We start from the raw sequence: 115,343 nt of genomic DNA, 5'->3' as shown, positions 1-115,343 counted from the left end.
AGAGCTCTTGGTACCTACCCCCGAACACCTCTTGACAGCATATAAAATTCCCGTCCCGCAAGCCTTCGATCCCCGCTTTCACGAAGAGACACAGAAAGCCATTTTGTCTCCGCCACCGAGACCCCCCACCCTTGAAAGGGTCAGAAGAAGCGCTGGTCAGAGATCTGTCGACCCCCACAAGCCCCGACAACGGTGGAGAAACAGCCCCCTGGAGGACCCCCGCCGCTACACCCACACCCCGATATCCGGCACAGAAATAACCTAATTCAGGGCCGGCAGCCCCGACGCCCAATCGTCCGCCGAACTGAACAGCGCGGACCGTTTTCAGACGCCGCCGTCACCTCAGCCGGATGTCATCAGGTGAACGCCGTCATGATGGCGCAGCACCGGCTCCCGCCCGCCGGCCAGCGCATCGGTCACCCGCACAGCGAAAGCGGGCACCGACCGCTGCACGATCTCGTCGACAGCCAGCCACTCGACGGCAGTGGCCTCCTCCGTCTCGGTCGCCGGCACCGCCTCGGCCACGGCGACCCGGCACAGGAACACCAGCGCCACGGCCGCCCGCGGCAGATTCAGATAGATCCCGGTGAGGCGCACCGGTTCGACCACGATCCCCGTCTCCTCGCGAACCTCACGGATGAGTGCCTGTAGAAGGTCTCTCCCTGCTCCAGGACCCCGCCGGGAATCTGCCATGCCCCGTTGTCCCGCCGCCGGATGCAGAGGAGGAGACCATCGTCGCTGCGTACCACACCGGCTACGCTCACGGAATGCATGCGAGGAACTTACCAATTGCTATCAAGCAACCTCGATGACTGCAGTGCTCGTAGCGCGTCTCAGCACCCTGCCCCGCGAAACGGATGCCTCCTACGGCGTCCAGGCCCGCGCCCTGCTCGGGGATCCGRCAGCCACCGACGAGGCCCTCGCTGACGTACTGGCCGACCTGAGCCATCCGGAGCAGATCAGGTTCAATGCCTTCTACTGCCTGCAGGCCCGCGCCTGGCGCCGGCGGGACCATCGTTCGCACCGGGCGAATGTCGACCGCCACCAGGCGGAGTTCGGCACGCATCCGATGTTCTACTTCATGCAGGCTGAGTACTACTCCTCCCTCGACGGCGAGCCCGCGAACCGGCAGGCAGCGCTGACCTTCGCGCTGGAGGCCGTCCGGCAGCTGCCGTCGATCCCGGGCGTGCTGAACCTCGCGGCCACGATCATCGCCGACCATCACGAGGCCGACGCCGACGCCGACGCTCGCCTGCTGCTGGAGGGCGAGCGGCTGGTCCGGCAGGCGATTGCACTGAGCCACGGCAGCTATCCGCGCTATCACGCCACGCACGCACGCATCGCCACCCTTCGCGGCGCGTACGGTGCGGCGCGGGCGAGCATCTCGCGAGCGATCGAGGAGGAAGACAGCTCCAGCACCGAGTACGCGCTTCGCATCGGCGACTACCAGCTGATCCGCGCGCGCATCCAGTACGCCCAGCAGGCCGAGGCGCTCCGCGCCGGTCAGGAGGAGGCAACCACGGAACTGCGGCGGATCCGGACCCAGATTCTCGAGATCATGGGGCTCCTGGCAGCGGTGATCGCCTTCATCACCACCGGCGCCAACATCGCGGCCGGCCAGCCGCCGGGCCCCGCCGCCGGCCTGCTCACCACGGCCGGCGGCGTGACCCTACTGATCTTCTGGGGCTTCCACGTCCTGATCATCGGCGGCGGAGGAACCCGGCGTCTACTACCACTGGTACTCGGGGCGATACTCCTCGGAGTCGGACTCGGACTGGCGGGAAGGTGACCGGGGATGCGCGTCATGGTGGCGAAGAGCTGGTCCCGCAAGGCCTGCAACGAGGATGCTGTCGGCTCTCGCGCCGACGGGGCGTGGGTCATCGACGGGGCGTCGGCTCTGGAGCCCGGGCCGCTCGTCGAGGGCCTGCCCGGCGCCGCCTGGGTGAGTTCGGTCGCCAGCAGCTTCCTCACCGACGTCGACTGGGACGGGCTGACGCTCACGGACGTCCTGGCGGACCTCATCGGTCATCTGATCGAACGCGGCCGGCGGGCCGGGCTGACCGAGGCGGGTACGAGCCGCTCGTCCGGATTTCCCACCGCCGCGATCTCGGTCGTCCGGCAGCGCGCTGACGTGCTGGAACTCTGCCTGCTCGGGGACGCGCCCGTGGTGTTCACCGGTGCCGGCCCCGACGGCCCCGACCGCCCCGACAGCCCCGATTCCCGCCTCGGCGCCGGGACGGGGCCGAGGGTGTTCACCGACCCGCAGTACGACTGCGTCGAACAGGAGCTGCTGAGCACGGTACGGGCGGATCTCGACCGAGGCGACAGTCCGGCCACAGCGTACGGACGGATCCACGCGACCCTGCTGGATCACCGTGCGCGACGCAACACCGAAGCCGGATCCTGGATTCTGGGCGACGTCCCGGAGGCCGCCCGCCACGCGCGGAGCCTGAGCGTCCCGCTGACCGGCGCCGGGGACGTCCTGATCTGCTCGGACGGCTTCGGCCGCCTGGTCGAGCCGTTCGGGCTTGTGGACGGCTACGGCGCCCTGCTGGCGGCGGTCCGCGCGGGCGCGGCCGAGCACCTGGTGGCCCGGCTGCGGGAGGCGGAGCTCGCGGACCCCGGCCGCGTCCGGCACCCGAGGTTCGGCGTCAGCGACGACGCGAGCGTCGTGCACACCGTCCTCGAACCGGTCGGCCCGGCAGGCGGCCAGGCGAAGGGCACAACCGCAGGCACCTGCGCAGCCGCCCCCCTACAGTGACGGCATGGCGGTGCACCTGACCCGGATCTACACGCGGACCGGCGACGACGGAACGACGGCCCTGGGTGACATGTCGCGGGTGCCGAAGACCTCGGCGCGGCTCGCCGCCTACGCCGACGTCGACGAGACGAACGCGGCGATCGGCGTGGCGCTCGCGCTGGGCGAGGTCGGCGCGGACGTCCGAGCGACCTTGGCCCAGGTGCAGAACGACCTGTTCGATGTCGGCGCCGATCTGTGTTCTCCGGTGGTCGCCGAGCCGCGGTACCCACCGTTGCGGATCACCGACGTCTATGTCGACCGGTTGGAAGAGGCGTGCGACCGGTACAACGAGGCGCTGCCGAAGCTGAACTCGTTCATCCTGCCTGGTGGTACTCCGGCGGCGGCGCTGCTGCATGTGGCGCGGACGGTGGCTCGGCGGGCCGAGCGGTCCTGCTGGGCGCTGCTCGAGACGGAGCCGGAGACCACGAACCCGCTGCCCGCCCGCTATCTGAACCGGCTGTCCGACCTGCTGTTCATTCTCTCCCGGGTCGCGAACCCGGACGGCGACGTGCTGTGGAAGCCGGGCGCCGGCGGCTGAGCCGGGCGCCGGCGGCTGGGTCTGGCGCCGGTAGCAGCGTCCGACCGGCGGCGCGAACCGGCCACCCGAGCTCGGACATGACGCTGGCCCGGTCCGGAGGCTGACAGACACAGCTGTCAGCCTCCGGAACCGGGCCAGGAGAAGCACCAGGTGGCGAACCAGGTCAGGCGATCGTCGCGCTCTCGGCGAGGATGCTGACGCCTTCCTTGGTGACCGAGAGGAAGCCGCCGTCGACACCGGCGGAGATCTCCTGCGAGCCGACCTTCACGCGGACGGTCTGGTCACGAACCAGCACCGCCAGCATCGGGACGTGGCCCGGCAGGACACCGATGTCACCTTCGACGGTCCGGGCGACGACCATGTCGGCGTCGCCGGACCACACCTCCTGCTCGGGCGAGACGATCGCCACCCGCATCGGCATTACAGGTTCTCCGCGTTCTTCTCGGCGTCCTCGATCCCGCCGCACATGAAGAACGCCTGCTCGGGCAGGTGGTCGTAGTCGCCCTGGGTGAGCCGGCGGAACGACTCGATCGTCTCCTCGAGGGGGACGAACTTGCCGGGGATGCCGGTGAACTGCTCCGCCACGAAGAACGGCTGGGACAGGAACCGCTGGATCCGGCGAGCCCGGTTGACGAGGATCTTGTCCTCTTCGGAGAGCTCGTCGATGCCGAGGATGGCGATGATGTCCTGCAGGTCCTTGTAGCGCTGCAGGATCCGCTGCACCTCGCGGGCGGTGTCGTAGTGCGCCTGGCCGATGTAGCGCGGGTCCAGGATCCGGGAGTTCGAGTCGAGCGGGCTCACGGCCGGGTAGATACCGAGGTCGGAGATCGCACGGTCGAGCACCGTGTTGGCGTCGAGGTGGGTGAACGTCGTCGCCGGGGCCGGGTCGGTCAGGTCGTCGGCGGGAACGTAGATCGCCTGCAGCGAGGTGATCGAGTGACCCCGGGTCGAGGTGATCCGCTCCTGCAGGGCGCCCATCTCGTCGGCGAGGGTCGGCTGGTAACCGACGGCGCTGGGCATCCGGCCGAGCAGCGTCGACACCTCGGAGCCGGCCTGGGTGAACCGGAAGATGTTGTCGATGAACAGGAGCACGTCCTGCTTCTGCACGTCCCGGAAGTACTCGGCCATGGTGAGGGCGCCGAGGGCGACCCGCAACCGGGTGCCGGGCGGCTCGTCCATCTGGCCGAAGACCAGCGCGGTGTCGTCGATGACGCCGGCCTCGGTCATCTCCAGGAACAGGTCGTTGCCCTCGCGGGTGCGCTCGCCGACACCGGCGAACACCGATACACCGCCGAACTCCTTGGCGACCCGGCGGATCATCTCCTGGATGATGACGGTCTTGCCGACACCGGCACCGCCCATGAGGCCGATCTTGCCGCCTCGTACGTACGGGGCGAGCAGGTCGATGACCTTGATGCCGGTGGTGAACATCTCGGTCTTCGACTCGAGCTGGTCGAAGGTCGGCGCCGAGCGGTGGATCGGCCAGTAGGTGCCGGCGTCCACGCTCTCGACGTCGAGCGGCTTGCCGAGCACGTTGAACACGTGGCCCTTGGTGGCGTCCCCGACGGGCACCGAGATCGGCGCGCCGGTGTCGCGGACCGGGGCACCCCGCACGAGGCCGTCCGTCTGCTGCATGGAGATGGCGCGGACGGTGTTGTCCCCGATGTGCTGGGCGACCTCGAGGGTGAGGACCGCGGTCTGGCCGTCGATGGTGCGCTCGACGTGCAGGGCGGTGTAGATCTCGGGCAGTTCGTCGGGGGCGAACTCGACGTCGACGACCGGTCCGATGACTCGGGCGACTCGGCCGATCCCCGGAGTCCGGCCCTCCGCCGTGGCCGGCGAGCTGGTGGTGACGGTCATGGCGTCCTCGGTTTCACTGTCGTTGCCCGCCGCCGCGGGCTTCGGGCTTGACGTTCTGCGGTGTCGACGGGCCGGAGTCTCACCCCTGCCCCCTAGTTGCTCGACGCCAGAGCGTTCGCGCCACCCACGATCTCGGAGATCTCCTGGGTGATCGCGTCCTGGCGTGCGCGGTTCGCGGCGCGGGTGTAGGTCTTGGCCAGTTCCTCGGCGTTGTCCGTCGCCGACTTCATCGCGCGCTGGCGTGCCGCGGACTCGGAGGCCGCCGCCTCCAGCAGCGCTGCGTAGAGGCGGCTCTCGACGTACCGCGGGAGCAGCGCGTCGAGCACGGCCTCGGCCGACGGCTCGAACTCGTAGTTCGGCAACGGGCCGCCGGGCGGCGGCTCGTCGTGCTCGCGCAGCACCATCGGGAGCAGCCGGTGCGCCGCCGGGGTCTGGGTCATCGCGCTGATGTACTCGGTGAAGACGAGGTGGATCTCGTCGACGCCGCCCTCTTCGGTCGGGGTGGTGAACGCCTGAATCAGAGCGTCCGCCACCTCCTTGGCGTTGGCGTACGTCGGCTGCTCGGTGAAGCCGGTGTACTCGCCGGCGAGCGTCCGGCCGCGGAAGCGGTAGTAGCCCACCGCCTTGCGACCGACCGCGTAGAGCAGCGGCTCCTTGCCCTCCTCGCGCAGCAGCTCGACCAGCTCCCCGGCGCGCTTCAGCGCGTTGGAGCTGTAGCCGCCGGCCAGGCCGCGGTCACTGGTGACGATGACCACGGCCGCGCGGGTCGGCGTCGGGCGCTCGGTGGTGAGGGGATGGGTGATCGTCGTCTGGGACGCCACGGCGGTGATCACTCGCGTGATCTCCTCCGCGTACGGCCGGGACGCGGTGACCCGCGCCCTGGCCTTGGCGATCCGCGAGGCGGCGATCAGTTCCATCGCCTTGGTGATCTTCTTGGTCGAGTTGACCGTCTTGATGCGCCGCCGGTACTCGCGAAGCTGGCCCGCCATGGGTCAGCGGCCCGTGGTCTCGGAGGACGACTTCTGGCGGTGGACGGCGATCTCCTCGCGCTCGACCGCGGACGGGTCGAGGGCGTCGGGAGTGGCCTCGTTCACCAGCTGGGTGCCGTCCGACAGCGTGAACTGCTGCTTGAACTCGGCGATCGCCGACTCCAGCGACCCGATCGTGTCGTCACCGAGCTTGCCGGTGTTGACGATCGTGTCGTACACGCCGCTGTGGACCCGCCCGACGAAGTCGAGGAACTCGGCCTCGAAGCGGCGGATGTCCGCAACCGGAACGTCGTCCAGCCTGCCGGTGGTGCCGGCCCAGATGGAGACGACCTGGCGCTCGACGGCGAACGGCTTGTTCTGCGGCTGCTTGAGCAGCTCGACCAGCCGGGCACCGCGGGCGAGCTGGTCACGCGACGCCTTGTCCAGGTCGGAACCGAAGGCCGAGAAGGCCTCCAGCTCGCGGTACTGGGCGAGGTCGAGGCGCAGGCGGCCGGCGACCGACTTCATCGCCTTGACCTGGGCGCTGCCGCCGACCCGGGAGACCGAGGTACCGACGTTGATCGCCGGCCGGACACCCTGGTTGAACAGGTCGGACTCGAGGAAGATCTGACCGTCGGTGATCGAGATGACGTTCGTCGGGATGTAGGCCGAGATGTCGTTGGCCTTCGTCTCGATGATCGGCAGCCCGGTCAGCGACCCGCCGCCCAGCTCGTCGGAGAGCTTCGCGCAGCGCTCGAGCAGACGGGAGTGCAGGTAGAAGACGTCACCCGGGTAGGCCTCACGGCCCGGCGGGCGGCGCAGCAGCAGCGAGATGGCCCGGTAGGCCTCCGCCTGCTTGGAGAGGTCGTCGAAGACCACCAGCGAGTGCTGGCCGTTGTACATCCAGTGCTGCCCGATGGCGGAGCCGGTGTAGGCGGCGATGTACTTGAAGCCGGCCGGCTCGTCCGCCGGGGCGGCGACGATGGTCGTGTAGGCCAGCGCGCCGGCTTCCTCAAGGGTGTTGACGACCTCGCGGATCGTCGACTTCTTCTGGCCGATGGCGACGTAGACGCACTTGACCTGCTTCTTCGGGTCGCCAGACAGCCAGTTGTCACGCTGGTTGATGATCGCGTCGATCGCGACCGTCGTCTTGCCGGTCTGCCGGTCGCCGATGATCAGCTGACGCTGACCCCGGCCGATGGCGGTCATCGCGTCGATGGCCTTGATGCCGGTCTGGAGGGGCTCCTTCACCGGCTGGCGCTCGACCACCGACGGCGCCTGCAGTTCCAGGGCGCGGGTGCCCTCGGCGACGATCTCACCGAGGCCGTCGATCGGGCGGCCCAGCGGGTCGACGACCCGGCCGAGGAAGCCGTCGCCCACCGGGACGGCGAGGATCTCGCCGGTCCGGCGGACCTCCTGGCCCTCCTCGATGTGCTCGGCCTCGCCGAGGATGACGCAGCCGATCTCGCCGACCTCGAGGTTCAGGGCCAGGCCCAGCACGCCGCCGTGGAACTCCAGCAGCTCGTTGGTCATGGTGTGCGGAAGGCCCTCGACCCGGGCGATCCCGTCACCGGTCACGACGACGCGGCCGACCTCCTCCCGGTCACCGGAGGTGGCCTGGAAGGAGTCGACGTACTCCCGGAGGGCGTCGCGGATCTCCTCCGGCCGGATGGACAGCTCAGTCATCGCGTTGGTCCTTCATGGCTGGCGTGGATCTGGTCATCGGTCGTCACTGCCGTGCCCTGCACCCGTGCTGGCCCCGGGCCCGGCTTACGCTCACCCATCGTGCGTCCGGGCCTAACGGGTCAGCCCGCGGCGGGCCGCGGCGAGCCGGCGCAGGACCGTGCCATCGACGACCTCGTCACCCACCCGCACGGACAGACCACCGAGAACGGACGGGTCGAGGTCGATCTGGAGCTGGATCTGGCGGCCGAAGAAGCGGCTGATCGCCGCCTTCAGCCTGGCGGTCTGGTCGTCGTCGAGCACGGTCGCGGTCCTGACGACAGCGACCACCCGCCCACGGCGGGCGGCCGCGAGCCGGCTCAGGCTCTCCAGCCGCCGCTCGATGTCCCCCTGGGAGGGGTCCGCGGTCGTCTGCTGAGCCAGCCGGACGGTCACCGGGTGGGCGCGGCCGGCCAGCAGCCGGTCCACCAGGGCGACCTTCGCCGACGCCGGCGCGGCCGGGTCGGTGAGCGCGAGCGAGAGCTGCGGGTTCTGGCCCAGGATGCGGCCGAACCGGAACAGCTCGTCCTCCACCTCGTCGAGGACGTCCGCGGCCTCGGCCTCGGCCAGCGTGGCCTCGACCGCGAGCTCCTCCAGCGCGAGGCGGAGGTCGACCGGCCGCGACCAGCGGCCTGCGACTGCCGCCGACACCACCGCGAGGGACCCCTGGCCGATCTGCGTCCCGAACAGGCGACCGACCAGACCCACCCGCGACTGCGGCGGCGCACCGGGATCGGTGAGGGCGCGCCGCACCGTCGGTTCACGGCCGATCAGTGCCGCGACGGCGCCGAGGTCATCGGCGACCCGCCGCGCGTCGGGCGAGGCCGCCGGGCTGGTCACGGTGCCGATCGGCACCGCCGTCACCTGGTCGAGGACCGACCGGGCGGCGGCAAGTGACTGCCGGCTGGCTCCCTCCATCGTCAGACTCCCGGCCCGGCCGGGGCGACCGCCGGACGCGGCGCCTCGTCGAGGCCCGCGATGAAGTCATCGACGAGCTGACGCTGACGCGCGTCGCTCTGGAGCTCGTGCCCGACGATGCGGGTGGCGAGCTCAAGCGCGATCTCACCGATCTCACGGCGGATCGAGGCGACGACCTGGGCCCGTTCGGCCACCAGCGCGGCGTCGGCCCGCTCCTTGATCTCGGAGACCTCCTGCTGTGCCTGCGAGCGCAGTTCCTCGACTATCTGCCGCCCCTGGGCCTGCGCGTCCTCTCGGATGCGGGCGGCCTCCGTACGGGCTTCAGCGAGCTGGGAGCGGTACTGCTCAAGCAGGGCCTTGGCCTCACGCTCCGCAACTTCGGCGCGGTTGAGGCCACCCTCGATACGGTCGGCCCGCTCCGCATAGGTCCTGCGGATCTGGGGATAGATTTTCCAGAAGAAGAAGCCGACGAGCAGGCCGAAGGCCAGCAGGCCAACGATCAGCTCGGCGAGYGGCGGCATGAGGACGCTGTCCTCGTGCTCCGCGCCCTCTTCGGCGGCAAGGATGAGTGTCTGCAGCACCAGGCGCTCCGGCTCAGGTGAAGACGAACGGCACGACGAAGCCGATGAGGGCCAGCGCCTCGACGACGGCGAAGCCGATCAGCATGTATCGGAAGGCCACCTGCTCGGCCTCGGGCTGGCGAGCGATCGCCTGCACACCCAGACCGAAGATGATGCCGACGCCGATGCCGGGACCAAGGGTGGCGATGCCGTAGGCCACCGTCCCGATGTTGCCGCTGATGGCGTCATCAGCGGCAAGCAACGCGGAGGACGCCGCGGAGAGAGACATCGTTCAGATCCGTCCTTCTTGTGGTCGATRCACCGAGGGGCTCTCCCACGGTGCGCGTGGGCGGTTGGCTTCAGGCCCGCGCCGCCGCGGCGGCCGGGGTGAGCGGAACGCTCTCCTCGTGGCCGTGGCTCGGGGAATGCTCCGCGTCGTGGTCACCGTGGTCGCCGCCGTGCGAGGAGATCGCTCCGCCGATGTAGGCGGCTGTCAGGACCRTGAAGATGTAGGCCTGCAGGACGTCGATCATCAACTCGAAGGCGGTGAGGCCGATCGCCACCAGGCCGGACACCGCACCGAAGATGAACTGCGGTTTGGGCAGCAGGTAGTCGGCGCCGAGGGCGAACACGAGCAGGAGCATGTGACCGGCGAACATGTTGGCGAACAACCGGATCGCAAGCGTGGCGGGACGGGCGACGATGGTCGAGACGAACTCGATCGGCGCGAGAATGATCTTCACGAACAGCGGCGCGGTTGGCGCCGGAACGAGCATGTCCTTGAAGTAGCCGCCGAATCCRTGCTCACGGATACCGACGATGTTGAAGATCAACCAGCTCGTCAGGGCAAGGATGAGCGGTAGCGCGATCCGCGACGTGGTCGGGAACTGCGCGACCGGAATGATCGCCATGACGTTCGACACCAGGAYGAAGCAGAAGAGAATGGTCAGGTACGGAGCAAAGGTCTTGCCCCGCTCCCCGATCACGTTTCGCGCGATCGAGATGTCGACGAAGTCGTAGATCGACTCACAGAAGTTCTGGAGCCCACGGGGTACGAGCGTCGCCTTGCGGAACCCCAGCCAGAGGAAGACTCCGACGAAGAGCGCCACGAACAGGGTCAGCGCGGACCACTTGTTGAAGTAGAAGTCGATCGGTCCTAGGTCGAACTCAAACCAGCTCTTCGGCTTGAAGACATCGGGCGTCGGCCCATGGAAGCCGTCGTCGGCCACCGCGAGCAGCGATCCGCTCGGCACTTCCGATACCTCCAAGATCATTTATGCTGACAAAGTTCGCGATCCACCCAGGGCTGGATCGACCTCACCCTATACGGGGTGGGCCGCTGCCCCAGGCAATCGAAGACAAGCGGATGACCGCTGGATGCGATCCGTTCACAGCTCCGGCGGCAGGGGACTCACTGTCCCGGACCCGGCGCAGTCGAAGCGGAGGCGTCCAGTGCCGATCGCATCCACACGACGCTCCTCGACAGGGCAGATGCTATCCGGCTGGACGCTGGRGAGCACTCGTTGCAGGACTAAGATCTCCGACGGACAGTCGAACGTTCATCATCCGTTGGGTTTTTGGACATCTTGTCACACTACGTTGTCGATGCGTCGCGCAACGCTCCGTCAACGGGGTGCTCCGAACCGATAGATGACCAGATACAGCGCCGCGACGACGCCGACGATCAGGCCGATCGGAAAAAACAGGGCTTCGAAGCCCAGGAGGCGGTCGGCCCCGAAGCCCACCAGCCCCCAGAACCCGCCGCCGCCGAGGATGGTCCCGATGATGCCCCACGCTTCACCGGGCGGAGGATTCGGCGAGTGGGCCGAGCCTGATCGTAGTCTTTCATCCCTTTTCGCATTGTCCTTTTTGCCCGAATGGCCGCGAGAGGGCCCGTTGGTGTCGCTCACCGTCACGTTGTTCCTAATCCTGGCCGACGGCGGTTCCCCACCCACGACCACTCCGGTCCGCAGGCGGCTGGCTGCCGTTGCCCACGATGCCTGACAGTCCCTGCGGTGCCTACAGCACCTGCGGCTGCTCGCCGGCCACTGCCGGCGGCCCCGCCTGCCCCTGACGGCTGGTCCGGCTCGCCTGACCGGACTGACCGGACTGACCGGTCCGAGTGGCCTGGTCCGCCTGGTCCGCCTGGTCCGCCTGGTCGATCTGGCCGGGCCGCCCGGCCTGGCTCGACCGACTGGGCGGTGCCGCCGGGCCGGTCGGGGGCGCGTTCGTGGCTCTGCGGGGCGCCCCAAGAGAGTCCCCCCGGTCGGCGAGCAGCGGCGCGACCCGCGCCGGGTCGAAGGTCGCCGGATCGTAGAACGGAACCCGCAGCCGGGCGGCGACCCAGACCTCGGCCCCCACCCAGCACAGTGTCGCGGCCATGATCGACCAGGCGAAACTCTGCAGGTCGATCGCGGTCACATCACGTAGGGCCAGCAGAACGACGCCGAGAACGCAGACCTTCGCCGCGTAGATCCCGAGAGCGGCCGGCAGCAGCATCGTGGTGGCCCCGCGGCGGGCGACCGCGACCAGCGCGAGCTTGCCGAGCGCGAAGAACGCCGCCACCAGGCCGACCGCGAGTGCCGCACCGGCCGCACCGGCGGCGCCGCGCACCGCGCCGGCCACTGCCAGCACGACCGCCAGCAGCGCCGCCATCACACACAGGCCGGCCCGCAATGCCGGGAGCGCCGTCGCGATCATGCCCGACGAGCCGCTCGCTGCCCGCCCAGGAGCAGCGCCACGAGCGCCAGCAACCCGACACCGACGGTGGCGGCGAGGATCGGGAGCGGCGAGTCGGAGAAGGACGCCGCCACGCCTCCGAACCCGACGAGCGCGGCCCAGAAGTACATCAGTAGAACCGCCCTGACATGGGAGTTTCCAATGGAGAGAATCCGGTGGTGGAGGTGCATCTTGTCGGYCGCGAACGGCGAGCGGCCGGCCTTCGTGCGCCGGATGACCGCGAGCCCCAGGTCGAGCACCGGAACAGCCAGCACCGCCAGCGGAATCGCCAGCGGGATCAGCGACGGTAGCTGCCTRGAGGGTCCAGCGTAACCCCCGTACGCGACCTGCCCCGTCACCGAGATCATCGAGGCGGCCGACAGCAGGCCGATGAGCATCGATCCCGAGTCGCCCATGAACAGCCGGGCCGGATTGAAGTTGTGCGGCAGGAAGCCCACGCAGACGCCGGCGGTGACCGCCGCCAGCAGGGCCGCGGGCGACGCACGGTAGAAACCGTTGATCACCGCTATCTGGTAGGCGAAATAGAACGTCGCCCCGGCGGCGATCGCCGCCACACCGGCGGCGAGCCCGTCCAGGCCGTCGATGAAGTTCATCGCGTTGACCAGGATGAGCGTCGCGAGAATGGATAGCGGTACGGCGGTCTCCGGGCCGAAGCTGAGCGTGGTCTGACTGTCCCGGTCGATGGCGAAGGACCACTGCACACCCAGCAGAACCATCACGCCCGCAGCGGCCACCTGACCGGCGAGCTTGGTCAGCGAATCCAGTTCCCAGCGGTCGTCCGCCGCGCCCAGAAGACAGATCAGCGTGCCGGCGACCAGTACTGCCCGCGTCTCCGACCAGTCCTGGGAGACCACGGACAGAAATGGCAGATGGTCTGCCACTTCCAGGCCGGCGTAAAGCCCGGCGAGCATCGCCAGGCCACCGAGCCGCGGTGTCGGCGTCGCGTGGACGTCCCGGGCCCGCGGTCGGGCGACCGCCCCGACGCGGAAAGCGATCCAGYGGGCGATCGGGGTCGTGAGGAAGGTGACCGCGGCCGCGACCGCGAAGACGAGCACGTACTCACGCATGTCAACCCATCCCGCAGTTCATCGTTCGCCTGGGCGGACCTGGACAGACCAGACCATCACCGGCATTCCAGCCCGTCGCCAGGTGCCCGGCTATCTCGGGTAGGCCGGGTAGGCCGGGTAGCGGTCAACCAGTGTCGACACCGCCGCCGCGACCTCCCCCACCGCGCCCGGGTCGCGGACGGCGTGGGAGATCAGCCCGGCGATCTCCTTCATCTCACCTTCGCGCATGCCCTGGGTCGTCACCGCGGGGGTGCCCACCCGAATGCCGGAGGAGACCGCCGGAGGCTGCGGGTCGAACGGGATCGCGTTCTTGTTCAGCGTGATCCCCGCCGCGTCGCAGCGGGCCTCGGCATCGCGCCCGGTCACGCCGAGCTCCCGCAGATCGAGCAGGACGAGATGGGTGTCCGTGCCACCACCGACCGGCCGCAGCCCCTCGGAGGCCAGACCGTCCGCGAGCGCCCGCGCGTTGGCGATCACCTGCCGTGCGTACGCGGCGAACGCGGGGCTCGCGGCCTCCCGCAGCGCGACCGCCTTGGCCGCGACGGCGTGCATCAGCGGCCCGCCCTGGCTGAAGGGGAAGACCGCCTTGTCGATACGGGCGGCGAGCTCGGCGCGGCAGAGGATCATGCCGCCCCGAGGGCCACGGAGGACCTTGTGGGTCGTGAAGGTCACGACATCGGCGTAGGGCACAGGGCTGGGCAGCGCCCCGCCGGCGACCAGGCCGATGAAGTGCGCCGCGTCCACCAGCAACCAGGCGCCCACCTCGTCGGCGATCGCCCGGAACACGGCGAAGTCGATCTGCCGCGGGTACGCCGTCGCACCACAGATGATCATTTTGGGTCGGTGCTGGAGTGCGAGCCGGCGCACCTCGTCGTAGTCGATCAGCTCGGTGTCCTCCCGGACGCCGTAGCCCACCACGTCGAACCAGCGGCCGGAGAAGTTCACCCGGCTGCCGTGGGTGAGATGCCCACCGTGCGGCAGTGACATGGCCAGGACGGTGTCGCCGGGGGTGAGCAGCGCCGCGTAGGCGGCGAAGTTCGCCTGGGCACCCGAGTGGGGCTGCAGGTTCGCGTGGTCGGCTCCGAACAGCGCCCGGGCCCGGGCGATCCCGAGCTCCTCCGCCCGGTCCACCACCTGGCAGCCGCCGTAGTACCGGCGCCCCGGATAGCCCTCGGCGTACTTGTTCGACAGCGTCGACCCCAGCGCCGCCAGTACCGCCGGCGAGGTGAGGTTCTCACTCGCGATCAGCTGCAGCCCCTCGCGCTGCCGGCTCAGCTCGTCGAGCACGACCGAGGCGATCTCCGGATCAGTGGCTCGCAGCAGGTCGAAATCCGGGCCCCAGAACGGGGTGCTCATGCTGTCTCCACCGCCCGCCGCCATGAGGCCCAGGATAGGACGTCTCAGCGGCGGGCAGGCTCCTGGACGAGCGGCAGTACGGAGCGCAGCGCCGCCAGCCCGACCGCGCCCTCCCGCACGACCACCGGAACGGGGCCCGTGCAGTCCAGGATCGTCGACGCGGTGCCGACCGGTGTCGGACCCCCGTCCAGGTACACCTCCGCGGCGCCACCGAGCTGCATCATCGCGTCCTGCGCGTCCGTCGCCGCCGGACGCCCGCTGATGTTCGCGCTGGACACGGCCATCGGACCGGTCCGGGCGAGCAGCTCCAGCGCGACCGGGTGCAGCGGCATGCGGACGGCGACCGTGCCACGGGCGTCACCCAGATCCCACCGCAGGGATGGCGCGTGGTTGATGACCAGGGTCAGGCCGCCCGGCCAGAAGGCACGCATGAGGTCGCGGATCTGCCCGGTGACCTGCTCGGCGAGCCCGTCCAGCGTCCGCCAGGAGCCGACGAGCACCGGCACGGGCATGTCCCGGCCACGGCCCTTGGCAGCGAGCAGCCCGGCCACCGCGTCGCGGTCGAACGCGTCCGCACCCAGGCCGTACAGGGTGTCGGTCGGCAGCACCACGAGCCTGCCCCGGCGGACGGCGTCGGCGGCCGCGTCCAGCCCGGCGGCGCGCTGCCCCTCGTCGGAGCAGTCGAAAACCAGCATCAGACGTCCTCTCCGGCGCTGCCCGGCCGGCCCCGGCCCGGCGGATCCCACCGGGCGGTGACGAACCGGTCCCGCCCAGCGAGATCGGGATGATCGACGATGTCGAACCACGAACCAGACCACGGGCCGCCGCTCGCGAGCAGCGAGGGAACCGCCTGCCCGTGCTCGTCGGCGTGCTCCATGACGAGCAGGCCGCCGGGACGCAGCAGCTCGGCCGCGGCCGTCACCACGGCCCGCGGGCCGTCCAGGCCGTCCGGCCCGCCCCACAGCGCGGCGGGCGGGTCGTGCCGACCGACCTCGGGCTCGACGCGGGACCGCTCATGGTCAGGAAGATACGGGGGATTGCTGACCACCAGATCGACCCGCCCGGCCAGCTCCGCGAGCACCGAGAGAACCCCGTCCACCGGCCCGGCGCCCGCTCGGGTGGCTGGTGGGGAGCCGGGCGGAAGACCGGCGCCGATGACACCCACGTCCGCCTGGTGCACCCGCACGGGCAGGCCGGTGCGCCCGACGTTGCGGCGCAGCCAGTCGAGCGCGGCCGGTTCCAGCTCGACCGCATGGACCTCGGCGCCGCGGACCTCGTCCGCCAGCGACAGCGCGATGGCTCCGGACCCGGCACACAGGTCGACGCAGATCGGACGTACCGCGCCGGAGGCCCGCAGCAGGCGGATGGCCTCCTCCACGACCCACTCGGTCTCCGGGCGCGGGATGAAGACTCCCGGCCCGACGGCGATGTCCAGCCGCCGGAAACCGGCGAGACCGGTCAGGTGCTGCAGCGGGACCCGGTCCGCGCGCCGTTCGACCAGGTGGCGCAGCTCCTGGGCCGCCGAAGTGCTGATGACCTCGACCAGCGCCAGCCGCCCGCGGGAGACGTCGAGGACGTGCGCGGCGAGCTGCTCGGCATCCCCCCGCGGGCTGGCGACGCCGGCCGCGGCCAGCCGTGCCGCCGCGGCGGCGAGCTCGCCGGCCAGGGTCACCTGGCCCTCCGGCGTCACCGCGGTCGGCGGGATCTTCACCGGCGGGATCTTCACCGGCGGGATGGTCCCCGGCGGGATGGTCACGGGGCCCCCGCCATCCGGGTGGCCTGGTCGGCCTCGGTCAGCGCGTCGATCAGGGAGTCAAGGTCGCCGTCGAGAACCTGCTCGAGGTTGTGGGCCTTGTAGTTGATCCGGTGGTCACTGATCCGGTTCTCGGGGAAGTTGTACGTCCTGATCTTCTCCGAGCGGTCGACCGTGCGGACCTGACTGGCCCGGACCGCCGCCGCCTCGGAGTCGGCCTTCTCCCGGGCCGCGGCGAGCAGCCGGGCGCGCAGGATCCGCATCGCCGACTCCTTGTTCTGGAGCTGGCTCTTCTCGTTCTGGCAGGACACGACCACGCCGGTCGGCAGGTGGGTGATGCGCACCGCCGAGTCGGTCGTGTTGACGCTCTGCCCACCGGGCCCGGAGGACCGGAACACGTCGATCCGCAGGTCGTTGGGGTCGACCTCGACGTCCACATCGGCCGCCTCGGGCAGCACGAGCACGCCCGCCGCCGAGGTGTGGATGCGCCCCGCGGACTCGGTCACCGGCACCCGCTGCACCCGGTGCACGCCGCCCTCGAAACGCAGCCGCCCGAACACCCCGTGGCCGGGCGCGGCGGAGCCGCGGGCCTTCACCGCGACGCTCACGTCCCGGTAGCCGCCGAGGTCGCTCGGGTTCGCGTCCAGCACCTGGGTGCGCCAGCCGCGCCGCTCCGCATAGCGCAGGTACATGCGCAGCAGATCGCCCGCGAACAACGCGGACTCCTCGCCGCCGGCGCCGGCCTTCACCTCGAGAATGGCGTCACGGCTGTCGTCGGGGTCGACCGGCACCAGGTAGGCCCGCAGCCGGCCGTTGAGCTCGACCAGGCTTTCCTCCAGCGCCACGACCTCGTCGCGGAACGAGACGTCCTGCTCGGCGAGTTCCCGGGCGGCCTCCAGGTCGCCCTCGACGCTCTCCAGCTGCCGGGCGAGGTCGACCGGTGTCGCGAGCTCGGCGTACCGGCGGGTCAGCTCCCGTGCCACCGACGGGTCGTTGTGCAGGTCCGGGTCCGCCAGCCGCTTCTCGATGTCGGCGTGCTCGGCGATCATGCTCGCGAGCGGGGAGGTCATCACAGTTCCTTCAGTCGTCAGGACCGGCGTCGCAGGCCCCGCGGCCGCGAAGGCTGTGGCGACGTTACCGCCAGTTCGCGAGCGGCGGCGCGCGGCGCCGACCGGCACGCGGGAACAGGGAAGGCGGAAACACCCCGGGTACGCGAACGGCAGGACGCGAACGGCGCCCGCCCGGGAGACCCGGTGCGGGCGCCGCGGAACACCTACTTCGCGCCGCCGGGCGCCTCGCCGGGGCGGCGCCGGCCGAACCGCCGCTCGAACTTCTCCACACGCCCGCCGACGTCCATGATCTTCTGCTTGCCCGTGTAGAACGGGTGGCACTGCGAGCACACCTCGGCGCTGATGGCGCCGTCGTCCTTGGTCGAACGCGTGGTGAACGTGCTCCCGCAGGTGCAGGTCACCAGGGTCTCGTTGTACGTGGGGTGGATGTCAGCCCTCATGGCCCCTCTTCCGATGTGGCCGCCGGGTCGCTGCCGCGGGCGCGGACAGCGTGAACCGGAGCCGATGGTTTGCCAGTGTGCCAGACCCGTCCGACCGGGCCTGGCCCGCCGCCGGGTACAACACCGCCGGCGGGACCCGGTGTTCCGGGTCCCGCCGGCCGTGATGCCCGCGGTGCGCCAGGGCCCGGAACGTGCCGGGCCCGCGGTGCGGTCAGTCCTGCGGCGGTGCGGTCTTGGCGATCTGCATCAGGAACTCGTAGTTCGTCCGGCTCTGCTTCAGCCGGTCGAGCAGCAGGTCGAGTGCCTGCTGCGGCTCCCGGGTGTGCAGGACGCGCCGCAGCTTGTGCATGATCACAAGCTCTTCGGGCGCCAGCAGGATGTCCTCCTTGCGGGTTCCGGAGGCGTCGACGTCCACCGCCGGGAAGGTCCGCTTGTCGGCGATCTTGCGGTCCAGCTTGAGCTCGGCGTTACCGGTGCCCTTGAACTCCTCGAAGATGACCGTGTCCATGGTGGACCCGGTCTCGACCAGCGCGGTCGCGATGATMGTCAGGGAGCCGCCGTTCTCGATGTTGCGCGCCGCACCGAGGAACCGCTTCGGCGGGTAGAGCGCCGTCGAGTCGACACCACCGGACAGGATGCGCCCGGACGCCGGCGCCGCCAGGTTGTAGGCCCGACCGAGCCGCGTGATCGAGTCCAGCAGGACCACGACGTCATGACCCAGTTCGACGAGCCGCTTGGCCCGCTCGATCGACAGCTCGGCGACGTTGGTGTGGTCGGCCGGCGGGCGGTCGAAGGTCGAGGCGATGACCTCGCCCTTCACCGACCGCTGCATGTCGGTCACCTCCTCGGGGCGCTCGTCCACGAGCACGACCATGAGGTGGCATTCCGGGTTGTTCGTGGTGATCGCGTTGGCGATCGCCTGCAGCACCATCGTCTTGCCGGCCTTCGGCGGGCTCACGATCAGTGCGCGCTGGCCCTTGCCGATCGGCATCACCAGGTCGATGACCCGGGTGGTCATCATGTGCGGCTCGGTCTCGAGCCGCAGCCGCTCCTGCGGGTACAGCGGGGTGAGCTTGTGGAACTCGGGCCGGCCGCGCGCCTCCTCCGGCTCCATCCCGTTGATGGTGTCCAGCCGGACCAGCGCGTTGTACTTGTCCCGGCGCTGCTCGCCCTCCTGCGGCGCGCGCACCACGCCGGTGATGGCGTCACCGCGGCGCAGGCCGTTGCGCCGCACCTGGGCAAGGCTGACGTACACGTCCGTGGGACCGGTCAGGTACCCACTGGTCCGGATGAACGCGTAGTTGTCGAGGACGTCGAGGATGCCGGCGACCGGCACGAGGACGTCGTCCTCCCGCACCGTCGGCTCCGTGTCGGTCGTACCGCCCTGGCCGCCGCGCCCGCGGTTGCGCCCGCGCTCCCGGAAACGGCCCCGGCGGCGCCCGCCGAACTCGTCATCGCCCTGACCCGCGTCGCCCTGCGGCGTGCGGTCGGCCGGCCGGTCACCCGGCTGGGTCCGGTCACCGGACCTCGACCTGTCGGCGCCGCCACGGTCACGCTCGCGGTCGGCGGGCGCAGTGCGCCCCCCGCGGTCGCTGCCGGACCGGTCGGCACGGTCGGCACGGTCGCCGGAACGGTCAGACCGCTCGGGACGCTCGGCGCGCTCGGACCGCTCGCCGGACCGGTCAGGCCGCTCGCCGGACCGCTCCCGGTCAGCTGCCCGCTCGGACCGCTCGCCGGACCGGTCAGGCCGCTCGCCGGACCGCTCGCCGGACCGGTCAGGCCGCTCGCCGGACCGCTCCCGGTCACCGGAGCGGTCACGGTCACCCGTGCGCTCGCGGTCGCCGGAGCGGTCACGGCCGCGCGCCGTGGTCTCGGATCCGCTCGCCCCGACCCGGGCCGGGGCGCTCACCGCGGCGACCGGCGCCGCGGCGCCTTCGGCGGCCGGCTGGGGACGCGGGGCGTCCTCGGCGGGCTCGGTGCCACCCTGCAGCGGGGCGGCCGGAAGGGTCTGCTGCTCTCCCGCAGGGCTCGTCACCCCACGGGAGGAGCCACGCCGCCCGCGCACCCGGGTCGTCGTGGGCGCCGACTCGGTGGAGACGGCCGGCACGGCGGCGCCGGCCTGGGCCGGCTCCGCCGTGCCGCTTCCCTGCGTGGGCGCAGACGCCGGGGCGGTGCCCGGGATGTCCTGCACCGGCTGCGCGGCGGGCGCGGGCGCCGACGACTCGGCATGCCCCGACGGCTCGGCGGAACGCGGCTCCGGCCGGGCTGCCACCTCCCCGTTCTGGACGTTCTGGATGGCCGCGATCAGCTGGCCCTTGCGGAGCCGGCCGACCCCGGGAATGCCCATCTGCGAGGCCATCGCCTGCAGCTCGGGCAGGAGCATGGCGGACAGGCCGGTGCCGGACCGCCGACGCCGAGGCGCGGACGCATCGGCGGAAGCACCGGCCGGCCCGGAGAGGACGGCATGACTGCCGTTCGCCCCGGCCGCACCGGAGGTGTCTACGGACGTCAGGCCGGCCGCAGCGGAACTGTCGACGGGCGAGGCAGGCGCCGCAGACTCACGTGCGCTGTCGGGCAGCACGTCGGTGGTGTCGCTCAAGGTTTTCCTTCCTGGAAGGAACCGGCTTCTCGGGCCGGGCGTAGCGTGTGGATTTTCTTCGCCTGCGCGCATGCCGGATGTAAGGAGATGCAGCACCCTTTGAACGGCGAGCATCGCGCCCATCAAAGGCGCTGACGGCCGACAGCCGCGAGCGAACCCGATTTCCCGCCGACGGGTGCCGGTACGCCAGCCGAGGCAACGGCGACGAGGCTTGAAGCACCGGGATCCCTGACCAGGACCGGCCACCGTGTGCGGCCGACCGCTGCCGTGAGGCTCCACTGCAGCTTGGCCGCCACTGCGGACCAGATCAGGCTGGCGGGGCGAGCACGCGCCGCGGCGGCAGCGGGTGCAGTCACCAGACTATCCAGACGGAGACACGTCGGCAACAACCTAGAGACCTCTGGATCTCTCGATGACGCCACGAGGGACTCTCCGATGACCGCCCGGCGCCCCTCCGCGGCGCTCAACCCACCCGGACGGCGCCATTAGTACACCATGTGGAGCGGAGACGCTACCCTTTGGAGTCGAGGGGCTGGAGTCGCGCACCCTCGGTGTCGACTGTCAGCGGGATCACGGAGAAGCCCGGCGCGGGCACGCCGATCGCCGCGGCCGCCTGGCCGCCGCCGACCGCCAGCGCCACCACGGACGGCCCGGACCCCGAGAGCGCCGCGGGAACGCCCTCCGCGCGCAGCCGCGCCACCAGATCGGCCGAGGCGGGCTGGGCCGGCAGCCGGTACGGCTGGTGCAACCGGTCCTCGGTGGCGGCCAGCAGCAGCTTCGAACGGTCCGCGCCCTCGCCCGCCGCCGGCTCGGCGGCGCTGAGCGCCAGGGCGAGCAGGGCGGCCCGGCCCACGTTCACGGCGGCGTCGGCGTGCGGAACCCGCTCCGGCAGCGCACCCCGGGCCTGCTCGGTCGACTGCCGGACCGACGGGACGAAAAGCACGGGCCGCACCTCGGCGGGCGGCGCGACCCGCACCGCCTGCGGCACCCCGGCCTCGTACCAGGCCACGGTGAGGCCACCCAGCAGAGCGGCCGCCACGTTGTCCGGATGGCCCTCGATCGCCGTCGCCACCCGCAGCAGCCCGGCCGGGCCCAGCAGGGAGCCGGCGAGCGCGTCGGCAGCCACCACACCCGCCACGATGGCGGCGGCCGAGGAGCCGAGTCCCCGCCCGTGCGGGATCCGGTTCACGCACCGCAGCGCCAGGCCGGGCTGCGGCAGCCCCAGCTCGTCGAAGGTGGCGCGGATGGACCGCACCACGAGATGCGCCTCGTCGGCGGGGACGGTGTCCGCCCCGATGGTGTCGACGGTGAGGCCGGTGGACGTCAGCCGCACGGACACGTCGTCGTACAGGCCCAGTGCGAGACCCAGGGCGTCGAAGCCCGGCCCGAGGTTCGCGCTCGACGCCGGGACCAGCAGGCGGACCGCACCGGCCGGCGCCTCCCCCGCCGCCGTGCCGGTTTCCGTCGCCCCCCGCACCGCCACGACCTGCGCTGCGCCGTCGTGCCGTGGCCCGGAGAGCGGCTCGGTGGGAGCCGGGATCCCGGCCGCACCGGCCGCACCGGTGGAGCTGGCGGCGTCGGTGGAACCGGCGCCGCGGCGGTCGACGGCCGTCACAGGCCGCGCAGGCCGAGGGCCTCGGCCGCCCCGGCGACGGTCGGCGGGATGGTCTCGGGCTTCGCGGCACCGCTGATGGCCCAGTCGGGATCCTTCAGGCCGTTGCCGGTGACCGTGCACACCACCCGCTGACCCGGGTCCAGCCGGCCGTCGGCGTGCGCTGCCAGCAACCCGGCGACACTCGCGGCACTCGACGGCTCCACGAAGACGCCCTCCCGGCGGGCGAGCAGTCGGTAGGCCGCCAGGATCTGGCGGTCGTTGACGGCGTCGATGAGGCCTCCGGAGGCGTCCCGCGCGTCGGTCGCGAAGTCCCAGGACGCCGGATTGCCGATGCGGATCGCGGTGGCGATGGTCTGCGGGGAGGTGACCACCTCGCCACGAACGATYGGCGCCGCTCCGGCGGCCTGGAAGCCGAACATGCGCGGGCGCCCGGTACCGGCCCGGGTGTCGTCCTCCACGTAACCGCGCCAGTAGGCCGTGATGTTCCCCGCATTCCCCACGGGCAGGCAGTGGATGTCCGGTGCCTGCCCGAGCGCCTCCACGATCTCGAAGGCCGCGGTCTTCTGGCCCTCGAGGCGGTAGGGGTTGACCGAGTTGACCAGGGTGACGGGGAAGGTGTCGGCCAGCTCGCGCGCGACCCGCAGGCAGTCGTCGAACGATCCGTCGACCTGGAGCAGCCGTGCCCCGTGGACCAGCGCCTGGGCGAGCTTGCCCAGCGCGATCTTGCCACTGGGCACGAGGACCGCGCAGGTGAGCCCGGCCCGCGCGGCGTAGGCGGCGGCGGAGGCCGAGGTGTTCCCGGTCGAGGCGCAGATGACGACCTGGGAGCCCTCCCCCACGGCGCGGCTGATCGCGACCGTCATCCCGCGGTCCTTGAAGGAGCCGGTCGGGTTGGYGCCCTCCACTTTGAGGTGAACGTCACACCCGGTCAGTTCGGAGAGGTGATCCGCATGCAGAAGAGGGGTGCCCCCCTCTCGCAGGGTGACCACCGGCGTGTCCATGGTGACCGGAAGCCGGTGCCGGTACTCCTCGATGATTCCTCGCCAGGCCCGGGGCAGGTGCCCAGAGGCATCCGACCCACCCGGCGTGCCCGGTCCACTCGATACCGGCGTCGACGACACCGCGGTCATGACTCAACTCCCTCGACCCGCACCACGCCCGACACGGCCCGCACGCCGTCGAGAACCCGCAGGTCCTCGACGGTGGCGGACAGCGCCGCGTCCGCGGCCGGATGGGTGACCAGGACCAGGCTGGCGTCATCGCCACGGCCGTCCTGCCGAACACTTCTGATGGAGACATCGTGCCGTGCGAACGCACCGGCGACCGCGGCCAGTACGCCGGCCTTGTCCGTGACGTCGAGCTGCAGGTGGTAGCTGGTCACCGTCGGGCCCATCGGCAGGATCGGAAGCGCCGCGTATGCGGACTCCCCCGGCCCCTGCCGGCCGGCGACGCGGTTGCGGGCGACCGCGACCACGTCGCCGAGCACCGCCGACGCCGTCGGTGCGCCGCCCGCGCCGCGGCCGTAGAACATCAGCTGCCCGGCGGCCTCCGCCTCCACGAAGACCGCGTTGAACGCCTCACGCACCCCGGCGAGCGGATGCGAGCGGGGGATCATCGCCGGGTGGACCCGCAGGCTGATGCCGGGGCGGTCACCAGCCCGTTCCGCGATCACCAACGCCTTGATCGTGCAGCCGAGCTCCCGGGCGCTGGCGATGTCGGCGGCGGTCACCGCGCCGATGCCCTCCCGGTAGACGTCGTCGATGGTCACCGGGGTGTGGAAGGCCAGCTGGGCGATGATCGCGGCCTTCGCGGCGGCGTCGAAGCCGTCGATGTCGGCGGACGGATCAGCCTCCGCGTACCCGAGCTCCCCGGCCTCGGCCAGCGCCTCGGCGAACGAGGCCCCGGTCTCGTCCATCCGGGTCAGGATGTAGTTCGTCGTGCCGTTGACGATGCCGAGGACACGGCGGATCCGGTCCCCTGCCAGGCTCTCGCGCAACGGGCGCAGCAGCGGGATCGCGCCGGCCACCGCCGCCTCGTAGTAGAGGTCGACGCCGGCCGCGGCCGCCGCGTCGTGCAGCGTCGAGCCGTGGGTGGCGAGCAGCGCCTTGTTCGCGCTGACCACCGACTTGCCCGACCGCAGCGCCGACAGCAGCCAGGTGCGCGCCGGCTCGATCCCGCCGACCACCTCGATCACGATGTCGACGTCGTTCCGGGCGATCAGCGCGTCCGCGTCGGTGGTGAGCAGCTCCCGGTCGACGGCCGCCCCGCGGACCCGACCAGGGTCGCGAACCGCGATCCCGGCGATCTCCAGCGGGGTGCCGACCCGGGCGGCCAGCTCGTCGGTGTGGATGCCCAGCAGGCGCACCACCTCGGAACCGACGACGCCACACCCGAGCATCGCGATCCTCAGCGGGCGGTCGGCACTCGCCGGGCTGTCGGCCCCGCGGCCCCCGTCAGTCGTCATTCGCCCCTCACATCCGTTCCGGCGCGCTGACGCCGAGCAGACGCAGCCCGTTCGCCAGGACCACCCGGGTGGCCTCAACCAGCAGCAGCCGGGCGGCCGTCACCGCCGTGGGCTCCTCGTCGCCCTGGGGAAGCACCCGGCAGGAGTCGTAGAAACGGTGATACGTCCCGGCTGTCTCCTCCAGGTACCGGGCTATGCGGTGCGGGGCGCGCAGCGCCGCCGCCGTCTCGACGACCCGCGGCAGCTCACCCAGTGCCCGGATCAGATCGACCTCCCGCGGATGGCTGAGCAGCGAGACGTCGACCGAACCGGCATCGAACGCCTCGCCCACCGACGTCGCCAGGCCCAGCGCGGCCGCGTTGCGGATCAGTGAGCTGATCCGCGCGTGCGCGTACTGGACGTAGAAGACCGGGTTGTCGTTGGTCTGCCGGGCGATCACATCGAGGTCCAGGTCGAGCGCGGAGTCCATCGAGGCCCGGACCAGCGAGTAGCGCGCCGCGTCGACCCCGACCGCGTCCACGAGGTCGTGCAGGGTGAGGAACGTTCCGGCCCGCTTCGACATCTTGACGRCCTCGCCGCCCCGGGACAGCGTCACCATCTGGCCGATGATCACGTCGAGGGTCTGCTCGGGATCGTCCCCGAAACACGCCGCGATGGCCCGCAGCCGGCCGATGTAGCCGTGATGGTCGGCACCCAGCAGGTAGCAGAGCCGGTCGAACCCCCGGCGGCGCTTGTCCCGATAGTAGGCCGCGTCAGCGCAGAAATAGGTCGGCCGCCCGTCGCTCTTGACCAGCGCCCGGTCCTTGTCGTCGCCGAAGTCGGTGGTACGCAGCCAGACCGCGCCGTCCGCCTCGAAGACATGGCCCTTCGCACGGAGCTCCGCCACCGCGGCAGTCAGCTCACCCGCGTCGTGCAGGCTGCGCTCCGACTTCCACAGGTCGAACTCGACGCCGAACCCGGAAAGCGTCGACCGGATCTCCGCCAGCATGATCTCGACGCCGTCGCGGGCGCACACCGCCAGTGCCTTGTCGTCAGCGCCAGCCCCGTCGGAACCCGCCCCGACCAGCTGCTCCAGCGCCGGATTCGCCGCCTGGACCCTCGTCGCGATCTCGGCGACATAGGCGCCGTGGTACCCCTCCGCGGGCGCCGGCTCGCCGCGCAGCGCCGCCAGGATCGACGCGCCGAACCGCTCGACCTGCACTCCGGCGTCGTTCACGTAGTACTCGGTGCCGACCTCGAATCCCGCCGCCGCCAGCACCCGGGCCAGCGCGTCACCGACCGCCGCCCAGCGCGCCGACGCCAGCGTCACCGGGCCCGTCGGATTCGAACTGACGAACTCCAGGTTCACCCGGACACCACGCGCGGCCGCCGCCCGGCCATACGCCGCACCGGCGCCCACGATCGACCGGGCGATGTCGCCCATCGCCGCGCCGGCCAGCCGGATGTTCAGGAACCCCGGGCCGGCCACCTCGACCGCGGCCACACCCGGATCCGTTCGCAGCCGCGCCGCGAGCAGATCAGCCACCGCCCGCGGCGGGCGGCGAGCCTCCTTCGCGAGCTGCAGGGCGACCGGCGACGCGTAGTCGCCGTGCTCGGGCTGCCGCGGGCGCTCGACAGTGACCGCGGCAGGCACGGCCACGTCGAGCTCGCCGTTGGCGACGGCATCACGAACGGCCGCAACGATGGAGTCGGCCAGCTCGGCGGGGGTCATGTCGCGATGCTATCGGCGCGCCCGGCCAATCCGGTCGCCGCGCGCCCCCGGCCCGACCCCGACCCCGCAACCGGCGGCGCGCCGCACCAGGCCACGCCCGGACGTCAGACCGGCTGACCCGCCGCGAGCCGGCTGACCACGCCGATCAGCATGTCCGGATCGAACGGCTTCGTCAGGTAGTAGTCCACACCCAGGCGGGCGCCACGCTTGATGTCCGCCTCCTGGGCGCGCGCCGTCAGCATGATCACTTTGATGCCGGCGGTGGCCGGGTCGTCCCGCAGCCGCGCGGCGACATCCCAGCCGTTCACCCGCGGCATCATGATGTCCAGCGTGATCACCTGCGGCGCGATCTCGTGGACCCGCTCGAGACAGTCAGCCCCGTCCACCGCGGTGTGCACCTCGAAGCCTTCCAGCTCCAGGTTGACGACCACGAGCTGACGGATCACGGCATCGTCGTCCACGACGAGCACCCTGGGGGCGGTGAAGTACACGGGCGAAGCTTACGGGCACCGGGTTGCGCAGTCTGCCGATCCCACCTGGTACGGTATGCCTGCTTGCCCTGYAGCCCCCGTAGCTCAGGGGATAGAGCACCGCCCTCCGGAGGCGGGTGCGCAGGTTCGAATCCTGCCGGGGGCACACGACTTGGGGTACGTGTGTTCAGCGTGGGGCGCTTCGCTGGGGCGTCGTGTCATTTTGGTTGGGGGGGCCTAGCCCCCCCCATACCCCCCCGAGTGGCCTGGTGTGGCTTGCGGGATGCGGGTTTCTGGGCAGTTGCGGTCTTCTGGTCTTTAGTGTGTTTTGTGATGGATGTGCCCCGACGCAGGCCTGACAGCCTGCAGGGCCAAGGCTTCTGAAGCAGATGCGACTTCCTGGGCTTCAGCGTGCTCCGTGATGGATGTGCCCCGACGCGGCCGGCTCGGTAGAGGGTCTCCCGGCGAAAGCTGGCTGGCTCTGTCGGGCGGTTTGCCGAGGGCTGTCGATCGACGGTGTGCTCGCCGACGCTTCGGCTGTTCGGCCACGTCGTTCTCCATGCGGCCAAGGCTCGACTGATCGCCCGGTTATGTGAGTGCTCCTCCCCGAGGATCTCCCGACTGCAGGCCGGCATGTCCTCCATCAGCGTGCGCGCGGCCGTTCGTCCGACTACGGATGACTGTTCCCTGCGTCGTCGGAGCGCAACTCGGGGGTCCTCCGAGCCGCGGAGCCGCGGAACCGCGGAACCGCGGAACCGCCTCGGGCGACGAGGAAGTCGGCCGGGCCTGTCAACCTGGGGCGCCTCCGTGGCGTTCAGAAGGGGCGGGAGCGCGGAGAGGACGTGTCGGGTGCAGGAACGCGATGAGCGTGCGTTCGAGGAGTTCGTCGCACGCACCGGTGACCGGCTGCTGCGCTGCGCCGTCCTCCTGGTCGCAGACCACGCCGCGGCCGAGGATCTGGTCCAGGGGGCGCTGGAGCGCACCTACCGGCACTGGCCGCGGGTGTCAGCCGGCCATCCGGAGGCATACGTGCGCCGCGCTCTGGTGAACGCGGCGGCGAGCAGATGGCGACGGAGCCGGGTCAGGGAGGTGCCGCTGGGGCCACACGACCAGGCCGGGCCGACCGACCACGCAGATCGGCTGTCGACGCGCGACGAGCTGATCCGCGCGCTCATGACCCTGCCGGCCCGCCAACGGGCGGTGCTCGTGCTGCGTTACTTCGACGACCTGCCGGAGGCCGAGGTGGCTGCCGCCCTGGGCTGCAGCGTCGGCTCGGTCAAGAGCCAGGCCTCCCGCGGGCTCGCCCGGCTGCGGGCGAGTGTCGACCTCCACAGCTCCCTACCGATGACGGGGAGGACGCCATGAGCGCTGATCTCGAGGGCCACCTGCGGGCTGCCATGCGCGACGAGACAGTGCAGGTCGCAGCCGGGCCGAACCTGGCGGGCGCTGTCCGGGAACGGTTCCGTCGACACCGCCGACGGCGGCGGGCCGCCGCCGGCGCGGCGGTGGCCGTGCTCGTGGTCGCGTCGTCCACCGGCCTGACGCTGGCCCGCTCCGGCGCGGACACCGCAGAGATCAGGCCGGCCCGCCCGTCGCCCGCCACCGCCCCGGTCGCCGTGACCACTCCGGTCGGGGCAGCCACTCCTGTCACCGTGACCACTGGTGCGGCCGGCACCGTCTTCCCGCCGGCGTCGGGCCGGGACGTGGGTGGTGTCGGCGTCACCTGGCTGCCCGCCGGCATGAGCTCGGCCGGGCCGTCCGCCGCGGCACTGAGCCCGTTCACGCCCGGGGCGCTGGCCTACCGCTCCGACTTCCAGACGATGGCCGGCGGGCGGGTCGGGTTCGTCGCCGTCACCGCGCAGTGGGGGAACGTGCCGACTCTCGCCGCGGTCGAGGACGACATGCGCGCCGCGCAGCCGCAGCGAACCTTCGCCCGGACAACGGTCAGAGGCAGATCCGCCCTGCTCACCCGCATGGACGCCAAGGAGGAGTTCAGCCTGGTCTGGATCGAGCGGGACGGACTTGTCCTTGACGTCGCCGCGGGCACGCCGGTCAGCGAGGACGACATGCGCCGGGTCGCGGAGGAACTCACGGTCGGATCTCGGCCGCGCGTCGATCCGTCCCTCGACCGGGCTGTCCGTGCGGCCGTGGCCCAGGTGTTCACCGGCGGGACATCGACGGGACGGACACTCGCGGCGGTCGAGAACGGCGAGGAGCTCGCGCCCGGTCTTGAGCGCCACCGTGCCCAACACCCCGGACTGGCGCGCACGCTGCGGGTCACGGTGCACGAGGTGGCGCCACGGGACGCCACGCACGCCGCGGCCTCGATCTCGCTCACCTACACCGACCCGACCATGCCGCTGTTTGAAGTGCGAGGAGACAGCATCACGGACCGGGGCCGACCCGCGACGTACGACGCCCTGGCCGTGCTGGTCCGGACCGGGAAGGGATGGCAGGTGAGCCGGGACACCTTCTGCCAGCTCGCCCTCGGCGTGTGCCCGCTCGCCACGAACCGGCCCAGCCCCGCTGCCGCGCCATCGACGTCTCACCCGTCCTGACCGCGCTCGTCCGTCCCGTTGGCCCCGGTCTGGCGGCGCTAGGCACCGGGGGCCGCGAGGTGGACGACGGCGAGGTAGGTCGCGGTGACCAGCGCGGTGGCGACGAGGGCGCCGGCGATGGTCTGGGCGAGGGTGTGACCGTCCAGTTCGTCGAGGTCCTGGAGGGTTGGCGGGCGGAGTGGGCCCGCTGGCACGGCAAGGCCCGCTGGCCTGGGAAGGGCTTCCAGGCGGGCGGCGCGGATCTGGATACGGGCCCAGGCGACGAGGGGGACGAGCAGCCAGGCGGGGAGGGACAGCAGGCTGTCGGTGAGGGTGAGGACGGTGGCGCAGCTGGCGGCGGCCGCCACGTGGCCGCTGATCTTCCAGAACTTCGTGATCGCGGCGAGGACGAGGGTTTCGACGAGGATGGCGGTGTAGACGGCGATCAGCGTGGTCGGGGCGTCCGCCACCTGCAGGAGAAGGTGACCGGCGGTCACCGACGCGGCGCCGAACAGCATCGGTGCCAGGCGCCTGCTGCGCTCGGGGACATGATGGTCGGACCATTTTCCGCCGCGGACTCCGTGAAAGACGAAGGCCATCGGGATGATGGTGCCGAAAGCGATCGAAATGGCGGCCCAGAGCAGGCCGGTCCAGGTGTCGGGGGCGTCGTCCAGACAGATGTGCACCAGCAGTGCGGTGACGAGGACGGCGGGTGCGGCGATCTCGCACAGAACGGCGGCGGCGCGGGCCGCGGCTGTCGTCCTCGGCGGGATTCCGGTCGTGGGGGCCGTCACGGCCGACTGGCACGCACGTCGAACTCGAACAGGGCCTTGTTCGAGTTTCTCTTCCGGATCACCTCGACCTCGACGTCAACGTAGCCCAGCTCCCGCAGCATGCACGCGTACCACTCCTGGGCGGGCACGCCGTGCCCGTAGAAGGTTGAGTTCCCGACAATGTAGGAGAGCTTCCCACCGGGCCGCACCAGCCCAGCGACGGCCTGGAAGTGAAGCCACATGTCATGGTGGTATTTGTGGACGTAGGCGGCGAGCAGCGGGCCGCTGCGGCCGCCGTCGGCCGCTATTCTCGCGCACACGACGCCCATTTCGTCGTCAACCGGGGTCGCGGTCGTGGGTTTCCATCCTCGCAGGTTKGAGGTCGCGCTGCCCCAGGTGCCGCCGATCGCCTGCCAGTCGAGCCGGCCGGCGTCGCCAGCCTCGTCGAGGAAACGCAGCCAGTACATGTAGGGGCGCAGCTCCCGGATGTAGGACATCCGGTTCGCGTAGGGCGGGCTGGTCAGGACGAGATCCGCTGCACGCAGGCCGCTGGCGCACATCCGTGAGTCACCCTGGTGCACGGTGGCGGTGCCTGGCAGGTCATGCCGGGCGGACTCGATCAGCGCTGCCGCCTCGGCGCCGAAGTGCGTGACGGTGGTGGCGGTCACCGCCGGGTCGAAGCGGGCCGGTGACCGGTCCGGCCGGGTGGCGAAGGACATCGACTGGTGGTTGAACGCGGCGCTGCTGACTGCGATGAGCACCCGGCACAGCGCTATCTGCAGCAGGTCCGCCACCGGGCCTGAATACGCGTCTATCTCGGCCCTCAGCGCCTTGAGCGCGTGGAGCTCGCCGGGACTCCACCATTTCTCGATCTGGTGCAGGCCCGGCTGCCACAGGGCGCCGTCCGGATCGGTCCGGGCGGCGCCTGCCATGACGTCCAGCGCCGCGACGCGTACCTCGTCGAGCGTGCGATGCGGGTAGTGCCGGACCTTTGCCCGGCCCAGCCAGACCAGGAACGGGTTCACATCGGTGCTCTGGCCCACATGCCCGAGCTCGGCGGCGGCCAACGGGGTGGTCCCGGTTCCCGAGAAGGGGTCGGTGACAACCGAACCGGGTGGCAGCCCGCACATTCGGCCGCGCACGAGCCGGACGCCGTACGCGGGGGTGAGACGCAGCCAACCGTGCCGTCCGACCTCCCGGTTCGCCCGAAAGGTCAGGTGTTCGTTACGCGCCAGGGCTGTCCGGTCGATTGCCGCCGTCATGGTGCCTCCAGCAGATGATCCCGCGGATGCGTGGAACCGCCGCACCGCAGTATCCGCGCCGGTGCCCCAGCGGCTTGCGCGGGGGCATGAGGACTTTGGGAACAATATGCCCAGGTCACCGTCCCCCCGGGTACCGCGGCGCGATCTCGATGCCGCAATGGCATGGCACGTTCGGGTGATTTCGGCGGTGCCTTGCCACCTCCGGTGCGTACTTCCCAAAAGCCCTTCGGAAAGCGACGGGCCCTGACGAGGACCCTCGCGGAGAGGTGTGTTGGATGCGGCACGCGCTGGTCCTCGGCGGCGGAGGCGTGGCCGGTATCGCCTGGGAGATCGGCCTGCTGGTCGGTCTCGCCGAGGCAGGCATCGACGTCACCGAGGCCGATCTGGTCGTCGGGACCTCGGCGGGTTCCGCCGTGGGGGCGATGGTCAGCAGTGGCGCGGACCTGGATCTGCTCTACGCGCGACAGATCGCCCCCGCCGACCCGGCCGCGGAACCGACGGTCGACTTCGACTACAGCGAACTCATGTCGACCCTGGCGCAGGTCACTGCGGGCTCCCGGGGCGCGCGTGACGCGCGCTCCCGGATCGGGGCGTACGCGCTGGTCGCCGATGTTCCCTCAGAGGAGGATCGGTGGCAGATCGTCGCCGGGCGGCTTCCCGTCCGAGAATGGCCGCGGCGCCGCCTGATAGTGGTGGCGGTCGACGCCGAGACAGGTGACTGGGTGGCCTTCGACCGCGACTCCGGGGTCCACCTGGTCGACGCGGTCGCGGCCAGTTCCGCGCTGCCCGGGGTGTTCCCGCCGGTCACGGTGGACCATCGCCGGTACGTGGACGGCGGCATGCGGTCCGTGATCAATGCGGACCTGGCAGAAGGCCACGAACGAGTCCTGATTCTCGCCCCGGTCAACGGCATGGGCATTCCGACCGAGGTGCGCCGCCTGGAGCGCGCCGGCAGCCGGGTGCTGGTCGTGGCCGCGGACGAGGCGTCCCGGGCCGCGTTCGGCTCGAACATTCTCGATCCGGCGATCCGGGCCGCAGCCGCGGCCGCTGGCCGGGCGCAGGCCGCCGCGGTGGCGGACGGTGTCCGCGACCTGTGGAAGGGCTGATCCGGAACTGGTGAACCCGAACCGTGTTCCCGGGCAGGCCCTCCGGAGACCGTAATCCGGGTCTGACCCGGATTACAAACCGGTGATCTGAACCGGGGATCTTCGGCCTCGGGCCGCGCTGGACGTTCAGCGCGGCCCGAGGCCGACATCCGCTGCGCGAGGCAGGGGCGGTCAGAGGTCGGCGGCCGCGGGGACGACGCGCTCACCGAGGATCCGCAGCGGCTCGACGTCCCACACGTTCGCCACGCCGCCGAGCGCCACCGAGATGCCGAGCTCGGACAGCGCCCCGAGATCGTCCAGGATGCGGCCCACGTTCTCGCCCGACCGGCCGACGTCGAACGCGTAGTAGCAGGTCTTGGTGATCTCGTCGTAGTCGCGCCCCTCGGTGTCACAGTGCTGGCGCAGGACGTCCAGCTTGTGCTTGAGATCGGGGCCGTTGAACAGGTTGCAGGCCTGCCCGTACCGCGCGACCAGGCGCAGTGTCTTCTTCTCCCCCGAACCACCGATCATGATCGGCGGATGAGGGCGGGTGAGCGGGGCGGGAACATTCAGCGGCCGGGCCAGCTGGTAGTGCTTCCCGGTCCAGGGGCTCTCGTCGTCCGACCACATCCGCAGGCAGATCTGCAGGGCCTCCTCCAGGCGCTCGAAACGCTCGGCGACCGGTGGGAAGGGAATACCGAGGCCGACGGACTCCTCCTCGTTCCAGGCCGCTCCGATTCCGAGCATGGCCCGGCCGCCGGACAGAACGTCGAGGGTACTGATGATTTTTGCCAGAATGCCCGGTTCGCGGTAGATAGTTCCGGTCACCAGGGTGAGCAGGGTGACCCGGCTGGTATGTGCCGCCAGGAAACCCAGGGTGGTGTAGGCCTCAAGCATGTCGTGCTCCGCCGGGCCGACGTGCTGGATCTGGAAGAAGTGGTCCATGACCGCCAGGTAGTCGAATCCCGCCCCGTCCACCTCCCCGGCAACCTCGGCAAGCGCCCGGCCCAGGTCCGCGGGCCCGGCGGGCCGGGTGAAGTCMGGAATCTGCACCCCAAGTCGCACGTCTCGTCTCCTCGCTGAAGTAGCAGCTCTCGTTCGGAGTGTCGTCACACGTCCGGACCAGAACACGGGCCGACACGCTGCCGCGGCGACACCACGGGCACCTCGGGTCACACAGCGGTACGACCCGCACAACATGTACCCAGACCGGCGGCCACGGACCACCACCCCGCGCAGCAGGCCGACCGGCATGTATGAGAATTCCCCTCATGTCCGGGCTAGTCCGTCTCCGCGCTGGTTGCAGCCCTTTGCATTGTTCCTGTTCCGCACCTGCGCCAGGAGCTTCCGCGGGATGCCCCGGGTGGGCGGGCGGCCCGGCGGGCACGGGTCGGGCGAGGGGCGCTTGACGACCTCCCCGCCAGCACCGCGCCGGTTCCGTGCGATCCGGCTGGTGCAGATGGCGCTTGTGCTCGCCGCCGGGCTCTTCACCGCGGTCACCCTGGCCGGGACGGAGGGGAGCGAACCGGAGGTCGTGGCGCTGCGGGCGTCCGTCGTTCTCGTCTCGGGCCTGCTGTGCATCCTGCGCGCGGCGTTTCTGCGCGGCGAGCGGRCACCGTGGGCGCTCTTCGGCGCCGGGATCATCAGCTACGGCACGGCCGGCGTCTACTTCAGCCTGGCGGTCGAGCCGGCCGCGGCCGGGTCCGCCAGCGCGGCCTCCGCGGCGGACGCCGGATGGCTGCTCTTCTACCCCGCCGTCATCCTGCTACTGCGTCAGCGGCTCATCGCCTTCCACCCGAGTGTGTGGCTCGACGCGCTGGTCGGTGTCCTCGGGGTCGCCGCGCTCAGCAGCGGCATCGGGCCGTGGATCATCGACGCCGGCCAGGGCGACACCGCGGCGATCGCGTTCGGTCTCATCTACCCGCTCGCCGACCTGCTGCTCCTGCTGCTGGTGGTCACCGCGTTCGGCCTCCTGCGCTGGCGCCCGGGCCGGGTGTGGTGGCTGGTCGGCGGCGGCCTCGGCGGCTTCGCGGTCGCCGACTCGTGCGTGCTCGTACTGATCACGAACGACGAGTACTCCCCCGGCGGGCTGCTGGACATCGTCTGGATGCTCTCGCTGCTCGCCCCGGCGTTCGCCGCCTGGCAGCGCCAGCCCTGGCGCCGACCCGCCCGGATGTCCGGCTGGAACGTGATCACCGTCCCGCTGGTGCTGACGGTCGTGGCGCTGGCGCTGCTCGTCCTCGGCTCCACCGTCGACCTGCCGTTCGTGACGGTGGTGCTGGCAGCCGCGACAGTGCTCACCGCGCTGGCCCGCGCGGCGATGACCTTCGTCGAGGTACAGCAGCTCGCCGAGAGCAAGATCCTCGCGCACACCGACGATCTGACCGGTCTGACGAACCGGCGCGGGTTCCTCGAACGGCTGTCCCAGATGGAGGCGCACGCCTCGCAGGGCGACTCGTCCGCGCTGCTCCTGCTGGACCTCGACCGGTTCAAGGAGATCAACGACTCCTTCGGTCACCACATGGGTGACGCGCTGCTCGTCGAGGTCGGTTCCCGCATCTCCGGGGCGCTGCGGCCGGGGGACGTCCAGGCCCGGCTGGGCGGGGACGAGTTCGCCGTCCTGCTGGAGAACGCCGACACCGACACCGCCCGCCGGGTCGCCGACCGGGTCCTGCACGCGCTGTCCGGGCCGTTCGAGGTCGGCGGGATGACCCTGCACGTCGGGGCGAGCATCGGGGCCGCCCTCTACCCGGAACACGCGCCCGACGCGCAGACGCTGCTGCAGCGGGCGGACGTCGCCATGTACGGCGCGAAGTCCGGACGGACCGGGCTCGAGTACTACCGCCCGGGCAGCGAGGCCGACACGCTGCTGCGGCTCGACATGATCGAGTCACTGCGGGCGGCGCTGGGAACCGGCCAGCTGGAGGTCCACTACCAGACCAAGATCGATCTGATGTCCGGTCGCCCGCACGGAGTGGAGGCGCTCGTCCGGTGGCGCCACCCGAGCCGGGGGCTGCTCACCCCGGAGGCGTTCGTCCCGCTGGCCGAGCAGGCCGGGCTGATGCGCATGCTCACCATCGAGGTGCTCGAAATGTCCCTCGCCCAGTGCCGGGCGTGGCGCGACGCCGGTCTGGACGTCACCGTCGCCGTGAACCTCGCCGCCTCCGACCTGCTCGACCGGGCGTTCCCGGACCAGGTCCGCGGGCTGCTCGGCCAGTACGGGCTACCCCCCTCGGCGCTGGAGCTGGAAATCACCGAGACCACGCTGATGCGCGACCTGGTGCGCTCCGCGGCGGTGCTCGGCGAGCTGCGCGACCTCGGCGTACAGATCGCCGTGGACGACTACGGTACGGGGTATTCGTCACTCGCATACCTCCAGGAGCTTCCCGTCGACATCCTGAAGATGGACAGATCGTTCGTCACGAAGCTGGAGGACGGCTCCCGGGCCCGCCGGCAGAAGGCCGAGGCGATCGTCCGGTCCACGATCGGGCTCGCGCACGAGCTCGGCCTGCGGATCGTGGTCGAGGGGGTCGACAGCGCCAGTGTGCTCGCGAAGCTGCGGAACTACGGGTGTGACCTCGCCCAGGGCTACTTCATCGGCCGCCCGCGGCCCGCGGCCGAGGTCACGCCCATGCTGACCGTTCCCGCCCCCATGCCTGTGCCCGCCCCCACACCGGTGTCCGCCCCGGCGCCCGTGCCTGCCACGGCGCCCGTGGGGGTCGCCAGGCCCGCGGCCGTGGCGATGCCCTCGTCCACGGCGCTGACCCCCCCGGTGCAGTGCTGACCCCGCTCGCCCCATGCTGACTCCGCCCGCCCCCAGGCCCGTGCGGTCCGGCTGGGACCATCCGCTGCTCGCCCGCTACCTCGACCAGGCTCCGCCGGACGGACCGGTGGCGGCCGGCGGTGGAATGGCGCCGGCCACGCTGGTCGGCGCCTACCGCCAGGGTGCCTTCCCCTGGCCCACCGACGACCCCGAGGCGTCGGAGGAGCTGCGGGCGGCCCTCGGCGTGGCGATCGCCCGCGGGATGATCCCCCGCATCCCCGCTCCGGTTCCGGCGCCACCGCCGGTTGCGCCGAGGCCGCCCGGGGTGTGCGACGGCCCTCGGACCGGAGACGGGGGCGAGGCCGGCGCTGATCTGCTGGATCCGCCGTGGTGGTGCCCCGACCCGCGGACGGTGCTCGCCCCGGGCGAGATGAGGATTCGGCGCTCGCTCGTCATCCGGATGCGCAACAGCAGCTGGACCAGCACGGTGAACCAGTGCTTCGTGGACGTCGTCCGCCACTGCCGGCGCGAGGGCCCGCATCAGTGGATCACCGACGAGCTGGTCGAGGGCTACGCGGAGCTGCACGCCCTCGGCTGGGCCCACAGCATCGAGATCTGGGACGACGACCGGCTCGTCGGCGGGATGTACGGGGTGCTCATCGGGCGGATCTTCACCGGCGAGTCCATGTTCCACCGTGCCTCGGACGGTTCGAAGGTCGCCCTGGTCGACTTCCTCGACCGGTTCGGCCGGGCCGGCGGAGTGCTGCTCGACGCGCAGCTCACGACGTCCCATCTGATGTCGCTCGGGGCCCGCGAGGTGCCGCGGGCCGAGTTCCTCGCGACGCTGCGGGCCGTGCGTGACGACGAGGTGCGCCTGGAGTGCGGGCGACTGCCCGTCTCCCGGCTGGCGCCGCCACGCAAGCCGCCCCCGGCCCGGCTGCGGCACACCCGACCCCCGAGCGGGTGATCGGAGCGCCCGCCGGGCCGCTGCCGCCGGGTCAGACCTTGCGCAGGACCATCGCGAGGTTCCAGGTGACGACCTCGCGGGCGCCGGGGACCCGCAGGACCACCTTCGCCCAGTCCGGGAGGTAGCGCGGCATCGCGTCGACCACGACGACGTCCGAGCGCTGGCGGGCCCAGGCGAGGGTGCCGGCGACCGACACCGGGAACAGCGTCTCGCCGAACCGGTTCTTCGGCGCGTGCCCCTCCCGCTTCCGGAAACGCTCCGCCGCCCGGTGGCCACCCAGGTAGTGCCACGGCGCCGTCTCGTGCCCACCCCACGGCGAGAGCCAGTTCGTGTAGCTCAGGAAGATGAGCCCGCCGGGGCGCGTGACCCGAACCAGCTCCGAGCACATCCGCCACGGGTCGGGAACATGCTCGAGGACGTTCGAGCTGTAGCACAGGTCGATCGAGCCGGAGCGGAACGGCAGCTCGAGGGCGCTCCCGCGGATTCGGCCCGGCACCTCGATACCGCCGGCCTCCATCTCGGAGACGTCGGGCTCGACCCAGTAATAGCGGGCGCCCGCGTCGAGGAAGGCCGACCGGAAGTAGCCGGGGCCACCACCCACGTCCAGCACCAGCTGGCCGGAAAGCGACGTGTACCGGGCCAGCTGGCGGACGGAGTCGGCCGCGATCAGGGAGTAGAAGCCGGCCGGATCGACCGGCTCCTTGCGGTGCGCCTTGAAAAGGGTGACCGACCGGGACAGACCGAAGCCGGAATAGGGCAGGTTACGCAGAACCGGCGGGCCCTCGGAGGCAGGCCTGGTCGGAGCCGACGCGCTCGATGTCGCGCTGTCCGAAGCGGAGGCGGTCTCAGGCATGCGGGGACGATAACACCACGCCCGCACGGGGATGTCCCGGCCGTGGTCGCACCGGCGGCTCCCTTCCCGGAAGGTCCCAGCCGCCCGGAACATCCCGGCAACCGGTTCTCCCGCCCGGCCGGATCCACCTCGCCGCACGGCCGGGCACCCACCGGAACGGCCGGGGGCCGGGCGCGGTCTCCCGCCCTGGGCCGACCACCTGGCCGGGCGGCTGCCTTCCGCCCTGCCGGTCGGCTACCCGCCCAGTTCTCCGGACCACCCGTCCAGCCACCCGTCCAGCTCGTCGGACCACCCGCCCGGATAGCCGTGAATCCGCAGGCCGGACGCCCGGGCCCCGGGGCTCGGCCGACCCGACCGCGCACCGCGCACGCCACCACGCGGGCGCCGCCGCGCAGTGGCGCCGGAGAAAACAGGAAACGAGTGGAAAGCACCGACGACAGCAGCTATTGTGYGTATGTAGTTCTTCGCCACGCGTTGCGCCCACCGCATTACCGTACGGCGGTCCGGGCGGTCTTTCGTCGATTCTTCTTGTTTCCCGTGCCCCCGGAGACAATGTTTTCGGGGATCTTGAGAGGCCGGTGACGGCGATGACACCCCCGGTGTGCCGACCGGGCCCGGAAGTCGGGCCCGGATGACGCAGACCTCGGATTCCCTGCCCCCGACCATCGAACCGATCTGTGCACCGATCGCCAGCGCCCCGATACCCGGGCCGGCGCTGGGCGCGGGTCTGCGACGGGTACTGGCCCGGCCCTACGGGGTCATGTCCGAGCTGGACCGCATGCGCCGCCAGTCACCGTTCTACGACTCGCGGGTGGATGAAATCGATCGGCGCCGCATTCGAATCGGTGGCCGCTGGCTGATCGATTTCGCCTCGTGCAACTATCTTGGTTTCGATCTGGACCGTGAGATCATCGCTGCTGTTCCGGAGTATCTCGATCTCTGGGGAACGCATCCGAGCTGGTCACGTATCATTGCCAATCCACGACTGTTCGTGGAGATCGAAGAGACTCTCACCGAGCTGCTCGGCGCACCCGACACTTTGCTGCTACCGACCGTCAGCCAWATTCACCTGTCGGTGCTGCCCGCACTTGTCGGCCAGGGCGCGCTCTTCGTCGAGCTGCACGCGCACAGCTCGGTTCACGACGGCGCGACGATGGCGGTCGGCCGAGGCGCCACCGTGCGCCGCTTCCGGGAGGAGCGGCTGGACCGGCTGGAGCGCGCGCTACGGGCCTGCACCCTTTACCCGCGGGTCGTCGCCGTCGACGGGGTGAACAGCATGACCGGCAACGGGCCGCGGCTGGCCGAGCTCGTCGCACTCGTCCGGGAGCACGAGGCGGTCCTCTACGTCGACGACGCGCACGGGTTCGGCGTCCTCGGCGAGCGCTCACCCGCCGAGCCGACGCCGTACGGCCTGCGCGGCAACGGCATCGTCCGCCACCTGGGGCAGAGCTACGACGACGTCGTCATGGTCGGCGGGTTCTCGAAGTCGTACTCCTCGCTGCTCGCGTTCGCCACCTGCCCGACCGAGCTGAAGGACTACCTGAAGACCATGGCCAACCCGTACATCTTCTCGGGCCCGCCCCCGGTGGCGTCGCTCGCGACGGCGCAGGTCGGCCTACGGGTCAACGCCGAGCGCGGCGAGCAGGCCCGGTCAAGGCTCCATGCACTGACCGCCCGCGTGCTCACCGGGCTGCGCTCGCTCGGGCTGGCGACCCTGAACCGCTCCGGCCATCCGATCATCGAGGTGCCGCTCACCGATCCCGCCCACGCGGACGCGCTCGGCGCCCACCTCTACGACCGGGGCATCTACGTGACCGTGGCACCCTTCCCGGTGGTACCACGGGACCAGGTCGGAGTCCGGGTCCAGGTGACGGCCGCGAACACCGAGGACGAGATCGACATCCTGCTGGACGTCCTCGACGACGCGGCCCGGGCCTTCCCCCTGCGCCGCCTCGACTGAGCGCAGGGGGCGGGCGTCAGATCAGGCGCAGCTGGCGGCCGGCCGAACGGCGGCGGGCCCGGGCGGCGTCAGCCGGCGAGCCGGCCCGCTTCTCCAGGTGCCGGCCGTCGATCGCCGCCAGGAACGGCGACGGGCCGGTCTCCACCGGCTCGCCGCCACGGCGGCGCTGAGCGGCATGGGTGAGGACCAGCCGGCGGCGGGCCCGGGTGATCCCGACGAAGAACAGACGCCGCTCCTCCGCCTCCCCATCCACCTCCGCAGCCGTCTGCGTGGCTGAGGCGGCGGGGGGTGCGGCGCCCCAGCGCAACGGCAGCAGGCCCTCCTCGCAGCCGACGATGATCACCATGTCGAACTCCAGGCCCTTGGACGCGTGCAGGGTCAGCAGGGAGATCCGGTCGGCGCGCGGGTCGAGTCCGTCCACCTCGGTGCCGAGCGTGACCGCGGTCAGGAAGGCCGCGAGATCGTCGCCCGCAGCCGCGGCGGGTGGGGTCAGCAGCTCGACGGCACGGCGGATCTCCGCCGCGGTCGGCAGCCGGCCCGGGCCCGGCTCCCGCTGTGGCACGGCCGCGGTCCCCTCGGCACCGAGGACGGAGTCCGCCGCGGCCGCGAGGTCGGCGAGACGGGCGGCGGCGTCCCGCAGCAGCGCGGTCACGGCACGCGGTGCCACCTCGTCGCCGTCGCGCAGGTCGGCCAGCAGGGCCGCGACGGCCGGCAGGTCCGCGAGCGGGGTGTGCGAGTGCTGCCGGAAGGGGAATCCGCGCCGCAGCAGTGCGTCGACGATCGGCTCGGCCTGCCGGGACGTCCGGTAGAGGACCGCGATGTCGGCGAAGGACAACCGGCCCCACTCCGAGCCGTCCACACCCGAGTCGAGAGCGTGGAACGAGGTGCCGCCGAGCGCCTCCTCGACGAGCTCGGCGACGGCATTGGCCTCGTCTGCCTCGCTCGCGCACCGCCGCACCACGACGGGGCCGTCCTCGTCCAGCCCGGTCACCGCGTGCAGCTCCCGGTCGGGGACGAACGTGCTGGGCGCGATCGCGTCCAGCGCCGCCCCGACAATGGTCGGGGTCGAACGGTAGTTGCGGGTCAGCGAGACCCGCCGGGTGCCGGGACGATCCTGCGCGAATCGCAGGAAGAAGCCGACCTCCGCCCCGCGGAAGCTGTAGATGGCCTGGTCGGGGTCGCCGATCGCGCACAGGTCGCCCCCCGGCGGGCAGAGTTCGCGCAGCAGCCCGTACTGCACCTCGTCGATGTCCTGGAACTCGTCGACCCAGAGGTGACGCCACCGCTGCTGGTACTCACGGGCCAGGTCCGGCGCCGACCGCAGGAGCCCGAGTGGCAGGGTCACCAGATCGTCGAGATCCACCATGTTGCGGTCGCGCAGGGCGGCGTCGTACCGCGCGAGCGCGCCGGCGGACGGGTGCTCCCGGTAGGGCTGGCCAAGCGCGCGCCGCCGCTTGAGGTCGGCCAGCGCGGTGATGGCGCGGCCGCGGGCCAGGGCGCTGCCGGCGCCGTGCAGCGCCTCGTCCACCAGCTCGGCGCGGACGGCGTCGTCGGCCACCTGCACCTGCGGGGCGCGCGCGAGCGCCCCGTGCCGCTCACGGATGATCATAAGCCCGAGCCCGTGGAACGTCGTGGCGGTCACCCCGGCCCCGTCCGGGCCTAGCAGGGGGTCGAGCCGCTCCCGCAGCTCGCCGGCGGCGCGGCGGGTGAACGTCACGGCCAGGCACTGCCCGGCGGGCACCGCCAGCTCCCGGACCCGGTGGGCGATGGCGTGCACCAGCGTGCGGGTCTTTCCGGTTCCCGGCCCGGCGAGGACCAGCAGCGGCCCGCCGGCATGCTCGGCCGCTCGGCGCTGGTCCGGGTCCAGCCCGTCGAGGACGGAGGGGTGACCCTCGCCGGATCCGCCCGCAGTGTCCAACGCGGTGCCGTCGGCACCGATGGCGCCGTCGAGGCCGGTGGTGCCGGTCGGCAGCGACTGCGGTGGCTCCCCCGGTCGGAGGGTGGGTGGCTCCGGGGCCTCACCCACGTCGGCGGCGAGTGCACTGGGGCGTCGTCCGGCGGCCCGGCTCCGCCTGCCACGGCCCGGTGCCGGCGGGCCGGCGTCGAAGAGGGTGCCGGCGTCGGCGCCGAGCTCACCGGGCTGGAACAGCCGGATGACGCCGTACTCCCCGTCGTAGCCGGCCTCGCGGATCACCTCACCGCGGCGCAGGCGCCCGATGCCCTCCACCAGCGTCGGCGAACCAGCCTCGGCGATCGCGTCGAGCGGGACGTCCGAGAGGATGCCGAGTTCGGGCCCCAGCCGGGACACCAGCGTCGTGACCTGGGTCGCGACGGACTTGCTCTTGGGCCCGACACCGAGGATCTCCCCGACGATCTCGGGCAGGGCTACGAGCGAGGTGACGTCGCCGGCCGTGTCGGGCCGCCGTGACTCGGTCCGGTCGGAGAGCGTGTCGACCCGGTTGAGCACCCCGACGGTCAGGCCCSGCCCGCATGCGGGGCAGATGCCGCCGAGCGCACGGGTCTGCTCCGGGGTGAGCGCRACGCCGCACTTGCGGTGCCCGTCGTGGTGGTACTTCCCCTCCTCGGGAAAGAACTCGACGGTGCCACCGAAACCGTCGCCGGTGCGCAGCGCGCGCAGGATCGAGAAGTAGTCGGGCTCGCAGGTGAAGGCGGTCGCCTCCCGGCCCAGCATCGGCGGGGAGTGCGCATCGGAGTTGCTGACGAGCCGGTACCGGTCCAGCCCGGAGATCCGCCAGAACATCTCCGGGTCCGCGGAGAGCCCGGTCTCCAGCGCGAAGACCTCGTCCGCGAGATCGGCATAGCAGTCCTCGATCGCGTCGAAACCCGACTTCGAACCGAGAACGGCGAACCAGGGCGTCCATACGTGCGCCGGGACCAGGTAGCAGTCCTCGCCGCCGCCGAGGGTTATCTCCAGCAGGTCGCGGGAGTCCAGGCCGAGGATCGGACGCCCGTCGGCGGCCAGGTTGCCGATTCGGGCCAGTGCGGAGGTGATCCGTCCGGCCGACTCGCGATCGGGTGCGTAGAGAAGGTGATGGACCTTTCTGGTGCGCTCACCACGCTTGTAGATCGTGGAGATCTCCGTAGAGATCATGAATCGCGTCGCGGTGCGGCATGAGGCCGGCAGCGTCGCGAGGACGTCGCGCTCCAGGTCCGGACGCAGCCGGAACAGCCCGGGCTCCGCCGGCACCAGTTTGGTCGCCAGCTCCTGCGACCAGGCCGGATGGGTGAAGTCGCCGGTGCCGACGACGCGGATGCCTTTCCGGGCCGCCCACCACGCCAGGTGCTCCAGGTCGCAGTCGCGGCTGCACGCCCGCGAGTACCTGGAGTGGACGTGGGTGTCGGCAAAGAACCGTGACCTCACGGATGCGTATGTTGTCGCATCCCACTTCCGGGCCAGGCAGCGGCACGCCGGTGGGCACACCGGCGGACACATCCGGCGCCGGGACCGACCACGGACAGACCACGGTCAGCCACGCCGATCCGCGGGCGATCTCGCTGCGCCACCCCCCGGCCATCGCCTTCGGCCATCCCGCCCCCTGAGCCAACCGTGCATGCGGACGAGTGCCGCATTCAGCGGGTCGCGGGGGCACCGTCCTGGTTCGTCCGGGAGGCTTGCACAAGTTCCCGTACCGGTTGCTCCGGTACCGGAACGATCGGAACAGGGCGTTCGCGACGCCCCSTCACGAGTTCCGCCGCCGGCACGCGCCGGCCGGAATCGGGGAGAGATATGACGACGGACTCGGGAACGGCGGATTCGGGCGTGGTGGACGCGAGGGCCACGGATACGCCGAAAGGCACGACGGACGGCACGGAGAGCCGTCCTGCCCGTGCGCCTGCCCGGCAGGCTGCGCGCGAGACAGGCGGCGCCCCCCGGTCGGGCGACGAACCTGCCGCCGACACCGCCCACGCCACCCCCGTCGGCCCTGCCAACGCCGCCCGCAGGGCCGACGACGCGGCCAGCACGGCCGCCGCCGGCGGCGTGGACAGCGCACCAGGCGGCGCTGAAACCCCCGCGGACGGCATGCCAGGCAGCACCGTCGACCTCGCGGCGCTGGCGGCGGCGCGCCACGAGCGGCAGGCTGCGCTGACCGACCGCTGCCACCGCCTGGTGCGCTTCCTGCACGAGGTCGCGGTGTCCCAGTCCGAGCAGGTCGTCGACGTCCATGAGAACCCGCTGGTGATCTGGCTTGCCGATCTCCCGGCAGGCCTCTCCCTGTTCGAGCACGCCGGGGCCGGCGAGGTTCTGCTCGAGGCCCCCGCCGCAGCTCTCCTCCCGCCGGCCCCGCCACTGCCGGAGATCCTCCGCGGCCGGGTACGACTGCCCGTCCGCGGTGCGGACGCCGCCTCAGGGCTGCCGCAGGACGGCATCATCCTGCGCGGCCCTGTGCCGCCGGCCGACGTGGACCTGACGGCGGCGCCGGTCCTCGTGTACGACCTGCCCCCGCTGCCGCCGGCACCGCCGGCACCGCCGGCACCGCCGGAGCGGCCGGCTGGGTCATCGGGCCGGCACGAGCCCGGCCCGGACCACGACGACCCCACCGGATCGGGGGAGGCCGATGGCCGCGGGCCGGCCCGCGGCAGCAACGGCGCCGCACCGTCCCCGAACGGCCGGGCGCGCACCTCGCCGAACGGCCAGGGCCCCAACGGGACCCGGCCGGCCTCCGGGGACACGCCGGCGCCCGGCAGGCCGGGTGCTCCCGCGAACGGCTCGGCGAACGGCTCCGCGAACGGCTCCGCGGCCGCCAACGGCGGAGCGTTCGTCAAGGGCACGGCGTCAGCCAACGGAGTGGGGCCGGCCAACGGCTCGGCTCCCACCAACGACCGAGCCCCCGCGAACGGCACCGGGCCGACCACCGGCACGCCTTCCGCCAACGGCACGCCTTCCGCCAACGGCACGCCTTCCGCCAACGGCACGCCTTCCGCCAACGGCACGCCTTCCGCCAACGGCACGGCCGCCTCGAACGGCGCGGGAGCCGGCCGGCCGGGCGGACCAGGCCAGCACGCTGACGCCGACACTGCCGGCCCGGCCCGGGTGGGGCAGATTCCCGCCGATGTCGCGGCGGCCTTCGCGGAATGGGCCGGTGCCTGGCAGGTGTGGAGCTCGCGGGCGCGCGCTGACGCTGACCGCCGCCACCTGCACACAACGCTGTACGGGGTGGCCCAGCGTCTGGCCCAGGAGGGCGACACCCTGGAGCTGGTGCTGGCCACCGGTCTGCTCACCTGGTGGCTGCCCCGCCCGGTCCGCCGGCACCTGCTCGTCACCCGGCTCGTGGTGGAGACCGACCCGATGACCTCCGCCGTCCGGCTGCGGGTGCCGGCGGGGACGTCCACCCGGCTGGAGGACAGCGCCTTCCTCGACGGTATCGCCACGTTCCGCCCCGAACGGACCAACGCACTGCACGAGCGCCTGCGCTCGCGGGACGCCACCCCGCTGGGGGCCGACGACGAACGCCTGCTGCGGGACTGGCTGACCCTCGCGCTGGATGGTCCGACCGCGGGATACCGGCCCAACTGGCCACCGCCCGGACCGGGGGGTCCCAGCGCCTCGGTCACGCTTGCGCCCGCGCTCGTCCTGCGCAGCCGGGGGCATGCGGCGCTGCTCAACTACTACGAGCAGATGCTGGACGCGCTGCGCGGCGACGGCCTGCCACCGCTGGGCCTCGCCCAGCTCGTCGAGACCCTGGACACCACCGAGCGACTGGCCTGGCTCGCCACGGCCGCCGCGACCGCCACGACCGCTGCGCCGGCCCTCCCCGCGGGCGGCGCGGCTGCGGACGAGTGGCTCTCGCCGCTCCCGATCAGCCCGGAGCAGGCCCGGGTCATGCGTCGGCTGCGCATGGACAACGGGGTCGTGGTCGAGGGCCCGCCGGGCACCGGCAAGACCCACACCATCGCCAACCTGATCAGCGCGCTGCTGGCCGAGGGCCGCCGGGTTCTGGTGACCAGTCAGAAGGGCCAGGCCCTGCGGGTCCTGCAGGAGAAACTCCCGCCGGAGCTGCGCCGGCTGTGCGTCTCCCTCACCGAGGACGCCGACAGCGGCGCCGGTGAACTCGCCACCAGTGTGAGCGCGCTGGCCGCGCAGAAGGCCGTCTATGACGCCGGGTCCCAGGACGAGCGCATCCGGACAGCGCGCCAGCGGCGCGAATCGGCCGTGGCCGAGCGGGACCGCATCGCCACCGCGGTGGCGGCGCGCCGGGCCGCCGAGTGGCGTCGCCACGGCACCTACGAGGTGGGAGCGGGCTGGTCGGGGACCCGGGCGGAGATCGCCGCCCGGTTGCGGGACGAGGCTGGCGAGCACGGCTGGATGCCCGTGCCCGTGCCCGGCCCGGAGGGCGGCGGCTGGCCACGGACCCCCCTCAACGACGCGGAGGCCTCCGAGCTCTGGCGGCTGCTGACCACGCCCGACCCGCAGCCCACGGCCGCCGCCGCGGGCCAGCTGGGCGGGGCGGACGCCTCGGCCGGGCCCGGTGACCCGTCGTCCCCGCCGACCTCTCCCCTCATGATCACCATTGCCGGTCGACTCGTCCGGACAGCGGCACCCGGGATGCTCGCCCATCCTGTGCAGGGGGCGGGCCAGGGGGGCTCGCCCGATCAGGGCGGGCCGGGGGCCTCCTCGACCGATCTGGCCAGTACCGGCGGACCGTCCGATCCCCCGACCGTGCCATCCCCGATCACCTCGGCGATCGCGCTGTCGGCGCTGCGCGAGCAGCGGGCCTTCGGGCTCCCCCCCGAACTGGGCGAGCTCCCGACCCGGTCCGAACTGACGGCGCTGGCCTACGCCGAACGGGGGGCGCTGCACGCCGCCGAGTCCGCCGAGCACTCCCTGTCGCGGCAGGCGGCCGCGATGGTCCCGGTCCTCGCCGACGTGCTGACCCGCGCCGGCGACGAGGCCGGCGACCGGCTCGCCGCCGGCGTGGACGCCGTGCTGCGGGCTGCCGACATCATCAGTCGCCTCGCCGTCCGGCAGCCCTGGGTCACCGACGCGCTCGCGGATGCCTTCGCCGGCCGCGCGGCCGTGCTGTGGACGAAGGTCGCCGCCGCCGCTCCCGCGATCGCCGAGGCCACCGCGGCCGTGGTGGAACTCGGCCTGCACCGGGTGGACCTCCCGCTCGACGAGGACGGTGCCGGCCCCGACGCCACCACCCTGCTCACCTGCGGCCTCGCCCTGCGTGAGCACATGGAGGCCGGCGGTGCGCTGCGCCGCTTCTTCCGCTCGAAGGCCCAGAAGGACGCCGGTCTGCTTCTCGAGCACACGGCGGTGGACGGCGTCCCGCCACGCACCCCGGAGCTGCTCGACCTTGCGCTGTGCCGGCTGCGGGCCGAGGTCGCGCTCGAGGCTGCGACCCGGGCCTGGTCGCTGCTGAGCGTCAACCCGAACCCGACCGCGGAGCTGGAGGTGCGGCTCGCCCGCCTCACCGAGGCGCAGGACGCGGCGCGCGCCATCGACGCTGCCGTGGCCGCGCGCGACCGGCTGGCCGCGCTGCTCGACGCCCTCGGCGCCCGGGGCATCGCGCTGGACTCCCCCGGCGCCTGCGTCGACGTGGGCGCGGCGGCGAACGCGCACCGGCTGCGCCACGCCGCGACCGCCGCGGGCTCCCAGCTGCGGGATCTCACCGCCGAACTCGTCGCGGCCGCCGCGCAACCGGACGCCGTCGACGAGCTGGCACTCCTCGCGATCGCGGTCGAGGCGCGTGACCCCGGCGGCTATGTCGGGGCGCTGGAGGCGACGGCCGACGCGCTCAACGGCCGCGCCCGCGCGCGTCGCCGCGACGAGCTGCTGGGGCGGGTCCGGGAGGCACACCCGGTGCTGGCCGAGATGCTGGTCGCCGGCCGCCGGCTGGCCGGGGTCACCCCGGAACAGTTCGAGTCGTTCGGGCGGGCGTGGTCCCACGCCGTCGCGGCGACCTGGCTCACCCGCGTCCGCGCCACCGACCAGGCCGATCTGGACGCCGGCCTGGATGCCGCCGACCAGCTGGTCGCCTCGGCGACCGCCGAGCTCGCCGGGGCGCTGGCCTGGAAGCACTGCCTGGAGCGGATGGGCACGGAGCAGTCCGCCGCCCTGCGTGCGTACGCCGACGCGATGGCCGCCGGCGGCCGGTTCACCGGCCGGCACTCCGAGCGGTACCGGCAGGCCGCCCGGGAGGCGATGCGGATCGCGCAGACGGCCGTCCCGGCCTGGGTGATGCCGATCAGCGAGGTGCTGTCGACCATCCCGGCGGTCCGCGACAGCTTCGACGTGGTGATCGTCGACGAGGRAAGCCAGGCCGGGCTGGAGAGCCTCTTCCTGCTCTGGCTGGCACCCCGAGTGATCGTCGTCGGTGACGACCGGCAGTGCACCCCGCCGGACGCCTCCGTCGAGGAGCTCGAGCCGGTCTTCAACCGTCTCGACACCCTCCTGCCGGACGTCCCGAGCTGGCTACGGGTCGGCTTCACTCCCCGGTCGAGCCTGTTCTCGCTGCTGCGGACCAGGTTCGGCGACGTCGTGCGGCTGCGGGAACACTTCCGCTGCATGCCGGAGATCATCGAGTGGTCGTCGGCGATGTTCTACCGCGACGCCCCGCTCGTGCCGCTGCGCCAGTTCGGCGTGGACCGGCTGGCCCCGCTGCGCGCCCAGTTCGTCCCGCACGCCTACACCACCGTCACCGACGACGGCCCGCGTAACCCGATCGAGGCGGAGGCCCTGGTCACCCAGGTGCTGCGGTGTGCCGAGGACCCGCGCTACCGCGGCCTGAGCTTCGGGATCGTCGTCCTGCAGGGCACCGCGCAGGCGGAGCTCATCCGCTCCGAGCTCACCGCGCGGATGTCCGCCGCCGAGCAGCTGCGCCGCCAGCTGCGGGTCGGCTCACCGCCGGACTTCCAGGGCGACGAGCGGGACGTCGTCTTCCTCTCGCTGGTCATCRCACCCGGCACGTCCACCACCTCGCTGACCCGGCTGGAGTACCAGCGCAGGTTCAACGTGGCCGCCTCCCGGGCCCGCGACCAGGTATGGCTGTTCCACTCGGTCTCCACCACCGACCTGGACCCCGGTGACCTGCGGCACAGCTACCTCAGCTACGTCCTCGCCCACTCGGCGGCGGCGCCGCTGGACGGCACCGCCGCCCCGCTCACCACGTCCGAGGTGAGTCCGGTGCTGCCGCACCCGCGGTTCGACTCGCTGTTCGAGCAGCGGGTGTTCCTCGCTCTGGCCTCCCGCGGGTACCACGTCACACCCCAGGTCGAGATCAACGGACGCCGGTTCGACCTGGTCGTCTCGGGTGGACGGGCCCGGCTCGCCGTCGAGTGCGACGGGGACGCCACCCGCTCCACCGAGGACGTCGAGCGGGACCTCAGCCGCGAGCGCGAGCTGCGTCGGGTCGGCTGGCGGATCTGGCGGGTCCGGCGATCCGAGTTCGAGATCGACCAGGAGGCGGCGCTCGCGCCGCTGTGGCCCCGGCTCGCGGCTGCGGGGATCCTCCCGGCCGTCACGGCGCCGACGGTGTTCCCGCCGGCGCACGCGGACCCGTCCATGCTGGTGACCCAGCTTCTCGCCGCACCCGCGCAGGCCCGTCCGGTACCCCCGGCCGGGGAAGCCGCCCGGGCTTCGGCTGCCCCGGCCGGGCCAGCCCTCCCCGCTGCGCCCCAGGCGCGGGCTGCCCTTCCGCCTGGCGCAGCCGGGCCCGAACCGGCAGCCCCACGGGTGCCGGACCCCTCCGCCGCGTCCGGCGCCCCCGGAACGGGTGATGAGCCCCGGCCGGGCCTGCTGCTGCCGAGCACATCGGCTCCCGGTCACGACACGCCTCAGGGCAACACCGACCTGACCCAACCCGAGCGGTGGTTTCCTGGTTCCTCCACGGGCGCCGGCCCAGCCCCGGACGGGCCTCCTCCGGCGGCCCCCGGAAGGTTCGGCACGCCCGGCCAGCCCGGCGCATCGGGCCAGCCCGGCACGTTCGGTGCGCCTGGCCAGCTCGGCGCGGGCTGGCCGACGTCGGGCGGCTCACCGACCGGCTGGGCCTCGGTCGGGACTTCGCCCAGCGTCTATCCGGGGATGCGCAACCTGGTCTCAGGAGCGGACTCCTGGCCGGGAGTGCCCCTGGCGCCGGAGACGCCCGCCCGCCCCCACGGCGGCGGCGGCATCCAGCCCTATGGCGGCATGCCCCCCTCGGGGGATGCCGCCGCCAGGCCGTCCGCCACGGGGGCGTCCACCGGGGGAACCGAGAGCGCCCAGCCGGGCGGATCGACACCCCCCGAGCAGCCCARGAACACCGACCCGGTGCCGCCGGCTCCCGAGGTGCCCCCACTGCCGGCTCCCGGCACGTCCGGGACCCCCACCTCCGGGTCAGGGGGCACCGGGTCATCCGGGGCACCCTCGGTGCACGCCGACGCGGACGAGCGCCGCCAGCGCTGGCGGCCCATCCCCCTCTCTGAGCTGGAGGGCCTGGACGACGCTCCCCCGCCCGCCCCCTGACCCCGGTCAGCGGGGCGGCGCACCACCGGACGGGCGACTGCCGGCAGGGTCGGCAGGGCCGGCGGAGCCCGCGGCCGGCGGCTGGTCCGGAGCGACCCCGCCGCGGCCCGGTGTCTCCTCCGCACGGCTCTGCTGCGCGGCGGCGGCCGGCTCCTGGTCCGGGGGCCTGCCCTGTTCCGGCAGCCGCGCCGAGCCGGTGGGTTCGGCCGGGTCGCCGGCCGGCGGGGCCTGGTCGCGGTCGGGCTCGGCATCGGAGCTGCCGACAATGCGGGCGAAGCCGGCCCGCGGGAGTCGTGCCTTGACGGGGGCCGGCTCGGTGAAGTCCGCGCGGCGGATCCGGCAGAACGCGGAGCCGTAGCCGGCCGCCAGCCGACCGGCACCGAAGTCCGCCGCGGCCGCCAGGTAGGCCACCGCGTCCGCCCGGTCCAGACCGACCTTCGTCTGCAGGAACGTCACCGCCGCCCGGGCCGCCCGGCGTGTCGCCTCTCGCGGGTCCGGGTCGAAACCGGCGGTGATCCACAGCTCGTCGGTCTCGATGAACGGTTCGCGCAGCGCGCCGAGCGCGCCGGTGGCGGCGGCGTCCCGCAGGGTGATCAGCCGCAGGGTGGCGCGCAGCGGCCCCTCCAGCGCGGTCGCACCGATCATCCCGTCCCGCAGGGAATAGTGGGGATCGCCGACCGCGAACAGCGCACCCGGCACCTGGACGGGCAGGTAGAGATGCGTCCCGGGCCCGAGGTCGCCGCAGTCCAGAGCACCGCCGTAGACACCTGCCGACAGGGAGGTGACGGTGCCGTCGGCGACGTCCGCAGCCACCGCCATGATGCCCAGGCACGGGTTGAGCGGGAACCGGACCCGGCCATGGCCGCCGCCCGGCAGGGCCGCGAACAGCCGGCCCCGGCGGCGCTCGACCGCGCAGAACGTGGTGACCGTCCGGAAGCCCTGCCAGCGCCGGGCGTCGGCGTCGGGGGCGGGGGCCGCGGTCTCGGGGAACTCGCCCGCGAGCAGGCCGGAGCCGTGCCGGGTCGAGATCATCCCGTACCGGGCCCGCGGGTGCAGGGAGAGAATGTCGACCCGCAGCACGTCGCCGGGCTCGGCGCCGCGCACGGACACCGGGCCGGTCACGACGTGCGATCCGTCTATGCCGTAACGATGCGGAATGCCGGACGCGGCGATGGCGCGGGCATCCTCGAGTACTTCCGACGACACGACTCCGAATCCACCGAGAAAGGCGTCCGGGTCACGGCCCTGATCTTCGAGAATGCCTTCTTGGCTTACCGTGTCGATAGTGACGGAAGTGCCAGAGTCAACGCTCAGTACCGGCCGCGTGCGCGCGGTCGGGAGACCACCCCAGCTGACCGTCTCCGGGGTCGAGGGCAGATAGTGCCGACCCTCGATCTTTCCTCGTCCTGGCTGCAGGGCCACTCGCGCTCTACCCGCGCCGACGCATGGCCGGGCCGGGCCGGCGACCTGCGCGGGCGCTGAACAGCGGAGTCGCCGCCGGGCGTCCCGGGCTGGATGACCGCCCGGTGGCGGTTACAGCGGGCGACCGGGTGGCCCGCGCGACCGGGCCGGCGGCCGGTCGCCGATGACGGCGATATGGGCGTTGCACGCGCGTCAGAGTCGCAGCGGCACATGACGGCGAGATGTCCTCGATGTTGCAGTCGACGTCATTTCCTCGGTAAACCCTGCTCCCGACCCTGTCCCGGTTCCCGGATTCGGGCCCCGGTGCCCGCCGGCCGACTAGCGTGACCATTGATGTGCACTTCTGAACCGGACGCGGACGGTTCCGCGTCGACCGGCGACTCCGCCGCAGCCGACAGCGCTGCGTCACCAGGCCACGCCGCCGCACCGAACCACCCCGACACACCGAACCATCCCGACGTGGCAGCCCGCCCCGCCGCCGCTCCGGACGGCACCGCGGCACCGACAGTCGCGGATCTCGGCGAGTTCGGCCTCATCCGGGCCATCACCCGCCGCCTGCCGACCGGCCCGGACGTCCTGCTGGGCCCGGGTGACGACGCCGCGGTCGTCGCCGCCGCCGACGGCCGGGTCGTCGTCACCACGGACCTGCTCATCGAGGGCCGGCACTTCCGCCGTGACTGGTCCTCTCCCTATGAGGTCGGCAGGAAGGCCGCGGCGCAGAACCTCGCCGACATCGCCGCGATGGGCGCCCGACCGACCGCGCTGGTCATCGGCCTCGGAGCGCCCCCGTCCCTTCCCGTGGCCTGGGCCGAGCGGCTCGCCGACGGGCTGCGGGACGAGTGCGACCTCGCCGGCGCGTCGGTCGCCGGCGGCGACGTCAGCTCCGCGGACAGCGTCCTGCTCGGCATCACCGCTCTCGGTGACCTGGCCGGGCGGGCACCAGTCCGCCGTGACACCGCCCGTCCGGGGGATCTGGTGGTCCTCGCGGGCCGGATCGGCTGGGCCGAGGGGGGCCTCGCGCTGCTGCGGAAGTACGGCCCGGCCGGGCCACCGCCCCAGCTGGACGTCCCCGGCCATGCCGAGCTGGTGGATGCGCACCRACGGCCACGCCCTCCCTACGCCGCCGGGCCGCTGCTGGCGTCCGCCGGCGCGCGCGCGATGTGCGACGTCTCCGACGGCCTGCTCGCCGATCTCGGCCACATCGCCGCTGCCTCGGCCGTTCGCATCGACCTGGACAGCGGCCTGCTGCCGGTACCCGGGCCGCTGCGCGCCGCGGCCGCGGCGCTGGGCGCCGACCCGCTGGTGTGGGTGCTGACCGGCGGGGACGACCACGCGCTGGTCGCCTGCGTGCCCCCCGGCACCGAGCTGCCCGCCGGCTGCGCGGTGATCGGCCAGGTCCTCCCCCGCGCCGGCCACGCCGACCACTCCGACCTCGGCACGGAGCGTGGAGTCGTCCTCGTCGACGGACGCGGCCACCGGGACAGTGCCGGCTGGGACCATTTCGCCCAGGTCGCCGAGGCGAATGACACCAGCCGGGCCAGCTCGGGTCAGGAGGACCCGGGTCAGGACGGTGGGCCCGCAGGCCACGCCCAGGGTTAGCCGACCGCTAGCCGCCGAACACGGCCAGGTGATCACGAACGAACTCGGCCACGGGGCGGGGCGGCCGGCCCGTCAGCCCGGCGACGCCATCGGTGGGGGTGGAATGAATCCCCGCGCGCAGCATTGCGAACAGGGTCACGAACGAGTCCGCGAGCCACACCGGGGCGCCGGCGTCGAGCAGCGCGGCTCGCGCCGCGGCGTCCGGCACGTCGACGAAGATGACCTCACGCCCGAGCACGGTCGCCAACACCTCGGCGACCTCGGTGAACGTGACGGCCAGCGGCCCGGTCAGGGTGTGGACCTGCCGGATGTACCCGGCGTCACCCGCGACGCCCGGCGTGCCAGGTGCGGCGAGCAGAGCAGCGGCGGCGACCGCCGCCACGTCCCGCGGGTCGACCATCGCGATCCGGGCGTCCCCGAGCGAGCCGAACACGCGGCCGGCCGTGCGGACCGACTCCGCCGTGGCGAACAGGTTCGACAGGTAGAACGCCGGCCGAAGTACGGCGGCTGGCACGCCGGATGCCCACAGGTGCTGCTCGACCCGGCCGTGCACGTCGAAGAACGTCAGCGGCGAGCCGATCTCGGCGCCCAGCGCCGACAGTTTGACGATGCGCTGCACCCAGGCCGCACCCGCGGCGTCGATGACCGCGCATTCGTACTCCGCCTGTCGAGGGCCGTTCGGTGAGGCCAGGAACACCCCGTCGACGCCGTGCATCGCCCGCCGCAGCGCCCGCTGGTCGCCGAAGTCCCCGACGACCAGTTCGACGTCGTCACCGAGCCGCTCGATGCCCCGTCCGGCGTCCCGGACGTAGGCCCTGACCGGCACCGACCGGTCCCGCAGCGCCCGGACGAGGTACGAGCCGACGGTCCCGGTCGCGCCGGTGACCAGGATCTTTGTCATCGGACCGCCTCTGCTCCGTACTCACCGTGGCTGCCGCTCGGCGCGATGTTCGCGTTGAATCGGAAGACGTTCGTCGGGTCGTACCGGTCCTTGACCGCGATCAGTCCGGCCAGCCGGGTGCCGTAGGCGGCCCGGACACCGGCATCCCCCTCGTCGGAGATGAAGTTCGCGTACACCCCGGCGCTCTGCGGTCGCAGYGCCTCCCAGCCGCCCCGGACCCACGCCTGATGGCTCTCGCCATCGGGATCGCCGGGCTGCCAGGCCGCGATCAGGCTGACGTCGAACCCGACGTCGCGCGGCCCCACCGCCGTGGCTTCGGGGGCGACGCGGCTCGCCGCGCCGCCGATGGCCCATCCGTTGATCTGGGAGTACCGCGACCTCGACGAACCGAGGAGCCTGCGGAACTCCCCGATGGTCGCGTCCGACAGCGTCGGCAACCGGTGCGACTTCCAGTAGTAGTGCCGACCGTGCGGGGCGCCCGCGTCGTGCATCGACTGGAGGAACTGGTAAGGCACCATGCTGACGACGTCGGCGATCGGCGTGCCGAGCCGGCGCAGCGGCGCCATGACGGCCGCGCCCTCCGTGGGGTTACCGGTCCACACCAGCACCAGTCCGAGGACGGGGGTCCCGACCCGGTCCGGCGGCAGGAACGGCAGCGGCGGCGCGAGCATCATCGAGAACGTGATGCCGAGGCTGTCCGGCGCGGTCGGGGCGAAGTCCCGGAGGAAACGCAGGACCCCGTCGGCCTGCTCGACGGGCCAGAACACCGGGCCGCCGAGCACCATCGGCCCGACCGGGTGGAGCCGGTAGGTGAGCGCTGTGGCGATCCCGAAGTTGCCACCGCCGCCGCGCAGCGCCCAGAAAAGGTCCGGGGAGTGCTCGCCGTCGACGAGCAGCCGCTGACCGTCGGCCGTGACCAGGTCGACGGCGAGGAGGTTGTCCACCGTCAGCCCGTGCTTGCGCATGAGGTGCCCGAGACCGCCACCCAGCGTCAGGCCGCCGATCCCGGTGTGGCTGACCAGGCCGCCGGTCGTGGCGAGCCCGTACTGCTGGGTCGCGGCGTCGAACTCGCCCCACAGCAGTCCGCCCGCCGCCCGTGCGGTCCTGGCCGCCGGATCGACGCGGATGGCCTTCAGCATCGACAGGTCGATCATCAGTCCGCCGTCGGTCACCGCATGCCCGGCGACCGCGTGGCCGCCGCCGCGCACCGTCACGGGCAGCTCGTGCTCGCGGGCGAACCGGAYGGCCTCGACGACGTCGTCGGCGCCTGCGCACCGGGCGACGAGGGCCGGCCGGCGGTCGATCGCGCCGTTCCAGACCCGACGCGCCTCGTCGTAGCCTTCCTCGCCGGGGCGTAGCAGAGCGCCCCGGAAACGGCTGCGCAGGGGGGCGATCTCCACCGATCGGGGTGGTTCCAGGAAGGTCAGGGGCATGTCAGCTCCCATGTCGCTGTCCGCCGCCGAGTGGTGGCGGCCTTGGGACCCACCATCGCCGGCGGGGCGTTCCCCGACCGTTCCCGCTGCCGTTCCACACCAGCCCGGTGCGTTCCGCGCGAGATCAGTCGTCGGAGGCGGCTCCGGATGAGGCTGCGGACGCGGGAGCCGCTGCCGCCGCGGCTGGCGGCGTCATCGCCAGGCGCAGCGCCGCGGTCGCCCGTTGCTCGAACAGCTGAGCACCCTGGCGCCGCGCCACCTCCCTCGCCCGCTGGAGCTCGGCCACTACCACCCCGGCGGGCTCGCCGCGCCGGCCGAGGAACTCCGCGCGCCACCGGCGGGCCTCGGCCTCCCAGGTGGCGACACCGTCCTCGGCGGCGACGAGCCGGTCGGCCGCAGCGAGCCCGGTGCCGGCGTCCTGCGCCGCCACCGCCGCGGCGAGGAGGACCCGCAGGACGACGGCCCGCGCTCCCGGCGCCGGCGCGACGCTGCTCAGCTGGTCGAGCAGCCGGCGGATCGCCGCCAGACCGCCGCTGGCCTCGCCGTCGAGCACGTTGACGTATCCCTGGAGCGCCTGCGCCGTGATCCCCGCGGCGGAGGGCGCGTCGTGCGGGCCGTGGGCGGCCACAAGCGCCGTCGTGTGGTGACGAAGGCCCTCGACGTCGCCGAGTTCCAGGCACCCGACGGCGGCGAACACCCGCGCCGAGGCCGCGGTGGCCGGATGGCCGACCTCCTCGGCCCAGAGCAGCGCGGCCTGCCGGGCCCGCGCCGCGGCCGCCGGCTGACCGAGCACGTCCCAGCAGCTGGCCAGCCGGCTCAGGCAGACCACCTTCGGGTCCAGCCAGTACCTGACCAGGTAGACCTTCTGGTCGGCCGGTCGATACCGGGCGAGCGCGGCCTCGAACCGCAGGCGCGCCGCCTCGAAGTTCCCCTGCCAGAACTCGACGATCCCGAGCACGTACTCGGCCTCGACGACCACGATGTCGTCCAGGGTGTCGTCCAGCTCCGCCGCGCCCGCTCCCGACGAGCCCCGGCCCAGCAGTTCGGCTCCGAGCCGCCGGGCGGTGGCGAACTCGCCCCGGGCGAGGCTGGCCACCGCGAGCGAACACAACAGCGGCGACGGCAGGTCGGCCCCCAGTGTCGCCGCCAGCTCCAGTGCCCGCTCGTGCACGGCCGGGAGCCGCGGCGAGGCGAAACTCTCCACTCCCGCGAGGTGGGCCGCGATCGCGTCCAGCAGCGCCAGCTCACGGACGTCCCGCTCGGTCGACCACGGCAGTGACGGCACCAGGTCGAGTGCCCGGTCCAGCAGCCGCAGCGCCTCGACGTGCGCATAGAGCTGTCCGGCAGCCGACGCCGCCCGGCCGTACCAGACCAGTGCGCCGTCGACGTCTCCGGCCCGCTCGAGGTGCAGCGCCAGCCGGGCGTCCACCGTGCCGGCGTGCCCGGACGACCGGCGCTCGATCGCCCGGGCCACCTGCCGGTGGTAGTGCCTGCGCCGCGCCGGCTGCAACGCCTCGTAGGCGACCGCGCGAAGCTTGTCGTGTGTGAAGTCGTAGCCGTCCGCTTCGTGCTCCCGCACGATCCGCCGCTGCCACAGTTCGTCAAGACCGCTGACGAGGGCGTCAGCGTCGGTGCCGGCAGCCTCGGCCAGCACGTCGGCGGTGAAGTCCCGGCCGATCGTCGCGGCGACGCCTACCAGCTCGGCGGCGGCCGGCGACAGCTGCGCCAGCCGGGACTCGATCACAGCCTGCACCTTCCGGCTCAGCCCGGCCGCCCCGGGCCGGTCCCACCCCGCCCGCAGCGCTTCGACGACGAACAACGGGTTGCCCTCGGTCTCGTCGAACAGCCGCTGGCAGGTGGCGTCGTCCAGCGCGGTACTCGTGAGCTGCCGGGCCAGCGCCGCGGTCTGCCCGGCATCCAGGCGGTCGAGGTCCAGTTCGACGACCAGCCCGGCAGCCCGCAGCGCGCCGACCAGTCCGGTGAGCGGATGGCGGTCGGTGAGCTCCTCCGGCCGCACGGTCGCCGCGACCAACAACCGCGCCTCGGTCCCGGGCCGGAGCAGGTAGTGGAGGAACCGCAGCGACTCCTGGTCGGACCAGTGGACGTCGTCGGCGACCAGCAGCACCGGGGCACCGGCCGCCAGGACCGTCCTGGCCACGGTGTCGAACAGGCGTTGCCGCAGCTCGTCCTCTGCCAGCGCCTGCGGACGGGGCAGCCCCGGCAGCTCGGTCAGCAGCTCCGGCAGCAGCCGGGCCAGCTCGGTGAGCTGGTCAGGTGCGGCCCGGCGCAACCGGCGGCCGAGGGTGTCGGAACGCAGCCACGAGACGATCAGACCGTAGGCCAGCGCTCCCTCGGCCGCGTAGGCCGCGGCTTCGGCGGTCAGCGCGCCGCGATGAGCGCACCAGGCGCGGAACTCGGCGACCAGCCTGGTCTTCCCGATCCCGGGTTCGCCGGTCACGAGGACGAGCCGGGCTTCGCCTCCCACCGCCGCCTGCCAGGCGGCTGTGAGTGCCGAGCGTTCCCGGTTGCGGCCGACCAGCCCGGGCGACGCGGCCAACGCTGCTGAGCGGGGCCCGCGGTCGGCTGCCAGCAGTGCCTCGAACTGCCGTCGGATGGACACCGAAGGCCTGGTGCCCAGCTCAGCCTCCAGCACGGCCGCGCAGGCATGGTAGGCACGCAGCGCTCTCGCGCGATCGCCGGACGCCTCGTGGTGCCGCATCAGGATCTGGTAGGCCGGCTCGTAGAGTGGGTCGTGGCGTACCAGGAGCTCGGCGGCGGCGGCGGCGGCCGCGGCCGGGTCGCCTTGCGCTTCCAGCCGGTTCGCCAGTTGGCGGGACGCCTCGAGGAACCGGCTGCGCAGCCGCTGCCGTTCGACCTCCAGCCAGTCGTCGTAGTTCCCCTCGAGCAGGTCCGCCCGGTACAACTCGGTGGCCTCCCGCAACGCGGCCGTCGCCCCGTCGGCTGTGACCACGTCACCTGTCGTCGCATCCACAACCGTCGCGGCGGCTCGGCTCAGCGCGTCCTCGAAGGCGGCGACGTCCAGCCACAGCGGGGCGCCCGGCCGCCATCTGAGGGTGCGGGGGGTGACCTCTACATAGTGGTCGAGGTCGCCGAATGCCCGGCGCACCTTGTGGAGGACGTGGCGCAGGTTGGTCCGCGCCTGGGCCTCGGTCGAGTCGGGCCACAGCAGGAATGCGATCCGTTGACGGCTCTGCGGCGCCTCTCGGTGGAGCAGAAGGAACGCCAGCAGTGACGCGGCCCGTGCCGACTCGAGCTCCATCGTGGGCGCCCCGGCCACGCCCATCTCGAACTCGCCGAACAGGCGGACCCGCACCCCCGGGGCGGGAGCCCCCGTCGGCGTCGCCACCATGGCACCAGCCTCTCCTCGCCGACGGCGGGAAACCTGCGTTGCCACCCGGCTCGCCCCACGGTGCGTGGCGCCCGGTGCGTCACGAGCAGGGCGCAGGCCGAACCCTGACCACACCGCCGTGGGTCCGGCCGCCGCCGGGGCGCGGAAAGCAACGTACCCCGCCCTCCCGAAGGAGGACGGGGTACGTGAAGAAGGTGCCGGCCCGCCAGGTCGCCTCGCGGCGCGACGTCGCACGTAGCGACTCAATTATGGGTCCGGGGGCCATGATACGGACCGGCACTGCCCAGTCTAACGCCGCACCGGCCGTTGCTGTTCCCGTCCGCGAACTCCCGACGGAAGTCCGGGCGGATCCGTCGTCCCGGGGCGACCGGGCTGGTCAGGCCGTACCTCCGTGGGTGAGGACGAGGGTGCCGACCTCGTCGACCATGCCCGTCCAGCCGCGGCGGACCAGGCAGGTCGACTCGGCGAACTCCACCACGGCCGGGCCGGCCACCACCTCGCCCGCCCCCAGCGCGGCCCGCGGGATCACGTCGATCCGGTGCCACTCGCCCTCGGTCCAGGCCCGCCGGTGGCCACGGCGCGCCGACGGGTCGGCGGGCGGCGCGACCGGGGCGGGACGCGGGCCACGCACGGTCACCACCAGCCGCACCGCGACCGTCTCGATCTCGCGCTCCGCCGCGATGTGCCCGTAGCGACGCAGATGCTCCGCCTCGAAGGCGGCGCGGACTGCCTCCGCGACGCGGCCGCCACCGGCACCGGCACCAGCACCGGTCCCGTCCGCGGACGTCGACTCGACCTCGGGGGTGGGCTCGGCCCCGGCCGCCACCTCGTCGACGTCGATCGTCAGCTCGTGGGACTGGCCCACATACCGGCAGTCCACCCGGCGCTGCAGGGTGACCTGCCCCGCAGGCCCGGGCGCAGCCTCAGGTCCCGACCGGGGCAGCTCGGTGCCCGCGACGAGTCCCGCGAACGCGCCTGCCAGGTCGACCGAACCAAGACGCCCGAGCAGCGGGCGGGCGTGGTCGCGCCGGACGTCCCCGATCGCCAGCCCCAGGGCCGACAGGACCCCCGCGGCCAGCGGCACCAGGACCCGGGTGATGCCGAGCTCGTCCGCGAGCGCGCAGGCATGCGTCCCGCCTGCGCCTCCGAAGGCGACCAGGACCAGCTCCCGCGGGTCGATGCCGCGCTCGACGGAGACCACGCGCAGGGCACGGGTCATCTCGGCATCGGCGACGGCGACGACGCCGGCCGCGGTCTGTTCCGGGGTGAGGCCGAGCGGCTCGCCCAGATCGCGCAGCGCCGCCTCGGCCGCCGCCCGGGAGAGGATGACCTCGCCGCCGAGCCCGGCGCCGTCGGCCAGGTAGCCCAGGTAGAGGTCGGCGTCCGTGACGGTCGGCCGGGTTCCGCCCCGGCCGTAGCAGGCCGGGCCCGGGTCGGCGCCCGCCGAGCGTGGGCCGACCCGCAGGGCCCCGCCGCCGTCGACCCAGGCGATGGACCCGCCGCCCGCACTCACCGAGTGGACGTCCACCGCCGGCAGCATCACCGGGACGCCGGCGAGCACCGACTCGGAGGTGGTCAGCGCCTGGCCGCCGAGGACGGGCGCCACGTCGGTGGAGGTCCCGCCCATGTCGAAGGTCAGCAGATCACGCACGCCGGACAGACCGGCGACGTAGGCCGCTCCGACCACTCCACCGGCCGGTCCGGACAGCACGCACCGGGCGGCATGGCCGGCGGCCTCGGACAGCTCGGCCACCCCGCCGGACGACTGCATGATCGCCGGAACGGTGAGGCCGTGGCCCGCGCACCGCCGCTCCAGCTGCCGCAGATAGGAGGAGAGACGCGGGGTCAGGTAGGCGTCGGCGGCGGCCGTGGTGAACCGCTCGTACTCGCGGAAGACCGGCAGGATCTCGCTGGAGGCGACCACCGTGACCGCCGGCAGCCGGCGGCGCAGCGCGTCCGCGAGGATGCGCTCGTGCCCGGGATGGGCGAACGAGAACAGCAGGCAGACCGCGACCGCCTCCAGGCCGGGGACGGCCGCGACCTCCTCCACCACCCGCCCGACCTCGGCCGCGCGCAGGGGTTCGATCACTCCGTGCGGGCCGCACCGCTCGGCGACGGTGAAGCGCAGCTCGCGCGGGACCAGGCTCGGCGGCCGGTCCCTGGTCAGGTCGTAGAGCGACGGCCGGTTCTGCCGGCCGATCTCGATCACGTCGCGAAAGCCGCGGGTGGTGACCAGCGCCGTGCGCGCGCCGGCCCGCTCCAGCAGCGCGTTCGTGGCGACGGTCGTCCCGTGGGCGAACGCGCCGACCTGGGGCCCGGCCAGTGCGGCGGCGGCAACGGCGGCCAGCACGCCGCTGGACGGGTCGGCCGGCACCGAGGGCACCTTGGCGAACCGCAGCGTCCCGTCCCGGTCGACGGCGACCAGGTCGGTGAAGGTGCCGCCGACGTCGACCCCGAGGCGGACCCGCCCGGGGGATGACTCCTCGTGATCGGGCACTCGGCCTCCCGGCTTCCCAGACGTGTGGCAGCTCCACGCCCCCGGCACACCGGCGGCCGTGCCTGCCAGCTGCGTCAGCTGTTACCCAGAGCAACAGCAACAACGGGCTCGGACGCCCGCCGGGCCCGTGGCGGCGGACCGGTACAGAACCACCCGAAGGGTCTCCTCGTGGCCCTCCCGGGGCCGGCCGGTGCCGGACCGCGGGCCGGGGCCGGGGCCTGGCCTTTGCCGCTGGCACAGGCAAGATTACCGGCGGCGGCCACCCCGGGGCGCGACTCCGTGCATCAATGCGCAATACGCACGGAAAAGGTCAAATGTGACGCGACGCCGGGCGGCCCAGCTTCTGGGGGTCCGTCCACAGCGGGTAACCTGAGCAGACGGTAGCGAAGGGCCTGCGAACAGGCTGAGATGTACACCGTGGATAGAGGCGATTGGCCCCGTGACAGCACCGACGGTACCCGCGTCAGAACCTGACTTCGGCCCCAACGAGTGGCTGGTCTTCGAGATCTATCAGCAGTACCTCGAAGACCCGGAGAGCGTCTCCCCTGAGTGGCGCGAGTTCCTCTCGGACTACCGTCCGGTGAACCCGCCCGCCGGGGACGCACAGGCGAGTGGAGCCACCGCCCCCGGTTCCGCGTCACCGCCGCCAGCACCGGCRCCCTCTGCCCCCGCCGCGCCAGCGGCGACGGCGGCACCCACGGCTCCGGCACCGGCGGCGGCCTCCGCGGCGGGGGCGGCAACAGCCACCGCACCAGCCCAGCCCCAGGCGCCGGCACCGGCGACGCCCCGCCCGGCCGCACCCGTCGCGGCCGGCGCACGGACGCCGCTGCGCGGCGCCTCCGCCCGCGTGGTCTCCAACATGGAGACCTCGCTGCACATCCCGACCGCGACGTCCGTCCGCGCAGTGCCCGCGAAGCTGCTGGCTGACAACCGGATCGTCATCAACCGGCATCTCGCCCGGTCCAGCGGCGGGAAGATCTCCTTCACGCACGTCATCGGCTACGCCATGGTCAAGGCCCTGGTCGACCACCCGGCGATGAACGCCTCCTACGCCGAGGTCGACGGAAAGCCGACGCTGGTCCAGCCCGAGCACGTGAATCTCGGGCTCGCCATCGACCTGGTGACACCCAAGGGCCGCCAGCTCGTCGTCGCCGCGGTGAAGAAGGCCGAGACCCTCGACTTCAGCCAGTTCTGGCTGGCCTACGAGGACCTCGTCCGCCGGGCACGGACGAACAAGCTGACCATGGACGACTTCGCCGGCGTCACGATCAGTCTGACCAACCCCGGTGGTATCGGGACGGTGCACTCCGTCCCGCGCCTCATGGAGGGTCAGGGCACGATCATCGGCGTCGGTGCCATGGAGTATCCGGCCGAGTTCCAGGGCGCCTCCGAGCAGACCCTGACGAAGCTCGCGATCTCCAAGATCATGACGCTGACCAGCACGTACGACCACCGGATCATCCAGGGCGCGCAGTCCGGCGAGTRCCTGCGGCGCATCCACCAGCTGCTCCTGGGCGCCGACGGGTTCTACGACGAGATCTTCAAGTCGCTGCGCGTGCCCTACGTCCCGGTCCGCTGGCTGCCCGACATCTCCGCGCACCACGAGGGCGACCTCGACCACGGCGCCCGGGTGCTCGAGCTGATCCACGCCTACCGGGTCCGCGGCCACCTGATGGCCGACACGAACCCGCTCGAGTTCGCGATCCGCAGCCACCCCGACCTGGACATCATCGGTCACGGCCTCACCCTGTGGGACCTCGACCGCGAGTTCCCGGTGGGCGGCTTCGCCGGCCAGCGCACGATGTCGCTGCGGGACGTCCTGGGCGTACTGCGCGACTCGTACTGCCGCCGGGTCGGCATCGAGTACATGCACATCCAGGAGCCCGAGGAGCGCACCTGGATCCAGGCCCGGGTCGAACGCTCCGCGGAGCGGCCGGACCCGGCCGAGCAGCTCTACGTGCTGGAGCGTCTCGGCGCCGCCGAGGCCTTCGAGTCGTTCCTGCAGACCAAGTACGTCGGTCAGCGCCGTTTCTCGCTGGAGGGCGCGGAGTCGACCATCCCGCTGCTCGACGAGATCCTCGGCCTGGCGGCGGAGGCGACCCTCGACGAGGTCGTCATCGGCATGGCACACCGCGGCCGGCTCAACGTGCTCGCGAACATCGTCGGCAAGTCGTACCGGCAGATCTTCGACGAGTTCGAGGGCYACGTCGACCCGCAGACCGCGCACGGCTCCGGCGACGTGAAGTACCACCTGGGCGCCGACGGCGTCTACACCGACCGGGAGGGGCGCACCGTCCCCGTCTCGGTGGTGGCGAACCCGTCCCACCTCGAGGCGGTCGACGCCGTCCTCGAAGGTGTCGCCCGGGCCAAGCAGGACGTCCTCGACAAGGGCTTCGCGGGGTACACCGTCCTGCCGGTGCTGATCCACGGCGACGCGGCCTTCGCCGGCCAGGGCGTGGTCGCCGAGACGCTGAACCTCTCCCAGCTGCGCGGTTACCGCACCGGTGGCACCGTCCACGTCGTCATCAACAACCAGGTCGGTTTCACGACGTCACCGACGTCGAGCCGCTCCTCGGTCTACGCCACCGACGTGGCGCGGATGGTGCAGGCGCCGATCTTCCACGTCAACGGGGACGACCCGGAGGCGTGCGTGCGGGTCGCGACGCTGGCGTTCGCCTACCGGCAGGCGTTCAACAAGGACGTGGTGATCGACCTCGTCTGCTACCGCCGGCGGGGCCACAACGAGATGGACGAGCCGTCCTTCACCCAGCCGCTGATGTACGACACCATCGCCTCGAAGCGCTCGGTGCGCAAGGTCTACACRGAGGCCCTGATCGGCCGCGGCGACATCACCCGCGACGAGGCCGAGCAGGCGATGAAGACCTACCGGGCCGAGCTGGAGAAGGCCTTCACCGAGACCCGGGAGACCACGCCCCGGCCCACCCCGCTGCCCCGGATCGTCACCACCCCGGCGGAGGCGGCGGCCGCGGCGGCGGTCACCACGGCGGTGTCACCGGAGACGGTCAAGAAGATCGTCGACACCCAGGTCACCCTGCCGGACGGGTTCGTCATGCACCCGCGCCTGCGGCCACAGATCGAGCGCCGCCCGCAGATGATCGAGAGTGGCACCATCGACTGGGCGCTCGCCGAGATGATCGCGTTCGGCAGTCTTCTGCTGAACGGCACCTCCGTCCGGCTCACCGGCCAGGACAGCCGCCGCGGCACCTTCGGCCAGCGGCACTCGGTGCTCGTCGACCGCTACACCGCCGAGGAGCACACCCCGCTGCGCACGCTGCGCAACGAGGACGGCTCGAAGGTCGGCACCTTCTACACCTACGACTCGCTGCTCTCCGAGTTCGCGGCGATGGGCTTCGAGTACGGCTACTCGGTGTCCCGGGACGACACCCTGGTGCTGTGGGAGGCGCAGTTCGGCGACTTCGCCAACGGCGCACAGTCGATCATCGACGAGTTCATCTCGGCCGGTGAGGCCAAGTGGGGCCAGCGGTCGTCTCTGACGCTGCTGCTGCCGCACGGCTACGAGGGCCAGGGGCCGGACCACTCGTCCGCGCGCCCCGAGCGGTTCCTGTCGTTGTGCGCGGACGGCAACATGACCGTCTCCGCGCCGTCCAGCCCGGCCAGCTACTTCCACCTGCTGCGCCGGCAGGCGCTGTCGCCGGTGCGCCGCCCGCTGATCGTCTTCACGCCGAAGTCGATGCTGCGACTCAAGGCGGCGGCCTGCACCGTCGAGGACCTCACCGGTGGGGCCTGGCAGCCGATCATCGACGATGCGGCGGTCGGCGACCCGGCCAGCGTCCGGCGGGTGCTGCTGTCCGCCGGCAAGGTCTACTACGACCTGGCCGCGGCCCGGGAGAAGCGCAACGACTCGCAGCGTTTCGCTCTGCTGCGGGTCGAGCAGATGTACCCGACGCCGGGGCCGGAGCTCGCCGCGCTCCTGCAGCGGTACCCGAACGTCACCGACATCGTCTGGGTCCAGGAGGAGCCGGCGAACCAGGGCGCCTACCCCCACATGGCGCTGAACCTGCCCGAGTCGCTGCCCGACGGGCTGCGGCTGCGGCGGGTCTCGCGGCGGGCGTCGGCCGCCCCGGCCTCCGGGTCGTCCAAGGTGCACGAGCGGGAGCAGGCGGCGCTGGTCGAAGCCGCCTTCGCCGACTGACCCCACGCCGGGCTGCCCCCGGCGGAACGGGCTGGTCTCGGCAGGCATGCAGGCATACGGACGAGGCGGTGAGCCGACCCGCGAACCGCGGGCAGGCCCACCGCCTCGTCCCGTTTCCGAGCGCTCCGCTCCCGAGCGCTCCCGCTCCCGTTCCCGAGCCCGGCCGGGTGCACCCTGCCGCTCATGGCGCGGCGCCGGATACCGTTCGGCCATGTACTTCACCGACCGTGGGATCGAAGAGCTCGCCAGCCGGCGCGGTGCGGAGTCGGTGTCGTTCGACTGGCTGGCGGATGCCCTGCGCACCTTCGTCGACCTGCATCCGCAGTACGAGGACGCGGTCGAACAGCTCGCCACCTGGCTGGCCCGGCCGGACGACGACCCCGATCTCTAGTGCGGTCACGGCACGAGTGCCGTGACCGTCACACGGTGAGCACGAGCTTGCCGAACACCTCGCCGCCCGCCAGCCGTTCGAACGAGGTCCGGGCATCCGCGAGCGGGCGGACGTCGTCCACGAGCGGGCGCGTGCCGGTGCGGTCCAGCAGGTCCACCAGCGCGGCGAGCTCCGCCCGGGTGCCCATCGTGGTGCCGATCACCGACAGCTGCAGGAAGAAGATCCGGTTCAGCTCGGCCGGCGGGTTCGGGCCGCTGGTCGCGCCGGAGCAGATGATGCGCCCACCCGGGCGCAGCGACCGCACCGAATGCGACCAGGTGGCGGCACCGACGGTCTCGATCACCGCGTCGACCCGGGCCGGCAGCCGCTCTCCCGATCCGACCGCCAGGTCGGCGCCGAGGTCACGGGCGCGCTGACGCTTCGCCTCGTCCCGCGAGGTGACGAACACGGTGTGCCCGACGGCCTTGCCGATGAGCAGGGCTGCCGTGRCCACCCCGCCACCGGCTCCCTGGACGAGCATCGTCCCGCCGCCGTCCGCGGGCAGGCCCGAGCGGCTGACGACCATGCGGTACGCGGTCAGCCAGGCGGTGGGCAGGCAGGCTGCCTCCTCCCAGGACAGCGAGGCCGGCTTCGGCACGAGGTTCGCGCGGGGCACCGCGATCCGCTCGGCAAGCGTCCCGGGGTGCAGCTCGGACAGCAGCGTCCGTCTCGGGTCGAGGGTCTCGTCCCCGCCGCCGCGCGCCGGGTCACCGATCACCGCGTGGACGACGACCTCCGTGCCGTCCTCGCTCACCCCGGCGGCGTCACAGCCGAGGATCATCGGCAGTCGGTCGGCCGGCAGTCCGACACCGCGCAGACTGAACAGGTCGTGATGGTTGAGCGCCGCCGCGCGCACGGAGACCGTGGTCCAGCCTTCGGGGACAGCCGGCTCGGGCTGCTCGCCGACCTCAAGGCCGGCAAGCGGGCTGTCCGGGTTGATCGAGACAGCGGCGGCGGCAAGCATCAGGCAACTGTAGTGCCGTTGAGGGCGCGGATGGTGCCGCCCGGGGCATCGGCCCGGTGGGCACCGACCTGGCCGGGATGTGTGTGTCCCCGCCTGGTCCCGTCGGCCCGGCCGTCGCGCTCGCCCAGCAGATGTGCTGAACTCAGTCCCGTGGTGACACAGGGAGGAACGCCGGCTGCGGTTGGCCGGGGCGAGGGCAGTCGTCGGTTCGGGTGGCTTCGGCGTCGACCGGTGCTGGTGCCGGAACCGCCGGTGGTCCCGGCGATCGACGGTTACCCGGTCATCGTCGTGTCGTTGGCGGATTTCGTGTGCTGTTCCTACAAGGGGTGCGGCGCCCTGCGCCCGCTCACCGAGGCCAGCGAGAACCGGCCGTGCCCAGGCTGCGGCCGGGTCTGACCCGCCAGCCGGCCCGAAGGTCCCGAGCAGCCTGACGCGGCTGCCGGCCCGGCCTGCCCGAGGCCCGCCGCGGCTGCCAGAACCCTCACGGCCTGGCAGCCGCGGCGCGGCCGGTGCGTCAGCGGCGCGTCAGCGGCGCGCGACCCCGTCGGCGCGGGCCGCCTCGGCCACCGCCGACGAGACAGCGGGGGCGACCCGCTTGTCGAAGACACTCGGGATGATGTTGTCCTCGGACAGCTCGTCGGCGACCACGTCGGCGAGCGCCCGCGCGGCGGCGAGCTTCATGCCCTCGGTGACCCGGCTGGCGCGCACGTCCAGTGCACCCCGGAAGACACCCGGGAAGGCCAGGACGTTGTTGATCTGGTTCGGGTAGTCGCTGCGACCAGTCGCCACGATCCGGGCGTACTTGTGCGCGACCTCCGGGTCGATCTCGGGGTCCGGGTTCGCCATCGCGAAGATGATCGCCTCCGGAGCCATGGTGGCCACCACGTCCTCGGGCACCTTGCCTGCGGAGAGGCCGAGGTAGACGTCCGCCCCGGCGAGGGCCTCGTTGATGGAGCCCTTGAGCCCCGCCTTGTTCGTCTCGGCGGCAAGCGCGGCCTTGACCGGCGTGAGGCCGTCCCGGCCCGCGTAGATCATGCCCCGGCTGTCACCGACGGCGATGTCGCCGATACCTGCGGCAAGCAGGATCCGGGTGACGGCGACTCCGGCGGCGCCGGCTCCCGACACCACGGCCCGCAGGTCCGACAGCTCCCGCCCGGTCAGCCGCGCGGCGTTCTCCAGCGCGGCGAGCGCGACGATCGCGGTGCCGTGCTGGTCGTCATGGAACACGGGGATGTCGATGCGGTCCTGCAGCATGCTCTCGATCGCGAAGCACCGCGGCGCCGAGATGTCCTCCAGGTTGATGCCACCGAAACCCGGGGCCAGCCTGGCGATCGTGTCGACGATCTCCTCGGTGTCGGTGCAGTCGAGGCAGATCGGGACGGCGTCGACCCCGCCGAAGTGCTTGAACAGCGCGGCTTTGCCTTCCATGACCGGCAGCGCGGCGGCCGGCCCGATGTCACCGAGGCCGAGCACCGCCGTCCCGTCGGTCACCACGGCCACCGTGTTGGCGCGCCAGGTGTACTCGTCGGCCAGCGCGGGTGTCTCCGCGATCGCGACACACACCCGGGCGACACCCGGGGTGTAGGCGAGCGAGAGGTCCTCCCGGTTGTTCAGCGGTGCCGTCAGACCGATTCCGATCTTCCCGCCCCGGTGGAGCGCGAAGGCGGGGTCGTCGTCGGACGGGCGTGGGCTCGGGCCGTCGAATCCCGGCGAGGCCGCCGAGGACTCTGCCGAGCCGGGCCCTCCGGCCGGGGCCACGGTGGACGGGTCGAGGGTCGTGTGGTCGGTGGTTGCGGTCACGAAAGGGGCTCCTCGGACAAGCCACGGCGGTACCGTCCGGCGAACGGTGTCACTGACCGGACGTGGCTAAGACGTTCCCGGGGCCCCGGCGAAGATCGGGCGTTCGCGGGGCGGCGGGGCATGCGGCGCCGCCTCGGACGTGTGAGGCGGCTGGTGTGCCAGGGTGCCTGCGGCGGGGGTGGCCCGCCACAGCTTCCAATATGGCACGCCGAGGGCCCCGGGCCTGCCTGTCTGATTCACCACCGACAAACCCCAGATGTCTTCCGAATGAAACTCGCGGACGCCGGACGAGCCCGTGGATGTTGCCAGCCCGTGACATGTGCGGGCCCCGGAGGCCTCCGGGAGGGGCCAGGACGGGTCCTGGCGCCGTTTGTCCACCGCCCCCGGCGAGCCCGTGCGGCGTGGGCTGTCGGCCATCCGACTCGGTCCGACCGGTTCTCCGGCGCTTCCCCACCGGGTCCGGCACCCCCGATCCCTCACCCGCTCCCGGCACCGCCGCGGGCCCCCCGGCCCGACCCCCATGCCGCCGGGCCGGGCCTCCCGCRCCGACTCCCCCTCCAGGACCCCGCGACCCGACCCCGCTTCGGCCCTGCTCGGCCCCGCTTCGGCGCCGGGTGGAGCGGGTGAGGGAGCGGGCGCGCAGGGCAGTGGCCACGGTGGAGGCGGTGGAGGCGGTGACAGGCGCAACCGCCGGCGCAGGCAGCGCGACAAGAGGCGGCGTGGGAGCGGGACCTGTAGGCGGGCGTTCCCGCGCGGACTCCCCGCGGCCGGCGTGTCGCCCGGGTTTCCAGAATCGGTCCGAATGCCCGGGCACTCCCGGACCCCGATTCCACCGCGTTTCCCCGGGGTTTCCTCCCGGCCGCACGCCAATGATCGTGGCTTCGCGACACACCCATCACAGATGAATCGTGAGACGATTCACGCCCAAGGCGGACGTTGTCCGTCCGTGGGTTTTCGGAGTGCACCCGGCGACTGGGACGGGATCCGACGGCCTGGAAGCCGCGACCCAGGTCACCACACGTCCACCAGGACCATACGGATACGGATGACCGTCGCCGGAGGCCGATGATACGACAGCAACCGGTGTCACCATGTTCACCCTGAGCGCGGGTTCCCGGGCGGACCTGTCGGGGAATCGGCCGCCTAAACCTAGTAGCGTGTGTTGTCGTGGAGGTCACCGAGCTGCCGATATCCGATGCCTGGTTGTTCACCCCGCGCAAGCACGCCGATCCACGCGGAACATTCCTCGAATGGTTCCGTACCGACGCGCTGGAATCGGTGACCGGGCATCGTCTCGAACTTGCCCAGGCGAACGCGAGTGTCAGCCGCGCGGGAACACTGCGTGGGGTCCACTACGCCCAGGTGCCGCCCAGCCAGGCCAAGTACGTCACCTGCGTCAGCGGGCGGATCCTGGACTGCGTCGTGGACATCCGGATCGGCTCGCCGACGTTCGGCGCGCACGCGGCCGTCGTCCTGGACGATGTCGACCGGCGGGGCCTGTACCTGTCGGAGGGCCTCGGGCATGCGTTCATGGCGCTGACCGACGGCGCCGCCATCACCTACCTGTGCTCGACGCCCTACACGCCGGCACGGGAGTACGGCATCAACCCGCTCGACCCGGATCTCGACCTGCCCTGGCCGCCCGGCCTGACCCCGCTGCTGTCCGACAAGGACATCGCGGCGCCGAGCCTGCACCAGGCCGCCGCCGCCGGCATCCTGCCCAGCTACGCCGACTGCAGGGCCTTCTACGACTCGCTGCGCCCCCTGGGCAGCGGCGCCATTCGTTCCTGAGGCCGCTGCCGTGGCACCGGGGCCCGGTGCCACGGCAGCGGCCTCAGGGCCCGCTACGCCCGCGGCGGGCGGCTGCGGCGCAACACCCGGGGGCGCGGCCAGTAGCGTGCCACCACCCGGCCCAGGATGTCCCCGGCGGGAACCATGCCGAACGCGGCGCTGTCGGTGCCGACTCCCACATTGTCCGACCGCAGCCACCAGGATCCGTCCGGGTCGGTGAACTCCGCCCGTTTGATGCCGAGGCCTCGGCCCGGCAGCCGCGCGACCACCACATCCCCCGGCCGGGGCGGTGCGCCCCACAGGACCAGACAGGCATCGCCGTCGCGCAGGGTGGGGCGCATCGACTCGCCACGCACGCCGACCGCCCGCGGAGAAATGTTCGGGCTCACAGGGGTAGGTTGCCAGAAGGCGGGAAACCGGTCCGCGAGCTGCTCACTCACGGCTCACCGGTCCGCGATCGCACCACCCAGGGCCGGCCACCCGGCGCGGGCACGGTCGCCCTGGGGCGACTGAAGTCCCAAGGCGTACAGAGAGGACAGCGGCATGAGCCTGCTCAATCCCGCGACCAGCGTCAGTGCCCACTGCGACCTGCCCTGCGGCGTCTACGACCCGGCCCAGGCAAAGGTCGAGGCCCAGTCGGTCAAGGCCATCCAGGAGAAGTACCAGGGCAACGCCGACCCCGAGTTCCGGGCCCGGGCGCTCGTCATCAAGGAGGAGCGCGCGGAACTGGTGAAGCACCACCTCTGGGTGCTGTGGACCGACTACTTCAAGCCGAACCACCTGGAGAAGTACCCCCAGCTCCACGACCTGTTCTGGAAGGCCACCAAGGCCGCCGGCGCCGCCGGCGCCAAGGGCTCGGTGGACCCGGCGCAGGGCCAGCAGCTGCTCGACCTGATCGACGAGATCTCCACGATCTTCTGGGAGACCAAGGCCGCCGCCTGACGTCGGCGACCTGCAGCGAGGACGTCCCTGCCGGGTGGCGCGAAGCCACCCTGTGGGGACGTCCCCGTTTCCAGCCCCGCCAGCCCCGACCGCGCCCCGCCCCGCCCCGCCCCGCCCCGGAGCCGACATGATCAGAACGGCTGAACGCGCGGACGTCGTTCCCGTCATCGGTCTGGTCCGCGACCTCGCCGCCTACGAGCGGGAGCCGGACGCGGTGGCCATGACCCCGGACGACCTCACCGTCGCTCTCTTCGGCGACCCACCGGCGGTGCACTGCCTGGTCGCGACCGCTCCGGGCCAGGGAGGCGACGTCCTCGGATGCGCGCTCTGGCACCCGACGTTCTCAACCTGGACCGGCCAGGCCGGGATGTATCTGGTCGACCTTTTCGTCCGGCCCGAACATCGCCGCGAAGGGCACGGCCGCGCGCTGCTGCGCGAACTCGCCCGGCTGTGCGCGCGGCATGGCTACCAGCGCCTGGAATGGGCCGTGCTGGACTGGAACACGCCCGCGCACGACTTCTACCGCTCGGTGGGGGCGACGGCCACCGAGGAGTGGACCACCTGGCGCCTCGACGCAGCGGCCATCGACGCGCTGGCGCACCGGCGGCCGCCTGGTGACGATGTCGGCTGACATGCACCTTCACGGCAACGTGTCGTGGTCCGAACGTCCGCACGAAGTGGTCATCAGGCCTGTGCGCGCGCCCTTCCAGCGGCCCGCGCCGGGCGACGAATTCCCAGGTGGCCGGCATGAACCGGCCATTCCCGACCACGTGGGCCCGACGCGCGTCTTCTGATCACCCGACCTGCGACACACCAGGCAGCCTGGGTACGGTGGTGAACGACGGGAGGCCATGCCAGGTGGTCAACCCGGGCAGGGCCATCATCGGAGTAACGCCCTGCGGAACAGGGCAGGGCTCACCACCGGAGTGTCGTCCGGAAACGGACATCACACCCCCGGGCCGGAGGCCGTCACGGCGTGGTGACAACGCTCTGGTATCCGGCGCCGACGCGCCGGGAGCGCCCGGCACCGGAAGTTCGGGCGCACGAAGGGCGAGATCCACGCACGAACGGCAGCTGGTACGGCGAGAATCCAAGGCGGCGACGAGCACCGGCGCAACGGAGTGGGCCGGCGGTCCCATCCAGGCCGGCGGCACAATCGGCAGGGCGTCCGGCGGCTCACGCGGCGCAGCGGAACACAAGGGGAACAGCACGACGCACCGTCAGCACGGCACCAGGCATGAAGTACCGGACACGACGTACCAGACACGAGACAGACACCAGGCACGCGACAGACATCATCGACGAGGACCTTCCTCGCACGACCCGGGCTCTTGGGGGTAGGAACGTGAATCCGACGCCTTCTACCGGCGGCGCGGAGAACTCGGACGGCATCTCGGGCGGCGCCACCGGCGACAGCGGCCCGCACGACGTCGTCCAGCTCACCCTGCCCGCCGCGAGCGCCTATCTGACCGTCCTGCGGACGGCCACAGCGTCCCTCGCGGCCCGGTTGGACTTCACTCTCGACGACATCGAGGATCTCCGTATCGCGGTGGACGAGGCGTGCGCGCTGCTACTCGTCTCCGCGGTGCCCGGATCCGCCCTGGAATGCAGCTTCGCCCTGGAACCCGGCGTGATGAAGGTCCTGGTCACGGTCGAGAGCCTCGACGGCGAACCACCGTCCAAGGAGACGTTCGCGTGGACGGTGCTGACCGCGCTGGCCGGTGACGTCTCCAGCTCGACGGGCCCGGGCTCCCGGGTCAGCATTGCCCTCCAGAAGCGTCGCGGCGTCCGGGCCGACCTGGGTGAGCCCCCGGCCGGGCACGTCCGCGGCTCAGGTGCGGCCTCCGCAGCGGCCCTCGGCGACACGGTAGGCACGTTGTGACTTCAGCCGGCAGAACACCCACCACGCCCCGATCCGCACCCGTAGGCCACGCGGGCGGCCACGATCCCGCTGGCGCGGGCGACCCGGTCGCGGCCATCAGCCAACGCAACGCCGGCGAGGTCGCCGGCGTCACCCTGAGCGGGCCGGGAGCGGGCCGGGAGAAGAACGGCCACGCCCCGCCCGCCGGCGCCGCCGGGCGCGGATCCGCCACGGGCAGCCCCGCGCCCCCGGCGCTGGGCGCACAGGCGCACCCGGAGAGCCCAGCCGAGACCACTGAGACCGCTGAGACCACCGGTCCCGAGGCGGGTGCGGCTCCGGAGCGCAGCACCTCCCCGGACCGGGTCCGTGCCCGGGCCCTGTTCGCGCAGCTGGTATCCCTGCCGCAGGGCGACCCGGAGCGGGCCGCTGTGCGTGACCAGCTCGTCCGCATGCATCTCCCGCTCGTCGAGTACCTCGCCCGGCGCTTCCGAAACCGCGGCGAGCCCCTCGACGATCTGGTGCAGGTCGCGACGATCGGCCTCATCAAGTCGGTCGACCGGTTCGACCCCGAGCGCGGGGTCGAGTTCTCGACCTACGCCACTCCGACCATCGTCGGCGAGATCAAGCGCCACTTCCGGGACAAGGGCTGGGCCATCCGGGTGCCCCGCCGGCTCCAGGAGCTGAAGCTCTCGCTGACGAAGGCGACCTCCGAGCTCTCCCAGTCGCTGGGCCGCTCGCCGACGGTCAGCGAGATCGCCCGTCACCTGGAGATGACCGAGGAGGAGGTCCTCGAGGGACTGGAGTCGGCGAACGCCTACTCCGCGGTGTCCCTCGACGCGCCCGACTCCGGCGACGACGAGGCACCGGCCGTCGCGGACACGCTCGGCGTGCAGGACGAGTCGCTCGAGGGCGTGGAGTACCGGGAGTCGCTCAAGCCGCTCCTGGAGAAGCTGCCGCCGCGGGAGAAGCGCATCCTGCTCCTCCGGTTCTTCGGCAACATGACGCAGTCACAGATCGCGAACGAGCTCGGGATCTCGCAGATGCACGTGTCCCGCCTGCTGGCCCGCACGCTGGCCCAGCTGCGCCGTGGGCTGCTTGAGGACGGCTGACCAGACCGACGACCGACCCCCGGGCCCGGGTCGGTCCAGCTCCGTGCCCTTCTGCCCCCGGCTCGCCACCGCTCCAGGGACCGGCGCTGGCAGGCCAGACCGGCGCTCCTGCTCCAGGCCGGAGCTACTGCTCCTGGCTGGCGCCGGGACGGGCGTACACCCCGCCGAGGGCGAGCGCGACAATGATCACGATCGGCACCACGATCAGGGGCACCCCGTAGCCGTAGAGACCCCCCTGGAGCAGCCCCCAGGCGACAGGGAGGCACAGCACCTGGGTCACCAGCGCGGGTGAGCGGAACCCCTCCCGCCCGCGCAGCACACCCCAGGTGACGAGGCCGAGACCAGCCGCGCCGACCAGCGCCAGCAGGCCGCCTGTCTCCGCCCGCCCGACGTCGTCGATGTCGGAGCCGAACCCCCGGACCACCAGCAGCACTCCGAGGCCGGTCAACACCACCGTCTGGAGCCCGAGCAGCGCTCCCGCGACGAGCAGGGGCCGCGGCACGGCACGCGTCTGCTGCGCCGGACCGCCGCCTGGCTCCCCCGCGACGCCGCGGTTGGTACCCATCCGTCGAGATTACGTGCCCGCGGCCGCGGGCCCGCCACCCAGCCGCGCGGCGGCGCCGGGTCAGCACGGACGGTGTGAGAGTTTTCCCAGCCGACGCCCTGAATGACTGCGCAGGCTACCGTATTGCCATGCGCGGGCTGCTGGTCGTCAATCCGGTTGCGACCACCACTACTGAGCGGGTCCGCGACGTTCTCGTCACTGCACTCGCCGCTGACGTGGACCTGGAGACGGTTGTCACCAAGGGCCGTGGCCACGGCGTCGAGCTCGGGGCCGACGCCCGTGAGATGGGCGTGGACGTCGTGATCGTCCTCGGCGGTGACGGCACCGTCAACGAGATCGTGAACGGCCTGGTGAGCAGCGGCCCGGCCGCCGGCGGCCCCGCGCTCGCCGTGGTTCCCGGCGGCAGCACGAACGTCTTCACCCGGGCGCTCGGGTACTCGTCGTCGCCGGTCGAGGCCACCGGTGAGCTGCTCGCCGCCCTGCGGGAGGGTCGCAGCCGCGAGGTGAGCGTCGGGCTGGCCCACTACGGCGACCAGCAGCGGTACTTCGCCTTCTGCCTGGGTGTCGGGCTGGACGCCGACGTGGTCGCCGCTGTCGAGCGGCGCCGGGAGAAGGGCCGACGCAGCACCCCGGGGCTGTTCGTGCGCTGTGCGGTCACGGAGCTGCTGCGTCGGACCGGCCGGTCCGGTCCGACGATCTCCGTCAGTTCGACCGGTGGCGTCCCGGACCTGCGCGGAATCCTCGACGAGGCGGACGGCGCTCCCGAGAGCGCGGCTCCCGCGGACGGTACGGGCCACGAGGCCGGAACCGCGTTCGGCGACGGTGACCGCGACCGCGATGGTGACGGCGGGTCGGTGGCGGGCGGTGACGGCGGCCGCGCACCGGCCGAGGTGTCGCTGGCGATCGTGTGCAACACCCGGCCCTGGACCTACCTGAACAACCGCCCGGTGGCAGCCTGCCCGACCGCGTCCTTCGACACCGGGCTGGACCTGCTGGGCCTGCGTCGGGCGCGGCTCACCAGCGTGCTGCGGACCGGGCTGAAGATGCTCGGCGAGGACGCCGACCCGCGGGGCCGCAACGTCTACGGGCTCCACGACGCGACGTCCATCACGCTGCGTTCCGACGAGCCGGTCGCCGTGCAGATGGACGGCGAGGTGCTGGGCCTGTTCACCTCGGTCGAGCTCACCCATCACCCGCGGGCCCTGCGGGTCATCGCCTGACCACGGGCATCGCCCGCACGGTCACCGCCTGACCGCAGTCACCGCCTGGTCGCAGTCACCGTCTGACCACAGTCACCGTCTGACCACAGTCACCGTCTGACCGCAGTCATCTCCCGAGTGCCGTGGTGATTCCGGCCGGGTCGTCGCAGATGATGCCGTCGACGCCGGCGTCACGCAGCTCGAGCGCCGCCGCGGGGTCGGTGACCGTCCAGGTGACCAGGCGGACGCCGGCCCGGCGTGCCCGCGGCACCGCGTCCGGCACGCCGCGGACGGCGGACACGTGCGCGTGGAGCTCGGTGTGGCCGGCGGAGCGGACATAGGCGATCCCGCCGCTGACCGACATCCGCGGCATGGTGAGGAACGCGGTCGCGATCCCGAGGCCGGCGTCGCGGACCGCCTCGATCGCGAACCAGTCGAAGGATGACACCGTGATCCCCGGCTGGGACGCGGAGCCGGCACCCGGCCCACCGCCGTCCGCCCGCGCGTCCGGGACGGGGTCCTGCCGGGGTTCACCGGGATCGCCGGTGGGGCTCTCGACCGCGTCCGGCGGCCCGGGGGTGGCCGGACCCGGCCCCGGGAGGCCTCGGGCCCGCAGGAGCTCGATGAGCGCCCGGGCGGTGCGCTCCCGCGGCGCGTCGAAGTCGGGTTGGCCCGGCTGGTTCTTGATCTCGAGGATGAGCCGGCCACGGCCGGCCCACACGTCGAGCACGTCGGTCAGTACCGGGATCCCGCGGCTGGCCAGCTCCCTGGTCGATCGCCGGATGACGGCGCGACCGCCGAGGCGCGGGAGCCGGGCGTCGTGCACGCAGACCAGATCACCGTCGGCGCTGCGCCGGATGTCGAGCTCCACGCCGTCGGCGCCGGCTCGTAACGCGGCGTCGACAGCCTCGACCGTGTTCTCGGGGCCAGGTGTCCGGCTGCCCCGATGGCCAAGAACCTCCATCGCTCCATCCTGCATGGACTGTTCCCCGCACTTCCACCGCAGCATCACCACCACGCACGGTGACCTTCGAGCGGATTCCGTCGGTGGCGGCAGCCGGCCGGGCCGGCCCGGTGGGACCCCGGCGCGCACCGCACGGCGCGATGCGCCAGAATGGCCCTTACGCCTCCAGAATCAACACCAAAGCGACAACGCAGCACAGAATGACCAGGCGGCATGGCCGCCAGGTGAACATCGCCGAGCGCTCCCGCATCGGCCGACGTTCGGGCACCCCACAACGGTCCAACATGATCCGGAGAGCCTGGAAGTGCCGATGGCCACGGGATTCTCTCCCGATGGCCAATGCCCGATGGGCGGTCGCGTTACCCGTGGTCCAGCCGTGTCCCTGGCGGACAGGGACCGGCCAGAACCGCCGTCACACCACAGGTAGGTTCTTGCGCCCCTGCCCGTTCCGGTGGGAGGGTGGCGAATGTCCGAGGTAGATGCACGTGCACCTGGGACCACGCGCATGCACTCGCACAAGCCTCCGCCGCCGCGCCCGACGCGACATCCAGAATTTTCTTTCGGGACGCGACGCAACCAAGGCGGCTCACCGAGCGTCTGATGTGCAGTGTGGTCCGAGACGAGAGAGGGAGTAGTACGCATGGACTGGCGCCACCGAGCGCTCTGCCGTGACGAGGATCCCGAGCTCTTCTTCCCGATCGGTACGACCGGTCCGGCAGAACGCCAGGTCGAAGAAGCGAAGGCCGTCTGCAGGCGATGCGCGGTCACGAGTGACTGCTTGAACTGGGCTCTCGACACCGGGCAGGATTCCGGGGTCTGGGGTGGGCTGAGCGAGGACGAACGACGGGCGCTGAAGCGTCAGGTTCGCCTCCGGGTCCGCACCGCCTGAGCCTGGGCCCGAACCGCCCGAGCCTGTTGGCGCCCTGCCCGGGGCGGCATCAAGCCGGACGGCGACAGCACCGAACTGGCCCACCGCCGGTGGGCTGATCACAACCGAACAATGATCGTGAACAGCCGTTCCGCGCACGGACGAGCCCGGCCAACGCCTCAGCGCAACGAGGTGCTCCGTGCCCGTTCCCGCGGAGTGGGTCCCGTGCGCGCTCAGCGCGGACGGCACGAGAGGTAACACCATCGGCCGCTCTGTCCGCTGGTCCGCCGTTGCACCACGTGCGGGCTCGGACGGAGCGGCCGAAAAATCTTCCGGATCCCCACCTTCGCCATCTGTGCCACCCGTGGCCGACCGACCCGCGGCACCCGCACCATCGAAGGCAGCGAACCCGTTCCGCCCATCCGCGGGAGACGACGCAACCAGCGCACGTCGGCGGCGGTCAGAGGGCACGTCAGGTCTCATACCCGGCCATGCGAGCCTCAAACACGCAACCTCAGGAAAGTGGAATCGACAGCAGGGCCTCCGTCCCCCGTGCCGGACCGGCCTGCAGCCGGATCGTCCCGCGCATCTCGCCGAGCACCAGCTGCCGCACGATCTGCAGGCCCAGCCGCGGCGAGTGCTCGAGCTGGAAGTCCTCCGGCAGGCCCGCCCCGTCGTCGGCGACCACGACGTCGAGGCGGTCCAGCTCCCGCCGGACGCGGAGCTCGATCCCCCCGGCCGATCCGTCGAACGCATGTTCGACAGCATTCTGCAGAAGTTCCGAAAGCACAAGGGCCAGCGGCGTGGCGAGCTCGCCGGGCAGCTGCCCGAACGACCCGGTGCGCCGCGTCGTGGCGCGCGTCCCGGTCGAGGCGAGGTCGACCGTCACCGAGGTGATCTGGTCGGCGATCTCGTCGAACGGCACGGACTCCCCCAGCGTCTGCGAGAGCGTCTCGTGGACGACGGCGATCGAGGTGACCCGCCGCACGGACTCCCGCAGGGCGTCCCGCGCCTCGTCCGCCTTCGTCCGCCGCATCTGCAGGCGCAGCAGGGCGGCCACCGTCTGCAGGTTGTTCTTGACGCGGTGATGTATCTCACGGATCGTCGCGTCCTTGCTCAGCAGCTGGGCCTCCCGGCGCCGTAGCTCCGAGACGTCCCGTACGAGGACGAGCACCTCCCGGATCGCGCCCGGGTACAGCGGGATCGCGCGCAGGAGCACCACCGTGCTGCCCACCTCGAGCTCGACCTCGACCGGGCGCCGCCGGCTGATCGCATGCCACACCGCGGGCGTCGTCGCCGGCAGGTTGAGGGCGCGGTGCACGGTGCGCAGGTCCTCACCGGTGACGTTCCCGGTGTAGCCGAGGCGGCGGTAGGCGGACAGTGCGTTCGGGCTGGCGAAGATGACCTTGCCGGCGCCGTCCAGGCGCATCATGCCGTCGCCGACCCGCGGCGGCTCCGGCAGCTCCGCCGAACCCGCACGGAACGGGAACGCACCCTCGGCGATCATGAGTGCGAGGTTGTTCGCGGCCTGGAGATAGGCCGATTCCAGCGCGCTCGGCGTGCGTGTCGTCGCGAGGTTGGTGTCGCGGGCGAGGACGGCGATCACCCGGTCGCCGTGCCGGACCGGGATCGCCTCGGTACGGACGGGGACCCCGCCGTCCCACTCGGGCTCGCCCTCCCGGGCGATGCGGTGCTCCCGCCAGGCGTTCTGGACCACCCACCGGTTGATGACGACGCTGCCCACCTCGTCGTTGTGGTAGGCCGTCGGACCGGTGGTGGGCCGTACCTGCGCCACGACCTGGAACTCCATGCCGCCGGCATGGCCGGYCCGGACCGCGCCGGACCGCACGGGCACGAGCAGCAGCAGGTCGGCGAACGACAGGTCGGCCAGCAGCGCCCAGTCCTCGACGAGGGCATGGAGGTGGTCGATGTCGTCGCCGGCGAGATCAGTACTCGCCCGCAGGGCGTCGGCCAGGGTTCCCACGGCACGCAGACTGCCAGATGCCGCCCGCGGCGTGCCGGGCGGCCGGGCCGGAATGCACCGTACGCTCGCCGACGTGACGCCCGATCCCACCCGCACCACGTCATCCGCCGCCCCGGTCGGCCCCCTGGACCCTCTGGCCAGCAGTGACACGGACACGCCCACCAGCGGCCCGCCCGCCCCGCCCGCACCCACCCCGGCTGACACGACCGGCCCGGCAGCGGCGTCGGACCCGCTCGGCTGGCTGGACGAGGCCGCGCGGCTGCGCGCGGCCTCCGGGCTGCACCGCGTGCTGCGCCCCCGCGCCCCACGAGCCACGGCGACAGCGCGGACAGCGCGGACAGCGGGCGGCGCCGGCGGGCCGGTCGAGCTGCCGGTCCAGGGCTCTCTGCAGCCCTGGACCAACGGCGATCTGCTGCTCGACCTCGCAGGCAACGACTACCTCGGGCTGGCCCGCCATCCCGAGGTGGTCGAGGGCGGGATCGCGGCGCTACGCGCGTTCGGTGCCGGGTCGACCGGGAGCCGGCTCGTCAGCGGCACCACCACCCTGCACGGGGAGCTGGAGGAGGCGCTGGCCGCGCACCTCGGCTTCTCCGTCGCGCTGGTCTTCTCCTCCGGTTATGCGGCGAACCTGGCGATGCTGACCGTGCTCACGGGACCAGGTGACCTGGTCGTCTCGGATGAGCGCAACCACGCGTCGCTGGTGGACGCCTGCCGCCTCTCCCGGGCGGAGGTGCTGGTCACCCCGCATGCGGATGTCGCCGCCGTCGACGAGGCGCTGGCCAGCCGGGTCTGGCGGCGGGCTTTCGTCCTGACCGACTCGGTCTTCTCCGCGGACGGCGACCTGGCTCCGCTGCCGGCCCTGCATGCGGTCGCCCGGCGCCACGGCGCCGTGCTGCTGGTCGACGAGGCGCACGGGCTGGGGGTCGTCGGCCCGGGCGGGCGCGGCGCACTGGCCGCCGCCGGGCTGGCCGGTGAGCCGGATGTGGTCGCGACAGTGACGCTGTCCAAATCGCTGGGCAGCCAGGGCGGGGCGGTCCTGGGGCCGGCGGCGCTGCGCGACCATCTCATCGACACCGCCCGCACCTTCATCTTCGACACCGGTCTGGCACCCGCGTGTGCGGGTTCCGCGCTGGCCGCGCTGCGGCTGCTGACCGCACGGCCGGAGCTGCCCGGCCAGGTCCGGCGGCGGGCCAGGCAGATCGCCGAGGCGACCGGCGCCCCGGAACCGGCCGGGGCCGTCGTCTCCGTGGTGCTCGGAGATCCCGAGCGCGCTGTCGCGGTCGCCACCGCCTGCCGGGAGGACGGGGTCGCCGTCGGCTGCTTCCGGCCACCGACGGTCCCGCCCGGGACGAGCCGGCTGCGGGTCGCCGCCCGGGCCGACCTCACCGACGGGGACATCGAGCGCGCCGTCGGCGTGATCACCAGCGCGATCGCCCGGACCCCCGCACCGTGAGCGTGATTGTCGTCACAGGGACCGGGACCGGGGTGGGCAAGACGGTGGTGACCGCGGCGCTGGCGGCACTGGCCGCCGACCGCGGCAGCACGGTGGCGGTGGTCAAGCCGGCGCAGACCGGCGTGCAGGCCGGCGAGCTCGGTGACGTGGACCTGGTGCGCGACCTTTCCGGCGTCGACGACGTCCACGAGCTCGCCCGGTACACCGACCCGCTCGCGCCGGTCAGCGCCGCTCGACGGGCCGGCCTGCCCACCCTCGACCTGGCCACCGTCGCCGGGACCGTCCGGGAGCTGCAGGCGGACCGCCGGCTGGTGCTGGTCGAGGGCGCCGGCGGGCTGCTCGTCCGGTACGACGACGGCGGTTCCACCCTCGCTGACCTGGCCCGTGACCTGCGGGCGCCGGTTCTGGTGGTGACGACGGCCGGCCTGGGCTCGCTCAACGCGACCGCGCTGACCCTGGAGGCCATCGCGCACCGCGGCCTGGATCTGGCCGGCATCGTCATCGGCGCCTGGCCCGCCGAGCCGGATCTGGCCGCCCGCAGCAACATCACGGATCTGGAGCTGCTGGCTGCCCGTCCGCTGGCCGGCGCCGTCCCGGACGGCGCCGGCCTGCTCGACCCCGCGCGGTTCCGGGACGTCGCGCGCGCCTCGCTGGAACCAGCTCTCGGCGGCGCGTTCAACGCCGCACGGTTCCGCTCACGGCACACTGCATGACGGTGCCACGGCCCCAGGACGGTGCCGGACGAATGAGAACGCCGGGCGGCTGCGGGCGGCACCAGGCGGACGCACGTCACAACACGCGCGCGAGCCGCGCGGATGACTGAACAATGGACACTCCAAGCCCGACCGGTGGACACCACCACGCCGCCGGCACGACCTCACGATGAGGACCAACCTGTGACCGCACCTGTGACCACGACAGTGGAAACGTCCACGGCCGCCGGGACAGCCGACGGTGACCTGCTCGCCCGGGCCCGGCAACAGGTCCTCGAGGAGGGCCGCGGGCTCGGCGAGCAGGACGTCCTGGCGGTGCTCCGGCTGCCCGACGAGACGCTGACCGACCTGCTCGCGCTGGCCCACGAGGTGCGGCTGCGCTGGTGTGGGCCGGAGGTCGAGGTCGAGGGCATCATCAGCCTGAAGACCGGCGGCTGCCCGGAGGACTGCCACTTCTGCTCGCAGTCCGGGCGGTTCGACTCCCCCGTGCGCTCCGCCTGGCTGGACATCCCGTCCCTCGTCGACGCCGCGAAGGCCACGGCGGCGACCGGAGCCACCGAGTTCTGCATCGTCGCCGCGGTCCGCGGACCCGACGCACGGCTGATGGCGCAGATCCGCGAGGGCGTGGCGGCGATCCGGGCGGCGGTCGACATCAACGTCGCCTGCTCGCTCGGCATGCTGACGCAGGAGCAGGTGGACGAGCTCGCCGACCTCGGCGTCCACCGCTACAACCACAACCTCGAGACCGCCCGCTCCTACTTCCCCCAGGTGGTCACCACCCACAGCTGGGAGGAGCGCTGGGAGACCTGCGAGCTCGTCCGGGCCGCGGGTATGGAGCTGTGCTGCGGGGCGATCATCGGTGTCGGCGAGACGCTGGAACAGCGCGCCGAGCTGGCCGCCCAGCTCGCGGCCCTGGAGCCGGACGAGGTGCCGCTGAACTTCCTCAACCCGCGGCCGGGCACGCCGTTCGGCGACCTCCCACCGGTCGAGGCGCGGGAGGCGCTACGCACCATCGCCGCCTTCCGGCTGGCGCTGCCGCGCACCATCCTGCGCTACGCCGGCGGCCGGGAGATCACCCTCGGCGACCTGGACGTCCAGGGCATGCAGGGCGGTATCAACGCGGTGATCGTCGGCAACTACCTGACGACCCTCGGCAAGAACCCCGACGGCGACCTGGCCATGCTCGCCGAGCTCCGCATGCCGATCAAGTCGCTGCAGGCCACCCTGTAGACGCCCGCACCACAGCGCCGCCGGGCCACCCGGGCGCCGCCGTCGGCGGCGCCCGGGTCTCAGGAGCCCGTGGACGTACCGTGCTCCGCGCAGTGCGCGGTCCACCCCAGCGGGGTCACCTGGACGACGAGGCGGCGCCGGCAGGACGTGCAGTAACGCGGGGGCTCGAGCGCCCGGGCACGCGCACAGACCTCATGACTGCCAATGCTCGCGAGCTGACCGCAGCGGTCGCAGAACGAGGCCTCCATGAGACGTCAGCCTATGGCACGAACCGCCCGCCGCGGCCGGGTCAGGACTCGACGACGGCGATCAGGTCGCCGTCCTGCACGACGTCGCCCTCGTTCACGGCGATGCTGGCGACGGTGCCGCCATCCTCGCTGATCACCGGGATCTCCATCTTCATGGAGTCGAGGATGACCAGCGCGTCGCCGGCGGCGACGGAGTCACCCACGCCGACGACGACCTTCCAGACATTGGCGACCATCTCGGCACGGACTTCCTCCGCCATCGCAGATCTCCTCTTCGCCTCGACCACGCGCATGGCCTCGACCACGTTGCGGCACTGACAATGTGAGCGTAGTGGCCGCGGCCCGGGCCCCGGGCCCGAGTCCGGCGACTCGCCGCGGGGCGGCTCCCCGTCTGCCTGCCGCCACCTGCCCCGCCGCCGCCCGTCCGCGCCGACCACACCCACGGGCCTGGTCGGGGGGCAGGGGCACCCGCCGCCCCGCGGCGCCGCGGCCGACACCGCCCACGTCGGCGGGGTGCGGGCAGCCCGCACCCACGGCGGACGGGTCACACAGGCGGCCCGTGCGGCGCGCCCGGGCCAGCACCCTCCACACTTACGGATGTGCTCGTACTCCTCCTCCTGACCCTCCTGTGCGGGTTGGCCGTGGGTCTCGCGAGGGGCGGGACCCTGGACGCCCTCAGCCGCGTGTACATCGCCCGGCCCCTGCTGTTCGTCGGAGTGGTGGCGGTGCTGGCCTTCGGCCGGCTCGTCGGCCCACTGCACAGCCCGGCCTGGATCCTCGCCTCGGCCGGCCTGCTGGCCTTCGCCCTGACCAACAGCCGGCTCCCCGGCCTCCCCCTGCTGTGYGCCGGCGTGATCCTCAACGCGGTCGTGATCAGCGCGAACGGCGGGGACATGCCCGTCTCGGAGTGGGGCGCCGACCGCGCCGGAGTGCCCGTCGAGGACATCAGGTCCTCCGGCTTCCACACGGTGGCGGATTCGGGCACGTCGCTGCGCATCCTCAGCGACATCCTCCCGCTGCCCACCCCCGCCGCTCCGGCGGTGGTCAGTCTGGGGGACGTCCTGATGGCCGCCGGCCTGGGACTGTTCGGCGGGGTGGCCCCGGTGCGGGCGCGCCGGACCCTGCAGGCACGGCTGGCGGCCAACCTCGGCCGGCCGCGCCGGACCACGCCAGCCCCCTTCGACCCGGATCCGCAGGGATACGGGGACAGCGACAGCCGTGCACCCGGCCCGCACGACGGGGACAGCCTCGACGAGGACCCGTACAACGAGCTGGACGACGACCCGGCCGATGACGACGACCCGGCCGATGACATCGTCCTCGAGGACGATCCTGCCGACGACGGACCAGACCACCTCGCACCGGTCGGCCACGAGCCGTTCGGGATGTTGCCTGACCAGGAGCCGCCGCCGGGTGTCCGGGGCGCTGCCGTCCCCGTGGGCGCCACCGCAGCCGATGACGGCCGGTCAGGCGCCGGTCCCGGGGGCGACCGCCCCGCGGCCAGCCTCTCTGCCGACGGTGGCGTCGGCGGCGGAAGCCCCGAGAGCGGCGCTGGGGCGGATGACGATGACGCTGGCAGGGACGGCCGTCCCGGAACCAGCGGCACCGCCGTCAGCGGACCGCCGGCCGCCGAGCCCGAGGGACGCCGCGGCGGCGACACCCGCCAGTCCGTCGACTGAGCCCGTCCTGACGACCCGCAGCCGCGGGCTGGCAGTATGTGGCCGACGGAGGAAAGGAGGCCACCATGGCGAAGAAGAAGCGCAAGCGGCGCGCCAGGGCCAAGCACAAGGCCAACCACGGCAAGCGTCCGAACACCTGACAGGCGGCCCGGGCGGGCCGGGGCGGCAGCTGTGCTGTGCCCGGCCAGGCCCGCCCGGGCGCTGCGCCACCCGTCCCCGGGTCAGGCGCCGCCTGCGGCGGCCGTCGCGGTCGCGGCGGTGAGCCGGCCCCGAATCCAGTCGACGGTGTTGCCGAGCCCCGTGTCGAGGCCGACCTGCGGGCGCCAGCCCACCTCGCGCCCAGCGAGGTCGACGTTCAGCGAGATGTGCTGCAGCTCRCCGGGCCGGGCCGGGGCGAACTGCGGCTCGTCCGGCACGCCGACGAGGCGCGCGACCCGGCCGTGCAGGTCACGGACCGTGGTCTCGACCGACGTACCGATGTTGAGCCGCCGGCCGTTGGCAGCCTCGGCCGGCAGGCAGCGGGCGAAGGCGTCCGCGACGTCGCCGACGTAGACGTAGTCACGGCTGGTGGTGYCGTCACCGAAGATCTTCGTCGGGCGCCCCTCCAGCATCGCCGTACCGAAGATCGCCACCACCCCGGCCTCGCCGTGCGGGTCCTGTCGCGGGCCGTAGACGTTGCTCAGGGCGAGCGCTGTGGTGCCGAGCCCGTAGGTCGCACGGTAGACGTTGAGGTACAGCTCCCCGGCGGCCTTGCCCGCCGCGTACGGCGACTCCGGCGCGGGCGCGGCCGACTCCTCGACCGGGAGCACCGTCGGGGTGCCGTAGATCGAGCCACCGGACGAGGTGTGGATCACCTTCGACGCGCCGGCCAGCCGGGCCGCCTCCAGCACGTTGATCGTGCCGAGCACGTTGAGGCGCGCGTCGTGCAGCGGATTGGCCACGCTGATCCGGACGTCGATCTGCGCGGCGAGATGCGCGATCACGTCCGGCCGGACCCGGGCGACGAAGTCCGCCAGGTCTGGGGCGGTGATATCGCCGCGCTCGAACGAGAAGCGGGCGTCCGACGAGGCCTGCGCCAGGTTCTCCAGCCGCCCGGACGACAGGTCGTCCAGGCCGACGACCTGGTGGCCGTCAGCAAGCATCCGATCGACGACGGTGGAACCGATGAACCCGGCCGCGCCGGTGACGAGGATACGCACGCCCCGGAGCCTAACCGCCACCTTCGGGTGGCCTGCGCCCGCGGTGCGCGGCTGATCCGGAGCCCCTGGGCCGCCTCGGCGACCCGGCGGGCTCCCAGTGGGTCCCCGGGCCGGGACCCCGGCCGGCTGCCCGGCGGCTACTCCGGGCGGAACTCGGCCGCGTCGGCGCCCGAGCGGGCGGCCCGTAGCCGGGCCATGACACTGAGCCGCAGCGAGTCCGGCGCTCGCTCGCCGCCGCAGGTGCGGGCGACGAGCATCTTCACCTCGTGTTCCACGCCGAACTCACGCAGGCACGGCGAGCACTCGTCCAGATGCGCGCGGATCAGGCTGTGGTCGGAGCCGTTGCACTCGCCGTCCAGATAAAGGAAGACCGCGTCGAGTACCTTCCGGCAGTCGATGTTGTGGGAAGCTCCGCAGCTCACGACCCACCGCCCTCGTTCTCGCCGGTCCCGGCCGGCACAAGGCCCCGCTCCAGCGCGTAGTGCTCGAGCGACTTGCGCAGACCCCGCCGCCCACGGTGCAACCGGGACATGACCGTTCCGATCGGCGTGCCCATGATCTCGGCGATCTCCTTGTAGGAGAACCCCTCGACATCGGCGAGGTAGACCGCCATCCGGAAGTCCTCGGGAAGTGCCTGGAGCGCCTGGGTGATGTCGCTGTCGGGCAGGTGCTCCAGCGCCTCCGCCTCGGCGCTCTTCAGCCCCGTGGAGGTGTGCGACTCCGCCTCGGCCAGCTGCCAGTCCTCGACCTGCTCGGTCGGGCTCTGCAACGGCTGCCGCTGCCGCTTCCGATAGGTGTTGATGAAGGTGTTCGTCAGGATGCGGTAAAGCCAGGCCTTGAGGTTCGTGCCCTCCTGGAACTGGTGGAACGCCGCAAACGCCTTCACGAAGGTCTCCTGAACGAGATCCTCCGCGTCGGCGGGATTGCGTGTCATGCGCAACGCGGCCGCGTACAGCTGATCGAGGAACGGCAGCGCGTCGCGTTCGAAACGCGCGCCCCGCTCCTCCACGGTCTCGTCGTTGGTCCCGTCGACCAGGATCACTTCCTCACCATGCCGTGCGCCGGCCCGTGGGCCGGACGCCGCCCCGCCGGTGACCGCCCGGGCGAACCTTCTCTCCGCGCCGGACGATACCCCCGCCGTCGGCCGGGCGCGTCCCGGTCCACCGGGGGGGCCGCCGTGCGAGGGTCGGGCCGCGCGGTGTTCCGCCGGCAGCGACGCCGGAATGCCGTGGTGGTACCTCATCGAACCTCCGTGCCGCGGGCCCGCCCGGGACCACACCACCTCGGTGCGGCCCGGCCGGACCAGGCATCAAGCGCTTCCTCCTCGGCAAACCCGCGAACGTCAGCCGCAATTCCCGGTTCCCCGCCGCGAAGCTGGGTATCAGAGGTGGACGTGAGCACATATCGGGGATGTGGCCTGCCCGCACCCCAGACACCTGCCCACGGGCAGGCCCCGTCACCAGGCCGGGCTCAGGCCCCGTCGCCGAACAGGTGGCCGAGCAGCCAGGTGGCACCGACGTCCGCGGCCTCGGTTGTCACATCTTCCACCGTCCGGGCGTCCCGGAGCCGGACGCGGAACGAGTGGTCGGCGCCCGCCACGACGTGGAGCGACACCGCGCGGGCCGGGTCGGGCGGCGCCGGGTCGGGCACGGGAGTGCCGAACGCGTCCCGCTCCCCTTGGACCACCAGTACCGGAACACCCGCGCCGGCCAGCTCGGGGGCACGCGAGGGCCGACCGCCCGGTGGCAGCAGGGGAAAGCCCAGCGCCAGCACGGCGCGGGCCCCGACGGCGCGGGCGCACCGGACCGCCACCCGCGATCCCATCGACGCGCCGGCCAGCCCCAGCACCGCGGGCCGGCCCAGCGCCTCGGTCGCCGCGGTGAGCACGGCGTCCAGCCGGGCCGGGCGGTCCGGGGCACGGCGGCCGGCCACCCGGTAGGGCATCTCCAGCGCGGCGACGCGTACGCCGGCGGCCGTGAGGCGGCCCGCGAGCGCCGTCAGCACCGGGGTGTCGGTGCCACTGCCCGCTCCGTGCAGCAGCACCACCGTCGCGCCGGGCCGGGCCAGGCCGGCGGCCCGCGCGGGAACCGTGCGCAGGCGTCCTCCGTCCACCTCTACGGGGGATTCGACATCCACGGAGGCGGCGGGCAGTGCCACGCCGTGTTCTCCGTTGCCCGAGCCACTCCGGAGGGACACTGCGTGGTCGGGCTGAACATCTGTCAGAATTTCACCGTGCGTGTGTGACTTGCCTCGCATCATTACCCCTCGAAGGGTAGGAACGGTCAATGCTGTCTGGCGCCGAAGCCGACGCTCACTCGTCCCGGGCGAACACGCTGGTCTGTGAGGCCCCGGCCGACAGTGACGACCCCTACTGGGCCTTCTACGAGGAGGTCGCCTCGGCCCAGCTGCGGGAGTGGCTGCCCACCGAGCCGGTCCGCGTCCTCGACGTCTCGGGCCCGCGGGCCAGATTCGCACGCCAGATGGTCGCCGCCGGCCACGAGGTGGTGCGGGTGGTCGGCAGCCTGAGCAGCATCGACGCGCCCGGCGAGGGCGGTCCGGCGCCCGGTCCGGGCCGGCTGAGGCGGGTTGTCGGCGACGCCCGCTCGCTCGACTGGTTCCGCCCCGGCGCTTTTGACGCAGTCCTCGCCGAGGCCCGCGCGCTGTCGTTCTGCCTGGCCACCGAGACCACGCTGGAGGAGATCTACCGCATGCTGCGGCCCGGCGGCCGCCTGCTGCTGTGCGTCGACTCGCTGCTGCTCGGCCTGGCGCGGCTCGCCGAGCAGCACCGGTGGGCGGAGCTGTCGGACGTCCCACGCGCCGACGTCGTGCTCGTTCCGGCGGAGGATGGGACCATCACCCGCTGTTTCTGGCCCGAGGAGCTGCGTGCCCTGCTGACCAACGCGGGCCTGGAGGTCGACTGGATCCGTCCGCGCACGGTGCTCTCCGCGGAGGCCGTCCGGCGGGCCGTGGCCGAGGACGTCTCCTGCTTCCCCACCCTCGTCCGCACCGAGGTGGAGCTCGCCGCCGAGCGCGAGGGCGAGTCGATCGGCATCCATCTGATCGCGTCGGCCCGCCGGCCCGACTGACGCCGATCCGGCATGCTGGCAGGGTGACCACCACCACCCACGCGCAGCGTGAACAGATCGACCCGTGGCCGGCACCGGTGGCGACCGGGCCGGTCCGGGCCACTGTCGCCGTCCCGGGCTCGAAATCGGGCACGAACCGGGCGCTCGTCCTGGCCGCGGTGGCCGATGGCACGTCCCGGCTGCGGGCGCCGCTGCGCTCGCGGGACACCCTGCTCATGGCGGGCGCGCTGCGGGCGCTCGGCGCGGAGGTCACCGACGCGCCCGGGGCACCGGGCACCTCCGCCACCCCCGGAGAGGCGGATCTGGTCGTCACCGGGCCCCTCGGCGCGATCAGCGGCGGCGCGGCCACGGTCGACTGCGGGAACGCGGGGACCGTTGCACGCTTCACGCCGGCACTGGCCACGCTGGCCCGCGGCGACGTCCACTTCGACGGCGATCCGCGGATGCGGGAACGCCCGCTCACCCCGCTGCTGGCGGCACTGCGCGGCCTCGGGGCGCGGATCGACGGCGACCTGATGCCCTTCACGGTGCGGGGCCGCGGCGGCATCCCCGGCGGAGCGGTGACCGTGGACGCGTCGACGTCCAGCCAGCTGGTGTCCGGGCTGCTGCTGGGCGCGGCCCGCTTCGAGCGCGGGGCGACCGTGACACACGCGGGCCACCGGCTGCCGTCCGGGCCGTACCTGGACATGACGGTCGCCGACCTGCGCGCGGCCGGTGTGGTGGTGCACGTGGATGATCCGTCCGCCGTGGGTGGCCGCGGCGCCGAGGCCGACCCCGGCGCGGCGCCGTCGACCCGGCGCTGGCGGGTCGAGCCGGGCGGACCGCAGGCACGCGACCGGGTGATCGAGCCGGATCTCAACAGCGCGGCCGCCTTCCTCGCCGCGGCGGCCGCCACCGGCGGCCAGGTGACGATCCCGGGCTGGCCGGAGCGGACCGAGCAGCCCGGCCGGATGCTTCCCGACCTGCTGGTGGCGATGGGCTGCCAGGCGGAACTCGGCCCCGAGGGCCTGCGGGTCACCGGTGGCGGGCGCCTCACCGGCATCGACGTCGACCTGTCCGACTTCGGTGAGGCCGCGCCGGTTCTGACCGGGCTCGCCGTGCTGGCGGAGTCGCCGTCCCGGCTGCGCGGCATCGCGCACCTGCGCCTGCAGGAGACGGACCGACTGGCCGCGCTGGCCAGCGAGCTCGGCAGGCTCGGCGCCCGGGTCGCCGTCACCGAGGACGGTCTGCGGATCGACCCGGCGCCGCTGCACGGCGGCCGCCTCGACCCGCACGCCGACCACCGGCTGGCGATGACCTTCGCCGTCGTGGGCCTGGTGGTGCCGGGCGTCACCGTCGACGACATCGCCACGACCGGAAAGACCGTCCCCGATTTCGCCCGGATGTGGACGACGATGCTGGCCGGCTGACACCGTGGCACGCGAGTTGGACGAGGACGACGTCCGGACCCGGCCGGGCCGGGGATCCCGGCCGCGGACCCGGCTGCGCCCCGACCACGCGGACGCGGCGGGAGCTGTCGTGGTCGCGGTGGACCGGGGCCGCTACACCTGCCGGCCGGCGGCGGGCGCCCCGTTCGTCGCCGCGGTGCGCGGCGGGTCGATGCGCCGGACGTCCGTCGTCGTCGGCGACCGGGTCGAGCTGGTCGGCGACCTGTCGGGCCAGCCGGGTTCGCTGGCGCGCATCGTGCGCCGCGACGAGCGGAGCAGCCTGCTGCGGCGCACCGCCGACGACACCGACCCGGTGGAGCGGCCGATCGTCGCCAACGCCGACCTCCTGGTGATCGTCTGTGCCCTGACCGATCCCCCGCCGCGCACCGGGCTGATCGACCGCTGCCTGGTCGCCGCGTACGACGGCGGCCTCACCCCGGTGCTGTGCCTGACCAAGGCCGATCTCGCCGACCCCGGGCCGGTCCGGGAGTCGTACCAGCCGCTCGGGCTGCCCGTTGTCACCACCCGGCCGGGCGGCGACCTCAGCCCGTTGCTGAGCCTGCTGCAGGACGCGACCAGCGTCTTCTTCGGGCACAGCGGGGTCGGCAAGTCGACGCTGGTGAACCGTCTGGTTCCGGACGCGGACCAGGCGATCGGCGTGGTGAACGCGGTGACCGGGCGTGGCCGGCACACCTCGTCCGCCGCCGTCGCGCTGGAGCTCCCCGACGGGGGGACGGTGGTCGACACCCCCGGTATCCGGTCGTTCGGGCTCGGGGCCGTCCAGCTCAACCGGGTGCTGCTCGCGTTCGACGATCTCGTGGCGGCGACGGCCGACTGCGAGCCCGGCTGCGATCACCTGACCTCGCCGGACTGCGGCCTCGACGAGGCCGTCCGCCACGGCCGGGCCGACCCCGTCCGGGTGGAGAGCCTGCGGCGGCTGCTCGCCGCCCGGGTGACGCCCGGATGACGTGCGCGGGTGACGTGCCCGGATGACGTCGACCTGGGTGACGTCGACCTGGGTGACGTACCCGGGTGACGTGCAGCGGCGGGGGAGGCGCGCGGGACGTGCCGGAAGAAGCCCCTGCGGCCGCACAACCACGGGCGTCCCAGCACAGCGCGCGGCCCAGCAGGGCTAGCGTCGGTCATGTGATCAACAAACCCTGCCCCGGACAGAGTGATCATGCTATGACGGCACCTAGTCTCGGGCTGTGATTGATCAAGGGACGCTGCCGCGCGCGGCCGAGTTCGCCCGCGTCGCCAGACGCCGGCGCCGGCAGCCGGTGGAAGCCGAACGCGAGATCCTCCGCGCCGCCACCGAGATGATCGGATCCGACACGGGCGCGCCGATGACCGTCGCCGCGCTGATGTCCCGGACGGGCCTGGGCCGCTCGGCGTTCTACGCCTACTTCCGCGACCTCCCGGACCTGCTGCGCCGGCTCCTCCATGAGATCGAGGGCGAGCTGGCCGCGACGTCCGCCGGCTGGTTCGACGGCACCGGCGACCCGGCCGAGGACTGCCTGCGCTCCACCCGCGTCCTCGTCGGCGTCCACCGGCGGCACGGCCTGGTGCTGAGCGCCATCGCGGACGCCGCCGCCGCGGACCCCGACCTCGCGGCCCGCTACCGGCAGATGGCCGTCGACGGGTTCGCCGACGCCGTGACGGAACGGATCAGCCGGGAACGCGCCCGCGGGCGGGTCACCGCCGAGCAGGAGCCGCAGAGCGCGCGGGCGCTGATGGCGATGACGGACGCCTACCTGCGCGAAACTCTCGGCCGCCACCCCCGGGCCGACCCCGTCGACGTGGTGAGAACGCTCACGCTTGTCTGGACCCAGGCGCTCTACGGACAGGTGCCCGCCGACGGGTACGCCCCGCCTGCGCGCGCCGGAACCGCTGGAACAGGCGGCCCCGGCACGATGCGGCCCTCGGATGAGCCGGTGCCGCCGCCGGCCGGGCCGGCCGGGCCCGGTGGGGCCGGAGCACCGCGCCCGATCCCCGGACGTCGAAACTCGTAGTCTTCCCTCGTGACTCCGTCAAACCCGAGCCCCGTCAGCACCAACCCGGTCGGGGCGGTCGACCCCGCCGGCTGGATCGCCGATGACCTCGCCCTCGCTCTGAGCCTCGCCGACGCCGCCGACCGGATCACCCTTTCCCGCTTCCAGGCGGTGGACCTTCACGTCGAGTCGAAGCCCGACAACACCCCGGTCTCGGACGCGGACACCGCCGTCGAGTCCATGATCAGAGAACGGCTTGCCGCCGCGCGCCCCGGGGACGGGGTACTGGGCGAGGAGGAGGGCCTCGTCGGTGAGAACACCCGGCGGCGCTGGATCCTCGACCCGGTCGACGGCACGAAGAACTTCGTACGCGGCGTGCCGGTGTGGGGCACGCTGCTCGGCCTCGAGGTCGACGGCGAGATCGTCGTCGGGGTCGCGAGCGCGCCGGCGATGAGCCGCCGCTGGTGGGCCGCCCGCGGCACGGGCGCCTTCACCCGCGACGCCACCGGGGACACCCGGGCGCTGCGGGTCTCCTCCGTTGCCCGGCTCTCGGACGCTTTCCTGTCCTTCGCCTCCATCGAGGGGTGGCGCACCGCGGACCGCCTGCCCGAGTTCCTGAGCCTGGCGGAGCAGGTCTGGCGCAGCCGCGCCTATGGCGACTTCTGGTCGCACATGATGGTCGCCGAGGGCGCCGTCGACCTCGCCTGCGAGCCGGAGGTCTCGCTGTGGGACCTCGCCGCTCTGCAGATCATCGTCGAGGAGGCCGGCGGCCGGTTCACTGATCTGCGCGGTCAGCGCGGGCCGGCGGGGGGCACCATCCTCACCACGAACGGCCACCTGCACGATCTCGCGCTGCGGCACTTCACCAGGTGACCGGCCGGGCGGCGGGGCGCGTGGTGGCGCGAGGGGCCACCCGACGATGGTGATCGGTTTCGCGCACCGCGGCTCCCCCGGCCGGCTCCAGCGGGAGAACACCCTGCCCGCCTTCCGGCGGGCGCTGGCCGCGGGCGCGAACGGCCTGGAGTCGGACGTCTGGCTGACCGCCGACGGCGTCCCGGTGCTGCGGCACGACGCTGCCCTGGGCCCGCCCGGGCCGCGGCGGCGGCGGGTGACCGGCCTGCGCCGCGAGGCGCTGCCCGAGTGGATACCGAGCCTGGCCGAGCTGTACCAGGACGTGGGCTGGGGCTACGACCTCAGCCTCGATCTGAAGGGCCACCCGGCGGGGATGTCCACCACGGATGCCGTGAACGCAGCCCTCGCCGCCGCGCGGGCCGCCGGTGGCACCGCGGCCGTCACCCGGCTGTGGCTCTGTGGGCCACTGTCCGAGTTGCGGGCGTGGCGGCGGATCGACAGTGACGTCAGGCTCGTCAACTCCACCTCCGCCGCGGAGGTGGCCAGGCATGGCGGCGGCGCGGCGTACGCGGCCGTGCTGCGGGCGGCGGGCGTCGACGCCCTGAACCTGCGCGCCCGGGAGTGGGTGCCGGCTCGCGCCGCGATCGTGGCCGACCTGCACGCCGCCGGTGTGGCGGCCTTCGGCTGGGACGCGCAGTCGACGGCGACGCTGCGTCGGCTGCGCGGGTACGGCCTGGACGGTCTGTACTCGGATCGTCTGCAGCGCCTGGTCGATGTCACCACGGCACCGCCCATGCCGCAGGAGCCGCCCACCCGGAAGGCACCGTCGTCTCCGGGCTCCGCCAACGACAGCTGAGTCAACGACGACCGAGTCAGCGAYGGCTCGGTCAGCGATGACCGACCCCCGCGCGGGTGCCTGCGCACCACGGCGCTGGGGACCACGGGGAATCCCGGTCACCCGGAAGCGCACACCCGCAATAGACCGTGGCCACGCGCCGACGAGCAAAGAGTCACCCGATTGCGGTGACGCAGTCTGAATGTGACTGTTCCACTACCCGAACGATTGACCCGACCAGCCCAATTCGGCGAAGTACTCGGATGGGCATGGGGTTCGAACCGCACGCCTTGGCGCTGTACACGATGAGACACCGAGGGACCGACACGCAGGGACGTATTGTTGACACCGTCGGCAACCAGCACCACACGCCCCGCACTACAACCACGACCATGTCGGCCCGGGCGCGCGGAACCCGGCCGACCGGCAAGAGTCCGTGACATCACGAGGACATCACGACTGCCGGATGAACGACCGGTCAGTCCTCTCCCGCTACTTTGAGCATCTGCGCGGGAAAGCCTGTCCGTTCCGCGACGTTCTCGACGGAGTAGCCCTGCTCCACGAGGTCACGAGCTTGTTCGAGGGTCCAGCCCCGGCCGGGATCCACCCGACGGACGACCACMTCACTCGCCTGATGATGTTCCTGYGGCCAGCTCAGTCGCGCACGGCGTGCCAACGGTCGACCTCCGAAGTTTTGACGGACATTCGCGTTACGAGCCAAGGATAAGCCAGATACGCACCTTCCCGCTCCATGAACTTCGCGATAGCGGCCRCACCGGAGTAATGCGCAACCGCGGACACCGGCGTCACCCTGCCGGCCCGGCACCATCATCGCTGTCACCGGACACGCAAGCCACCTGGCCCTGCCGACAACACGGGAGTGAGACAAGTGTTGCGGGCGAGGCGGGTCACGCGGCGGGATGTCTGATGGACATGTCCACTTAACTTGTCCGGTCGGTACTTGTCCKGCCAGTTCTTGTCCGGTAATGTCCACGGGCCGTCCCAGACGGATGAGGACAACTCCGGCCGAGTCAGGCACCATCAACGGCGCCTCATCCCGCAGTCCCTCATCCCGCAGGCTCCTCTTCCCGCGGCCATCCCGGGCCCGCAGCCACCTCGGGCCGCGGGTACCTCATGCCGCACAGTACCGCCGCGCCCGCCGCCGCAGTGCCGGCCGGAGGTCACCTGCCGGACCGTCGGTTCCGCCACCGCCCGCCCTCCCCGTCGGACCGGCTCCGGGCTGCCCGACGAACCGGCCCTATCTGCCGGACAGGCCTGGGTCGCTGGTGCCACCCGGCCCGCGCTGGCGGGCGGCCTCTGCGGCCGGGTGCGGCTCGTGCCCCTCGTCACCGTGCGAGCGCAGCAGCGTCCGCCACTGCCGGTCCGAATGGCTGGCGGGACTCGTCGTCGCGAGGAAGTCCTCCAGGACCGCCCGGAACCGCGCCGGGTCGGCATGGTGCGGAAAATGACCGGAGTCCGGGAAGATCTCCAGCCGGCTTCCCGGCATGGCCTGGTGCGCGATCCGGGCGTGTTCCACCGGGATGACCCCGTCGTGTTCCCCCCACACGATCAGGGAGGGCATTCCCGCGGCGAGATAGCATCGGTCCAGCATGGTGATGGCCTGCCCCTGCCCGTCCACGGCGGCGCGCAGCGTGCGCAGGAACGCCCGGCGGGCCGTCGGGACCTCGAGGGACGCGAAGACACGCATCAGGTCATCGGCGTCCCGGCCGACATCGGTGTGCGCCAGCCGCAGCGCGTTGACGACAACCGACCCGACCCGGCGGGCCGGCGGACTCGCGAGCAGCGAAAGCGCCTGCCCGGCACCGGGTGCGGTCGCGGCCCGCAGCAACGGGTGCAGGTCCGGCCCGACTCCACCGGTGGAGACCAGCACGAGCCGCTCGCACCGCGCGGGAAACTGATAGGCGAACTGCATCGCCACGCCCCCGCCGAGCGAATGACCCACGACGGTCACCCGCTCAATACCGAGGATGGTGAGCAGATCCCGCATCCCGCAGGCATAGCCGGCGACGGAGTAGTCGCCCCGCGGCTTGTCCGAAGCGCCGTGCCCGAGCAGGTCGGGCGCGATGACCGTGTGGTTGCGCGCCAGCGCGGGGATCAGCTCACGCCAGGTTCCCGAGTTGTCGCCGATGCCGTGGATCAGCAGCAGCGCCGGGCCGCGGCCGGCCCGCAGATAGGCACGGCGATATCCGTGCACGGTCACGAAGCGCGGCGCCAGGCCGCTCCCCACCGCCCTGGGCTTCCGTGCGACCACCCGGTCCACTTCCCGACTCCCGGCCACTGTCCGTCACCCCGCCACCGCCGCCCGGCCCTGGAATTCGACGTTGTGCATCACATGCTTGATGCGGGTGTACTCCTCCAGGCCGTAGACTGACAGGTCTTTTCCGTAACCGCTCTTTTTGAACCCGCCGTGCGGCATCTCGGCGACGATCGGAATATGCGTGTTCACCCACACGCACCCGAAGTCGAGCCGGTTGGCCACCCGCATCGCCCGGGAGTGGTCGCTCGTCCAGACACTGGACGCGAGCCCGTACTCGACGCCGTTCGCCCAGGCGACGGCCTCGTCCTCGGATGTGAACGCCTGGACCGTGACAACCGGGCCGAACACCTCCCGCTGCACCARCTCGTCCTGCTGTCGCAGCCCGGCGATCACCGTGGCCGGGTAGAAGTAGCCGGGGCCGCCCAGCGGCGCCCCGCCGGCGAGCAGGCTGGTGTGCTCCGGCCGGCGCTCGACGAAGCCGCTGACCCGCTCCAGCTGGGCGGCGCTGTTCAACGGCCCGAAATCCGCGTCGGCAGTGGCGCCTGGGCCGGCACCCGCACCGGCACCCGGTCGGGAGGGCGGACCGGTGACGGTGCCGCGCGCGGCTGCGGCGAGCGCGGCCGCCAGCTCGTCGGCGATGCCCGGACCGGCGAGCACCCGGGTGGCCGCGGTGCAGTCCTGACCGGCGTTGAAGTAGGCCGCGCCCGCGATCGCGGTCGCGACGGCGGCGGGGTCGACGTCGTCGAAGACGATGACGGGGGCCTTCCCGCCCAGTTCGAGCTGCACCCGCTTGAGCGTGTCCGCGGCCGCCCGGGCGACCTCCATGCCGGCCCGGACGCTGCCGGTGACGGAGACCATCGCCGGGCCGGGGTGGGCGACCATGTCCCGCCCGGTGTCCCGGCCCCCACAGACCACGTTGAGCACGCCCTGCGGCAGGAACTCACCGGCGATCTCCGCGAGCAGCAGGGAGCTGAGCGGCGTCGTCTCGGCCGGCTTGAGCACGACGGTGTTCCCGGCGGCGATCGCGGGCGCGATCTTCCAGACCGCCATCATCAACGGGTAGTTCCACGGGGTGACCTGGGCGCAGACGCCGACCGGCTCCCGCCGGACATAGCTGGTGTGGCCCGCGAGGTACTCCCCCGCCGAGCGCCCCTCCAGCAGCCGGGCCGCCCCGGCGAAGAACCGGATCTGGTCGACCGACGGCGCGATCTCCTCGTCCAGGGTGAGCTGGCGTGGCTTACCGGTGTTCGCGCACTCCACCGCGGCGATCTCCGCCGCGCGGCTCTCGATCGCGTCGGCCAGGCGCAGCAGCGCACGGGCGCGCTCGGCGGGCGTAGTGCGGCGCCACTCCTCGAAGGCCTCGCCGGCCACCCGGACCGCCGCGTCGACGTCCGCGGCCCCCGAGACGGGCGCGTGGGCGAGGAGCTCTCCGGTGGAGGGGTCCAGCACCGGCGCGACCTGTCCGTCCACGGCCGGTACCGACTTGCCACCGACGAGGTTGTACACCGTCCGCACCATGGGCCTTCTCCCTCCACCACGGACCCGCGTGCACCCCGGGTCCTGGGGCTCCTACCCACCGCAGTCGATGCTTCCACGGTCCGTCGCGTACCGGCAGCATGTCCGCCCGACTTCTGCCTGGCCGCACCCTCCGTGGAAGGGCAACCGCGGAGGGTGCGCCGCACTTCGGACCAGGCCCCGCCTTCCGGGCTCCGGGAGAGGCTCTGGACGAGGCTCCGGGGCGAGGTTCCAGGGCGAGGCCACGCAACGGGCCCCGGGGCGAGGTCTGCGGGCGAATGGTGCGACCCTGGGCGGTGTCTCGGCCCGCCGTCGTCCCGGGCGCGCCGATCAGAGCCTGGTGGCTGTCCGGGGCAGTGGGAGACGACGGCACCGTGAGCGACAGCGAGACACGCACGGACATGCTCGTCAGCCCTACCGGGTGGTCGCTGTGGTCCGATGCCCCGACCCGCCAGCCGCGCCCGCCCCGGTCGAGGGCCCGCGGCGCCCTCACCGCCGACGTGTGCGTGGTGGGCGCCGGCTACACCGGCCTGTGGACCGCCTACTACCTGGCCACCACCCATCCCGCGCTGCGGGTGGTCGTGGTGGAGAAGGAGACCGTCGGTTTCGGGGCCTCCGGCCGCAACGGCGGCTGGTGCTCGGCGCTGTTCCCCGCCACCGCCCTGGCCGGGCAGATGCGCCCCGCCCTCGCCGACACGGTCGAGGAGATCGGCGCTGTCACCCGGGAGGAGGGCATCGACTGCGACTTCACCCGGGCCGGCCTGCTCACCGTGGCGACCACCCCGGCGCAGGCCGCCCGGTTGCGCCGCGAGGCCGGCCCCGACTGGCTGGACGCAGCCGAGGCCGCCCGCTTCGTCCGCGTTGCCGGCGCCGAGGGCGGGGTTCTGGACCCCGACTGCGCCGCAGTGCATCCCGGCCGCCTCGTACGCGGGCTCGCCGACGCCGTCGAGCGCCGCGGGGTGACCCTGTTCGAACGCAGCCGGGCCCGCCGCATCGTGCCCGGGCGGGTGGTTCTCGACGACGGCGTCGTGCGGGCGGACGTCATCGTGCGGGCCACCGAGGCGTACACCGCCGCGCTGCCGGGTGCCCGCCGCGACGTCGCACCGGTGTACTCGCTGCTGGTCGCGACCGAGCCACTCCCACCGGCGGTGTGGGAGGAGATCGGCTGGGAGCACCGGGTGACCGTCGGCGACGCCCGGCACACCGTCATCCACGCCCAGCGGACCGCTGACGGCCGGATCGTGCTCGGCGGCCACGGCACGCCCTACCACTTCGGGTCGCGGGTCCGTCCCTCCTTCGATGTCGAGCCGGCCATCTTCGACCAGCTCCGCCGGACCCTCGCGACGCTGTTCCCCGCCGCCGCGCAGGCCCGGATCACCCACCGCTGGGGCGGGCCGCTCGCCGTGCCCCGGGACTGGACACCGGTCGTCCACCTAGACCGCGGGACCGGCCTGGCCCATGCCGGCGGCTACGTGGGTGACGGGGTGACGGCGAGCGCGCTCGCCGGCCGGACGCTGGCCGAGCTGATCACCGGGCGCAGCTCGGAACGCACCGGCCTGCCCTGGGTCGGGCGCGACCGGCGGCGCTGGGAACCCGAGCCGCTGCGGTGGCTCGGCGTCAACGGCGGCACGCTGCTGGCCGCGGCGGCCGACGCCCGCGAGAACCGCACCGGCCACCCGTCCCGGCTCGGCGCCGTCGTCACGGCTCTCACCAGCGGCCGCTGACAGCGTTCCACCGGCCACCGGGTCTGTCAGGCCGCCCGGTCCGTCAGCCGCCCGGTCCCTCGGCCGCGGGGCCTGTCAGCCGCGGGCCGCGAGGTCTCCCGCCATCGCGTCTAGGCTGTCCAGGTAGCGGTCGACGTCCGCGTCGGTGTGCTGGACGGACAGGGTCCACTCCTCCTCCCGGCCGGGCGCCATGAGCACCCCCCGGTTCGCGTTGTAGAGCCAGGCGAGCTCCGGCAGAGCCGCGTTCTGGTGGGCCATGAAGGAGGTGTAGTCCCGGATCGGCGCGTCGGTGAAGTGGACGCAGCCCTTGGAACTGATCCCCACCGCGTAGCCCGCCAGGCCGTGCCGAGCCAGGATCTCGTCGCAGCCCGCCAGCAGGCGGTCATTGAGCTGATCCAGGTGCGCATAGGCGTCGCCGGTGAGGACCTCCTGCAGGCTCGCCCGGGCCGCCGCCATCGCCAGCGGGTTGCCGTTGTACGTCCCGACCTGCTTCACCCTGTCCTCGGCCACCACCGCCATCAGCTCCTCGGTGGCCCCGATGGCGCCGGTCGGCAGCCCGCCGCCGAGCGCCTTGGCCAGGGTGACCATGTCCGGCGTCACCCCGAACCGCTCGACCGCGCCGCCCGCGGCGACGCACAGGCCGGTCTTGACCTCGTCGAAGATGAGCACGATGCCGTGCCGCCGGGTGATCTCGCGGACGGCCTCGAGGTAGCCGGGCTCGGGCAGCACCACGCCCAGGTTCATCATCGCCGCTTCCATGATCACACAGGCGGGCGGTTTCCCCTCGGCCTCCAACGCCTCGATCCGGCGTTCCATCGCCGCCGCGTCGTTGAACGGCACCGCCACGGTGAGCTCCACGACCGCCTCGGGGATTCCGGCGCCGTAGCTGAGGGAGTTCATCCGGTCCGCCGGGCCGATGTCGGCGTAGGGGGTGCCGATCGACACCATCACGTAGTCGTGGTGGCCGTGGTACGACCCGAAGATCTTGACGATGTGGTCACGGCCGGTCACCCCGCGGGCGATCCGGATCGCGTCCATGGTCGCCTCCGAGCCGGAGTTGACGAACCGCCACTGCGGCAGCCCGAACCGGCGGGCCAGCTCCTCGCTGACGACGACCGAGTCCTCGGTCGGCATCGCGAAGTGGGAGCCGAGAGCGATCCGCTCGGTGACCGCGCGCACGATCGCCGGATGGGCGTGGCCCTGCACCATCGAACCGAAGCCGTTGTGGAAGTCGGCGTACTCGTGGCCGTCGACGTCCCACACCCGCGAGCCCCGGCCATGGGTGAGATAGATCGGCCACGGATCACGCGCCTGGTAGGAGGACGGGACACCGCCCGTCATCGTCCGCGCGGCGCGGGCGTGCAGGGCGCGTGAACCCGGGGTGCGCTCCTGCAGGGCACGTTCCTCGCGCTCCCGCAGGCCCGCGGCGATGTCGTCAGGCCCACCCGGAGGTGGGGCCGCCGGACGGTCCGTCCGGGGGGTCGCCCGAGGGGTTGTCTGAGGGGTCGTGGACGTCGCGTTCGGCACCATCACCGCACCCTTCCCTGCTCTCGACTACCGAAAGCGTAGCCCCGGAGCACATTTTGCGATGGAATCGATAGAAAGCAAGCGTCACAAAGACCGCGTCCAGATCAGGCCCCGCCCGGCCATACGATGACGCGCAGCGAGTACCCGCCCCACGATCGGCGTCCATCGGACGAAGCATCCAGGAGGATGTCGCGTGCAGTCACGCAGGTCGTCCGGTCAGCGCCAGGCGCCTGAGCCGCTGCTGGACGACATCAACAAGGCGATCATCAAGCAGCTCCAGCAGGACGGGCGCCGTTCCTACGCGGCGATGGCGACGGCCGTCGGGCTGTCCGAGGCGGCGGTCCGTCAGCGGGTCCAGCGCCTGCTCGACGCCGGCATCATGCAGATCGTCGCCGTCACCGACCCGCTGCGGGTCGGCTTCCGGCGCGAGGCGATGGTCGGCGTGCGGGTCTCCGGCGACACCCGGGAGGTTGCCGAGGAGCTTGCCCGGCTGCCCGAGGTCGACTACGTCGTGCTCACCGCGGGGGCGTTCGACATTCTGATCGAACTGGTCGCCGAGGACGACGAGCACCTGCTCTCGCTGATCAACGACCAGATCCGCGCGCTGCCCCAGGTCAGGGAGACGGAGACCTTCGTCTATCTGCGGCTGGTCAAGCAGACCTACGCCTGGGGCGCACGATGACCGGACGTGTCGGGCTCGCGACCCGAACTATCACCAGGCAAGCACGGAGACACCGAGCAACCATGAAGAGCCAACAGGAGTCCAACGTGTCGCGAAGACTGGTTGGTTCCGGCTCGAGCGATGAGGAGACCATGGCGCTCGTCCACCATGACCCGCGGGACGGCATCCTGATCACGAAGATCGGGCAGGCGGAGATCACCGTCCGGCCTGAACCGCCTGCCAGCACCGGCGCCGCGCCTGTTGTCCTGCTGCGCGTCGACGCCCCGATGCTCGAAAGCCTGGCTGCCGCCTACCTCGACCCCGACGAGGCCCGGTCGCTGGCTCGCGCGCTGCTGCAGGCGGCCGACCAGCTGCGCCCGGCAAGCCCCTGGCGGACACCCGAGCGCCCGACCGGCTGACCGGCTGACCGGCTGACCGGCCACGCGGCCGGGCGGCCGCCCGGTCGGTTCAGGGTGGGGGTCGGGTGCTGCCGTTACGGTGAAATTCACGTGCAGTCAGCGGATATCCGCGCCACGCTGCCGGAATGGCAGAGTCGTCCGCGCGCCTGGCCGGTCCCGCCAGCTCCGCGCTCAACTCCGGCGACGAGGAGGAGCAGGCCGCGGCCCCGAGCGACCGCCGCAACGCCGGCCTGCACTCGTTCCTCGCCCACATCTGGACGTTCCGATGGCGCGCGGTGGCCGTTCTGGGCGTTTTCGCCATCGCCAACCTGTTGCTCGCGGTCGTGCCGATCTTCGCCGGCCGGCTCGTAGCGGCGCTGGCTGCCACACCGGTCGACCGGGACGCGGCCCTGTTCGGTGCCGGAGTGCTCATCGGATTCGGCGTTCTGCACGACATCTTCTGGCGCAGCGCCGAGCTGCTGTGGGTACGCCTGATCCTCGACCGTGGGTACGAGTACGAGGACCTCGTGTTCACCAAGGTGATCACCCAGCCGTACCCCTATTTCGTCGGCACCTTCACCGGAAAGATCAGCAGTTACGCGGGAACTCTCGGCCGGGAGTACCGGATGTTCCTCAACTCGGTGTACTGGGAGTACTGCGGGCAGGTCGTGCGGCTCCCGACACTCGCGGCGATCATGTTCACGGTCAACGTACCGACCGGCTTCGCCTTCGCCGGCGGCCTGGCGCTGATGCTTCTGCTGGGCCGGCTGACAGTGCAACGGGTGGCGGCCCGGGAGCGGGCCGCTGCCGACGTCGCCTCCGACGTCGAGGGCCACACGATCGATGTGATCGCGAACTTCGTCGCGGTGAAGTCGTTCACGCGGGAGGCGGCCGAGTCAGCCGGGCTCCGGGCCAGGCGGCGCGGCCTGGCCCGGGTGGCCGCCTCGTCCTACCGGTGGAACTTCCTCTATTTCGGGGCGATGAGCGTTGTCGTCCGCTACGTCCTGTGGCCGACGACAATTCTTTTCAATCTGCATCTCTATCTGAACGGAAATCTCACGCTCGCGCAGTTCGCCACGTTCCTCACCGCCCTGATGGCCTTCTCGGAGTACATCTGGGGCACCGTCTGGTTCGTTTCCCAGCTGAACCTGCAGCTGGCCCGGGTCGAGGAGGCCTACCGCTACCTTTTCGGCGCCCGCGACATCATCGACGAGCACCGCCGGGCCGCACCGCGGGAGGAGACCCGCCGCCCGCCCGTCTACACCCGCTCGCTGCGGATCGACAACCTGCGCTTCGCCTACCCGGACGACCCGGCCCGGCCGGTCCTCGACACCGTCAGCCTGGACGTCGCCCGCAACGAGAAGATCGGGATCGTCGGCCGGAGCGGCAGCGGAAAGTCGACGCTGCTCAAACTGCTGCTGGGCTACTACCCCCTGCCCCCCGGCACGCTGCGCGCCGACGGCGCCCCCATCGACGACCGGCAGCTCGCCCGGCTGATCTCCTACGTCCCGCAGGACATCACGCTCTTCCACCGCTCGATCCGGGACAACATCGTCTACGGCACCGCCGCGACGGCGACGTCCGAGGAGGTCGAGGACGCCGCGCGCCGGGCCCACGCCCACGAGTTCATCACCAGCACCAGGGACGGGTACGACACGCTGGTGGGCGAGCGGGGCATCCGGCTGTCCACCGGGCAGCGCCAGCGCATCGCGCTGGCGCGCGCGTTCCTCAGCCCGGCCCCGATCCTGGTGCTGGACGAGGCGACCAGCGCCCTCGACAGCGAGAGTGAGCGGCTCGTCCAGGACGCGCTGGAGGATCTGTGGGCCGGCCGGACGGTGATCGCCATCGCGCACCGTCTGTCGACACTGCTGACGATGGACCGGATCGTGGTGCTGGAGGGCGGGCGGATCGCCGAGCAGGGCTCACATGAGGAGCTGCTCACCCAGAGCGGGCTCTACCACCATCTGTGGAACCGGCAGAGCGGTGGCCTGATCGGCGGCCGGGATCTGACCGCGGGCCCGGTCGTGCCCAGCCCGCTACAAACGCCGAAAAAGAATATCCCCCAGAAGCCTGAGCTTCTGGGGGATATCCCATTTGGTAGCGGGGGCAGGATTTGAACCTGCGACCTCTGGGTTATGAGCCCAGCGAGCTACCGAGCTGCTCCACCCCGCGTCGGTGTGTGTCTTTACTATACAGGGACGCTTGGCCCAGGTGTCAAATGAGCGGGCCTACCAATTTCCCGGCCTCCCCTCCCCCGGCCCGACGCTCCGTACTCCGCCGGTCCAGGGCCCGGGTCCGGCGACCGGCCGGCGGCGTGGCTCCAGCCACGCCGCCGGCCGGTCGATCCGGTCCGATCCGGTCCAATCCGGTCCAGTCCCGTGGGCTCAGCCGGGGCTGCCGGTCGGCGCCGCCACCGGGCGGATCGCCGCCGGCACCGCGCCGACCGCCTGCTCGACGACACCACCCGTTCCACGCACCGGCTCCGCCGGGTCCCTCGGGGCCCCCGGGCTCGCCGGAGCCGCCGAGACCGTGGGCGCCGGCGCCGCGGTGGGCTGCGCCGCACCAGGTGAGGCCGGGGGCGCTGTCGTGGGCGGAGCCGCCGTGGGCGCAAGAGCGCGGAGCCGACCGAGCGCGTCCTGCAGGTCCTTCTGGGCCGTGCCGTAGGCGCCGAAGTCCGGCGGGGTCTTCGCCAGGGCCTCCTCGCCGGCCCGGTAGGCGGCGTCGGCGTCGGCGATGGCACCCGCCAGGTCGCCGCTCGGTGGCGAGGACGGGGCGGGCGGGCCCGATCCGGATTCGCCATCCTCCTCGCCCTCGTCACCGGCGGGCGGCGCCGCCGAGGTCCCGACTCCTGCCGCCGACGCGCCTGCCCCGGGCCCGAAGACGTCGTCCAGCGCGTCAGCCAACGAGGAACCGAAGCCGATCTTGTCGCCGAAGGCGGCGGCCACGCCCTGGAGGGTCGGGTACCCCGTCGACCCGCGGGCCTGCACGTAGTAGGGCTCCACGTACAGCAGGCCGCCGGCCACGGGCAGCGTCAGCAGGTTGCCCTCGATCGTCTGCGAGCCCGCACCGCGCCAGAGGTTCAGCTGGCGCGCCACCTCACCGTTGGATTCGATGGCCCCCTGCACCTGCACCGGCCCGTTGATCGTGTCGCCCGGGGGCAGCTGGAGCAGTGTGAACCTGCCGTAGTTGTCCGGATCCATGGACACCGCCATGTAGGCGGCGAGCTTGGACGACCGGGCCGAGATCAGCGGYGAGGTCAGGTTGTAGGACGGAGCGTCCCGCCCGGGCAGCTGGCTGTACACGTAGAACGGCGGCTGCGGCTCGCCGGTGTCGTCCGGGGACTGCGAGACGTTCCAGAAGTCCTCCTGGGAGTAGAAGTCCCGGGCGCTGTCCACGTGGTACTGGCCGATCAGGTCCCGCTGGACCTTGAACAGGTCCTCCGGGTAGCGCAGGTGCTCCATGAGGGAGGGCTTGATGTCCTTCTTCGGCTTGACGGTGTCCGGGAACGCCTTCATCCAGGTCCGCAGCACCGGGTCCTGCTCGTCCCAGGCGTAGAGGGTCACCGTGCCGTTGTAGGCGTCCACCGTCGCCTTCACCGAGTTCCGGATGTAGTTGACCTGGTTCGGCGGCTGCTGGGTGCGGTTGCGGCTCTGGGTTGTCACCGCATCCGCCGTGACGTCCCCGAACGTCCGCCGTGCCGAGTAGGGGTACCCGTCCGACGTCGTGTAGCCGTCGAGGATCCAGGTGACCCGCCCGTCGACCACCGCCGGGTACGGGTCGCCGTCGAGGGTGAGCCAGGGCGCCACCTTGCTGACCCGGTCGCGCGGGTTGCGTTCGTAGAGGATGCGCGAGTCGCCGGTGATGTCCTTGGAGAGCAGGATGTTCGCCTCGCCGAAGCGGAGCGCGAACAGCCCCCGCCGGAAGCTGGAGCCGATCGAGACGCCGCCGTCGCCGTCGTAACTCGTCGTGAGCTGGGTGTCGTTGGGCCCCGGGCCGTCGATCTCCGCCTGGTGGGTGCCGACGATCGAGTACTCGGGCGACATCTCGCCGAAGTACACCCGGCTCTCGGTGACGTCCAGGTCACCCGTCTCCGGCAGGTTGCGCTCGGTGAAGGCCGGCCGGCCCTCGTCGGCGGTGTTGGACGGCGCCGCGACGAAGCCCCGGCCGTGGGTGTAGGTCAGGTGCTCGTTGATCCAGTTCCGCTGGTCCTCACCGAGCCCGGCCTGGTTGAGCTCACGGACCGACACGACGTAATCCCGAGTCGTGTCCTTTCCGTTGGCCGTCGTGGTGTAGCGGTCGACGTCCAAAGTCTGCGGGAAGCCGTAGTAGCCGCGGATCTGCTGGAGCTGCTGGAACGTGCCCGACATCTTGCTCGGGTCGAGCAGCCGGATGTTCGGCACGGTCCCCTTGTCCGCCGCGATCTCTGCCGCGGCGGGGATCGTCCCCACCGGGTAGGGGACCGGTTCGACGTCCTGAATGCCGTAGGCCGATCTGGTCGCCGCGATGTTGCGGGTGATGTAGGCCTCCTCACGAGAGGCCTCGTTCGGCTTCACCTGGAACTGCTGGACGATCGCCGGGTAGATCCCGCCGATGACGACCGAGGAGAGCACGAGGATTCCGGCACCGAGCAGTGGCAGCGTCCAGCCCCGCTGGAAGATGTTGTAGATGAACAGCACCGCGCAGGCCAGCGAGATGAACAGCAGGATCAGCTTCGCCGGCAGCACGGCGTGGACGTCGGTGTAGGACGCCCCGGTCGACACCCCGCGGGAGGAGAACACCAACCCGAACCGGTCCAGGTAGTAGGCCCAGGCCTTCAGCAGCGCGACCAGCCCGAGCAGCACCGAGACGTGTGCCTTCGCCGCCGGYGCGACCCGCTCCCCCGCCGACTGCAGCCGGATGCCCCCGAACAGGTAGTGCGTGAGCACCGCGACCAGCAGGGAAAGCAGCACCGCGGTCAGCAGGAAGGCGAGCAGGAAACGCTGGAACGGGTAGCTGAAGGTGTAGTAGCTGAGGTCGCGGCCGAACTGGGCGTCGACCTCACCGAAACTCTCGCTGTTGATCCACAGCAGCCACGTGCGCCACCGCCCGGACGCRGACAGCCCGGCGACGAGGCCGAACAGTGCCGAGACCGCCAGCAGAACCGGCAGCATGAACGGCTCGATCGCCACCCGGTAGCGCTCGAGGTTCTGCTGCTCGGTCGACAGCGGACGGATCGGGGGACGCAGTCTGTAGGCGAGTACTATGTTCGTTCCCACGGCAATTGCCATCACGGCACCGAAGAGAACGAACAGCAGTATTCGCGTGAACACCACGGTTCTGAAGACGTTGCTGAAGTCCACCGAGCGGTAGAACAGAAGATCCGTGTAGAGACGGGTGTAGACGCCGACTCCCACGAGGATCAGGACCAGGACGCCCACCACCGGCACGAGCAGGCGTGTCCGTGTCAGCAGCGGTCTGCGACTGGTTCCTGCCACTAGCTCCTCCGTCCGTTCCTGACGCGGCTGCCCGCCTTCAGGGCAACCTACGCCAGCCCTGTTCGGCTAGATCCGAGAGGATGGGTCGGTGACCACTCCGAGCATCACCGAGTTGACCTCCGTCGTCCTGGAGGTCGAACGACACGTCGCCGAGCTGGGGTGGGACCAGCCCAGTCAGGTGTACGCGCTGGCAGACACCTCCGAGCTGCTCATGCGCGAACCTGGCCTGGCCCCTCATATCGGCGACGCCCCACCAGGTTCCCTAACGCCGGTGGAGCAGGAACCGCTCCCGGCCGGGCGGCTCGACGAAGTCCTGGCTGGCATCGGCTGGCCCCCCGAGGTCCTCGGCTGCGTCCTTGTCACCGAACTCGTCGTCCTGCCGCCAAGCGCCGAGGCGGAGGTCCCCTACGACGAGCGCGACATCGAGCACTGGGCCGCCAACCATCCCGAGCGGCAGGACGTCCGGCTCGCGGTCGGGGTCACCCGGGCCGGCATGCACGCCTCCTGCCTGCGGGTGCGTGGTGACGACGAGCTGGTCATCGACCCTGACCTCGCCGACAACCTGGTTGACGGGCTGCTGGAGACCTTCCGGTGAACCCCCGGGCCGGGACCGGGTGCCTGCTCTGCGCGGCCTAGTGCCGTGACCGGCCGGGGCGAACCCTGCCGGTCACGGCACTAGCTCACGTCGGCGGAGCAGGTGGGCACCGAGGTCGAGGCGGGATCCCTGCGCAGGGTCTCCAGCGCCTCGAGAGCACCTGACAGGCCTGTCACCTCGACGAGCCGCAGGTCGGTCTTCATCCGGACGGCATCGACGCAGTTCCCCTCGGGCACCAGGAACACCGAGGCACCCGCCTGCTCGGCCCCGAGGATCTTCTGTTGGATCCCACCGATGGGCCCGACCTCACCGGCGCTGTCGATGGTCCCGGTACCGGCGATCGTCCTCCCGCCGGTGAGCTCACCCGGGGTGAGCAGGTCGACAATGCCCAGCGCGAACATCAGGCCCGCGCTCGGGCCGCCGATGTCGGAGATCCGGATCCGGACGGTGAACGGGTAGGACCGCTTCTCGGTGGTGGTGACACCGATCATGGGACGCCTGTCGTCGTCCGGGGCGGGCCTCGTCGTGATCCTCGCGGTGGCGGTCCGGCTGTCACGGCGGTAGGTGACCTCGACGACATCGCCGGGCTTCGCCGCGCCGATCCGCTCCCGCAGCCCGGCCTGATCGGTGATCTTCGCCCCGCCGACGGCGGTGATGACGTCACCGGACCGCAGCTGCCCGGCGGCCGGCGAACCGGCCGGCACCTCGTGCACGACGACCTCCGTGCCCGTCGGTTCGATGCCGAGCTCGCTGAGCGCGGCGRCCGTCGCCTGGTCCTGAGAATCGATCATGGCCTGGGTGTTCTCCTGCCGGATCTCCTCCTGACTGGATCCCGGCGGGCGCACCAGCTCGCTCGGGACGACGGCCCGGTCGGAGGACACCCAGTCCCCGAGCGCGCCGAGCAGGTTCAGCCGCGGCGTCTCCTCCACGGTCGTCAGATCGAGGCTGCCCGAGGTCGGGTAGGTCTGCCGGCCGTCGATCTCGATCAGCGGCGCCCCGTCGACCTTGCCGAGCGTGTCGGTGACCGGGCCCGGGGCGAACGTCACATAGGGCACCGGTAGCCACAGGCCGACGACGGCGAGGATCAGCGTCAGCACCGACGCAACGAGAAGTGTCTGCGCGCGGCGGCCCATGCCCGCAGTCTACGTAGATCGCCGCCGGGCGCTCGGCGAGCGCGTTCCAACGCCCGGGAGCCCCGCCCCGGGGCGCGGCTCCGACAACGGGCCTCCTCATGCGGGTGGGGCGGTGGGCCGCCTCATCGCGGCGCCACCGCCCCACCGGGCGTGACTGGTGTGACCGGTGTCAGTGGTCTCCGGCAGCGTCGCCTTCGGCCGAGGCCGCGGCGACGGCCTCGGCCGCCCGGGCATCCCCTGGACGTGCGGCCGGAACCGGGACGAGGGCGGGCAGGGTCGTCACTGACGGTGAAATCGGGGGGGTGGAAACTTCGTGGCCGGCTGAGATGGGGCGGGCGAGGGCAGCCATACTGCGGCGGTAACCCTCGACAGTGATCATGGCTTCGGAGGTGCGGTCAGGGCGACTGCGCAGAGTGAACCAGGCCAGGGCCAGGAGCATCGCGACAGGTGGGATCAGCAGGAACCACATGGCGGCCTCGACGTCGAGACGGGGRAAGGAAGATGACCTACATCTATCCTAGGTGCCCCACTCAGCAGGCGCCTACCCATTCCGACGAGCCATCTGCGAATGCCTGACGCTTCCAGATCGGCACCTGTTCCTTCACGTCGTCTATGAGACGCCGGCAGGCGTTCAGGGCCTCCGCCCGGTGCGCGGCACCTGCGGCCACGATGACGGCGATGTCACCAATCRCCAGGCGCCCGGTGCGGTGCACCACCGCGATCGCGCGAACGCCCAGCTCAGCGGCCACATCCTCGGCGACCCGGGCAAGCTCGCGCGCCGCGTGGGGATGYGCGCTGTACTCCAGGTCGTCGACCGACCGCCCGTGGTCATGGTCCCGAACCGTGCCGATGAACAGCCCGATTCCCCCCACCTCCGGCAACCGGACAGCAGCCAGACATTCATCCACGGACAGCGCGCTTTCCCGCATCTGCGCGAGAACCACGACACCGGGTGACACGCCGTCGACAACAGACGCTCGATCCGAGAAGGTCACATCCACCCCCCGACGGTAACGCCCGGCCGACTCCGTTTCACCAGTCGGCCGGAAAACGCACTACCGTGGGTTCATGTCCCTACGGAACGACCACAGGCCCCAGCGATGAGCGGCGGCTTCCCCTTCGGCTTCGGCCCCACGCCGGGTGGTGACCCGAACCGTCCCTCCGGCGGCGGGGCACCGTTCTTCGCCGAGCTCGAGCGCCTGCTGTCGTGGCAGGGTGGGCCGGTCAACTGGGAGCTCGCCCGCCAGGTCGCGGTACGGACGCTCGGCAGCGACGACCGCGCGGTGAGCCCGGCCGAGGTGGGCGAGGTGGAGAACGCGCTGCGGATCGCGGACGTCTGGCTCGACCCGCTCACGGTGCTGCCCGCCGGGGCCACCACGGCCGCCGCCTGGTCGCGTGAACAGTGGATCGAAGCCACCCTGCCGGTCTGGCGGACGCTGTGCGACCCCGTCGCGAGCAAGGTCGTCGAGGCCATGCGCACCGGGATCTCCTCCGGCCTCAGCCAGCTCGGCGGCAGCGACCTGCCGCCCGAGCTCGCGGGGGCGCTGCCGCCCGGCGTCGACCTCGGCCGGCTGATGGGTGCCGGCGGGCCGGTCATGCAGATGATGAACCAGGTCGGCGGAATGCTCTTCGGCGCCCAGGTGGGGCAGGCCATCGGCGGCCTGGCCTCCGAGGTTGTCAGCTCCACCGAGGTCGGCCTGCCGCTCGGCCCGCTGGGCACCGCCGCTCTGCTCCCGGCGAACGTGGCCGCCTTCGGGCAGGGTCTGGGCGTCACCGGCGAGGAGGTCCGCATCTACCTCGCGCTGCGCGAGGCGGCGTCGAACCGGCTCTACGCGCACGTCCCCTGGCTACGGGCGCACGTGCTCGGCGCGGTCGAGGAGTACGCCCGCGGGATCGCCGTCGACCCCGAGGCCGTCGGCCGGGTGATGCGGATGATCGACCCCAGCGCGCTGATGAACCCGGAACGGCTCACCGAGGCCCTCGGTGAGGACGTCTTCGCCGACGCAGACACTCCCGAGCAGAAGGCGGCGCTGGCCCGGCTGGAGCTCATCCTGGCGCTGATCGAGGGCTGGGTGGACCACGTTACGGACACCGCGGCGCGCGAGCATCTGCCGTCCTCGGCGAAGCTGCGGGAGATGGTGCGCCGGCGGCGCGCGGAAGGCGGCCCGGGCGAGCAGATCTTCGCGACGCTCGTCGGCCTCTCCCTGCGCCCACGCCGCCTGCGCGAGGCCGCGGCGCTGTGGGAGGCGCTGTACGACGCCCGCGGCCATGAGGGGCGGGACGCCCTGTGGGCCCACCCCGACCTGCTGCCGGGTGGGGATGATCTCGCGGACCCGGCCGCCTTCGTCACCGGTGCCGGGACCGGCGCGGATGTGGACATCATCGCCGAAATCGAGAAACTCGACGGCGCGTCGCCGGGAGATGAAACACCGCCCAGTTCGGACGGTCCGAGTTCCTGACCAGTCGCCTCCCGCCGCCGTCGACGCGGCGGCGCGGCGACGCGGGACACAAGAGGCCACACGAATTGACCGGCACGGCGATTCGGTCGTAGCTTGACCACGCGGGCCCCCGGCATACGAGGTGCCTCCGGAAGGGGAAGCCGGAGGCTCCACGTTCACCCCGGGGGCTCGTCCGCACGTGACCTCCGGGTGTGCCGCCCAGCTCAGGGCGCCACTCCACTCCCCCTGACGGCGGATATGCCCTGCTGGTGAGGGGTTGTTCCAGCGTGTCGCCTGGCCTTCTCCCAGCGGTGAGCCGCTCCGATCATGTGGTCATCTGTTGGCAGGGTCGGTCCTGACGGCGCGGCTCGATGGTCAGCGGCGCCCCGGCGGACGGTGCGCCTGGGCCGGTACGCCCCGGCGCCGGCGGACAGCGCAGCGAAATCCGTGGTGAAACGCAAACCTTCTGATCATGCGAGATAGATCCCTTTTTCCCATCCGAATAGTCCCGATAAACGGTGACGRTTCGGGCGCTCTCCACCGGGCCGTCCACGCGAATCCGCCTTGTCCACAGGACCCGCCGACAGGCGCTACGGCATTCCGATCTCATGTCATGGTGGACCGGTCTTCATCACCGCCGGCCGGTCTGGCCGGCAGACGCGAGGGAGGATCCCGTGCGCCCGGTCCTCAAGCCCGGTCTCCGCCGGCTCTGGCGGAGCAGCACCACCCTGCAGATCGGCGTCGACCCACTGCGCGCGGTGATCCTCGCCGGCCTCGGTCCGGCCCATCTCTCCGCGCTCGACGCGCTGGAGCCTCCCGGCCCCGACCTCGACGCCTGCGGGCAGGCTCGCAGCCCGGCCACCCGCACGATGATCGAGCTCCTGGCGCAGGCCGGGCTGCTCGACGACGACACCGACTCCGGCCAGCCGGCCAGCGGCGAGCTCGACCAGAACCGGTTCGCCCCCGATGTGGCCRCACTCTCGCTCGCCAGCTTCGGCGTGCTGCTGCCCCGGTCGGCGATGCTGCGCCGGCGCCGGGCCCGGGTGGCCCTGCGCGGCGCCGGGCGGATCGGAGCACAGATCGCGACTCTCCTGGTGGCGGCCGGCGTCGGTCAGGTGATCGTGGACGACCCCGGCGCCACCTCGGCCGCGGACCTCGCGCCCGGCGGCCTCGGGCTCGACGACGTGGGCCAGCCGCGTTCGGTCGCCGTGCACGCAGCGCTGGGCCGGGTCGGCGGTTGGCGGGACCCACCAGACCACCTTCCCCCCGGCCGGGCGCCACGCACGCAGCACCCGGAGCCGCTACGCCCCGACCTGCTCCTCCTCGCCCCGGTCGGAATCCCGCTGATCCACCCGGACGAGTGCCTCGCGCTGGAACGATCCGGTGTCCCGCACCTGCTCGCGGGTGTCCGCGAGACCACCGGCATCATCGGCCCGCTGGTCGTGCCGGCGGTCAGTGCCTGCCTGCACTGCCAGCACCTGCACCGCGACGCCCGCGACCCCGACTGGCCGATCCTCGCGATGCAGATGATCCGCCCCTCCGGCCGCGGCGCCGACCCGTGCGAGATCTCCCTGGCCACACTCGTCGCGGCGATCGCCAGCATGCAGGCCCTGGACTTCCTCGACGCCATCCCGCCCGCACCGGACGGCCCGAAACCCCGCCTGCCGCCCACCGCCGACGGCGCCCTGGAGATCTCCCGCGCCGACCTGCGCATCCGCCGCCGCAGCTGGCTGCTGCACCCCGAATGTCCCTGCCGCACCGCACGGTCCGCCGCCATCGCCTCACCAGCGGCGGACATGCCCTCACCGACCGCTTTCCGGGCGCCCACCCAGGGCCAGCCGATCACTACGGGGAGCGTCAGTTGAGGGCGTGTATCGCAAGGGCCCCCCGCTCCCGGCGATGGAGGGGGCACGATGGAGCTGTGTCCGACATCCCGCGGCGGGCAGTCGTCCGCACCGCCAAGCTCGCGACCCTCCCGATCGGCATGGCAGGCCGGGCGACTCTCGGCGTCGGCAAGCGCCTCGGCGGCCGGCCCGCCGAGGCCGTGGCCACCGAGCTGCAGCAACGCACCGCCGCCCAGGTCTTCCGGGTGCTCGGCGAGCTCAAGGGCGGCGCCATGAAGCTGGGGCAGGCGATGTCCGTCTTCGAGGCAGCGCTGCCCGACGAGGTCGCCGGCCCCTACCGGGCCGCCCTCACGAAACTCCAGGAGGCGGCGCCCCCACTCCCCGCGGCCACAGTGCACAAGGTGCTCGCCGACGAACTCGGCCCGGGCTGGCGGGCCCTGTTCGCCAGCTTCGACGACACGCCCGCCGCCGCAGCCAGCATCGGGCAGGTGCACCGCGCGGTCTGGGTCGACGGCCGGCAGGTCGCCGTCAAGATCCAGTATCCGGGCGCCGGCCCAGCGCTGCTGGCCGACCTCAACCAGCTCGGCCGGGCCGCCCGGCTGTTCGGGGCGCTGACTCCGGGGCTCGACATCAAGCCCCTGGTTGCCGAGCTCAAGGCCCGCATCACCGAGGAGCTCGACTACCGGCTGGAAGCCGCCTGGCAGCAGGCGTTCGCCCGGGCGTACGCCAACGACCCGGACATCCGTGTGCCCATGCCGATCGCCGGCGCCGACCGTGTGATCGTCAGCGAGTGGATCGACGGCGTGCCGTTGTCCACCGTGATCGCGCACGGCACCCAGGAGGAGCGGGACCGGG

Annotated in this window: 92 protein-coding genes, 2 tRNA genes and 1 pseudogene (1 of these 95 cut by a window edge); 42 read left to right on the top strand and 53 right to left on the bottom strand. The window is 72.4% G+C overall.

Annotated features, from left to right (window positions below):
* Nucleotides 1–342: 342 nt before the first annotated feature.
* A pseudogene (locus tag CC117_RS28280) lies at nucleotides 343–773 on the bottom strand (NUDIX hydrolase).
* A 35-nt stretch (nucleotides 774–808) separates the two neighbouring features.
* On the opposite strand from CC117_RS28280, the gene CC117_RS28275 reads away from it, so the two are divergent.
* Genes CC117_RS28275 through CC117_RS28265 form a run of 3 tightly spaced genes read left to right on the top strand, consistent with a single transcriptional unit; the run spans nucleotide 809 to nucleotide 3,338 of the window.
* Nucleotides 809–1,789 carry a hypothetical protein gene (locus CC117_RS28275; protein WP_071089483.1) on the top strand — a complete coding sequence of 327 codons (981 nt, stop codon included), beginning with the start codon at nucleotides 809–811 and terminating at the stop codon, nucleotides 1,787–1,789.
* A 6-nt stretch (nucleotides 1,790–1,795) separates the two neighbouring features.
* Nucleotides 1,796–2,761 (top strand): hypothetical protein, encoded by a 966-nt coding sequence (locus tag CC117_RS28270; RefSeq protein ID WP_071089480.1) that lies wholly within the window; start codon nucleotides 1,796–1,798, stop codon nucleotides 2,759–2,761.
* A gap of 4 nt (nucleotides 2,762–2,765) precedes the next feature.
* Nucleotides 2,766–3,338, top strand: a complete 573-nt coding sequence (locus CC117_RS28265; RefSeq protein WP_071089477.1) for a cob(I)yrinic acid a,c-diamide adenosyltransferase — start codon at nucleotides 2,766–2,768, stop codon at nucleotides 3,336–3,338.
* Between the two features lie 163 nt (nucleotides 3,339–3,501).
* On the opposite strand, the gene CC117_RS28260 is transcribed toward CC117_RS28265, so the two are convergent.
* The 22 genes from CC117_RS28260 to CC117_RS28155 form a co-directional block, all read right to left on the bottom strand.
* Nucleotides 3,502–3,759 carry a F0F1 ATP synthase subunit epsilon gene (locus CC117_RS28260; protein ID WP_071089474.1) on the bottom strand — a complete coding sequence of 86 codons (258 nt, stop codon included), beginning with the start codon at nucleotides 3,757–3,759 and terminating at the stop codon, nucleotides 3,502–3,504.
* A complete protein-coding gene (atpD, locus tag CC117_RS28255; RefSeq protein WP_071089471.1) occupies nucleotides 3,759–5,198 on the bottom strand; it encodes a F0F1 ATP synthase subunit beta in 1,440 nt (479 codons plus the stop codon). Before atpD ends, CC117_RS28260 begins: the two co-directional genes overlap by 1 nt.
* Before the next feature lie 92 nt (nucleotides 5,199–5,290).
* The gene (locus CC117_RS28250; protein ID WP_071089468.1) at nucleotides 5,291–6,187 is read right to left on the bottom strand and encodes a F0F1 ATP synthase subunit gamma; all 897 of its coding nucleotides are present in this window, start codon (nucleotides 6,185–6,187) and stop codon (nucleotides 5,291–5,293) included.
* 3 nt (nucleotides 6,188–6,190) lie between these two features.
* Nucleotides 6,191–7,852: a F0F1 ATP synthase subunit alpha gene (gene atpA, locus CC117_RS28245; protein ID WP_071089465.1), complete on the bottom strand. Its 1,662-nt coding sequence runs from the start codon at nucleotides 7,850–7,852 to the stop codon at nucleotides 6,191–6,193.
* A 111-nt stretch (nucleotides 7,853–7,963) separates the two neighbouring features.
* Complete coding sequence (locus CC117_RS28240) at nucleotides 7,964–8,806, bottom strand: F0F1 ATP synthase subunit delta (RefSeq protein ID WP_071089463.1); 843 nt, start codon at nucleotides 8,804–8,806, stop codon at nucleotides 7,964–7,966.
* Nucleotides 8,807–8,808: 2 nt separating this feature from the next.
* A complete protein-coding gene (locus tag CC117_RS28235) occupies nucleotides 8,809–9,387 on the bottom strand; it encodes a F0F1 ATP synthase subunit B (protein WP_071089460.1) in 579 nt (192 codons plus the stop codon).
* 13 nt (nucleotides 9,388–9,400) lie between these two features.
* The gene (locus tag CC117_RS28230) at nucleotides 9,401–9,655 is read right to left on the bottom strand and encodes an ATP synthase subunit c family protein (protein ID WP_018639310.1); all 255 of its coding nucleotides are present in this window, start codon (nucleotides 9,653–9,655) and stop codon (nucleotides 9,401–9,403) included.
* Nucleotides 9,656–9,725: 70 nt separating this feature from the next.
* Nucleotides 9,726–10,619 (bottom strand): F0F1 ATP synthase subunit A, encoded by an 894-nt coding sequence (atpB, locus tag CC117_RS28225; protein WP_071089457.1) that lies wholly within the window; start codon nucleotides 10,617–10,619, stop codon nucleotides 9,726–9,728.
* Nucleotides 10,620–10,991: 372 nt separating this feature from the next.
* On the bottom strand, nucleotides 10,992–11,276 hold the full coding sequence (locus CC117_RS39435; protein WP_241830488.1) for a hypothetical protein: 285 nt from the start codon (nucleotides 11,274–11,276) through the stop codon (nucleotides 10,992–10,994).
* A 109-nt stretch (nucleotides 11,277–11,385) separates the two neighbouring features.
* Entirely contained in the window at nucleotides 11,386–12,066 is a 681-nt protein-coding gene (locus CC117_RS39430) for a hypothetical protein (RefSeq protein ID WP_241830487.1), read from the bottom strand.
* Complete coding sequence (locus CC117_RS28210; RefSeq protein ID WP_071089454.1) at nucleotides 12,063–13,172, bottom strand: MraY family glycosyltransferase; 1,110 nt, start codon at nucleotides 13,170–13,172, stop codon at nucleotides 12,063–12,065. Before CC117_RS28210 ends, CC117_RS39430 begins: the two co-directional genes overlap by 4 nt.
* Nucleotides 13,173–13,262: 90 nt before the next feature.
* A complete protein-coding gene (locus CC117_RS28205; RefSeq protein WP_071089451.1) occupies nucleotides 13,263–14,528 on the bottom strand; it encodes a serine hydroxymethyltransferase in 1,266 nt (421 codons plus the stop codon).
* 44 nt (nucleotides 14,529–14,572) lie between these two features.
* Entirely contained in the window at nucleotides 14,573–15,223 is a 651-nt protein-coding gene (locus CC117_RS28200; RefSeq protein ID WP_018639303.1) for an L-threonylcarbamoyladenylate synthase, read from the bottom strand.
* Complete coding sequence (gene prmC, locus CC117_RS28195) at nucleotides 15,223–16,233, bottom strand: peptide chain release factor N(5)-glutamine methyltransferase (RefSeq protein ID WP_198542011.1); 1,011 nt, start codon at nucleotides 16,231–16,233, stop codon at nucleotides 15,223–15,225. Before prmC ends, CC117_RS28200 begins: the two co-directional genes overlap by 1 nt.
* A 47-nt stretch (nucleotides 16,234–16,280) precedes the next feature.
* Nucleotides 16,281–17,351 carry a peptide chain release factor 1 gene (prfA, locus tag CC117_RS28190; RefSeq protein ID WP_071089448.1) on the bottom strand — a complete coding sequence of 357 codons (1,071 nt, stop codon included), beginning with the start codon at nucleotides 17,349–17,351 and terminating at the stop codon, nucleotides 16,281–16,283.
* Between the two features lie 203 nt (nucleotides 17,352–17,554).
* A complete protein-coding gene (gene rpmE / locus CC117_RS28185; RefSeq protein ID WP_071089444.1) occupies nucleotides 17,555–17,791 on the bottom strand; it encodes a 50S ribosomal protein L31 in 237 nt (78 codons plus the stop codon).
* 211 nt (nucleotides 17,792–18,002) lie between these two features.
* The gene (rho, locus tag CC117_RS28180) at nucleotides 18,003–20,390 is read right to left on the bottom strand and encodes a transcription termination factor Rho (RefSeq protein ID WP_071089441.1); all 2,388 of its coding nucleotides are present in this window, start codon (nucleotides 20,388–20,390) and stop codon (nucleotides 18,003–18,005) included.
* A 511-nt stretch (nucleotides 20,391–20,901) separates the two neighbouring features.
* Nucleotides 20,902–22,005, bottom strand: coding sequence for a homoserine kinase (gene thrB, locus CC117_RS28175; RefSeq protein ID WP_241830486.1), 1,104 nt, complete (start codon nucleotides 22,003–22,005; stop codon nucleotides 20,902–20,904).
* The gene (thrC, locus tag CC117_RS28170; protein WP_084132923.1) at nucleotides 22,002–23,135 is read right to left on the bottom strand and encodes a threonine synthase; all 1,134 of its coding nucleotides are present in this window, start codon (nucleotides 23,133–23,135) and stop codon (nucleotides 22,002–22,004) included. Before thrC ends, thrB begins: the two co-directional genes overlap by 4 nt.
* The gene (locus CC117_RS28165; RefSeq protein WP_071089438.1) at nucleotides 23,132–24,469 is read right to left on the bottom strand and encodes a homoserine dehydrogenase; all 1,338 of its coding nucleotides are present in this window, start codon (nucleotides 24,467–24,469) and stop codon (nucleotides 23,132–23,134) included. The genes thrC and CC117_RS28165 overlap by 4 nt, the downstream gene beginning before the upstream one ends.
* Nucleotides 24,470–24,476: 7 nt before the next feature.
* Nucleotides 24,477–26,180 carry an arginine--tRNA ligase gene (gene argS, locus CC117_RS28160; protein WP_071089435.1) on the bottom strand — a complete coding sequence of 568 codons (1,704 nt, stop codon included), beginning with the start codon at nucleotides 26,178–26,180 and terminating at the stop codon, nucleotides 24,477–24,479.
* A 104-nt stretch (nucleotides 26,181–26,284) separates the two neighbouring features.
* Nucleotides 26,285–26,671, bottom strand: coding sequence for a response regulator transcription factor (locus CC117_RS28155; protein WP_071089432.1), 387 nt, complete (start codon nucleotides 26,669–26,671; stop codon nucleotides 26,285–26,287).
* A gap of 73 nt (nucleotides 26,672–26,744) precedes the next feature.
* On the opposite strand from CC117_RS28155, the gene CC117_RS28150 reads away from it, so the two are divergent.
* The 3 genes from CC117_RS28150 (at nucleotide 26,745) to CC117_RS28140 (ending at nucleotide 29,208) form a co-directional block, all read left to right on the top strand.
* Nucleotides 26,745–26,816 (top strand) — tRNA-Arg (locus CC117_RS28150).
* A gap of 683 nt (nucleotides 26,817–27,499) precedes the next feature.
* Nucleotides 27,500–28,015 carry a SigE family RNA polymerase sigma factor gene (locus tag CC117_RS28145; RefSeq protein WP_071089429.1) on the top strand — a complete coding sequence of 172 codons (516 nt, stop codon included), beginning with the start codon at nucleotides 27,500–27,502 and terminating at the stop codon, nucleotides 28,013–28,015.
* A complete protein-coding gene (locus CC117_RS28140; protein ID WP_071089426.1) occupies nucleotides 28,012–29,208 on the top strand; it encodes a hypothetical protein in 1,197 nt (398 codons plus the stop codon). The genes CC117_RS28145 and CC117_RS28140 overlap by 4 nt, the downstream gene beginning before the upstream one ends.
* 38 nt (nucleotides 29,209–29,246) lie before the next feature.
* On the opposite strand, the gene CC117_RS28135 is transcribed toward CC117_RS28140, so the two are convergent.
* Complete coding sequence (locus CC117_RS28135; protein ID WP_071089422.1) at nucleotides 29,247–29,981, bottom strand: hypothetical protein; 735 nt, start codon at nucleotides 29,979–29,981, stop codon at nucleotides 29,247–29,249.
* Nucleotides 29,978–31,222, bottom strand: a complete 1,245-nt coding sequence (locus CC117_RS28130; RefSeq protein WP_071089419.1) for a TRM11 family methyltransferase — start codon at nucleotides 31,220–31,222, stop codon at nucleotides 29,978–29,980. The genes CC117_RS28135 and CC117_RS28130 overlap by 4 nt, the downstream gene beginning before the upstream one ends.
* A gap of 275 nt (nucleotides 31,223–31,497) precedes the next feature.
* On the opposite strand from CC117_RS28130, the gene CC117_RS28125 reads away from it, so the two are divergent.
* On the top strand, nucleotides 31,498–32,328 hold the full coding sequence (locus tag CC117_RS28125) for a patatin-like phospholipase family protein (RefSeq protein ID WP_071089416.1): 831 nt from the start codon (nucleotides 31,498–31,500) through the stop codon (nucleotides 32,326–32,328).
* Nucleotides 32,329–32,499: 171 nt separating this feature from the next.
* Here the strand turns inward: CC117_RS28125 and CC117_RS28120 are convergent, their stop codons facing one another.
* Nucleotides 32,500–33,372 (bottom strand): LLM class F420-dependent oxidoreductase, encoded by an 873-nt coding sequence (locus tag CC117_RS28120; RefSeq protein ID WP_071089413.1) that lies wholly within the window; start codon nucleotides 33,370–33,372, stop codon nucleotides 32,500–32,502.
* A 394-nt stretch (nucleotides 33,373–33,766) separates the two neighbouring features.
* Between CC117_RS28120 and CC117_RS28115 the strand changes: the two genes are divergently transcribed.
* Both CC117_RS28115 and aat read left to right on the top strand, forming a co-directional pair.
* Entirely contained in the window at nucleotides 33,767–36,091 is a 2,325-nt protein-coding gene (locus CC117_RS28115; RefSeq protein ID WP_241830499.1) for a putative bifunctional diguanylate cyclase/phosphodiesterase, read from the top strand.
* A 13-nt stretch (nucleotides 36,092–36,104) separates the two neighbouring features.
* Nucleotides 36,105–37,037: a leucyl/phenylalanyl-tRNA--protein transferase gene (gene aat / locus CC117_RS28110; RefSeq protein WP_071089410.1), complete on the top strand. Its 933-nt coding sequence runs from the start codon at nucleotides 36,105–36,107 to the stop codon at nucleotides 37,035–37,037.
* Between the two features lie 31 nt (nucleotides 37,038–37,068).
* On the opposite strand, the gene CC117_RS28105 is transcribed toward aat, so the two are convergent.
* Complete coding sequence (locus tag CC117_RS28105) at nucleotides 37,069–37,806, bottom strand: class I SAM-dependent methyltransferase (protein ID WP_026310501.1); 738 nt, start codon at nucleotides 37,804–37,806, stop codon at nucleotides 37,069–37,071.
* 715 nt (nucleotides 37,807–38,521) lie between these two features.
* On the opposite strand from CC117_RS28105, the gene CC117_RS28100 reads away from it, so the two are divergent.
* Nucleotides 38,522–39,850 carry an aminotransferase class I/II-fold pyridoxal phosphate-dependent enzyme gene (locus CC117_RS28100; RefSeq protein ID WP_071089407.1) on the top strand — a complete coding sequence of 443 codons (1,329 nt, stop codon included), beginning with the start codon at nucleotides 38,522–38,524 and terminating at the stop codon, nucleotides 39,848–39,850.
* 16 nt (nucleotides 39,851–39,866) lie between these two features.
* On the opposite strand, the gene CC117_RS28095 is transcribed toward CC117_RS28100, so the two are convergent.
* Entirely contained in the window at nucleotides 39,867–43,232 is a 3,366-nt protein-coding gene (locus CC117_RS28095; protein WP_071089404.1) for a UvrD-helicase domain-containing protein, read from the bottom strand.
* A gap of 11 nt (nucleotides 43,233–43,243) precedes the next feature.
* On the opposite strand from CC117_RS28095, the gene CC117_RS37640 reads away from it, so the two are divergent.
* Together CC117_RS37640 and CC117_RS28090 are read left to right on the top strand one after the other, a co-directional pair.
* Nucleotides 43,244–43,411 carry a hypothetical protein gene (locus tag CC117_RS37640; protein ID WP_198542003.1) on the top strand — a complete coding sequence of 56 codons (168 nt, stop codon included), beginning with the start codon at nucleotides 43,244–43,246 and terminating at the stop codon, nucleotides 43,409–43,411.
* A 187-nt stretch (nucleotides 43,412–43,598) separates the two neighbouring features.
* Nucleotides 43,599–50,315: an AAA domain-containing protein gene (locus CC117_RS28090; protein WP_071089401.1), complete on the top strand. Its 6,717-nt coding sequence runs from the start codon at nucleotides 43,599–43,601 to the stop codon at nucleotides 50,313–50,315.
* A gap of 6 nt (nucleotides 50,316–50,321) precedes the next feature.
* Here the strand turns inward: CC117_RS28090 and CC117_RS28085 are convergent, their stop codons facing one another.
* Complete coding sequence (locus tag CC117_RS28085; RefSeq protein ID WP_407673596.1) at nucleotides 50,322–51,521, bottom strand: acetamidase/formamidase family protein; 1,200 nt, start codon at nucleotides 51,519–51,521, stop codon at nucleotides 50,322–50,324.
* A gap of 549 nt (nucleotides 51,522–52,070) precedes the next feature.
* Here CC117_RS28085 and CC117_RS28080 point away from each other — a divergent pair.
* On the top strand, nucleotides 52,071–53,336 hold the full coding sequence (locus CC117_RS28080) for a thiamine-phosphate kinase (RefSeq protein WP_157905466.1): 1,266 nt from the start codon (nucleotides 52,071–52,073) through the stop codon (nucleotides 53,334–53,336).
* A gap of 7 nt (nucleotides 53,337–53,343) precedes the next feature.
* On the opposite strand, the gene CC117_RS28075 is transcribed toward CC117_RS28080, so the two are convergent.
* From CC117_RS28075 to CC117_RS28060, 4 genes are all read right to left on the bottom strand, one after another.
* Complete coding sequence (locus tag CC117_RS28075) at nucleotides 53,344–54,237, bottom strand: NmrA family NAD(P)-binding protein (RefSeq protein WP_071089395.1); 894 nt, start codon at nucleotides 54,235–54,237, stop codon at nucleotides 53,344–53,346.
* Nucleotides 54,234–55,670, bottom strand: coding sequence for an FAD-binding oxidoreductase (locus tag CC117_RS28070; protein WP_071089606.1), 1,437 nt, complete (start codon nucleotides 55,668–55,670; stop codon nucleotides 54,234–54,236). Before CC117_RS28070 ends, CC117_RS28075 begins: the two co-directional genes overlap by 4 nt.
* Before the next feature lie 124 nt (nucleotides 55,671–55,794).
* Nucleotides 55,795–59,040: an AAA family ATPase gene (locus CC117_RS28065; protein ID WP_071089392.1), complete on the bottom strand. Its 3,246-nt coding sequence runs from the start codon at nucleotides 59,038–59,040 to the stop codon at nucleotides 55,795–55,797.
* 376 nt (nucleotides 59,041–59,416) lie between these two features.
* Complete coding sequence (locus CC117_RS28060) at nucleotides 59,417–61,537, bottom strand: hydantoinase/oxoprolinase family protein (protein WP_071089388.1); 2,121 nt, start codon at nucleotides 61,535–61,537, stop codon at nucleotides 59,417–59,419.
* 439 nt (nucleotides 61,538–61,976) lie between these two features.
* Between CC117_RS28060 and CC117_RS28055 the strand changes: the two genes are divergently transcribed.
* A complete protein-coding gene (locus CC117_RS28055; protein WP_071089385.1) occupies nucleotides 61,977–65,711 on the top strand; it encodes a multifunctional oxoglutarate decarboxylase/oxoglutarate dehydrogenase thiamine pyrophosphate-binding subunit/dihydrolipoyllysine-residue succinyltransferase subunit in 3,735 nt (1,244 codons plus the stop codon).
* 211 nt (nucleotides 65,712–65,922) lie between these two features.
* Nucleotides 65,923–66,102, top strand: coding sequence for a DUF6104 family protein (locus CC117_RS28050; protein WP_071089382.1), 180 nt, complete (start codon nucleotides 65,923–65,925; stop codon nucleotides 66,100–66,102).
* Between the two features lie 28 nt (nucleotides 66,103–66,130).
* Here the strand turns inward: CC117_RS28050 and CC117_RS28045 are convergent, their stop codons facing one another.
* Entirely contained in the window at nucleotides 66,131–67,105 is a 975-nt protein-coding gene (locus CC117_RS28045) for a zinc-binding dehydrogenase (protein ID WP_071089379.1), read from the bottom strand.
* Nucleotides 67,106–67,357: 252 nt separating this feature from the next.
* On the opposite strand from CC117_RS28045, the gene CC117_RS38275 reads away from it, so the two are divergent.
* Nucleotides 67,358–67,501, top strand: a complete 144-nt coding sequence (locus CC117_RS38275) for a hypothetical protein (RefSeq protein WP_198542013.1) — start codon at nucleotides 67,358–67,360, stop codon at nucleotides 67,499–67,501.
* Nucleotides 67,502–67,630: 129 nt separating this feature from the next.
* On the opposite strand, the gene CC117_RS28035 is transcribed toward CC117_RS38275, so the two are convergent.
* On the bottom strand, nucleotides 67,631–68,905 hold the full coding sequence (locus CC117_RS28035) for an NAD(P)-dependent malic enzyme (RefSeq protein ID WP_071089373.1): 1,275 nt from the start codon (nucleotides 68,903–68,905) through the stop codon (nucleotides 67,631–67,633).
* A gap of 1,167 nt (nucleotides 68,906–70,072) precedes the next feature.
* Here CC117_RS28035 and CC117_RS28030 point away from each other — a divergent pair.
* A complete protein-coding gene (locus CC117_RS28030) occupies nucleotides 70,073–70,696 on the top strand; it encodes a dTDP-4-dehydrorhamnose 3,5-epimerase family protein (RefSeq protein WP_071089372.1) in 624 nt (207 codons plus the stop codon).
* Nucleotides 70,697–70,749: 53 nt separating this feature from the next.
* Here CC117_RS28030 and CC117_RS28025 read toward each other — a convergent pair whose 3' ends face one another.
* Nucleotides 70,750–71,136: a S24/S26 family peptidase gene (locus CC117_RS28025; protein ID WP_241830485.1), complete on the bottom strand. Its 387-nt coding sequence runs from the start codon at nucleotides 71,134–71,136 to the stop codon at nucleotides 70,750–70,752.
* 103 nt (nucleotides 71,137–71,239) lie between these two features.
* Here CC117_RS28025 and sodN point away from each other — a divergent pair, with 103 nt between their 5' ends.
* From sodN to CC117_RS28005, 4 genes are all read left to right on the top strand, one after another.
* Nucleotides 71,240–71,638 (top strand): superoxide dismutase, Ni, encoded by a 399-nt coding sequence (gene sodN / locus CC117_RS28020; protein WP_071089368.1) that lies wholly within the window; start codon nucleotides 71,240–71,242, stop codon nucleotides 71,636–71,638.
* 127 nt (nucleotides 71,639–71,765) lie between these two features.
* Nucleotides 71,766–72,269: a GNAT family N-acetyltransferase gene (locus CC117_RS28015; RefSeq protein ID WP_071089364.1), complete on the top strand. Its 504-nt coding sequence runs from the start codon at nucleotides 71,766–71,768 to the stop codon at nucleotides 72,267–72,269.
* Between the two features lie 714 nt (nucleotides 72,270–72,983).
* Nucleotides 72,984–73,520, top strand: coding sequence for an ATP-binding protein (locus tag CC117_RS28010; RefSeq protein WP_071089361.1), 537 nt, complete (start codon nucleotides 72,984–72,986; stop codon nucleotides 73,518–73,520).
* Nucleotides 73,517–74,608 carry an RNA polymerase sigma factor SigF gene (locus tag CC117_RS28005; protein ID WP_084132917.1) on the top strand — a complete coding sequence of 364 codons (1,092 nt, stop codon included), beginning with the start codon at nucleotides 73,517–73,519 and terminating at the stop codon, nucleotides 74,606–74,608. The genes CC117_RS28010 and CC117_RS28005 overlap by 4 nt, the downstream gene beginning before the upstream one ends.
* A gap of 124 nt (nucleotides 74,609–74,732) precedes the next feature.
* Here CC117_RS28005 and CC117_RS28000 read toward each other — a convergent pair whose 3' ends face one another.
* Nucleotides 74,733–75,173, bottom strand: a complete 441-nt coding sequence (locus CC117_RS28000; RefSeq protein ID WP_071089358.1) for a hypothetical protein — start codon at nucleotides 75,171–75,173, stop codon at nucleotides 74,733–74,735.
* A 128-nt stretch (nucleotides 75,174–75,301) separates the two neighbouring features.
* Here CC117_RS28000 and CC117_RS27995 point away from each other — a divergent pair, with 128 nt between their 5' ends.
* Entirely contained in the window at nucleotides 75,302–76,393 is a 1,092-nt protein-coding gene (locus CC117_RS27995; protein WP_071089345.1) for a diacylglycerol/lipid kinase family protein, read from the top strand.
* A gap of 106 nt (nucleotides 76,394–76,499) precedes the next feature.
* Here the strand turns inward: CC117_RS27995 and CC117_RS27990 are convergent, their stop codons facing one another.
* Nucleotides 76,500–77,336, bottom strand: a complete 837-nt coding sequence (locus CC117_RS27990; protein ID WP_071089343.1) for a glycerophosphodiester phosphodiesterase — start codon at nucleotides 77,334–77,336, stop codon at nucleotides 76,500–76,502.
* Between the two features lie 640 nt (nucleotides 77,337–77,976).
* Here CC117_RS27990 and CC117_RS27985 point away from each other — a divergent pair.
* Nucleotides 77,977–78,225 (top strand): WhiB family transcriptional regulator, encoded by a 249-nt coding sequence (locus tag CC117_RS27985; RefSeq protein ID WP_018634477.1) that lies wholly within the window; start codon nucleotides 77,977–77,979, stop codon nucleotides 78,223–78,225.
* A 493-nt stretch (nucleotides 78,226–78,718) separates the two neighbouring features.
* On the opposite strand, the gene CC117_RS27980 is transcribed toward CC117_RS27985, so the two are convergent.
* A complete protein-coding gene (locus tag CC117_RS27980; RefSeq protein ID WP_071089599.1) occupies nucleotides 78,719–80,188 on the bottom strand; it encodes a sensor histidine kinase in 1,470 nt (489 codons plus the stop codon).
* Between the two features lie 52 nt (nucleotides 80,189–80,240).
* Between CC117_RS27980 and CC117_RS27975 the strand changes: the two genes are divergently transcribed.
* The 3 genes from CC117_RS27975 to bioB all read left to right on the top strand — a co-directional run bounded on the left by CC117_RS27975 (nucleotide 80,241) and on the right by bioB (nucleotide 83,584).
* Nucleotides 80,241–81,641, top strand: coding sequence for an 8-amino-7-oxononanoate synthase (locus CC117_RS27975; protein WP_116287917.1), 1,401 nt, complete (start codon nucleotides 80,241–80,243; stop codon nucleotides 81,639–81,641).
* Nucleotides 81,638–82,354, top strand: coding sequence for a dethiobiotin synthase (gene bioD / locus CC117_RS27970; protein WP_071089340.1), 717 nt, complete (start codon nucleotides 81,638–81,640; stop codon nucleotides 82,352–82,354). The genes CC117_RS27975 and bioD overlap by 4 nt, the downstream gene beginning before the upstream one ends.
* A gap of 183 nt (nucleotides 82,355–82,537) precedes the next feature.
* Nucleotides 82,538–83,584 (top strand): biotin synthase BioB, encoded by a 1,047-nt coding sequence (gene bioB, locus CC117_RS27965; RefSeq protein ID WP_071089337.1) that lies wholly within the window; start codon nucleotides 82,538–82,540, stop codon nucleotides 83,582–83,584.
* Nucleotides 83,585–83,643: 59 nt separating this feature from the next.
* Here the strand turns inward: bioB and bsaP are convergent, their stop codons facing one another.
* Nucleotides 83,644–83,832 (bottom strand): biotin synthase auxiliary protein BsaP, encoded by a 189-nt coding sequence (gene bsaP, locus CC117_RS40705; RefSeq protein WP_084132915.1) that lies wholly within the window; start codon nucleotides 83,830–83,832, stop codon nucleotides 83,644–83,646.
* Between the two features lie 41 nt (nucleotides 83,833–83,873).
* A complete protein-coding gene (locus CC117_RS27960) occupies nucleotides 83,874–84,092 on the bottom strand; it encodes a biotin/lipoyl-binding carrier protein (RefSeq protein ID WP_071089335.1) in 219 nt (72 codons plus the stop codon).
* Between the two features lie 381 nt (nucleotides 84,093–84,473).
* Here CC117_RS27960 and CC117_RS27955 point away from each other — a divergent pair, with 381 nt between their 5' ends.
* Nucleotides 84,474–85,511 carry a DUF5317 domain-containing protein gene (locus CC117_RS27955; RefSeq protein WP_241830484.1) on the top strand — a complete coding sequence of 346 codons (1,038 nt, stop codon included), beginning with the start codon at nucleotides 84,474–84,476 and terminating at the stop codon, nucleotides 85,509–85,511.
* Nucleotides 85,512–85,576: 65 nt separating this feature from the next.
* Entirely contained in the window at nucleotides 85,577–85,651 is a 75-nt protein-coding gene (locus CC117_RS40700) for a 50S ribosomal protein bL37 (protein ID WP_369809780.1), read from the top strand.
* Between the two features lie 81 nt (nucleotides 85,652–85,732).
* Here CC117_RS40700 and CC117_RS27950 read toward each other — a convergent pair whose 3' ends face one another.
* The 4 genes from CC117_RS27950 to CC117_RS27935 all read right to left on the bottom strand — a co-directional run bounded on the left by CC117_RS27950 (nucleotide 85,733) and on the right by CC117_RS27935 (nucleotide 88,822).
* A complete protein-coding gene (locus CC117_RS27950) occupies nucleotides 85,733–86,710 on the bottom strand; it encodes an NAD-dependent epimerase/dehydratase family protein (protein ID WP_071089329.1) in 978 nt (325 codons plus the stop codon).
* 137 nt (nucleotides 86,711–86,847) lie between these two features.
* A complete protein-coding gene (gene rsrA / locus CC117_RS27945; protein ID WP_071089326.1) occupies nucleotides 86,848–87,132 on the bottom strand; it encodes a mycothiol system anti-sigma-R factor in 285 nt (94 codons plus the stop codon).
* Entirely contained in the window at nucleotides 87,129–87,953 is an 825-nt protein-coding gene (locus tag CC117_RS27940; RefSeq protein ID WP_321572650.1) for a sigma-70 family RNA polymerase sigma factor, read from the bottom strand. The genes rsrA and CC117_RS27940 overlap by 4 nt, the downstream gene beginning before the upstream one ends.
* Nucleotides 87,954–88,180: 227 nt before the next feature.
* Nucleotides 88,181–88,822: an alpha/beta hydrolase family protein gene (locus CC117_RS27935; RefSeq protein WP_084132940.1), complete on the bottom strand. Its 642-nt coding sequence runs from the start codon at nucleotides 88,820–88,822 to the stop codon at nucleotides 88,181–88,183.
* 173 nt (nucleotides 88,823–88,995) lie between these two features.
* Here CC117_RS27935 and CC117_RS27930 point away from each other — a divergent pair, with 173 nt between their 5' ends.
* From CC117_RS27930 to CC117_RS27905, 6 genes are all read left to right on the top strand, one after another.
* Nucleotides 88,996–89,796: a class I SAM-dependent methyltransferase gene (locus tag CC117_RS27930; protein WP_071089322.1), complete on the top strand. Its 801-nt coding sequence runs from the start codon at nucleotides 88,996–88,998 to the stop codon at nucleotides 89,794–89,796.
* Nucleotides 89,797–89,819: 23 nt separating this feature from the next.
* The gene (aroA, locus tag CC117_RS27925) at nucleotides 89,820–91,205 is read left to right on the top strand and encodes a 3-phosphoshikimate 1-carboxyvinyltransferase (RefSeq protein WP_084132913.1); all 1,386 of its coding nucleotides are present in this window, start codon (nucleotides 89,820–89,822) and stop codon (nucleotides 91,203–91,205) included.
* Between the two features lie 4 nt (nucleotides 91,206–91,209).
* Nucleotides 91,210–92,190: a ribosome small subunit-dependent GTPase A gene (rsgA, locus tag CC117_RS27920; protein WP_071089319.1), complete on the top strand. Its 981-nt coding sequence runs from the start codon at nucleotides 91,210–91,212 to the stop codon at nucleotides 92,188–92,190.
* 241 nt (nucleotides 92,191–92,431) lie between these two features.
* Nucleotides 92,432–93,235, top strand: a complete 804-nt coding sequence (locus tag CC117_RS27915) for a TetR family transcriptional regulator (RefSeq protein ID WP_071089316.1) — start codon at nucleotides 92,432–92,434, stop codon at nucleotides 93,233–93,235.
* Between the two features lie 9 nt (nucleotides 93,236–93,244).
* Nucleotides 93,245–94,087, top strand: coding sequence for a histidinol-phosphatase (gene hisN, locus CC117_RS27910; RefSeq protein WP_018634494.1), 843 nt, complete (start codon nucleotides 93,245–93,247; stop codon nucleotides 94,085–94,087).
* A gap of 46 nt (nucleotides 94,088–94,133) precedes the next feature.
* A complete protein-coding gene (locus tag CC117_RS27905; RefSeq protein ID WP_071089313.1) occupies nucleotides 94,134–94,922 on the top strand; it encodes a glycerophosphodiester phosphodiesterase in 789 nt (262 codons plus the stop codon).
* 457 nt (nucleotides 94,923–95,379) lie between these two features.
* Here the strand turns inward: CC117_RS27905 and CC117_RS39870 are convergent, their stop codons facing one another.
* From CC117_RS39870 to CC117_RS27890, 3 genes are all read right to left on the bottom strand, one after another.
* Nucleotides 95,380–95,508, bottom strand: coding sequence for a hypothetical protein (locus tag CC117_RS39870; RefSeq protein ID WP_256385422.1), 129 nt, complete (start codon nucleotides 95,506–95,508; stop codon nucleotides 95,380–95,382).
* A gap of 651 nt (nucleotides 95,509–96,159) precedes the next feature.
* A complete protein-coding gene (locus tag CC117_RS27895) occupies nucleotides 96,160–97,182 on the bottom strand; it encodes an alpha/beta fold hydrolase (protein ID WP_071089307.1) in 1,023 nt (340 codons plus the stop codon).
* A 24-nt stretch (nucleotides 97,183–97,206) separates the two neighbouring features.
* Nucleotides 97,207–98,697 (bottom strand): gamma-aminobutyraldehyde dehydrogenase, encoded by a 1,491-nt coding sequence (locus CC117_RS27890; protein ID WP_071089305.1) that lies wholly within the window; start codon nucleotides 98,695–98,697, stop codon nucleotides 97,207–97,209.
* 398 nt (nucleotides 98,698–99,095) lie between these two features.
* Here CC117_RS27890 and CC117_RS27885 point away from each other — a divergent pair, with 398 nt between their 5' ends.
* Nucleotides 99,096–100,418 carry an NAD(P)/FAD-dependent oxidoreductase gene (locus CC117_RS27885; RefSeq protein WP_241830498.1) on the top strand — a complete coding sequence of 441 codons (1,323 nt, stop codon included), beginning with the start codon at nucleotides 99,096–99,098 and terminating at the stop codon, nucleotides 100,416–100,418.
* Between the two features lie 75 nt (nucleotides 100,419–100,493).
* On the opposite strand, the gene CC117_RS27880 is transcribed toward CC117_RS27885, so the two are convergent.
* Nucleotides 100,494–101,948: an aspartate aminotransferase family protein gene (locus tag CC117_RS27880; RefSeq protein WP_241830483.1), complete on the bottom strand. Its 1,455-nt coding sequence runs from the start codon at nucleotides 101,946–101,948 to the stop codon at nucleotides 100,494–100,496.
* Between the two features lie 190 nt (nucleotides 101,949–102,138).
* On the opposite strand from CC117_RS27880, the gene CC117_RS27875 reads away from it, so the two are divergent.
* The 3 genes from CC117_RS27875 to CC117_RS27865 all read left to right on the top strand — a co-directional run bounded on the left by CC117_RS27875 (nucleotide 102,139) and on the right by CC117_RS27865 (nucleotide 105,121).
* Nucleotides 102,139–102,627 carry an Lrp/AsnC family transcriptional regulator gene (locus CC117_RS27875; RefSeq protein WP_071089302.1) on the top strand — a complete coding sequence of 163 codons (489 nt, stop codon included), beginning with the start codon at nucleotides 102,139–102,141 and terminating at the stop codon, nucleotides 102,625–102,627.
* 131 nt (nucleotides 102,628–102,758) lie between these two features.
* Nucleotides 102,759–103,025, top strand: coding sequence for a DUF6907 domain-containing protein (locus tag CC117_RS27870; RefSeq protein WP_071089299.1), 267 nt, complete (start codon nucleotides 102,759–102,761; stop codon nucleotides 103,023–103,025).
* A 125-nt stretch (nucleotides 103,026–103,150) separates the two neighbouring features.
* Nucleotides 103,151–105,121, top strand: coding sequence for an ABC transporter ATP-binding protein (locus tag CC117_RS27865; RefSeq protein ID WP_084132909.1), 1,971 nt, complete (start codon nucleotides 103,151–103,153; stop codon nucleotides 105,119–105,121).
* Here CC117_RS27865 and CC117_RS27860 read toward each other — a convergent pair.
* A tRNA-Met gene (locus CC117_RS27860) sits at nucleotides 105,100–105,176 on the bottom strand. The two genes, CC117_RS27865 and CC117_RS27860, sit on opposite strands and share 22 nt — an antisense overlap.
* 212 nt (nucleotides 105,177–105,388) lie before the next feature.
* Nucleotides 105,389–108,478 carry a UPF0182 family membrane protein gene (locus CC117_RS27855; RefSeq protein ID WP_071089297.1) on the bottom strand — a complete coding sequence of 1,030 codons (3,090 nt, stop codon included), beginning with the start codon at nucleotides 108,476–108,478 and terminating at the stop codon, nucleotides 105,389–105,391.
* A gap of 88 nt (nucleotides 108,479–108,566) precedes the next feature.
* Between CC117_RS27855 and CC117_RS27850 the strand changes: the two genes are divergently transcribed.
* Nucleotides 108,567–109,073: a PPA1309 family protein gene (locus CC117_RS27850; protein WP_071089294.1), complete on the top strand. Its 507-nt coding sequence runs from the start codon at nucleotides 108,567–108,569 to the stop codon at nucleotides 109,071–109,073.
* 80 nt (nucleotides 109,074–109,153) lie between these two features.
* Here the strand turns inward: CC117_RS27850 and CC117_RS27845 are convergent, their stop codons facing one another.
* Both CC117_RS27845 and CC117_RS27835 read right to left on the bottom strand, forming a co-directional pair.
* The gene (locus CC117_RS27845) at nucleotides 109,154–110,206 is read right to left on the bottom strand and encodes a YlbL family protein (protein ID WP_071089291.1); all 1,053 of its coding nucleotides are present in this window, start codon (nucleotides 110,204–110,206) and stop codon (nucleotides 109,154–109,156) included.
* Nucleotides 110,207–110,736: 530 nt separating this feature from the next.
* Nucleotides 110,737–111,207, bottom strand: a complete 471-nt coding sequence (locus CC117_RS27835) for a molybdenum cofactor biosynthesis protein MoaE (protein WP_071089283.1) — start codon at nucleotides 111,205–111,207, stop codon at nucleotides 110,737–110,739.
* A 99-nt stretch (nucleotides 111,208–111,306) separates the two neighbouring features.
* On the opposite strand from CC117_RS27835, the gene CC117_RS27830 reads away from it, so the two are divergent.
* The 3 genes from CC117_RS27830 to CC117_RS27820 all read left to right on the top strand — a co-directional run.
* On the top strand, nucleotides 111,307–112,665 hold the full coding sequence (locus tag CC117_RS27830; RefSeq protein ID WP_071089279.1) for a zinc-dependent metalloprotease: 1,359 nt from the start codon (nucleotides 111,307–111,309) through the stop codon (nucleotides 112,663–112,665).
* 653 nt (nucleotides 112,666–113,318) lie between these two features.
* The gene (locus tag CC117_RS27825; RefSeq protein WP_071089276.1) at nucleotides 113,319–114,509 is read left to right on the top strand and encodes a ThiF family adenylyltransferase; all 1,191 of its coding nucleotides are present in this window, start codon (nucleotides 113,319–113,321) and stop codon (nucleotides 114,507–114,509) included.
* 56 nt (nucleotides 114,510–114,565) lie between these two features.
* A protein-coding gene (locus CC117_RS27820; protein ID WP_071089273.1) for an ABC1 kinase family protein crosses the window boundary here: on the top strand, nucleotides 114,566–115,343 show its 5' portion. It continues 779 nt past the right edge of the window; the window shows 778 of its 1,557 coding nt (coding positions 1–778); it begins with the start codon at nucleotides 114,566–114,568; its stop codon lies beyond the right edge, outside the window.

Source organism: Parafrankia colletiae (genome assembly GCF_001854655.1).
Lineage (GTDB): Bacteria > Actinomycetota > Actinomycetes > Frankiales > Frankiaceae > Parafrankia > Parafrankia colletiae.
The sequence above is the reverse complement of the archived record's forward strand: the minus strand, read 5'-3'. Positions and strand labels throughout refer to the sequence as shown.

Coding starts and splice junctions, on each gene's coding strand:
- CC117_RS28270 (WP_071089480.1), top strand. CDS start 1,796: ATGCGCGTCATGGTGGCGAAGAGCTGGTCCCGCAAGGCCTGCAACGAG.
- CC117_RS28265 (WP_071089477.1), top strand. CDS start 2,766: ATGGCGGTGCACCTGACCCGGATCTACACGCGGACCGGCGACGACGGA.
- CC117_RS28260 (WP_071089474.1), bottom strand. CDS start 3,759: ATGCCGATGCGGGTGGCGATCGTCTCGCCCGAGCAGGAGGTGTGGTCC.
- atpD (WP_071089471.1), bottom strand. CDS start 5,198: ATGACCGTCACCACCAGCTCGCCGGCCACGGCGGAGGGCCGGACTCCG.
- CC117_RS28250 (WP_071089468.1), bottom strand. CDS start 6,187: ATGGCGGGCCAGCTTCGCGAGTACCGGCGGCGCATCAAGACGGTCAAC.
- atpA (WP_071089465.1), bottom strand. CDS start 7,852: ATGACTGAGCTGTCCATCCGGCCGGAGGAGATCCGCGACGCCCTCCGG.
- CC117_RS28240 (WP_071089463.1), bottom strand. CDS start 8,806: ATGGAGGGAGCCAGCCGGCAGTCACTTGCCGCCGCCCGGTCGGTCCTC.
- CC117_RS28230 (WP_018639310.1), bottom strand. CDS start 9,655: ATGTCTCTCTCCGCGGCGTCCTCCGCGTTGCTTGCCGCTGATGACGCC.
- CC117_RS39430 (WP_241830487.1), bottom strand. CDS start 12,066: ATGATCGCGACGGCGCTCCCGGCATTGCGGGCCGGCCTGTGTGTGATG.
- CC117_RS28205 (WP_071089451.1), bottom strand. CDS start 14,528: ATGAGCACCCCGTTCTGGGGCCCGGATTTCGACCTGCTGCGAGCCACT.
- CC117_RS28200 (WP_018639303.1), bottom strand. CDS start 15,223: ATGCTGGTTTTCGACTGCTCCGACGAGGGGCAGCGCGCCGCCGGGCTG.
- prfA (WP_071089448.1), bottom strand. CDS start 17,351: ATGACCTCCCCGCTCGCGAGCATGATCGCCGAGCACGCCGACATCGAG.
- rpmE (WP_071089444.1), bottom strand. CDS start 17,791: ATGAGGGCTGACATCCACCCCACGTACAACGAGACCCTGGTGACCTGC.
- CC117_RS28165 (WP_071089438.1), bottom strand. CDS start 24,469: ATGACGACTGACGGGGGCCGCGGGGCCGACAGCCCGGCGAGTGCCGAC.
- CC117_RS28140 (WP_071089426.1), top strand. CDS start 28,012: ATGAGCGCTGATCTCGAGGGCCACCTGCGGGCTGCCATGCGCGACGAG.
- CC117_RS28125 (WP_071089416.1), top strand. CDS start 31,498: ATGCGGCACGCGCTGGTCCTCGGCGGCGGAGGCGTGGCCGGTATCGCC.
- aat (WP_071089410.1), top strand. CDS start 36,105: ATGCTGACTCCGCCCGCCCCCAGGCCCGTGCGGTCCGGCTGGGACCAT.
- CC117_RS28075 (WP_071089395.1), bottom strand. CDS start 54,237: ATGACAAAGATCCTGGTCACCGGCGCGACCGGGACCGTCGGCTCGTAC.
- CC117_RS28065 (WP_071089392.1), bottom strand. CDS start 59,040: ATGGTGGCGACGCCGACGGGGGCTCCCGCCCCGGGGGTGCGGGTCCGC.
- CC117_RS28050 (WP_071089382.1), top strand. CDS start 65,923: ATGTACTTCACCGACCGTGGGATCGAAGAGCTCGCCAGCCGGCGCGGT.
- sodN (WP_071089368.1), top strand. CDS start 71,240: ATGAGCCTGCTCAATCCCGCGACCAGCGTCAGTGCCCACTGCGACCTG.
- CC117_RS28015 (WP_071089364.1), top strand. CDS start 71,766: ATGATCAGAACGGCTGAACGCGCGGACGTCGTTCCCGTCATCGGTCTG.
- CC117_RS28000 (WP_071089358.1), bottom strand. CDS start 75,173: ATGGGTACCAACCGCGGCGTCGCGGGGGAGCCAGGCGGCGGTCCGGCG.
- CC117_RS27995 (WP_071089345.1), top strand. CDS start 75,302: ATGCGCGGGCTGCTGGTCGTCAATCCGGTTGCGACCACCACTACTGAG.
- CC117_RS27990 (WP_071089343.1), bottom strand. CDS start 77,336: ATGGAGGTTCTTGGCCATCGGGGCAGCCGGACACCTGGCCCCGAGAAC.
- CC117_RS27985 (WP_018634477.1), top strand. CDS start 77,977: ATGGACTGGCGCCACCGAGCGCTCTGCCGTGACGAGGATCCCGAGCTC.
- CC117_RS27975 (WP_116287917.1), top strand. CDS start 80,241: ATGCACCGTACGCTCGCCGACGTGACGCCCGATCCCACCCGCACCACG.
- bsaP (WP_084132915.1), bottom strand. CDS start 83,832: ATGGAGGCCTCGTTCTGCGACCGCTGCGGTCAGCTCGCGAGCATTGGC.
- CC117_RS27960 (WP_071089335.1), bottom strand. CDS start 84,092: ATGGCGGAGGAAGTCCGTGCCGAGATGGTCGCCAATGTCTGGAAGGTC.
- CC117_RS27940 (WP_321572650.1), bottom strand. CDS start 87,953: ATGAGGTACCACCACGGCATTCCGGCGTCGCTGCCGGCGGAACACCGC.
- CC117_RS27930 (WP_071089322.1), top strand. CDS start 88,996: ATGCTGTCTGGCGCCGAAGCCGACGCTCACTCGTCCCGGGCGAACACG.
- CC117_RS27905 (WP_071089313.1), top strand. CDS start 94,134: ATGGTGATCGGTTTCGCGCACCGCGGCTCCCCCGGCCGGCTCCAGCGG.
- CC117_RS27885 (WP_241830498.1), top strand. CDS start 99,096: ATGCTCGTCAGCCCTACCGGGTGGTCGCTGTGGTCCGATGCCCCGACC.
- CC117_RS27880 (WP_241830483.1), bottom strand. CDS start 101,948: ATGGTGCCGAACGCGACGTCCACGACCCCTCAGACAACCCCTCGGGCG.
- CC117_RS27870 (WP_071089299.1), top strand. CDS start 102,759: ATGGCGCTCGTCCACCATGACCCGCGGGACGGCATCCTGATCACGAAG.
- CC117_RS27865 (WP_084132909.1), top strand. CDS start 103,151: ATGGCAGAGTCGTCCGCGCGCCTGGCCGGTCCCGCCAGCTCCGCGCTC.
- CC117_RS27830 (WP_071089279.1), top strand. CDS start 111,307: ATGAGCGGCGGCTTCCCCTTCGGCTTCGGCCCCACGCCGGGTGGTGAC.